108 protein-coding genes (2 of these 108 running past the window's edge) are annotated in these 115343 nt (G+C 62.2%); 27 read left to right on the top strand and 81 right to left on the bottom strand.

The window, feature by feature from the left end; all coding sequences use genetic code 11:
* The 13 genes from P2869_RS20560 to P2869_RS20500 form a co-directional block, all read right to left on the bottom strand.
* On the bottom strand, positions 1-451 hold the 5' portion of the coding sequence (locus P2869_RS20560) for an ABC transporter permease (protein WP_277599385.1). The gene continues 338 nt to the left of window position 1, outside the view; only the first 451 of its 789 coding nucleotides appear in the window; it begins with the start codon at positions 449-451; its stop codon lies beyond the left edge, outside the window.
* A 6-nt stretch (positions 452-457) separates the two neighbouring features.
* On the bottom strand, positions 458-1579 hold the full coding sequence (locus tag P2869_RS20555; RefSeq protein WP_277599384.1) for a hypothetical protein: 1122 nt from the start codon (positions 1577-1579) through the stop codon (positions 458-460).
* A gap of 82 nt (positions 1580-1661) precedes the next feature.
* Positions 1662-2828, bottom strand: coding sequence for a polysaccharide biosynthesis/export family protein (locus tag P2869_RS20550; RefSeq protein WP_277599906.1), 1167 nt, complete (start codon positions 2826-2828; stop codon positions 1662-1664).
* 135 nt (positions 2829-2963) lie between these two features.
* A complete protein-coding gene (locus P2869_RS20545; protein ID WP_277599383.1) occupies positions 2964-3599 on the bottom strand; it encodes a response regulator transcription factor in 636 nt (211 codons plus the stop codon).
* Positions 3600-4282: 683 nt separating this feature from the next.
* Positions 4283-4537, bottom strand: coding sequence for a hypothetical protein (locus P2869_RS20540; protein WP_277599382.1), 255 nt, complete (start codon positions 4535-4537; stop codon positions 4283-4285).
* A 701-nt stretch (positions 4538-5238) separates the two neighbouring features.
* Complete coding sequence (locus tag P2869_RS20535) at positions 5239-6366, bottom strand: DUF2827 domain-containing protein (protein WP_277599381.1); 1128 nt, start codon at positions 6364-6366, stop codon at positions 5239-5241.
* An 88-nt stretch (positions 6367-6454) separates the two neighbouring features.
* The gene (locus P2869_RS20530; RefSeq protein WP_277599380.1) at positions 6455-6757 is read right to left on the bottom strand and encodes a hypothetical protein; all 303 of its coding nucleotides are present in this window, start codon (positions 6755-6757) and stop codon (positions 6455-6457) included.
* A 27-nt stretch (positions 6758-6784) separates the two neighbouring features.
* Positions 6785-7939 carry a DUF2827 domain-containing protein gene (locus P2869_RS20525; RefSeq protein WP_277599379.1) on the bottom strand — a complete coding sequence of 385 codons (1155 nt, stop codon included), beginning with the start codon at positions 7937-7939 and terminating at the stop codon, positions 6785-6787.
* On the bottom strand, positions 7936-9090 hold the full coding sequence (locus P2869_RS20520; RefSeq protein ID WP_277599378.1) for a DUF2827 domain-containing protein: 1155 nt from the start codon (positions 9088-9090) through the stop codon (positions 7936-7938). The genes P2869_RS20525 and P2869_RS20520 overlap by 4 nt, the downstream gene beginning before the upstream one ends.
* 111 nt (positions 9091-9201) lie before the next feature.
* Positions 9202-9897 carry a YadA-like family protein gene (locus P2869_RS20515; protein WP_277599377.1) on the bottom strand — a complete coding sequence of 232 codons (696 nt, stop codon included), beginning with the start codon at positions 9895-9897 and terminating at the stop codon, positions 9202-9204.
* A 651-nt stretch (positions 9898-10548) separates the two neighbouring features.
* Entirely contained in the window at positions 10549-10845 is a 297-nt protein-coding gene (locus P2869_RS20510; protein ID WP_277599376.1) for a hypothetical protein, read from the bottom strand.
* A gap of 42 nt (positions 10846-10887) precedes the next feature.
* On the bottom strand, positions 10888-11598 hold the full coding sequence (locus P2869_RS20505; protein ID WP_017777282.1) for a response regulator transcription factor: 711 nt from the start codon (positions 11596-11598) through the stop codon (positions 10888-10890).
* Between the two features lie 767 nt (positions 11599-12365).
* Positions 12366-13106, bottom strand: a complete 741-nt coding sequence (locus tag P2869_RS20500) for a response regulator transcription factor (RefSeq protein WP_017777281.1) — start codon at positions 13104-13106, stop codon at positions 12366-12368.
* A gap of 409 nt (positions 13107-13515) precedes the next feature.
* Here P2869_RS20500 and P2869_RS20495 point away from each other — a divergent pair, with 409 nt between their 5' ends.
* From P2869_RS20495 to P2869_RS20475, 5 genes are all read left to right on the top strand, one after another.
* Positions 13516-14817, top strand: coding sequence for a divalent metal cation transporter (locus tag P2869_RS20495; RefSeq protein WP_277599375.1), 1302 nt, complete (start codon positions 13516-13518; stop codon positions 14815-14817).
* An 18-nt stretch (positions 14818-14835) separates the two neighbouring features.
* Positions 14836-15726: a LysR family transcriptional regulator gene (locus tag P2869_RS20490; protein WP_277599374.1), complete on the top strand. Its 891-nt coding sequence runs from the start codon at positions 14836-14838 to the stop codon at positions 15724-15726.
* Between the two features lie 125 nt (positions 15727-15851).
* Positions 15852-16862 carry a succinylglutamate desuccinylase/aspartoacylase family protein gene (locus tag P2869_RS20485; protein WP_277599373.1) on the top strand — a complete coding sequence of 337 codons (1011 nt, stop codon included), beginning with the start codon at positions 15852-15854 and terminating at the stop codon, positions 16860-16862.
* Between the two features lie 65 nt (positions 16863-16927).
* The gene (locus tag P2869_RS20480) at positions 16928-18304 is read left to right on the top strand and encodes an MFS transporter (protein ID WP_277599372.1); all 1377 of its coding nucleotides are present in this window, start codon (positions 16928-16930) and stop codon (positions 18302-18304) included.
* Between the two features lie 39 nt (positions 18305-18343).
* Positions 18344-19297 carry an MBL fold metallo-hydrolase gene (locus P2869_RS20475; RefSeq protein ID WP_017777276.1) on the top strand — a complete coding sequence of 318 codons (954 nt, stop codon included), beginning with the start codon at positions 18344-18346 and terminating at the stop codon, positions 19295-19297.
* On the opposite strand, the gene P2869_RS20470 is transcribed toward P2869_RS20475, so the two are convergent.
* The 9 genes from P2869_RS20470 to P2869_RS20430 are packed head-to-tail and all read right to left on the bottom strand — an operon-like array spanning position 19238 to position 29249.
* On the bottom strand, positions 19238-20140 hold the full coding sequence (locus P2869_RS20470; RefSeq protein WP_277599371.1) for an SMP-30/gluconolactonase/LRE family protein: 903 nt from the start codon (positions 20138-20140) through the stop codon (positions 19238-19240). The genes P2869_RS20475 and P2869_RS20470 overlap by 60 nt on opposite strands.
* Before the next feature lie 27 nt (positions 20141-20167).
* Entirely contained in the window at positions 20168-21109 is a 942-nt protein-coding gene (locus P2869_RS20465) for a 3-hydroxyacyl-CoA dehydrogenase (protein WP_277599370.1), read from the bottom strand.
* A gap of 30 nt (positions 21110-21139) precedes the next feature.
* A complete protein-coding gene (locus P2869_RS20460) occupies positions 21140-23239 on the bottom strand; it encodes an ABC transporter permease (protein ID WP_277599369.1) in 2100 nt (699 codons plus the stop codon).
* A 10-nt stretch (positions 23240-23249) separates the two neighbouring features.
* Positions 23250-24767 (bottom strand): sugar ABC transporter ATP-binding protein, encoded by a 1518-nt coding sequence (locus P2869_RS20455; RefSeq protein WP_277599368.1) that lies wholly within the window; start codon positions 24765-24767, stop codon positions 23250-23252.
* 26 nt (positions 24768-24793) lie between these two features.
* Positions 24794-25933 carry a sugar ABC transporter substrate-binding protein gene (locus P2869_RS20450; protein WP_277599367.1) on the bottom strand — a complete coding sequence of 380 codons (1140 nt, stop codon included), beginning with the start codon at positions 25931-25933 and terminating at the stop codon, positions 24794-24796.
* 41 nt (positions 25934-25974) lie between these two features.
* Positions 25975-26721 carry an N-acyl homoserine lactonase family protein gene (locus tag P2869_RS20445; RefSeq protein ID WP_346833766.1) on the bottom strand — a complete coding sequence of 249 codons (747 nt, stop codon included), beginning with the start codon at positions 26719-26721 and terminating at the stop codon, positions 25975-25977.
* A 53-nt stretch (positions 26722-26774) separates the two neighbouring features.
* A complete protein-coding gene (locus tag P2869_RS20440; RefSeq protein ID WP_126879676.1) occupies positions 26775-27707 on the bottom strand; it encodes a 3-keto-5-aminohexanoate cleavage protein in 933 nt (310 codons plus the stop codon).
* 20 nt (positions 27708-27727) lie between these two features.
* On the bottom strand, positions 27728-28534 hold the full coding sequence (locus P2869_RS20435) for an SDR family oxidoreductase (RefSeq protein WP_277599365.1): 807 nt from the start codon (positions 28532-28534) through the stop codon (positions 27728-27730).
* A gap of 46 nt (positions 28535-28580) precedes the next feature.
* Positions 28581-29249, bottom strand: coding sequence for a GntR family transcriptional regulator (locus tag P2869_RS20430; RefSeq protein WP_152495151.1), 669 nt, complete (start codon positions 29247-29249; stop codon positions 28581-28583).
* A gap of 307 nt (positions 29250-29556) precedes the next feature.
* Between P2869_RS20430 and P2869_RS20425 the strand changes: the two genes are divergently transcribed.
* The 3 genes from P2869_RS20425 to P2869_RS20415 all read left to right on the top strand — a co-directional run bounded on the left by P2869_RS20425 (position 29557) and on the right by P2869_RS20415 (position 32133).
* Positions 29557-30024 (top strand): MarR family transcriptional regulator, encoded by a 468-nt coding sequence (locus tag P2869_RS20425; RefSeq protein ID WP_277599364.1) that lies wholly within the window; start codon positions 29557-29559, stop codon positions 30022-30024.
* 85 nt (positions 30025-30109) lie between these two features.
* A complete protein-coding gene (locus P2869_RS20420) occupies positions 30110-30673 on the top strand; it encodes an isochorismatase family protein (RefSeq protein WP_277599363.1) in 564 nt (187 codons plus the stop codon).
* Positions 30674-30711: 38 nt separating this feature from the next.
* A complete protein-coding gene (locus P2869_RS20415) occupies positions 30712-32133 on the top strand; it encodes a DHA2 family efflux MFS transporter permease subunit (protein ID WP_277599905.1) in 1422 nt (473 codons plus the stop codon).
* A 21-nt stretch (positions 32134-32154) separates the two neighbouring features.
* Here the strand turns inward: P2869_RS20415 and P2869_RS20410 are convergent, their stop codons facing one another.
* From P2869_RS20410 to P2869_RS20335, 16 genes are all read right to left on the bottom strand, one after another.
* Complete coding sequence (locus tag P2869_RS20410; RefSeq protein WP_277599362.1) at positions 32155-33333, bottom strand: fumarylacetoacetate hydrolase family protein; 1179 nt, start codon at positions 33331-33333, stop codon at positions 32155-32157.
* Positions 33334-33351: 18 nt separating this feature from the next.
* Entirely contained in the window at positions 33352-35076 is a 1725-nt protein-coding gene (gene dld / locus P2869_RS20405) for a D-lactate dehydrogenase (RefSeq protein ID WP_277599361.1), read from the bottom strand.
* Positions 35077-35134: 58 nt separating this feature from the next.
* Positions 35135-35920, bottom strand: coding sequence for an IclR family transcriptional regulator (locus P2869_RS20400; RefSeq protein ID WP_277599360.1), 786 nt, complete (start codon positions 35918-35920; stop codon positions 35135-35137).
* A 138-nt stretch (positions 35921-36058) separates the two neighbouring features.
* Complete coding sequence (locus P2869_RS20395) at positions 36059-37411, bottom strand: MFS transporter (RefSeq protein WP_277599359.1); 1353 nt, start codon at positions 37409-37411, stop codon at positions 36059-36061.
* Between the two features lie 275 nt (positions 37412-37686).
* Entirely contained in the window at positions 37687-39060 is a 1374-nt protein-coding gene (locus P2869_RS20390) for a lipase family protein (protein WP_277599358.1), read from the bottom strand.
* 145 nt (positions 39061-39205) lie between these two features.
* Positions 39206-40675 (bottom strand): xylulokinase, encoded by a 1470-nt coding sequence (gene xylB / locus P2869_RS20385; RefSeq protein ID WP_277599357.1) that lies wholly within the window; start codon positions 40673-40675, stop codon positions 39206-39208.
* Positions 40676-40741: 66 nt separating this feature from the next.
* Entirely contained in the window at positions 40742-41635 is an 894-nt protein-coding gene (locus P2869_RS20380; RefSeq protein ID WP_277599356.1) for an AraC family transcriptional regulator, read from the bottom strand.
* Between the two features lie 47 nt (positions 41636-41682).
* The gene (gene ugpC, locus P2869_RS20375) at positions 41683-42867 is read right to left on the bottom strand and encodes a sn-glycerol-3-phosphate ABC transporter ATP-binding protein UgpC (RefSeq protein ID WP_277599355.1); all 1185 of its coding nucleotides are present in this window, start codon (positions 42865-42867) and stop codon (positions 41683-41685) included.
* 3 nt (positions 42868-42870) lie between these two features.
* The gene (locus P2869_RS20370; protein WP_277599354.1) at positions 42871-43905 is read right to left on the bottom strand and encodes an NAD(P)-dependent alcohol dehydrogenase; all 1035 of its coding nucleotides are present in this window, start codon (positions 43903-43905) and stop codon (positions 42871-42873) included.
* 13 nt (positions 43906-43918) lie between these two features.
* Complete coding sequence (locus P2869_RS20365; protein WP_277599353.1) at positions 43919-44731, bottom strand: carbohydrate ABC transporter permease; 813 nt, start codon at positions 44729-44731, stop codon at positions 43919-43921.
* Complete coding sequence (locus P2869_RS20360; protein ID WP_277599352.1) at positions 44719-45597, bottom strand: sugar ABC transporter permease; 879 nt, start codon at positions 45595-45597, stop codon at positions 44719-44721. The genes P2869_RS20365 and P2869_RS20360 overlap by 13 nt, the downstream gene beginning before the upstream one ends.
* 55 nt (positions 45598-45652) lie before the next feature.
* Positions 45653-46924 (bottom strand): sugar ABC transporter substrate-binding protein, encoded by a 1272-nt coding sequence (locus P2869_RS20355; RefSeq protein WP_277599351.1) that lies wholly within the window; start codon positions 46922-46924, stop codon positions 45653-45655.
* Between the two features lie 225 nt (positions 46925-47149).
* Positions 47150-48307 carry an acetylornithine deacetylase gene (gene argE, locus P2869_RS20350; RefSeq protein ID WP_277599350.1) on the bottom strand — a complete coding sequence of 386 codons (1158 nt, stop codon included), beginning with the start codon at positions 48305-48307 and terminating at the stop codon, positions 47150-47152.
* Positions 48300-48977, bottom strand: coding sequence for a DUF1028 domain-containing protein (locus P2869_RS20345; protein WP_277599349.1), 678 nt, complete (start codon positions 48975-48977; stop codon positions 48300-48302). The genes argE and P2869_RS20345 overlap by 8 nt, the downstream gene beginning before the upstream one ends.
* A 10-nt stretch (positions 48978-48987) precedes the next feature.
* Positions 48988-49425: a RidA family protein gene (locus tag P2869_RS20340; RefSeq protein WP_017777249.1), complete on the bottom strand. Its 438-nt coding sequence runs from the start codon at positions 49423-49425 to the stop codon at positions 48988-48990.
* A 45-nt stretch (positions 49426-49470) separates the two neighbouring features.
* Positions 49471-50778: an NAD(P)/FAD-dependent oxidoreductase gene (locus tag P2869_RS20335; RefSeq protein ID WP_277599348.1), complete on the bottom strand. Its 1308-nt coding sequence runs from the start codon at positions 50776-50778 to the stop codon at positions 49471-49473.
* A 166-nt stretch (positions 50779-50944) separates the two neighbouring features.
* Here P2869_RS20335 and P2869_RS20330 point away from each other — a divergent pair, with 166 nt between their 5' ends.
* From P2869_RS20330 to P2869_RS20305, 6 genes are all read left to right on the top strand, one after another.
* The gene (locus tag P2869_RS20330; protein WP_026121940.1) at positions 50945-51871 is read left to right on the top strand and encodes a LysR family transcriptional regulator; all 927 of its coding nucleotides are present in this window, start codon (positions 50945-50947) and stop codon (positions 51869-51871) included.
* A 136-nt stretch (positions 51872-52007) separates the two neighbouring features.
* A complete protein-coding gene (locus P2869_RS20325) occupies positions 52008-53144 on the top strand; it encodes a Rieske 2Fe-2S domain-containing protein (RefSeq protein WP_277599347.1) in 1137 nt (378 codons plus the stop codon).
* Positions 53145-53165: 21 nt separating this feature from the next.
* Positions 53166-54347 carry an ABC transporter ATP-binding protein gene (locus P2869_RS20320; RefSeq protein WP_277599346.1) on the top strand — a complete coding sequence of 394 codons (1182 nt, stop codon included), beginning with the start codon at positions 53166-53168 and terminating at the stop codon, positions 54345-54347.
* 1 nt (position 54348) lies between these two features.
* Positions 54349-55395, top strand: coding sequence for an ABC transporter substrate-binding protein (locus P2869_RS20315; RefSeq protein ID WP_017777244.1), 1047 nt, complete (start codon positions 54349-54351; stop codon positions 55393-55395).
* Positions 55396-55435: 40 nt separating this feature from the next.
* On the top strand, positions 55436-56689 hold the full coding sequence (locus P2869_RS20310; RefSeq protein ID WP_277599904.1) for an ABC transporter permease: 1254 nt from the start codon (positions 55436-55438) through the stop codon (positions 56687-56689).
* A 30-nt stretch (positions 56690-56719) separates the two neighbouring features.
* Positions 56720-57547: an ABC transporter permease gene (locus tag P2869_RS20305; RefSeq protein WP_017777242.1), complete on the top strand. Its 828-nt coding sequence runs from the start codon at positions 56720-56722 to the stop codon at positions 57545-57547.
* Between the two features lie 31 nt (positions 57548-57578).
* On the opposite strand, the gene P2869_RS20300 is transcribed toward P2869_RS20305, so the two are convergent.
* On the bottom strand, positions 57579-58412 hold the full coding sequence (locus P2869_RS20300) for an oxidoreductase (protein WP_277599345.1): 834 nt from the start codon (positions 58410-58412) through the stop codon (positions 57579-57581).
* Positions 58413-58506: 94 nt separating this feature from the next.
* Between P2869_RS20300 and P2869_RS20295 the strand changes: the two genes are divergently transcribed.
* The 3 genes from P2869_RS20295 (at position 58507) to P2869_RS20285 (ending at position 61211) form a co-directional block, all read left to right on the top strand.
* Entirely contained in the window at positions 58507-59478 is a 972-nt protein-coding gene (locus tag P2869_RS20295; protein ID WP_277599903.1) for an AraC family transcriptional regulator, read from the top strand.
* 192 nt (positions 59479-59670) lie between these two features.
* Positions 59671-59904: a DUF2249 domain-containing protein gene (locus P2869_RS20290; protein ID WP_277599344.1), complete on the top strand. Its 234-nt coding sequence runs from the start codon at positions 59671-59673 to the stop codon at positions 59902-59904.
* Positions 59904-61211, top strand: a complete 1308-nt coding sequence (locus P2869_RS20285; protein WP_277599343.1) for a hypothetical protein — start codon at positions 59904-59906, stop codon at positions 61209-61211. The genes P2869_RS20290 and P2869_RS20285 overlap by 1 nt, the downstream gene beginning before the upstream one ends.
* A 189-nt stretch (positions 61212-61400) precedes the next feature.
* Here the strand turns inward: P2869_RS20285 and P2869_RS20280 are convergent, their stop codons facing one another.
* The 13 genes from P2869_RS20280 to nosZ form a co-directional block, all read right to left on the bottom strand.
* Positions 61401-62180 carry a cytochrome c1 gene (locus P2869_RS20280; RefSeq protein ID WP_277599342.1) on the bottom strand — a complete coding sequence of 260 codons (780 nt, stop codon included), beginning with the start codon at positions 62178-62180 and terminating at the stop codon, positions 61401-61403.
* Positions 62181-62202: 22 nt separating this feature from the next.
* The gene (locus P2869_RS20275; RefSeq protein ID WP_277599341.1) at positions 62203-63588 is read right to left on the bottom strand and encodes a cytochrome bc complex cytochrome b subunit; all 1386 of its coding nucleotides are present in this window, start codon (positions 63586-63588) and stop codon (positions 62203-62205) included.
* Positions 63589-64209 carry a ubiquinol-cytochrome c reductase iron-sulfur subunit gene (gene petA, locus P2869_RS20270; protein WP_026121207.1) on the bottom strand — a complete coding sequence of 207 codons (621 nt, stop codon included), beginning with the start codon at positions 64207-64209 and terminating at the stop codon, positions 63589-63591.
* Between the two features lie 75 nt (positions 64210-64284).
* Positions 64285-64938: a c-type cytochrome gene (locus tag P2869_RS20265; protein WP_277599340.1), complete on the bottom strand. Its 654-nt coding sequence runs from the start codon at positions 64936-64938 to the stop codon at positions 64285-64287.
* A gap of 105 nt (positions 64939-65043) precedes the next feature.
* The gene (locus P2869_RS20260) at positions 65044-67176 is read right to left on the bottom strand and encodes a 4Fe-4S binding protein (protein ID WP_277599339.1); all 2133 of its coding nucleotides are present in this window, start codon (positions 67174-67176) and stop codon (positions 65044-65046) included.
* Between the two features lie 127 nt (positions 67177-67303).
* Positions 67304-67783 carry a c-type cytochrome gene (locus tag P2869_RS20255; protein WP_277599338.1) on the bottom strand — a complete coding sequence of 160 codons (480 nt, stop codon included), beginning with the start codon at positions 67781-67783 and terminating at the stop codon, positions 67304-67306.
* A gap of 22 nt (positions 67784-67805) precedes the next feature.
* The gene (locus P2869_RS20250; protein ID WP_277599337.1) at positions 67806-68204 is read right to left on the bottom strand and encodes a hypothetical protein; all 399 of its coding nucleotides are present in this window, start codon (positions 68202-68204) and stop codon (positions 67806-67808) included.
* A gap of 2 nt (positions 68205-68206) precedes the next feature.
* Complete coding sequence (locus P2869_RS20245) at positions 68207-68473, bottom strand: hypothetical protein (RefSeq protein ID WP_277599336.1); 267 nt, start codon at positions 68471-68473, stop codon at positions 68207-68209.
* A 10-nt stretch (positions 68474-68483) separates the two neighbouring features.
* Complete coding sequence (locus tag P2869_RS20240; protein ID WP_017773602.1) at positions 68484-69011, bottom strand: nitrous oxide reductase accessory protein NosL; 528 nt, start codon at positions 69009-69011, stop codon at positions 68484-68486.
* Positions 69008-69841, bottom strand: a complete 834-nt coding sequence (locus P2869_RS20235; protein WP_199542204.1) for an ABC transporter permease subunit — start codon at positions 69839-69841, stop codon at positions 69008-69010. Before P2869_RS20235 ends, P2869_RS20240 begins: the two co-directional genes overlap by 4 nt.
* A complete protein-coding gene (locus P2869_RS20230) occupies positions 69838-70749 on the bottom strand; it encodes an ABC transporter ATP-binding protein (RefSeq protein WP_277599335.1) in 912 nt (303 codons plus the stop codon). Before P2869_RS20230 ends, P2869_RS20235 begins: the two co-directional genes overlap by 4 nt.
* Positions 70742-71998: a nitrous oxide reductase family maturation protein NosD gene (locus tag P2869_RS20225; protein WP_277599334.1), complete on the bottom strand. Its 1257-nt coding sequence runs from the start codon at positions 71996-71998 to the stop codon at positions 70742-70744. Before P2869_RS20225 ends, P2869_RS20230 begins: the two co-directional genes overlap by 8 nt.
* A gap of 108 nt (positions 71999-72106) precedes the next feature.
* Positions 72107-74074 (bottom strand): TAT-dependent nitrous-oxide reductase, encoded by a 1968-nt coding sequence (gene nosZ / locus P2869_RS20220; RefSeq protein WP_017773598.1) that lies wholly within the window; start codon positions 74072-74074, stop codon positions 72107-72109.
* Positions 74075-74537: 463 nt separating this feature from the next.
* Between nosZ and P2869_RS20215 the strand changes: the two genes are divergently transcribed.
* The 4 genes from P2869_RS20215 to tatA all read left to right on the top strand — a co-directional run bounded on the left by P2869_RS20215 (position 74538) and on the right by tatA (position 77619).
* Positions 74538-75599, top strand: coding sequence for an FAD:protein FMN transferase (locus tag P2869_RS20215; RefSeq protein ID WP_346833765.1), 1062 nt, complete (start codon positions 74538-74540; stop codon positions 75597-75599).
* Positions 75600-75620: 21 nt separating this feature from the next.
* A complete protein-coding gene (locus P2869_RS20210; protein ID WP_277599332.1) occupies positions 75621-76568 on the top strand; it encodes an ABC transporter ATP-binding protein in 948 nt (315 codons plus the stop codon).
* On the top strand, positions 76565-77305 hold the full coding sequence (locus tag P2869_RS20205) for an ABC transporter permease (RefSeq protein WP_126875898.1): 741 nt from the start codon (positions 76565-76567) through the stop codon (positions 77303-77305). The genes P2869_RS20210 and P2869_RS20205 overlap by 4 nt, the downstream gene beginning before the upstream one ends.
* 77 nt (positions 77306-77382) lie before the next feature.
* Positions 77383-77619 carry a Sec-independent protein translocase subunit TatA gene (gene tatA, locus P2869_RS20200; RefSeq protein WP_277599331.1) on the top strand — a complete coding sequence of 79 codons (237 nt, stop codon included), beginning with the start codon at positions 77383-77385 and terminating at the stop codon, positions 77617-77619.
* 15 nt (positions 77620-77634) lie between these two features.
* On the opposite strand, the gene P2869_RS20195 is transcribed toward tatA, so the two are convergent.
* The 19 genes from P2869_RS20195 to P2869_RS20105 form a co-directional block, all read right to left on the bottom strand.
* The gene (locus tag P2869_RS20195; protein ID WP_277599330.1) at positions 77635-78321 is read right to left on the bottom strand and encodes a GntR family transcriptional regulator; all 687 of its coding nucleotides are present in this window, start codon (positions 78319-78321) and stop codon (positions 77635-77637) included.
* Between the two features lie 110 nt (positions 78322-78431).
* Positions 78432-78644, bottom strand: a complete 213-nt coding sequence (locus P2869_RS20190) for a hypothetical protein (RefSeq protein ID WP_277599329.1) — start codon at positions 78642-78644, stop codon at positions 78432-78434.
* Positions 78628-79398 carry a carboxymuconolactone decarboxylase family protein gene (locus P2869_RS20185; RefSeq protein ID WP_277599328.1) on the bottom strand — a complete coding sequence of 257 codons (771 nt, stop codon included), beginning with the start codon at positions 79396-79398 and terminating at the stop codon, positions 78628-78630. The genes P2869_RS20190 and P2869_RS20185 overlap by 17 nt, the downstream gene beginning before the upstream one ends.
* Positions 79395-79793, bottom strand: a complete 399-nt coding sequence (locus P2869_RS20180) for a cupin domain-containing protein (protein WP_277599327.1) — start codon at positions 79791-79793, stop codon at positions 79395-79397. The genes P2869_RS20185 and P2869_RS20180 overlap by 4 nt, the downstream gene beginning before the upstream one ends.
* Positions 79790-80734: an NAD(P)-dependent oxidoreductase gene (locus P2869_RS20175; protein WP_277599902.1), complete on the bottom strand. Its 945-nt coding sequence runs from the start codon at positions 80732-80734 to the stop codon at positions 79790-79792. The genes P2869_RS20180 and P2869_RS20175 overlap by 4 nt, the downstream gene beginning before the upstream one ends.
* Entirely contained in the window at positions 80734-82083 is a 1350-nt protein-coding gene (locus P2869_RS20170; protein WP_277599326.1) for an MFS transporter, read from the bottom strand. The genes P2869_RS20175 and P2869_RS20170 overlap by 1 nt, the downstream gene beginning before the upstream one ends.
* Before the next feature lie 109 nt (positions 82084-82192).
* Entirely contained in the window at positions 82193-82597 is a 405-nt protein-coding gene (locus P2869_RS20165; protein ID WP_017773587.1) for a carboxymuconolactone decarboxylase family protein, read from the bottom strand.
* Between the two features lie 115 nt (positions 82598-82712).
* On the bottom strand, positions 82713-84143 hold the full coding sequence (locus tag P2869_RS20160; protein WP_277599325.1) for an aldehyde dehydrogenase family protein: 1431 nt from the start codon (positions 84141-84143) through the stop codon (positions 82713-82715).
* Between the two features lie 25 nt (positions 84144-84168).
* Entirely contained in the window at positions 84169-85056 is an 888-nt protein-coding gene (locus P2869_RS20155; RefSeq protein ID WP_277599324.1) for an NAD(P)-dependent oxidoreductase, read from the bottom strand.
* 12 nt (positions 85057-85068) lie between these two features.
* On the bottom strand, positions 85069-85395 hold the full coding sequence (locus P2869_RS20150) for an NIPSNAP family protein (protein ID WP_017773584.1): 327 nt from the start codon (positions 85393-85395) through the stop codon (positions 85069-85071).
* A gap of 23 nt (positions 85396-85418) precedes the next feature.
* Positions 85419-86354, bottom strand: a complete 936-nt coding sequence (locus P2869_RS20145; RefSeq protein WP_277599323.1) for an NAD(P)-dependent oxidoreductase — start codon at positions 86352-86354, stop codon at positions 85419-85421.
* A gap of 37 nt (positions 86355-86391) precedes the next feature.
* Positions 86392-87759 (bottom strand): MmgE/PrpD family protein, encoded by a 1368-nt coding sequence (locus P2869_RS20140; RefSeq protein WP_277599322.1) that lies wholly within the window; start codon positions 87757-87759, stop codon positions 86392-86394.
* A gap of 1 nt (position 87760) precedes the next feature.
* On the bottom strand, positions 87761-88558 hold the full coding sequence (locus tag P2869_RS20135) for an SDR family oxidoreductase (protein ID WP_277599321.1): 798 nt from the start codon (positions 88556-88558) through the stop codon (positions 87761-87763).
* Positions 88559-89371, bottom strand: a complete 813-nt coding sequence (locus P2869_RS20130; RefSeq protein WP_126875910.1) for an N-acyl homoserine lactonase family protein — start codon at positions 89369-89371, stop codon at positions 88559-88561.
* Positions 89372-89439: 68 nt separating this feature from the next.
* Entirely contained in the window at positions 89440-90858 is a 1419-nt protein-coding gene (locus P2869_RS20125; RefSeq protein ID WP_277599320.1) for an MFS transporter, read from the bottom strand.
* Between the two features lie 385 nt (positions 90859-91243).
* Entirely contained in the window at positions 91244-91951 is a 708-nt protein-coding gene (locus P2869_RS20120) for a ribonuclease activity regulator RraA (protein ID WP_277599319.1), read from the bottom strand.
* A 50-nt stretch (positions 91952-92001) separates the two neighbouring features.
* A complete protein-coding gene (locus P2869_RS20115; protein ID WP_277599318.1) occupies positions 92002-92787 on the bottom strand; it encodes an SDR family oxidoreductase in 786 nt (261 codons plus the stop codon).
* A gap of 68 nt (positions 92788-92855) precedes the next feature.
* The gene (locus P2869_RS20110; protein ID WP_277599317.1) at positions 92856-94142 is read right to left on the bottom strand and encodes an MFS transporter; all 1287 of its coding nucleotides are present in this window, start codon (positions 94140-94142) and stop codon (positions 92856-92858) included.
* A gap of 98 nt (positions 94143-94240) precedes the next feature.
* Positions 94241-95242 carry a D-glycerate dehydrogenase gene (locus tag P2869_RS20105; protein WP_277599316.1) on the bottom strand — a complete coding sequence of 334 codons (1002 nt, stop codon included), beginning with the start codon at positions 95240-95242 and terminating at the stop codon, positions 94241-94243.
* 131 nt (positions 95243-95373) lie between these two features.
* On the opposite strand from P2869_RS20105, the gene P2869_RS20100 reads away from it, so the two are divergent.
* The 3 genes from P2869_RS20100 (at position 95374) to P2869_RS20090 (ending at position 98874) form a co-directional block, all read left to right on the top strand.
* The gene (locus P2869_RS20100) at positions 95374-97113 is read left to right on the top strand and encodes an IlvD/Edd family dehydratase (protein ID WP_199542189.1); all 1740 of its coding nucleotides are present in this window, start codon (positions 95374-95376) and stop codon (positions 97111-97113) included.
* Positions 97114-97255: 142 nt separating this feature from the next.
* The gene (locus P2869_RS20095; protein ID WP_017773573.1) at positions 97256-97993 is read left to right on the top strand and encodes an FCD domain-containing protein; all 738 of its coding nucleotides are present in this window, start codon (positions 97256-97258) and stop codon (positions 97991-97993) included.
* Between the two features lie 71 nt (positions 97994-98064).
* Entirely contained in the window at positions 98065-98874 is an 810-nt protein-coding gene (locus P2869_RS20090) for an NAD(P)-dependent oxidoreductase (protein WP_277599315.1), read from the top strand.
* Positions 98875-99037: 163 nt separating this feature from the next.
* On the opposite strand, the gene P2869_RS20085 is transcribed toward P2869_RS20090, so the two are convergent.
* The gene (locus tag P2869_RS20085) at positions 99038-100162 is read right to left on the bottom strand and encodes a mandelate racemase/muconate lactonizing enzyme family protein (protein ID WP_277599314.1); all 1125 of its coding nucleotides are present in this window, start codon (positions 100160-100162) and stop codon (positions 99038-99040) included.
* Positions 100163-100291: 129 nt separating this feature from the next.
* On the opposite strand from P2869_RS20085, the gene P2869_RS20080 reads away from it, so the two are divergent.
* From P2869_RS20080 to P2869_RS20070, 3 genes are all read left to right on the top strand, one after another.
* Positions 100292-101245: a LysR family transcriptional regulator gene (locus P2869_RS20080; RefSeq protein WP_277599901.1), complete on the top strand. Its 954-nt coding sequence runs from the start codon at positions 100292-100294 to the stop codon at positions 101243-101245.
* 110 nt (positions 101246-101355) lie between these two features.
* Positions 101356-102441 (top strand): beta-propeller fold lactonase family protein, encoded by a 1086-nt coding sequence (locus P2869_RS20075; protein ID WP_277599313.1) that lies wholly within the window; start codon positions 101356-101358, stop codon positions 102439-102441.
* Positions 102438-103376, top strand: coding sequence for a dihydrodipicolinate synthase family protein (locus P2869_RS20070; protein WP_277599312.1), 939 nt, complete (start codon positions 102438-102440; stop codon positions 103374-103376). Before P2869_RS20075 ends, P2869_RS20070 begins: the two co-directional genes overlap by 4 nt.
* Positions 103377-103438: 62 nt before the next feature.
* Here P2869_RS20070 and P2869_RS20065 read toward each other — a convergent pair whose 3' ends face one another.
* The 9 genes from P2869_RS20065 to P2869_RS20025 all read right to left on the bottom strand — a co-directional run.
* Positions 103439-104044 carry a hypothetical protein gene (locus tag P2869_RS20065; RefSeq protein WP_017773567.1) on the bottom strand — a complete coding sequence of 202 codons (606 nt, stop codon included), beginning with the start codon at positions 104042-104044 and terminating at the stop codon, positions 103439-103441.
* A 57-nt stretch (positions 104045-104101) separates the two neighbouring features.
* Positions 104102-105208: a type VI secretion system protein TssA gene (gene tssA, locus P2869_RS20060; RefSeq protein ID WP_277599311.1), complete on the bottom strand. Its 1107-nt coding sequence runs from the start codon at positions 105206-105208 to the stop codon at positions 104102-104104.
* Positions 105205-109407 carry a type VI secretion system protein gene (locus P2869_RS20055; protein ID WP_277599310.1) on the bottom strand — a complete coding sequence of 1401 codons (4203 nt, stop codon included), beginning with the start codon at positions 109405-109407 and terminating at the stop codon, positions 105205-105207. Before P2869_RS20055 ends, tssA begins: the two co-directional genes overlap by 4 nt.
* Positions 109408-109480: 73 nt before the next feature.
* A complete protein-coding gene (locus P2869_RS20050; RefSeq protein ID WP_277599309.1) occupies positions 109481-110233 on the bottom strand; it encodes a DotU family type IV/VI secretion system protein in 753 nt (250 codons plus the stop codon).
* An 82-nt stretch (positions 110234-110315) separates the two neighbouring features.
* On the bottom strand, positions 110316-111650 hold the full coding sequence (tssK, locus tag P2869_RS20045) for a type VI secretion system baseplate subunit TssK (RefSeq protein ID WP_277599308.1): 1335 nt from the start codon (positions 111648-111650) through the stop codon (positions 110316-110318).
* Positions 111647-112147: a hypothetical protein gene (locus P2869_RS20040; protein WP_277599307.1), complete on the bottom strand. Its 501-nt coding sequence runs from the start codon at positions 112145-112147 to the stop codon at positions 111647-111649. The genes tssK and P2869_RS20040 overlap by 4 nt, the downstream gene beginning before the upstream one ends.
* The gene (locus tag P2869_RS20035) at positions 112144-113598 is read right to left on the bottom strand and encodes a cation:dicarboxylase symporter family transporter (RefSeq protein ID WP_277599306.1); all 1455 of its coding nucleotides are present in this window, start codon (positions 113596-113598) and stop codon (positions 112144-112146) included. Before P2869_RS20035 ends, P2869_RS20040 begins: the two co-directional genes overlap by 4 nt.
* The gene (locus tag P2869_RS20030; protein ID WP_017773560.1) at positions 113595-114296 is read right to left on the bottom strand and encodes an amino acid racemase; all 702 of its coding nucleotides are present in this window, start codon (positions 114294-114296) and stop codon (positions 113595-113597) included. The genes P2869_RS20035 and P2869_RS20030 overlap by 4 nt, the downstream gene beginning before the upstream one ends.
* Positions 114297-114305: 9 nt before the next feature.
* On the bottom strand, positions 114306-115343 hold the 3' portion of the coding sequence (locus P2869_RS20025) for a cation:dicarboxylase symporter family transporter (RefSeq protein ID WP_017773559.1). The gene runs 237 nt beyond the window's last position; only the last 1038 of its 1275 coding nucleotides appear in the window; the start codon falls outside the window, past its right edge — the gene reads right to left on this strand; its stop codon occupies positions 114306-114308.

The following is a 115343-nucleotide window of genomic DNA, read 5'->3' as shown; positions in this document are numbered from 1 at the left end:
AGGCGGCCACTACCCTGAACGGATGGGCGGGAAGATCCGCGAGGCCGGTCACATAGAAACAGACTGTCAGGCAATAAAAGGAGATGGTGGCGCCCGCAATTTCCAGCACAATTCTCGCGAGGAACACATCGATCGGCTTGACGTTTCGGTGATACAACAGGCTCACGTTCGGCGTCAGCCCACCCACACACCGCGTTGCGCAGTTTCTCCAGAGCAGCACCGTCGAATAGCCCGTGAGCGCGAATTCGATAATCGGAACGTTGTGCCCGTGAGAAGCCTTCGTGAGATACCACAGGCCGGCGATGCCAAGCGTAAACATCATTGGCTCGACGAACAGCCAGAGAAACCCGATGTTGTGCCGGCCAAAGCGCGTGATGATCTCGCGCATCACCAGCGCCCCGACGACGCGCACCTGAATGTTGAGCGATTGCAAGAGCGGCATGTCGAACATGATTCGTCACTTGAGTGTATGCTCGCGCACGCCGGCCAGCAGCAGGGAAAGAATGCCCCACGTGACAAGCCCCATGGCCAGCGTGACGAGAACCGCTCGAAGTCGCCTTGGTTCGATGGGCGCGTCCGGTACTTCCGGCTGTACGACGCGAGCTACATACAACTGTTTGTTGGACACGTCGTTCCTTGCCTGCTGCTGAAGGGCTAGCGCGCTCGCCAATTCGCGCTCCGCAAAACCTTTCTCGATGTTCAGCCGTTCGAACTCGCGGCTCTTGGCGGCAAGACTGCTTGTGCCCTTCCCGGTGACAGTCGTTGCGGTGGTGTCTATTTCCTGACGGAGGACCGCAATTCGCGTGTTCAGCGTCTCGATCTGCGGATTCTGCGGCGATACCGAGACGACTTCGGCAAGGCGCGCGCGCGTGGCGATCAGTTCGTCCTGCAGTTTGCCGATCTGCTGAAGTTGCAGGGAAGACTGACGGTCGGGATCGAATACCGATTGATTGCTTCTGTATCGGGCAAGTGCCATCGCACTTTCCGTCACGCGCTTCTGTGCTGTTTGCACGGCCTCGTTGGCATAGCGCATGCCGTCCTGCAGGCCTCGCCGATTAAGCTCGTTGACCAGTGCTTCGCTCATCGACAGCAGCTTTTCGTTGATCTGGTGCGCCGACGCGGGTTCGAAGGCCGATGTGCGAAGGGTCGTGATCCCGGTCGTACTGTCGTGCACGACAGCCACGATGTGGTTCCGGTAGAACTGCAAAAAGTCTTCGTAACTGCTGTGCCGCCCGGTAAGCGGGAAACGGCTCAACACGTCCCCGTTGGGTGCGTCGAAACGCTTTCGCAACGCCTCGCCGGCGTCGAGTGCACGCAGGGCATCCATCGACTCGATGTAGTCCGTCACGATCCATGCGTCATCCTGCGAGCGCCCGAAGCTTGTGCCCTGCAGAAACGAACTCAACAGCGACGCGCTTTCCTGCTTCTGCTGACTGCGCACAACGAAGCGGCTTTCGCTGACATAGACGTCCGCCGCCACCAGGCCGTAGTAGAGGACGGCCACGAGTGTCGGAACGACCACCGTTACGAGGAAGAGCAACGAATTCTGGCTTCTGAGATGCCGTTTGATGAATGACATGCCTGGTACGTCTTGGTTTCTGGGTCGATTGCGAATGTGCTCGGGCGCGGGTCCGTTCCATGGATCTCCCACGCCACGACGGCTACTTGAATTGCGTGCCTACGCTGACCGCTGGAAACACGACTGTGTAGAAGAGATTTGCCAGCTTCTGGATGTCCGCGACGGGCGAGTTCGATACGTACAAGGTGTCCTTGTCATTCATCTCGAACTGCTGCGCGAGAAACATCCCGGCGGGGTCCTTCAGATCGAGGTGGTACACGACCGGCACTTTTTTTGCGGCCCCCTGCGCGGTCGAGGACGCCGACGAATCATCCAGTTCCCGGCTGTCCTCAATGCGGAAGACGAAGACTCCCCTCGCATCGGCGCGTGTGTCGACGAGACCGCCCGCTCGGGCCAAAGCTTGCGCCAGCGAAATTCCTTTCCCTTCGAAGCCGATTTCCTCGTTCTTTCCAGTGGCGCCGAACGCCATGAAACTGGAAGGCTGATAGAGTGCCGTGACAACGTCGCCGGCTCGCAGCGGGACATTCTGCCGAGGGTCGCGGATAACCGAGTCGAGCGGCATCGAATAGGCGCCTGCGCCCCGTGTGACCTGCAACGTGATCTTGTCCACCGGTTGGCGCACGCCGCCCGCCGCGGCAAGCGCGTCGAGCAGCCGTTCACACTTCGGCGTCAATGGCATTCGCGTGCTGCTGCTGACATCGCCGACCACCGTAACATCGGCGGCGGCGTTGCGTGTCAACCTCACCAGAACCTGAGGCTCATGAGCCTTCCCAGCGAGCCGCTTCACGATCGTCCCTTCGAGCGCTGTAATCGTGAGTCCGGCAGCACGTATGCTTCCGGCGAACGGCACGTTGATGTTGCCCGCGCTGTCGACCACCTGATCGGGCAATGTCGTGGTCCGGCTGGCAGCGGGCACGTCGGACATTCCCGCCTCGCCGCCACCGAACAGCGTCGCGGGCGGAGCCTCCCATACCGATACAGAGAGCGCGTCACCCACCCCCAACGTGTCGCCGCATCGGCTCGCCGTACCCAACGTCTCGGAAAACGTGTGCGCGGTGCGGAATGCTCGTTGGTGTTGTATAACCGCCGGGCTCAGGTTCACGATCTCGATGTTGTAATTGCCTTTTCCAGTTTCGGAGCCATGCCCGTTCGAAATGTCAGACGTAGCAGGACCCGCCGCGGGGATGATGCTGCAACCCGTCAGATACGTGCACAAAACAATAGCTGCAGACTGTAGATGAATACGCATGGTTAATTCAGCAAAAGTGCCCAACGCATCCCAGCGAACGCCACGTCGTTCCGACAAGCCGGACGAAGTCAGACGCGAGAAGGCCACTTGCATGTGAACGAATAGCCAAGGTTTTACAGGCGAAGGCGGGACACATCACTGGACTGAGAATCCATGGCTTAGCGCGTAACGCATCAACTCCGCGTTGTTATCTACGTTCAGCTTTCGCATGAGGCGTGTCTTGTGTGTGCTCACCGTCTTGACACTAAGCGAGAACGACCTGGCAATGTCGCTGATCGTGCGCCCGGCAGCGATCAGTTTCAACACCTGATATTCGCGACGTGACAGCAGCCCCTCCGGAAGCTCTTCGCTGATCGCGTCACCGAAAAGCAGTGCATTAACGATGGCCGGATCCACGAATCGCCGGCCCGCGGCAATTTCTCTTATTGCTTCGATGAGAACCGTTGTTGCACTTTCCCGTGCGACACACCCGCACGCGCCCATGCGCAGCATGTACGGAACAGCTGGAGCCTCGGCCACCCCCGTCAATACCAGCAAAGGTAAGGCAGGCCGTTCCGCATTCAGCCAATCGATCATGCCAATAGACTCTGTTGTTGGCGTCGTAACGTCGAGCAGCAGAAGATGTGCCGGCGAATACTTCGTTGCCTCGAGTGACACGCCGCGCTCAAGCAGGAATTCCGCAGTCACGGCCATATCCCGTTGAGCGGAAATAACCTGCGTCAACGCGCCCCGTATCATGGCCTGCGTACCAGCAATCAGAATGTGAATCATCTGCTTCCCACCGCATCAACACGTTCGGGCATAGCACGCCAACAAACCACGCCACATCCGCATTTCGCCCGACATCTTCGCCCGAACTCGAGATGCCGGATTGCCCGCGCTCGCTACCGATTCAACTTCCACTTTCCCCAAACCCTCGCCCTAGACTGCATTCGCCCACCACTTGATGGTCTTTGGCCTAAACAATTCTTTCTTTAATGCGTCACCGCCGCGAGGCGCGAATTCGGTAGGTGTCCGCGATGTTCGCCCCCGCCCTCACGCTGTTGCAGCCGACATCACAGAATGATGCGCAGAATGATATGGACAAAAGCCCACGCAAACAGCAACGCCAAGGGGACTACAGCGAGCGCCCCCATCAGCTCCCGGACCGAATACGGTTGCGGAGTTGGCCCACACAAATCGGCCCGTACGCCCTGCAGCTGCGACGCCTTGACATCCCGCAGCCCAGTGTTCGCCTCATAGCTCATTTTTTCTCCCGCTCGCTTGAGTAGCTCTCTTCAAGCAATCACGCATTACCACGGCACCTCCGATCGCTTCTTTCACGACGCGAGGCGAGACAGATAACGAACAGCGAAACCAATAGTCCGAAATGGGCCTTCAGCGACACCCGGAGAGCGAATAAAGATCGCTTATACCAGCGCGAAAAACTCGAAAACCGTAACGATCCAACTTTGCTATGCACGCAGCATATAGTCGACGATTACCTGCGCCTGCATAGCGGCAGACTCGACAGCGGCTGCCGCACTGTCCCGTGTGACCTCAACTGGCGATACAGGCTCACCCTGCGCGTCTAGCCCCTTGATGTTGACGGCAGCGGCAAAGGCACGGGGAGGCAACCATTTGAATTCGACATTGCCTGCGCGATAGCGAACGGCTTCGAGTTCCATCGTCAATTCAAAGCCGCGATAAACGTAGATGAGTATCTGCATTGAAATGACCACAGACGAAGCGAATCGTAAGATAGAACAATACTCTTAACCAAAAGAGTAAAAGTCACGCTTTCTGAACGAAACACGTCGTGATGCGGTCGCAACGTCGACTTGTTGATCGATATCGCCCGCCTGTTCACATCCCCATGCAATGGGCATTGAGTGTCGCCGATGAGGGGGGAAGTTGTTGCGAGAACGCCACGTGCTCTCGTGGTTTTGGATCTTTCCGATCGGCAAGCCGACGGCGGGAAAGCAACCGATGGGTTCCGGGAAGCCGAATCTTGTTCAGTCGAGAGCCTGAGGTGGTACAGCGGTACAGCTGCCCAGAGCGCACGCACCTTTAGCGTTCCTTTGCATACTGTCTAGCCGACGTGAGTGTCGGTCCGCGCTTCACGACAGAATTGGTCGGGGACTATCGTCCTTCGGAGGCAGATTGAGCCAGAGCAGCGAGATCGGCAGTCATTTGTTCGAGCGCGGGTTGTCAGCCGCGATACTGCTGCTGTCGGTAGACGCGCAGCGCTGACACTCTCGCAGCACGTTGCTGTGGGCCAGCAACGCGGGCGCATAGTTGCTTCCGAGTGCCGCAGCAGCCGCCGCTCGATACGCGCGAATGGTGTATCGACGGCAGTCGTGATGTGAGCGGGTTTCAACATTGAGTCGCAGCGAAGTGCCAGCCGCGAGAATGCCGCTGCTGGGACACGTTAGCGTATTGGCCGTCTCAAGAGGTCATCGAGCAGCGCGCCGTACGTGGCCACCAGTTGCCGATCATCCGGCAGATAACGGGCAATCAACGTGCGTTGCTGCTCGCGATACCAGGAAGCGTGCGCGTCGTGCGTCTCGATCACCTCGATCACGCGTCGCGCGCCGTCGTCGACATCGTTCGCATGGTAGTAGTAGCCCAGGTCCGGACACAGCGTTGCGTTGTGCACGAGCGGATAACCCTGCCAGCACACCTCGAGATAGAAATAATTGAGCGGGTTCTCGAGCTGATGTGATATGACGATATCCGTTTGCTCCGCCAGAAACACCGGCGTCTCATGGCGACCCATGAACACCGCCTTGTGGTTACGCACGATATCGAGCTGGTTCATCAGCGCGACAAATTCCATGCTTTCGCGCGCGATTTGCTCTGCATTCGTCACCTGCAGCAATGCGATGCTATCGGGACGCGCACGGTACGCCATTTCGGCAATCAGCGCCGGATAGAGACAAAACTTCACCACGTTGATGTTCGGCTCCATGATGGTCAAACGCTTCGCGCCAGCGTGAGGCTGATAGACGCCTCCATTCGGCAGCGTCTTCACGCGCTCATCGAGAAACATCGGGCTCCAGACGAAGGGCACCACGCGTCCGTGCAAACGCCGCAGCACCTCGAAATACGACCGGCTGATATTGTCGACCTGGGGAATGATCCAGATGTCGTCGTAGCGCTGATTGATGAACAGATTCACGCCCCACATCGGTTTGCGAAACAAAACCGATTCCATCGCGTGAATGTATTCAAAGCCGCAACAGTACGACACTAGTCGCGCGCCGCGCTGTTTCAGATAGTCGGTCCGGGTCGGATCGACCTGACCACCGAGTTCGATCATCACATCGACAGTGTCTTTCGCCGCCTCGAACGCCACGGTCGGAAAGCGCTCGAGGTCCCACGGTAGCGCCGAGGTGACCGGTATATCAGTCGTATTGACCAGAACGACGCTCGCCACTTGCGGACAATGCCGCAACGCCTCCGCGAGAAATGCAGCGTTTTGCTTGATACCGTTGTTCCAAAGAGTTTCCGCCGGATGATGCAGGCCGATGGTAATGCCTATACGCAGCCCGCTCATGACTGTGCACTCCCCGTTTGCGCCGGAACGGCCAATGAGCGGTCCAAAACCGCTTCGTCACAATGCGTGCTGTGCTTCACGAAGCCGATCATTGAATGTCTCCGCTCGACGCAACCGATGAAAATTTCATGTAACGCCGGATCGCGAGACAACCCGGCGGAGATTCGATCAACGACAAAGGCGTCGCGTGATATCCGCCCTGCTCACGTTGCGCAACGGTCTTGCACGCCACGGGAGCAACGGAAATGCGCTCCGCCGACACCGAGCACGAGCCGTCGGCCTCCGGCACAGCCGCGTTCGCATGCGGCGCCAGCACGCCGTGGGCAAAAGCACCCGATGCCAAGAACGCCGTTAACGCCAGCGATATCAGATACGAAATGCGGTTACGCATGGAAGAGAATTTCATTACGCCTGCACCTCACTGCCCGTCGTACAACGCGGCGAGCGCATCGCCGTACACCCTGACATTGGCCTCGCTCTCGGGATCGAGCGTGCTCAAAAACGCCTTCGCTTTTCGGCAATATTCGTCGAGATTGACATCGTGCTCAGCGAACGCACGCTGCAATGCACGCCCGCCCTCTTCGCAGTCGAAGTCGTGGTAGCGGTAGCCGCAGTCCCCAATCAGGTGGGAGTTGTGAATGAGCGGATAGCCGCCGTAAAGCGCCTCGTAATAGACGTAGTTCTGGCCGTTCTCCCAATGATGCGAGACGACCGCATCGACATCGGCCGCCACGACCTGGCAAAACGGATAACGTCCCTCGAACGATGCAAGCCCGTGTTCCACGATGTCGAGGCTGCGGGCAAAACCGTTGAAGGTCACGTGCTCCTTCAGCTGAAGTGTGTTGTACGCCCACACGTGCTCCAGCATGTCGGGATTGGCGCGGTGCGCAGTCTCGCAGCACAGCATGGGAATGAAGCTTGTCTTCACCATGCAGATGTTGGGCTCGAATATCCCCACGCGCCAACGCCGACGCCCCGGCTGATAGCCGAACGTACGCCCTTCCGGCAAGCGGGCGGCCTCGCGGTCGAGCGCGAGCGGGCTCCACAGATGCGGCATCATGCGGACCGGCGCACGGAACGTGCTGGCGAAATACGGTACGCAGGTTCGCTCGTACTCGGCCAGCGTCCAGACTTCGTGATAAGGCGCGCCCGAGATCAGCAGACCGTGCGGCTTGTCGAAGATCATGCGCTCGATGTCGATAACGTAGTCGTTGCCGACCCTCATCGACACGATCTTGCCGCCGCGCTCGCGAAACGCCACGGCCCAGTCGCGATCCAGTTGCGCGCTCATCTCGATCATCACGTCGAGCGTGTTTGCCGCCTCGTTCATGTCGATTAGCGGCCCAGGTGAATCGGCCAGGAACTCTTTGGCGTCTTCGGGCCTGCCGTCGCCGCCGCCTGCCACCAGATACGTAGCGGAAACAAGCGGCGACCGCGCAAGCAGCATCACGAGGTACAGGCAGTTCTGGTAAATGCCGTTTTCCCAGAGCGACTGAGCGCCCTTGCGGACGTAGATGGAAACGCCGACGCGCAGGCTGGCCGGTCGTGAGCCACGATTGTTTTGGGTACTCATGACCAGGCCGTCCGATTCATGAAACGTGCATCGCGGCACAGGTGAAGAAGGCGTTCGGCATAACCATCGATGTTATGCCGCTTAAACGGATCGACCGATTCGAATACGCGCTGCGACCGGGCGCGGTAATCGTCGAGCTGTCTGTCGCGCTCCGCTGCCGCACTCAGCAGTTGGGCCGAGCCGAGTCGAGTTTCGAAATCGGGATAGTAATAGCCGGCGTCTTTCAGCCAGGGCGAATTGTGGATGAGAGGATAGTCGCCGTACAACACGTCAAGATAGCTGTAGTTTTGATCGTTCTGCCATTGGTGCGAAACAACCGCATTCGCGTGCTGCACCATAAAACCCACTACGTCGTGCCGGCCGTGAAATGTCGCCTTGTGCTGGCGCACCAGATCGAGCGAGTTGGCTAAATACAGCATGGTGGGATGGTCTTTCATATGCAGCGTATTGAGCACGTGCATAGCGGTGACACTCGTCGGATCCGCGCGATATGCCTCATCGCACACGAGCATCGGAATACTCGAGCTCTTCACCACGGAAATGTTCGGTTCGAAGATGGCAACGCGTAGGCCGGTGTGCTCTCCGGTCGCAGCCGACTGTGTCGGCGTGTAGCCATACTGGAATCCCTGTTCGGCCACCTCGCGCATGCGGTGTTCGATAAACGTGGGATGCCAGATATACGGAACCTCGTAGGCTTCGCAACGCTGCAACGTGCGCAGCATCGGTGCGTAAGCAGCGTCTTTCGGTAGATACCAAACCTCGTCGCAGCGGTCAGGCCGCGGCGCATGGCTCGGCTTGTTGAAAATCGGTGATTCAACGAGGCCGACATAAGGCTGCCCGCAACAGTAATACACCACCTTCTTGCCACGTGCACGCATCAGATCGAGCCAGCCGATATCCAGCGCGCCGCCCATCTCGATGATGACGTCGACTTCGTCTGTCGCCTCGTGTGCCCTCATCAGCCGCAGATTATTCGCACCAAGGTCGACCTGTGGCGGCATGACACCTTGGTCGCCCACGTCAATCAATACGACAGACTGCACAAATGGCAAGCGTTGAAACAGCGAGGACAGAAACATGACGTTCTGCCCGAGGCCGTTTTGCCAGATGTTTTGGCCTTGGTGGGTAATGACCGAAATACCAATGCGCATTGATTTTTCCGAAATGCAATAAACCGGCCCCGCCAAAATCGGAGGGGCCGGTCGAGAATTGCCATTAAAGGCGGGCAACAGCCAGATTATGCAACCCTACATCCGTTCGCGCTACCAGGAATATCCGAAGCCAGCGTTGAACATCATACGGCTGCCATTCATTGTACTGAAGCCCATCTTCGCGATGACGTTCGGCGTGAACCGCATGCCGGCGCCGATAGCCAGCGCGGTGTAGCCACCGTAGGTGCCGATACCTGCGCCCATCGTGAACGACTTGCCCGGTTCGACCTGCGGCCGACCAGCCAATGCACCAGCCATGGCAACACCCGCGTAGGCCGTCCGCGCCACGTCGTTGACGCTTTGCTGGACGCTCCTCAACTGCGAAACGTTCACCGCATCGGTCGGATTCACACCCGCCGCGACGTTGGTGATTCGCCGCTCGCTGCCCCAGGAACCGACGGAAATGGTGTCTGCATCCGACGCTACAGAACCGCTGCCGAGGGCCACGGAGGTCGCCCCAGACGCGACAGCGCCTGTGCCGATCGCAGTGGCATCGCTGCCAATTGCCCGAGCATTCGCACCAACCGCCGTCGCGTTTGTCGCGATCTCTGTCGCCCTGTAGCCGATTGCCGTCGTGTTGCTGCTTTGGGCAACGGCCTCGCCAACCGACGCTGCCGCACCGCGTCCGGCCGCCGTCGTACTGACACCCAATGCAACGGCGTTCGCGCCCGCGGCACTCGCGTTCACAGCCGCACGCGCCAGCGCGAGATCGCGAGCCGTTTCAATTCCCTCAAGCACGGTCCGCATGCCCAACCGTTTCGCGAGGCCAACGCATAGCTTGATGATGTGACGCGCATCTTCAAATTCACGCGCCTACGCCACGGTAATTTCAATAATGAGGTTTTATAGCCAGTAACGTCCAAGCGCCTTCGCGAGACGGTCAGAAAACGCTTCGGACAATATCAACCCGGCGGAAACGTTAATGGACAGAGAGGTGCCCGCCGCGACCATTGCTTAAACGGCCGATGCCTGCGCCTTTCGGAGCATCGCCTCAATCAGGCGGCCCTCCAGATTCGGCGCGTGATGACTGGCATAAACACGTCTGGCCCAATGGTGCCGGGGGCGTTTGGCCATCATGCGAGTAATTCCAGACGGTGAACGTTGCCAGTTCGGTAGTCGACGATCGGCTGAAAATAAGGAACGATTTGCCCCTGCTCGACGGATTCGCGCACCGTTTGCTCGTCAAGCAGTGGTGCGCTATTGGCAGCTTTTTTTCAGACTGCCGCCCTATGTCGATGGCCGACGAATATCCGTCCGCGGCGCCTCGGTCTCCGGCATGATGCAAACTCACAGCAAAACCGCTAGACGTAGCCGCAATCGCGGCGCACTTCACCAAAGGCGACGCCGCATCACCAGCCAACCACACTGGTATCCCGGTCGAAGTTTCCGACAAGAACATCAGGCTTCGAAGCATCGGCCATCGGGCTGGTCGGGATAGAGCACGATCGCGTCAAACCTTACACCGCGCATCGCGTCGGCCATCTCAGCCATCTCGGCCATCTCGGCCATCTCGGCCATCTCGGCCATCTCGGCCACCGATGCTACCCGCTCAAAGCGCCATCCCGATCCACAGTCTTTCTGCATCGAGGCGGAAGATATCTGGTCGGGTGCTACCACGAGAACAAAGCTGCTCGACGCGATAGCAGGTCTGTCCGTATCAGGCCTCGGACGGCCTAATGTTGCCTTGACATCCACTTCTACCCTTCCATCTCTGATGCCTACACCGTCAGGCGGTCATCAGTCGCAATCGTCCGAATGGTCTTCGACCGCCTCCAGGCGATAGCCATGCGTGTACACCGAGCGCAACCGAACCCCGGTTACGTCGCCGAGTTTCAATTTGTTTCGCAACCGGTAGATGTGTGTGTCCAGACTTCGCGAGACGCCATCTATGCCGCGCCCCCATATCAGACGGAATAGCAATTCCCTGGACATGATTCGCCCGACGTTACGGAAGAGAACCGATGCGATATCGAATTCCTTCGGCGTTAGCTCGATTTCGCGATTATCGAAGCTCACCATTCTTTGCCGCAAATCGACGACGTATCGCCCCACCACAAGACGCGTGACATTCCGACCGTCTTCCGGATAGGCACGGCGCCAGAGGGCCTCCACCCTCGCAACCAGCTCACGCCGCCGAATGGGCTTGACGATGTAATCGTCGGCGCCGGCTTGTAGCGCCGTAACCATTTCCTCTTCGCGTACACGGGCCGACAAAAACAGCACCGGCAAGGCACGGCCCATGCGCTCGCGGACCCACCCGAGAACGTCCATTCCCGATATGCCAGGAACCATCCAGTCCAGAATCAACAGGTCGACCGACGATTGTTCGACGATGCGAATCGCCTCCACACCCTCGCGTGCATTAACAACCGTGTGGCCCGCATGCTCGAGCGTGGCCTGTATGAGTTCCGCCTGAGCGTCGTCGTCTTCGAGTAAGAGAATGCGCACAATACCCCCTCAAGGCTCAATCTGCTCGGCACTAAGGCCACCCCGTGAGCCCCTGAGGATTTGATGTTTCTGGAACACAGGCGCCCATGATCTTCAGAGCGCCTTCTTCGTCTTCACACGTGTATTGAGCGAGGCAGATGCCCCGGTTCATCAGCACGCCTGCTTTGCCTGCGAAGAAATGATCGCATTTCGCTGGGCGGCGTTTGTGAACAATTCTAAATTTTCTGACCACCCCTAATGAGGCACACGTCGACACGTTTATTCGCAAGATGGAAGAGGATTGGAAAAAATGCGAAAACTGGAAATGCACCTTTCCGCCGGAACTGAGACGAAATACGGTGATTCACCAACATACTGTTCAGCCGATATTTACTATAAGCGATTTCTAAAATCGCTAACGCCGGTTAAGCCGAAGCGGGATTCGACAAATATCGCCCTCGCGATGGGAAGCCCTCATTAAATTCATTCATCATAAATTAATACTATTAAATACTCTCTACAAACTTGCACATCACAAATTTATAATTTCAGACATTGCGCATCCGGGCACATACCCAAACGCTGGATGAAAGATATATTCCATCTGATGATGACGAAGCGGCCTACGCGGCCCACAGGCAGTAAGCGACTCGGTGAGTACTCTGTCTCCAATAGAAGCGCACGACCGACGCCGTGCAAATTTGCGCAGGACCGCAGCTCATCCCAGCGACGATGAGCAGCTGGAGACAAGCGACGGCAGAACGACAGACAGGGGCCCGAGCGAACCATTACAGATGAGGCTGCGGCTGATCAACGTCCGCGGCGGCCACACCTCCTTCAGGCACAACCTCCTCGAGGCAATAGCCGTGCTGATAAACCGAGCGTAGCCGCACACCGTGTTTCAGCGTCAGATCGAGCTTCCGGCGCAGACGATATATATGAGTATCCAGCGTGCGCGAGTCTGACCGCACGTCTTTTCCCCACACGGCCTTGCACAGTTCGTCACGAGGAAAAATTCGGCCCGGATGTCGAAACAGAAGGCTGGCGAGATCGAACTCGCGAGGCGTCAGCGTCTGCGGCTGCCCGGCCACGGTAACCGTCCGGTCGCGAATGTCTATCACATAGTCGCCAAATTCAATACGACTCGATTCTCGTCTTACGCCTGGATAGGCGCGGCGCAGAAGCGCCCCCACACGAGCGGTAAGTTCGCGGCGGCGCACAGGCTTGATCATGTAATCGTCCGCGCCGGCTTCAAGCGCCTTGGCGACGTCGTCTTCCCTCCCGCGCGAAGTCAACATCAGGATCGGAAGATGAACGCCAATACGTGAGCGTGTCCACGCGAGCACATCGAGCCCCGAAAGATCAGGCACAGACCAGTCGAGCACCAACAGGTCCACCGTGGCGCTCTCGAGATGGCGTACCGCAAGCCGTCCGTTATTGACGATTTCGACCTGATGGCCGGCACTCGTCAGTGCGGATTCAATCAGTTCGGCTTGGGCGTCATCGTCTTCCAGTGCAAGTATTCTCATAACCGTTCTTCACATCGAAACCAATCAAAAAATGCCGTCTTTGTATGGCGGCAAAATCGAATCGGCATTTTTTTGAAAACGTTAAGCACGCGCGCCGTACACAATTTGATGTATGTCAACGAGTGGTCGACGCGGTGTTGCCGGTCCCACATGGCTCGGCCGCGACCGTCAGGCGCGTGAACACCTCGGCAGGCTGACCACGGCAGCCCGCCATTCTGTCGACGTGCGCGCGATAGTCGCTAAGTCCGCACAGCAGCAGGACGCGACCCGGCTGTCGCGTAACCGCGCGCAGCCGAAATCCGTGTCCGTCGGCGCCGCGCAGTGTATCCTCCTCCCGTTCCCGTCCACCCATTCCGTCCGGTTTTCCGTACCGGCGTACCTACCGCTTTCCCCCTCGCGAGGTGAGTCGATGCGCGTTGGCAGTCCGTCGCAGCCCAGCTTCTTTCGAACGCTCCTCGACCGTTTGAAGGAACACCCGCTCGCGCGGGTCGGCCCCGGCCTCATTACGGGCGTGGCCGACGACGACCCCAGCGGCATCGCTACCTATTCGCAGGCCGGCGCGCAGTTCGGCCTCGGCATGCTGTGGACCATGCCGCTCGCCTTTCCGCTCATGGCCGCCGTGCAGTCGATGTGCGCCAATCTCGGCCGCGTCACCGGCAAAGGCCTGGCCGCCAACATCAAGTCGGCCTTTCCCCCTGTCGTGCTGTACGGCCTCGTTTCGCTGCTGCTGGTGGCCAACGCGCTCAACATCGCCGCCGACGTAGCCGCCATGGGCGAAGTCGCGGAGCTGGTCACCGGCATGAACCGTCACCTGATGACGGCGCTCTTCGTGTTCGTCACGCTGCTCCTGCAGATGTTCGTGCCGTATCACCGCTACGTGTTCTTTTTGAAATGGCTCACGCTTTCGCTGCTCGCGTACGCGGCCGTACTGTTCACGGTGCACGTGCCGTGGCGAGAGGTAGCGCTGCGCACGATATGGCCTAACGTCACGTTCGATGCATCAGCGGCTGCGGTGGTAGTCGGCGTGTTCGGCACCACGATCAGCCCCTATCTGTTCTTCTGGCAGGCCTCCGAAGAAGTTGAAGACATGCACGCGAATCACGACAGCGCACCGCTCGTGCGCGACCCGCGTGCCGCGCCGGCCGAATTGCGCCGCATTCGCTGGGACACCTGGAGCGGCATGCTCTATTCGGACCTCACCGCCTGGTTCATCATGCTGGCCACCGCGCTCACGCTTCACGCGGGCGGTATCACGAGCATCGACACGGCTGCACAGGCCGCCAGTGCGTTGAAGCCGCTGGCGGGCAACTTTGCCTCGCTGCTGTTCGCCGCGGGTATTCTTGGCGTCGGCCTGATCGGCGTGCCTGTGCTGGCGGGCTCGGGCGCCTACGCGCTTGCCGAGGCCATGGGCTGGAAAGAAGGACTCGAGCGCAACGTGACCGAGGCGCGCGGCTTCTACGGCATCATCGCGGTGAGCGTGCTGGTGGGCCTCGCGTTGCAGTATTCGCCCATCAGCCCCATGCGCGCGCTGTTCTGGAGCGCGGTCATCAACGGCGTGGTGGCCGTGCCGTTAATGGTGGTGATCCTCATCCTGGTTTCGAAGCGCTCCGTGATGGGACCGTTCACGGCGAGCCGTCCGATACTCGCACTCGGGGGCATCGCCACCGCGGTAATGGGCGCGGCAGCGGTTGCGATGTTCGTGTTGCTTTGACTCGCGTCACACATCGCCATGGAGCTTCGGCATCTCCGCTATTTCATCGCTGTCGCCGAATTGCGCAGCGTGCGCGCGGCCTCTGAACAGTTGCACGTCACGCAGCCCGCCATATCGCGACAAATTCAGGATCTGGAAGACGCCATTGGTGCGGTGCTGTTCGAACGCACGCCGCGCGGCCTCAAGCTCACGGCCGCAGGAGAAGCCTATCTGCACGAGGCGCGCGAGATTCTCGCCCGCGTGGACGCCGCCAATCGCCTCGCCCGCCAGATCGCCGCGGGCCTGCGCGGCCATCTTCGTATCGGGTTCGTGGAGAACGCAGCGTGGAGCGGCATTGTCTCCGCTGCCTTGCGCACCTTCGAACAGAAAGTGCCCCACGTATCGCTCGAACTCCAGCCCATGAATACCCCGGAGCAACTCGACGCCATTGCAGCAGGTCGGCTGGACGGAGGCTTCTGCTATCGCGTGGGCGTGCTGCCGGACGGCATTGCTGGCGTGCCGGTGCTGGAACAGAACGTCGTGCTGGCCGTGCCCGAAAGCTGGCTGCTCGGCAAAGCGGGGGCGGTGGCAGCCGCCGAACTCACGGGCATTCCGTTCATCGCGTTTCCCCGGCGCGTGTACCCGTCGTACTACGATCGTTTGCTCGCCGCGTGCGCGGAGCGCGGCCTCACGCTCGACATCCGGCAAGAGGCCACCACGGAAACCGCGATTCTTTCGCTCGTCTCCGCGGAAATGGGCGCGGCCATCGTGAACGCCGCGAATCGCGAACGCCCGCCGGCCCGCGTGCGTTTCGTCGAATTGCAGGATTTGTCCGTGCCGCTGCCGCTCGAATTCTGCTTCATGGCAAACGGCGCGAACGCGGCGCTGCAACAGTTCGTCGACTTGTTGCGGCAGGCTGCACCCAGGTAAGCGGGCGCGCACGGTGATGCCCGGAAAGCATCACCAGCCTCAGAAAACGGCATTGGCGACGGGTTTTATCGCCGGCGATAGTAAAGATACGCGGGGCGCCGTCTCGCACGCTTACTGATCGCACCATGTCCAACCTCCCCTCTCTTATCGCCACCGACGTGGACTTCGAACGCCCGGGTTTTCAGACAGGCACGCTGCGGCTGCCCTGGTCGCACGACACGTCGGCGTACGGCCACGTGCCCATTCCGCTTGCCGTGCTGAACGCGGGCGCAGGCCCAACCGTCCTGCTCACCGGCGGCAACCACGGTGACGAATACGAAGGTCCCGTGGCGCTGATGAAACTGCTTCAGCGGCTGCCTTCGATGACCATTCGCGGCCGCCTCATCGTCATTCCGGCGCTGAACTTCCCCGCGTTCATCAACGGCTCACGTACCTCGCCGATCGACCGCGGCAATCTGAACCGGCTCTTCCCCGGCGCGCGCAACGGCCAACCGACGGAGATGATTGCGCACTACGTCGAAACGGAACTGCTGCCACGCGCAGACATCGTGATCGATCTCCATGCGGGCGGCGCGTCGTTCGACCACCTGCCCACGCTGCTCGCCTCGCCGCCCCCACACGGCGAACAGCGCACCCGATATTTCGAACTTGTTCGCGCGTTCGGTGCACCGAACACGATGATCATGGATTTGTTGGGCGAAGACCGCACCTTTGCGGCGGCAGCGGAACGCCACGGCAAGCTGTTCCTTTGCGGCGAATTCGGCGGCCATGCGGGTTGCGATGCGGTGAATCTCGCTATCGTGGAGCAGGGGCTTGATCGCGTGCTGCACCAGCTCGGCGTAACCTTCGAAACCTCGTCCCCCCACGCAGCCGCCACGCGCTTTCTTCGCGTGGAAGGCGCGCGCCATTATGTGTATTCGCCGCTTGCCGGCGTATTCGAACCTGCCTTCGCATTGGGCGACGAGGTTCGCGAAGGACAACTGGCAGGCCGTCTCTTCGATCCGCACCGGCCATGGCAGGCGCCTCAAGACATCCACTTTCGCGGCGACGGCACCGTGATGTGCCAGCGCACCTTCGCGCGGGTGGAGCCCGGCGACTGCATCGCACTGCTGGCGTCCGAAACGCACGCAGATTGACCAGAGAAAAACCACAACAATTGCCGCAGCCCGTGTGCTGCGACTCATGACCCGGGAGACGTTACATGAGCGCCCATCCCCCTTTGCCGCCTTTTCCCGAAGCCACCGCCGGACCCGGCGAGCCGTCCGCGTGCGCCGACCGCAACGTGCGGCATCCGACCTACATCGTGTTGCTGTTCTTCGTCTGCTTTGCGTTCTCGTATCTCGACCGGCAGATCGTCAGCATTCTGGTTTTGCCTATCAAGCAGTCGCTCGCGCTTACCGATACGCAAATCGGCCTGCTACAAGGCTTTTCCTTCACGATGTGCTACGCAACGGCGGGCGTCTTCGTCGCACGACTCGTGGACCGCGCAAACCGCGTGAAGCTGATTGCCGTCTGCATCGCCATCTGGGCCATATCCACCACGTTGTGCGGCTTCGCCTCGAACTTCGGGGAACTGCTGGTGGCTCGCGCAGGCACCGCCATTGCGGAGGCCGCATTGAGCCCGGCTGCACTCTCCATCTTCGGCGACATGTTCGCGCCGCGCAGGGTGGCACGTGCCAGCAGCGTGTTCATGCTGGGGCCGTATGTGGGCGGTGGCGTGGCGCTGTTCGGCGGCGGCATGCTGCTTTCGGCGGCGCACGGCGACGGCGCGGCGTGGCTGACCACGCATGGCATGCAAGCCTGGCAGGCGGTATTCGTGGTGGTCGGCCTGCCCGGTCTCGTGCTCGCGGCGCTGATCGCGTCGACGGTTCGCGAACCGATGCGCGTCGAAACGCTCGCGCACGCCTCGCAGGCAAAGGACGTGGTGCCGTCACTGCGGGACGTCATGATCGAACTGTTCGTGCGCAACCGCTTTTGCCTGCCCTATTTCGCGGCCTACGTGGCGTTGATTACGCTCTTCTACTCGCACTCCGCGTGGTTTCCCACCTTGCTCATGCGACATTTTCATCTCTCGCCCAAGGCGGTCGGACAGATGGCCGCGCCCGCCTACATGATTGGCGGAGTACTCGGCGTGGCCTGCGCGGGCGTGCTCGCAACGCGTGTTACCAATGAGAGCGCGCTGCGTAAAGTTCTGGGCTTTTCCGCGAGCGCGGCGGCGTTACTGGTTCCCGCGGGCATCGCCATGCCGCTGGTGGGCAATAGCACGCTGGCCATCGTGCTATATGGCACGTGCGCGTTCACTGCCAGCATCGCGATGGGACTCGCGCCCGTGCCGCTGCAGATCGACGTGCCCAACCGCATGCGGGGCCGCTCGCTCGCGTTGCTCGTGTTCATGACCAACGCAATCAGTGGGGGCATTGGGCCGCTCTCTGTCGGTTATCTGAACGAACACATGGGGCAGGTGCCCAACAGCCTGGGCGTGGCGCTCGCCTGGGTGGGCGGTGTGTCCGCGCTTCTCAGCGCGGCCCTCTATGCCCTGGCCGCCCGACGCGTGTCCGTTGCGCGCATGCCGGCTTGATCGCAGAGAGCGACAAACGAACTGGACGCACGAACGGCTATGAAAGACATTTCACCCCGCTGGCGCTGGCGTGTAGGCGGCGCCACCATTACCCGCGTGGACGAGACCGAATTCGCACTCGCACCCGACATCCTGTTTCCCGACTGGAACGACGAGAGCGGCCACGCCCTCGAAGTCCATTTCGCAACGACGAGCCTGGACCTCACGAATCGACGCATTCCGCTCAGAACGCATCTATGGGTGGTCGAAACGGGTGATCTGACTATCGTGGTGGATACGGGAATCGGCAACGGAAAGTCGCGGCCGTTCAGCGCGCTGTTCGACCGTCTCGATCATCCCGTGCCGGCACGCCTGGAAGCGGCCGGGTTCCGTCCCGAGCAAATCGATTATGTATTGCTCACGCATCTGCACGTCGATCATGTGGGGTGGAACACCCATTGGCGTGACGGCCGCTGGGCCCCCTTCTTTCCGAACGCAACGTATGCATTCAGCGCGCGCGAGTGCGAATTCTTTTCGACGCCTCAGGGCGAGCCCCGGCGCATGGTATTCGAGGACAGCGTGCAGCCCCTTGTCGAAGCGAATCAGACGCACGTGGTGCCGGACAAAGGCGAAGAAATAGTCGACGGCATCCGCTTTCTGCCGACGCCCGGGCACAGCGTCGGGCACATGGCGATCGAGATCCGATCGCAAGGAGAAACCGCGCTGTTCTCCGGCGACGTCATGCACAGCCCACTGCAGGTTTATCGGCCGCAATGGAACTCCACGTTTTGCCTCGATCAGGAGCAGGCGCGCGCATCGCGGCAATGGCTGCTCGCGCATGCCGCGAAAACAGGCGCAACCGTGTTCGCTGCGCATTTCCCGGAAACATCGGCCGGCACGGTGCGCGAGGGACGCGAAGGCTTCGAATGGCGCTATCTCACTGAGGCATCCGAATCATCCGGCAAACCGCGGCTCGGGCAGTCCGCGCACGCCCAGTCCCGTCACTGCGAATAGCCCGCCTTTGTCGCGTTCCTTCTGTGGAATACCCCACATCGGGCGGCCCATCGTCGTGACGTAAAGCGTGTCGAGATTCGGGCCGCCGAACATCACGCTCGTCAGATTACGCACGGGGAACGGCACGATGCGATCGAGCGTACCGTCAGGCGCGAACCGCACAATGCGCCCGCCGAATACGAGTGCTGACCACACGTAGCCCTCTTCATCCACGGTTGCGCCATCGAAGGTGCCCGCCATGTTGTGCGCCGAGGCGAACAGCCGGCGGTTGGTTGCCGCGCCCGTTTCGATGTCGTAGTCGTACGCGTACATTTCCTTGCTGTACGTGTCCGTGAAATAGAGCGTGCGATTGTCGGGGCTCCAGCAGGGTCCATTCGAGCAGCTGATGCCGCTGTCGAGACGCGCGAGCTTGCCATCGGCATCGAGCCGGTACAATCCGCCGCTGCGGGTGGACCGCTGGCCGCGATCCGCATCGTAGCGGTCGAAATCGTAGGACATCGTGCCCGCGATAAAGCGGCCGCGGCGGTCCACCTTGCCGTCGTTGAAACGCGTCTCGGGGTCGTCGGCTTCGGGGTCTGCGATGAACTCCACCGTCTGCGCGTCGAAGTCGTAGAAATGCAGGCCGTTCGCGAGCGCCACCACCGCGCCGCCCTGCTCGCGCAGCGCCATCGAACCAATATGGCGCGGCGCGAAATAGCGCTTCACGTCAGCGCCGTCGGCGCGGCAGCTGTATATCTCCGCAGCGGTGCTGTCGATCCAGTAGAGCCGCTCTTCCTTCACGTCCCACAGCGGACCTTCGCCCAGGTGGTTGTTGGCATCCACGAGCAAGCGTACTTCGGGCATCGTCGTCTCCTTCCGGATTCGGGCGGGTCAGTCCTCGTCTTCCAGCGATCGTCGATGCGCGAGCAGCGCCATCAAACGCCGATCGCGCCAGCGGCTGCGTGCTTCGATGCGATCGCGTGGCAGCATGGCGCGCCGCGCTTCATCGAGCTTACCGAGCGTCTCGGCAGACCACGTGAACGGCACACGCGTTGCCGCAATGCTGCGATACGTGCCGCCATATCGTGCGGCGTAATCGGCCACGCCGCCCGGCGCATTCAGATCGATGGTTTCGAACGGGCCCATGAACGACCAGCGCATGGCGAGGCCGTCGCGCATCACGGTGTCCAGATCGGCCGCGCTCGCATAGCCCTGTTCATAGAGGCTCAACGCTTCGTCCAGCACGGCACCTTGCAACCGGTTCAGCAAAAAACCCGAGATCTCTCGATTGACTGTTACGGGCTTCTGCCCCGCTTCCTCGTAAAGGGCTCGCGCGCGTTCCAAAGTGGCCGGCGTGGTCCACGGCGCGCCGCACAGCTCCACGAGCGGCACGAGCGACGGCGGGTTCACAGGGTGTGCCACGAGGCATCGCGCACGGCCTTGCAGCCCTTCCGTAAAGGTGGACGCAGGCAGCCCCGACGTGGAACTTGCCAGCAAGGCATCGGGCTTCGTGAGCCGATCGAGTTCAATGAACATCGCGCGCTTCACTTCCACCACTTCCGCGATGTTCTCCTGCACGAGATCTGCTTGCGCGACTGTTTCGGTAAGCGTTGAGCGCGCACCGATGCGCGACACGACAGTCTCCACCGGCTCATCGATAAGACCGAACGAGGCCAGGTCCTGCACGCTCTCGCGGATTGCGGGAATCGCGCCCGCCAGCATGCCGGCGTCGGCATCGTAAATGCGCACCTCGAAGCCGCTGCGCGCGAACACGATGGCCCACGCGCGCCCGATGCGCCCTGCCCCGATCACCGCGATTATTCTTGCTTGCATGCGCTTTTTCCTCGCTATGGGTTGCAACGATCAGGCGCGCTTGTCGCGCAACGTGATAACGGCCGCCAGCACGACGAGCCCGTTGATGATGTCTCTCACCGCGGGCGGTACGGTGGTGCCCGCGAGCAGCGTGCCGAGCGCGGTCAGCAGCAGCGCGCCGCCGAATACGCCGAGATAGTGTCCGCGCCCGCCCGTGATGAGCGCGCCGCCCACCACCACCACGGCGATGGAAGGCAGCAGATACGGGTCACCCATGCCGAGGAACGCCTGCGAGCTGAAGCCCGCCAGCAGCAACCCGACGAGCGCCGAGCAGAGACCCGAAAGACAATAAACCGCGATCAGCGCCGTGCCCACACGCACGCCCGAAAGCTTCGCGGCAATCGGCGAATTGCCCACCGCGTACACGCGGCGCCCAAACGGCGTGCGATGCAGCAAGAGCAGCGCGATAACGAGAAACACCGGCACGCTCCACGCCGCAAGCGAAAGCGGACCCAGCCGGCCATTTGCGAATTCGCTGATCGCCGAGGGCGACCAGCCTTGCGGCGACCCGTTGCAGTAGATGAGCGTGAGGCCCTGCAACAGGCCATTGGCGGCGAGCGTCACCACGATGGGCGGCAAGCCGAGCATCACTACGCCCACGCCATTGAACACGCCAACGAGCAATCCCACGCAGAGCACGATCGGAACGGCCCACACCGCCGCTTCGTTGAGGCCATGCGTGAGCCCCGTCAACAACACGCCGGACAGCGTAATGAGCCACGGCATGGAGAGATCGAGTCCGCCTGTGAGAATGACCGCGCCCTGGCCCAGCCCGAGAATCGCAAGAAACAGCGTCAGCGTGAGCAGGCTGCTGTAAAAGTTCGCGCTGACAAGCACGCGCGGTCCATACACGAAGCCTGTGATGACCACCACGGCGAAGAAGAGCAGATATGCCGGCACGACGTACTTGACCCACTCGCGATTGCGCTCGATCCAGTCGCCGATCACCCGGCCTTTCAATTCGGTGTTTTCGACAGGCCGGAAATCGTTCACTTCGAACGACACACGCCGCGCGTTCCTGTCGTTTCGGGCGCGCGTGCCGGTTCGCACCGCCTTGAGCCACTGCGCCGCGTGACGCGCGCATTCGTGTGCGGCCGACTGCTTGCCAATGGACGAGCCCAGCACCGCGAGAATCAGGATCACCGCTTCGGCGATCGTCGTGAAGAATGCCGACACGTTCAGAACCAGCAGGATGTTCACGGTGATCATCAGCGTCATGGCGGCAAATACAGTGCCCACGCAACCGCCACGGCCACCGCCCAACAGCGTGCCTCCCAGCACGACAGCCGTGAACATGGAGAGCAGCAGAGGACGGCCAACGAGCGGATCGGCCGAACCCGTTTGCGCCGACACATAGAGGCCTGCCGCCGCATAGAACATGCCTGCGAGCGCGTAGGTCGCGATGCGATAACGCGTGACCGGCATGCCGTTCGCGTAGGCGCTGTCGGGGTCGCTGCCCAGCGCATAGATGCCCACGCCCAACCGTGTGCTCTTGATGAACGCCCAGACAAGCAGCGCGACGATCAACACGCCGGCGGACATCGGCACCTTCTCGGGAATCAGATCTGCCGTGAGCACGGCGCCGAACTGATCGCCCACGCTGCCGCCGGGCTTGTTCTGGATGAGCAGCGTGAGGCCTTGCACCATGAACATGGTGGCGAGCGTAACAACGATGGATTGCAGACGGAACCACGCAATCAGCGCACCGTTCATGAGCCCGATGCCGCCGCCAATCGCGAGGATCAGTGCCGCGCCGCCCCATTGCTCCACGGGAGAACCCTGCACGAAGCGCACGGCAAGCACGTTGGCGAGCGATACGACAGCGGACGCCGACAGATCGAAGCCGCCCGAGAGCACAACGATGGTCTGCCCGATAGCCGCAAGCGCCAGCGTGGCCGCACTCGAAATGACCGAGCCGACGTCATAGAACCCGACCGGCGTGGCGGACAACGCGACCCACGCCACAAGCATCAACACGAGCGCGCTGATGGCGATGATGAGCCCGCGATGATGATCGAGGCGCGCGCCCCATCCCACGCGCGCACCGGGGCGGACGATCTCGCTGTCGGGCGACGCAATGGCAATTTTCATGAGCAACCTCTCAGCTGGAAAGCATCTTGCGCATCACGTTCTCTTCGGTGAGCGCATCGCCCGATAGCTCGCCGACATTGCGGCCGCGGTACATCACCGAAACGCGATCGCACACGTTGACGAGTTCGGGCACATCGGTCGAATAGAACAGCACCGCGCCGCCCGCCGCCGCGAAGGCGCGCATCAGCACGAAGATCTGATGCTTGGTGCCCACGTCGATGCCGCGCGTCGGGTCGAACATCAACCAGACGCGGCTTTGCGTGAGCAGCCACTTGGCCATCGCGATCTTCTGCTGATTGCCGCCCGAGAACGACAGACACGGTTTGTAGAGGGCGCGCGGATTCACTTCCATCTGCGCGAGCGAACGGCGGATCGCGGCCTGCTCGCGCTTGCGGTCGATCAGCCCGAAGCGCGAGTAGCGTCCTATCACCGGCAGCGACACGTTCTCGCCGCCGGGCAGGCGCAGGAAGAGCCCTTCGGTCTTGCGGTCTTCAGGCAGGAAGCTCGTGGATACGCCGGCCTTCAGCGAATCCGCCGTGGAAGTCAGCGTGACCGGCCGGCCGTCGATGCGAATCTCGCCGTCGTCGATATAGGTCGCACCGAAGAGTGCCTCGAACAGCTCGCGCTGGCCCATGCCCTGCAGCGCGGCAATGCCGTGCACCTCGCCGGGCATGAGCGCAAGATCGAAATCTTCGACGACGCTATCCACGCGGACGTTTCGGGCCTCGATGGCCGGCGCCTGCGCTGCACCTTGCGCCTGCGCGGGCGGCGCAACCTTCGGCGGATACTTCGCTTCCATCGAGCGGCCAATCACGAGGCGAATCACTTCGTCGTCCGAGATGTCGGCCGTATCGAATGCGCCCACGTCGCGCCCGTTGCGATACACCGTGAGGCTGTCGCAGAACTCGCGCACTTCCTGCATGCGGTGCGAGATAAACACGAAGGTCACGCCGCGTGCCTTCAGTTCGTCGATGCGCCTCGCAAGCCACGCGACGTCGCGGCCGGAAAGCGCGGAGGTCGGCTCGTCGAGCAGCAGCACTTGCGGCGCGCGCACCATCGCCTTCGCGATTTCGATCTTCTGCCGCACGGGCAGCGAAAGGTCGCGAATGTAGGCGCCAGGCCGCACGTCCGCGAGTTCGAGACGATCGAGCCATTCAGCCGCTTTACGCTGCGCCTCGCGCTTTCTGATTCGCCCCAGAAAGCCCGTAGGCTCGTACGACATGAGCAGGTTCTGCGCAACCGTGAGATCGCGCACCAGCGTCATCTCCTGAAACGCCGTCTGCACACCGGCGCGATGCGCGTCTTTCGGCCCGCGCATCGCGACCTCGCTGCCCATCACGCGGATGCTCCCCGCATCGGGCCGCATGAGTCCCGAAAGCAGCTTGACCGTGGTGGACTTGCCCGCGCCGTTCTCGCCGAGCAGCGCATGCACGGCGCCGCGCTTCACTTGAAACGATGCGCCGTCCAGCGCAACCGTCGCGCCGAAGCGCTTGGTGACCTTCTCGATATCGATCGCAAGCGATGTCATCGAATCACCTCCTCGTTGTGCCGCAGTCAGTCCTGGTTGCCGGTCAGCGCCGCATTGAAGCCCACTTCCTTCGTGTCGTCGGAATAAATGTCCGCGAACCAGCCCGGGGGCACCTTGTCGGGCGGGAACGCCGTGCAGCCCGCCTTCAGTTCGTCGATGCTGCCGGTCTTGCAGAGCTTCGAGTCCGCGGTCTGCACGAGCGGCAGTTTCAACGTGACATGCGGCGGAAAGTCTTTGCCTTCCAGTTTTTGTACGGCGAGCTTGAGCGCCATCGCACCCGAATACGGCGGCGCACCGTACGAGATGGAGCGATAACCGATGGCACGATAGGCGCCCTCACCCTTCACGGTGCCCGGCGGCAGCATCTGCACGCGGTGCCCGTTCGACGATTCGCCCGCGCACGGTTTGATCTTGTCGTCGGCAATGCCCGCGTCCACTTGCATTGATGCCGCCGTGAAGCAGCCCACCTGCATCCACAGGCCGTCGATCTTGTCCCAGCTATGGGTTGCGAGAATCTTCGAGAGTTCGGTCTTCGCGGTGGCCTGGCTCCACATGCCAGTGCCTTCCGCAATCACCTTGATGCCGGGGTATTTCGCGAACACGGCCTTGGCGGCTTCGGTGCGGGCGCGGTCCACGGAGGTGCCCGGCACGCCCGTAATCATCACGACATTGCCTTTGCCATTGATAGTCTTCGCGAGCCATTCGGCGGTAACGGTGCCGGCCTGGTGCTGGTCGATGGTGACGTTGTGCGCGCACGGTTCGGTGACCTCACCGTCGTAGGCGGCCACCACCACGCCCTTCGAGCACGCGTTCTTGATGGCGCGATTGAGCGCCGTGGGCGAGATCGGGTAGATGATGATGGCCTTCGCGCCCGCCTGCACCATCGAGTTGATCTGCTGGATCTGTTTCTGTGCGTCCGTGCCCGCCACCTGTACTTCGAGATCCACCTTGTCCTTGAGCGCGGGCGTATTGGCCATTGCCTTGACCATGTTCGCGGCCTCGGTCTGCCAGTCGTTGCCCACATAGCTCATCGACAGGAATACCTTGTATTTGCCGGCCGCCACGGCAGGATCCGAAACGGCGAGCGCGGCGGTGAATGCGAGGCCGAGTGCGAGGCTGAATGCAACCCGGCCCGCACGACGGATGCTGTGCGTCAATGCTTTCATGTCTTCCTCCGATGCTTCTTTATTGATGTGTGACTGCGCTTTTACTTCGCGACGTGCGGCAGGCGAGCGTTCGCCGGCAATACGATTCCTGAGCTGCCCGGCACGACGTTGGGATCGTGCCCGGGTATGACGAAGTCCGCGATCTGCCGGATACGCGCAAGCGTGTTCATCTCCGCCAGCGTTTCGTGCACGATGCCTACCGGCACGAGGTCGACGATGTTTTCCATGCAGTTCGCGCAATCGCCCGCAATCAGCACGACACCGTCTTCCGTATCGACCGCAACAGACTGATGGCCTGGCGTGTGTCCTGGCGTGGGTACTACACGCACGCCGGGCACGATGTCGGTCACGCCGTTCACGAAGTGCCAACGGAAATACGCGAGCGGCTCGCGGCCAATCAGGAATTCCTGGTAATACGTTGCCTGTGTGGGCAGCGGGTGACAGGCGTAGTCCCACTCCTTTTCCTGCACCACGAAACGCGCATTGCGAAAGAGCGTGTTGCCGCCCGAGTGGTCGTAATGCAGATGCGTGTTGATGACGATATCGACCTCGTCCGCGCGCCAGCCAACGTATTCCTTCAGCGCGCGCTCCAGCTTCTCCTCCGGTGCCTGATCGCAGGGACATACGAAGTTCGAGACCCAGCCCGGGTCGTGAATGCCGGTATCCACCACGATCTTTTTCTGCGCCCCGACGATCGCCGTAGACCACACGGGCACCTTCATCTGTTGCCCGAAGTAACGGCCATAGACCTGCGACGAGCGGTCCACGGTAAGCCAGCCCGTCGGCATCGCGACCACTTTCAGTTTGCTGCGCGCACTGCCGTTCACGATGCCTCCGCGTGTCAGAAGTTGGTTTGTGCTGCGCCCTTGAGTTGCAACATCTCGCGTGCTTCTGCGGGCGTCGCGACATCGAGCGAAAGCCCTTCGATCACCTGGCGGATCTTGCGGACCTGCGCGGCACTCGATTCGGCAAGCTTGCCCGGTCCGAGCCACAGCGAGTCTTCCAGCCCGACGCGCACGTTCGATCCCTGCGCAACGCCGATCGAACCCAGCGGAATCTGATTGCGGCCTGCGCCCAGAATGGACCACACGTAGTCGTTCCCAAACAGACGGTCGGCGGTGCGCCTCATGTGCGCGAGGTCCTCAGGATGCGGCCCGATGCCTCCCAGTAGACCGAACACGCTTTGCACGAAGAACGGCGGTTTCGCGAGCCCGCGATCCACGAAATGCGCGAGGTTGTAGAGATGCGAGATGTCGTAGCACTCGTACTCGAAGCGCGTGCCGTTCGCACTGCACGACGTGAGGATGTATTCGATGTCCGCGAAAGTGTTCTTGAATACGAGATCGCGGCTGTTTTCCAGATGTTTGCGCTCCCAGTCGTACTTGAGGTCCTTGAAACGCTCCAGCATCGGATAAAGGCCGAAGTTCATCGACCCCATGTTGAGCGACGCCACTTCGGGCTTGAAGTGATGCGCGGGCTTGAGACGCTCGGCTACCGTCATATGCGGGCTGCCGCCCGTCGTGATGTTGATGACGGCGTCCGTTTCCGCCTTGATGCGCGGCAGGAAGGCCTGAAATACAGCGGGGTCTTGCGTGGGATGGCCGTCATCCGGATCGCGCGCATGCAGATGCAGAATCGCTGCGCCTTCCTTCGCGGCGGCCAGCGCCGCGTCGCCGATCTGCTGCGGGGTGACGGGAAGATAAGGCGACATCGACGGCGTGTGGATCGCGCCCGTCGGTGCGCACGTGATGATGACCTTGCGTTTCGTTGCCATGTGTTCGGTCCTCGCTGTTCTCAGAGCACTTCGACATTGCCGCAGACGGAGATAGCCTGCCCCGAGATGCCGCTGCCCGCCGGCGAACAGAGGAAGAGCGCGGTGGCGGCCACTTCCTCCGGTGTCGTCATACGGCGCAGCGAAATCTTCTCGAGGTATTGCTTCTCCATCTCTTCGTAAGAGAGATTCAATTGCGCCGCACGTGCGGCGATTACGCGTTCGATGCGCGGGCCTTTCACGATGCCCGGTTGAATTGCATTGACGCGGATGTTCGATGGGCCCAGTTCGATTGCAAGGCTCTTCGTGAGTCCGACCACGGCCCACTTGGTCGCAGAATACGGCGTGCGAAACGCGTAGCCGAGCCGGCCCGCCACCGACGAGAGTGCGATGATCGTTCCGCCGTTTTGCGCGTTGCGCAGCAGCGGCACCGCGCGGCGCGCGAAATAGAACTGCGCGTTGAGATTGACGTCGATCGTGGTTTCCCACTCTTTCACGTCGAGTTCTTCGATGCCGCCTGTTGGACCTGCAATGCCCGCGTTGTTGACGAGCACGTCGAGTCCGCCCAGTTCTTTCTGCACGTCGGCGAACACGCGCTCGACGGCATCGCGATCGGATACGTCCGCGAGCGTTGCGCTAATGCGGCTAGATTCAGCATTGGCTTGCGACTGGGCAAGCGCATCGATCGCATCGGCGCTCGCATCGCAGACATGCACGCGCGCACCCGTTTCAACGAAGGCCTGCGCGATTACGAGCCCAATGCCCGATGCGCCGCCTGTAATGAGCACGCGCAAGCCCGCGTGCGGTTTCAGCATCTGCAGAACCGTCATTGCCTTTCTCCGTTTTCTTGTGCGTCAGCTTTCCTGTGCGTCAGCTTCAGGCGGTGGCCCGGTCGCCGCTGTCTGCCTTGCTCTGCTCCGCGGCCTGCAAACGCTCCTGCAGGTCCGCGGCGGCGTCGCCGATGTCTTCCTCGATCCCCGCGCGTGCGCCGTCACCGTCGCCGCGCCAGAGCGCTTCTACGATGTGGCGATGCGCCACCATGGAGCGGCGCATGTGGGGAATGTCCGGCGCCACGAGATTGAGGAAAGGGCCGATACGCATCCAGAGGTTCTGGATCGTGGCGAGCGTGAGGTCGCTCGCACCGTGCGTGTAAATCGCGATATGGAACTGGAAATTACTGCGCAGATAGGCCGGCACGTCGCCAGCTTCGACGTGTGCGTCCATCGTGTCGAACACGGCCTGTAATGCTTCGAGATGCTCGCGCGACATGCGCGCCGCGGCTCGTTTAGCGACGGTGCCTTCAAGCGCGATACGCACGTCGCGCAACTCGTCGAGCAATTCGAGCGTCATGGGCGGCACCATCAGCGCGCGGCCCGGACCGTCGATCAACGCGCCTTCGGCTTGCAGCCGCGTGAGCGCGGCACGTACGGGCATCGTGGACGAGCCCACGGCTTCGGCCACGCTGCGCAGGCTCAGCAACTGGCCCGGCGCGAAGCGGCCCGTCATGATCGCTTCCCTCAACTGGGCGTAGACGCGGCCCGCCATGGTTTCGCGCGCGACCAGTTCGAGTTCGGGTAAATCCGTTGACGTGCGGGTTGCCACCTTCAACCTCCGTTCTTTCATCCAGCTACGGCCACGCTTTCAGGTTTCTGGCGCCTCCGTGACCTGTGATCACAGATCTCTTGAGCGAAGTTTGATTCGCCCTGCATGAGGAGTCAACCGGGAATCGCTAGGGGAAAACGCGAGGTACGAGCGCCTCGGGCGTCATGGGCCACACAAGGGTTTCACGAGGCCTCAAACAAACTGGACAGTTTAACTTGCAAGTTAAACTGTCTTAACCTATGCTGCGGCCATGACCAGTTCACGCATCTCCTCGGGGCCTTTGTCAGGTGCCCCTAACGCATCGCTCGAAGCCGTTATCGCCGAACTGACGCCTGCAATCGGCCAAATCGTGCGAAGGCTTCGCTCCGTGGGTAACCCGGGTGAACTGAGCCTGTCTCAATCGAGCGCGCTCGCACGGCTGGAACACGGTGGCCCCATGACGACAGCCGATCTTGCGCGCGCCGAATCGATGAAACCGCAGTCGATGAAATCGATTCTGGCGAGCCTCGAAGAAGAAGCCTGCGTGGAGCGCCAGCCACATCCCACGGACGGCCGCCAGATCCTGTTCGCGCTGACGCCGAAGGGCCTTGAAGAGCGACGGCAGCGCACCGCAGCCAAGCGCGAATGGCTGGTCGACGCGCTGTCGAAATTCGATCAGACGGAGCTTCAGACTCTGGCCGCTGCTATTCCGCTTCTCAAGCGGCTCGGCTCGTCCTGACGCAACGCGCCGCGGGCAGTACGTCCTGCGGTGAATCGTTGATGAAACATGCGCCTTATCTCTGCAACCATTTAGGATCACTAACATGAGCGCAACCACCCTCGACCCACGCACGGCCCTGATCATCGTGGACCTTCAGAAAGGCATAGCAGCACTCCCTGCCGCCGCCCCGATTGAAGTCGTGACGCAGAAAGCCGGCTTGCTTGCCGCGGCCTTTCGCGAGCGGGCTCTGCCCGTCGTGCTGGTCAACGTTGCCGGCGGCGCTGCGGGGCGCACGGAACAATCACGCGGCGCCCTGCCTCTTGCTCCGGACTGGACAGAGCTGCTGCCTGCTCTCGGGCAGCAGCCGCAGGATCATCTCGTCACCAAGCACACGTGGGGCGCGTTCATGGGCACGAGCCTCGAGTCCTGGCTGAAGTCGGAGAGTGTGACGCAAGTCGTTCTGGCCGGCGTGGCGACCAGCATCGGCGTGGAGTCGACCGCGCGCGAGGCCTATGCGCTCGGCTTCAACGTCACGCTTGCCATCGACGCGATGACGGACATGAGCGCCGACGCTCACGCCAATAGCGTGTCGCGCATCTTTCCGCGATTGGGCGAAACGGGTACGACGCAGGAAATCATTGCGCTGCTGGAAACGCAGCACGCCTGAGAGGCAAAACGGAGCGCGGAAACAGTTCGATGAAACGCATGGCCGACGACAACGGGCAAATTCTCCAGCGCGAGGAACGCGCGGCACAAGCGCCCGCCCCTTCGATATGGAAAATCACGGCAGTCGCAGTGCTCGGATCATTGCTCACGCAGCTGGACGCCACCATCGTGAACGTCTCGCTTTCCAGCCTGGCAAAGGATCTCGGCTCCACGCTGCCGGCCATTCAGTGGGTCACGAGCGCGTATCTGCTCGCACTCACACTGGTCTTGCCGTTGAATGGCTGGTTTGTGGGGCGCATCGGTGGAAAAGCCCTGTATCTCTGGTGCTTCTCGCTGTTCACGGCAAGTTCGGCGCTCTGTGGCTTCGCATGGTCGGCGAACTCGCTGATTGGTTTTCGCATTCTGCAGGGCGTGAGCGGCGGCCTGCTCGCGCCCATGGCGCAGATGATGATGAAACGGGCCGCGGGAAACCAGTTCACACGCATCGCGGGCTACGCCGCGTTGCCCATTTTGCTCGGGCCGCTGCTGGGCCCTGTGATCGCGGGTGCGATACTGCACTACGCTTCGTGGCGCTGGCTGTTTCTCGTGAACCTGCCGGTGGGCTTGCTCGCGCTATTGCTCGCGAAACTCTTTCTGCCCGACGACATTCCACAGCACACGCCGCGCGGACTCGACTGGGTCGGACTGCTTCTGCTGTCGCCCGCCCTCGCGCTCGTGCTGCTCGGGTTCGAGCGTATCGCTCAGCGCCCGGGCCTCGTCGCGCTGATAGCGGGCGGCCTTCTGCTTGCCGTATTCCTGCGCGTCGAAAGTCGCAAGGCCGCACGCGCGTTAATCGATCTGAGCCAGTTCCGCAGCAAGGTGTTTCGTGTCGCATCAGCCGCGCAGTTTCTCTCGAACGGCGTGTTGTTCGCAGGGCAAATGCTCATTCCGCTATTCCTGATTCAGGCGTGCGGCCGTTCTCCCGCCGCGATGGGATGGATGCTCGCCCCGCTCGGGCTTGGCATGATGGTCACGTTTCCCTCGCTAGGATTCCTGACAACCCGTTTTGGTGAACGCGCGGTGGCTGTGGGAGGCGCCAGCGTCGCCGTCTGCGCAACGCTGGTGCTTGCCTGGCTGGCGAACCATCCACTCGATGTTCTTGTCCTGGTTGCGGCGCTCTTCCTTCGGGGGATGGGACAAGGCGCGGTGGGACTTCCCGTCCTTTCGTCGGCCTATGCGTCAGTCGAGCCCCGCAATCTGCCAATGGCCGCCACCACGCTGAACATCGTTCAGCGCCTGGGAGGTCCGGCGCTCACCACCCTATGCGCGGCCTTTCTTGATCGCATGCTGGAAGTGCGCGTTGGGCATGCGGGTCCGAATGCGTGGACGCTTGCATTCCTGCTGCTCGCGGCCCTGCATGGGCTCGCCGCCGTCGCGGCGACGGGCCTCCCACGAAGAGCGACGATGAGCGGGAGCGACTAAAGTGCGAACCCGCCCCGCCCTTTAAAGCAGCCCTCGCGATGCGAGGTTGCGATAGAGCGCACGCACGCCGAAAGTCCACGGAGTGATTTCCGTGCTGAGTTGCACAGTGTTGATCAGCGAGCCCAGTCGCGCTGCCGAGATGGTCACCCTGTCGCCCAGGTGATGCGTGAAGCCGCCGCCTTCGTTATCGCGATCGGCGGTGGGCGCGAACATGGTGCCGAGAAACAGCACGAAGCCGTCCGGATATTGATGATGGCGACCGCAGGTCTGGGCAACGAGGTCCGCCGGGTCGCGGCTGATCTCGCTCATATGGCTCACGCCTTCGAGCACGAATCCGTCATCCTCGCCTTCCACGCGCAATGACACGTGAGCTTTGCGAACGGAGTCGAGATCGAATGATTCGTCGAACAGACGAATGAATGGCCCAATGGCGCACGACGCGTTGTTGTCCTTGCATTTGCCGAGCAGCAACGCAGACCGGCCTTCGATGTCGCGCAGGTTGACGTCATTGCCGAGCGTTGCGCCAACAATCTCGCCACGGCCGTTCACGGCGAGGACGATCTCCGGCTCCGGGTTATTCCAGTTCGACACCGGTAGCAGTCCGATCTCCGCGCCGAACCCGACGGCGGACATCGGCTGAGACTTTGAAAACACTTCGGCATCGTGCCCGATCCCCACTTCCATGTACTGGGACCACGCACCGCGTCGCTCGAGTTCGGCCTTGAGCCGCATGGCCGCATCCGATCCCGGTTTGATTTTCGAAAGATCCGTCCCGATGGTTGCCGTAATGGCCTCCCGAACCTCTTTAGCCTTGCCTGGGTCACCGCCCGCCTGCTCCTCGATAACGCGTTCGATCAGGCTGACGGCAAACGTGACGCCGCATGCCTTGATGGCCTGCACGTCGTTCGGCGCCAGCAATCGCAAGGCCGCGCCTTCTCCATCGCGTAGCATGGCTTCCATCAGTTTCACGACAGAGCCAAGCGCTTCGCCCTTTACCGTGCGCGCAAACTGAACGAGGTCGTCACGGTCGAAGAGGTCAGCCGTGGTGGGCACGCTCGCCGTGACGTCCACCACCTCGCCATTTCGGACAATCACGACAGAAGGCCCTTCGTACTGGCCGGTTCTTCGCCACACGCGGCCCACCAGCAGAGCCTGCTGAAAGTCCTCCGGCAAATACGCGGTTGCGGGTTGCGGGGTCATTTCGGAATTACCTCCAGTTTATTTAGCGTATTCATTCGAATCGCTGACGACCTCTTCCGCCTCGCCCCATTTGACGCGTCTCGACGTCTTTCCAATGCCCGGGTTGAATGAGTTGGTAGGGTCCAGCGTCCTGTAGAACGAACGCAGCGATTCGTCAGCGGCATAAAGGTGGCCAACGTTGTGCTCGGCCGGATACTTTGCGCCCCGCTCATCGAGCAGCGCGAGAATATCGTCCTTGATCGTGTCGCAGTTTTCGCCTTTCTTCACCAGGTATTCCTGATGGAGTACGTGACAGAAGAAATGGCCGCAGTACATCTTGAATTCGATCTTGTCGTCTATATCCGCCGGCAGTCGCTCGAACCAGTCATGCGCATTTCGCGGCAACGCAATATCGAGCGCGACGATGTCCTCGACCGTCTTCGCATGGATCGACCGATAACGCACGATCGCGCCGCCGATCACGAATCGGTTCAGAAATGCGGAAGAGCCTTCCTCCGCAGTGCATTCGAGATAGTCGCCGTGTACCGAAGGGAACCGCGTGGCCAGATACCGGCGCGCTTCGTCTATCCCCGCATCCCCCATCTTCAGCAGCAGGTGATGCTCGTACCGGTTCCGATAGTCGTTCAGCCGCCTGGGAAGATGTTCGGGCCACACGGTCGCAAAGGCTTGCAGGAAGCGATCGCTGATTGCCGACCCGATGCCCAGCTTCTCGGTCAAGCCATCCACCAGACTTTTGATCTTGAATGCCGTGGGAACGCGATGCGTGCCGAAGGCGCGAATGAACAGGAAAAGGTCCTTGCCATAGCGCTTCGCCGCATCATAGGCGCCGCGATGCATGTACTCGCCCGCAACGGGCAGACTGTCGAATTCGCGCAAAATATGGCGCCGCACCTGCTCGAGTTCGTCCGGATCGTTGGTTCCGATATAGAAGACCTGTGTCTTTTCATCGACGGGAAATGTATCGAGCCGCACCGCAAAGACCGCGATGCGCCCGGCCGACCCCGAGGCTTCGAACAAGCGGCGAGGGTCGGCGTTGAATCGGGCAGGGCTTGACGCAGCAATGTCGCGCACGTGATTGCAGTACTGATGGTCCGACGCCTGCATGGATGGCGGGCTCGCCACGTCCGCCTCCGAAAACTGGCCTCCATCCAGGCGATCCAGAATTTGCTCGGGCGTGCTGCCCAACTGCACGCCAAGATGATTGACGAGTTCCAGCTCTCCAGCTGCGGTGATCTGCGCGTACAGCGACAGTTGAGTGAACGCCGGCCCGCGCCGAATCAGCGATCCGCCGGAGTTGTTACATATCCCGCCGATAACCGACGCACCAATACAACTGGAACCAATCACAGAATGCGGTTCCCGCCGGATCGGTTTCAGCCTCTTCTCCAACTGGTCCAGCGTCACGCCCGGCTGTGCGATGACCTGGCTGCCTTCCTTGACCAGATCGAGTCTGCGAAGGCGCAAGGTGCTGACGATGACGACCGGGCGATCATATCCATCGGCATGCGGCGTTGAACCGCCTGTGAGCCCGGTATTGGCCGCCTGGAAGATCATGACACAGCCCGCCCGATGACACGCTTTCAGCACCCGCCACATCTCGACCAGTGTGCCGGGCTGCACGACGACCAGCGCCTCGCCCAAGCCGTAGCGATAACCTCTGGTGAAGCGCCGCATTTCAAGCTCGCCGGTCAATACAAACCGTCTTCCGACAATCGTCTCGAACTCGTTTACGAGATTCTGCATGGTCCAGATTCGTGGTTGCTCGCCCTGCGATTGCACGCCGCCACCGGCAATCCCCCTATTACAGCGCCTTGCCGATCCGGTCCGCCATATCGACAATCCGGACTGCGATGCGTTTTTCAAGGCGCTCGTCCAACCGCCCAAGCGGCACACTCGTGCTCAGTGCGACGCGTTTGCCCAATGCGGTTACGCCGACGAACGCCGCGAAACACGCAAGACCCTCGGTCACTTCTTCGCGTTCGCGGGCAATGCCTGTGGCGCGTACTTCGGCCAGCGCTTCCAGCAGGTCGGAACGACGGGTGATCGTGCGGGCCGTGAGCGCATCCAGGCGCTGCGGCAGTATGTTGCGCAGTTCGTCGTCCGGCAGGCTCGCCAGCAGCGCCTTGCCGAGCGCACAGCAATGCGCCGGCAACCTGGCGCCCAGATCGGAGACCAATCGCACGGGGCGGGCTGCGTCCTCGCGTGCGATATACACCACCTCGATGCCGTCCAATACGGCAAGCTGCACGACCTCGTTATGCGCGGCAACGAATTTGGCCGCCTCGTGCCGGAACAGCTCCTGCAAGCGGTCATGCCTCACATAAGCACTGCCAAGCTCGAACAGCGCGACGCCGATGATGTATCCCCCGTCCCGCTTCTCGATCCACTGCCGCCGCTCCATCGAGTCGAGCAGCAAATAGAGCGTGCTACGCGAGAGCCCGGTAATCTCCGCAAGCTTCGATGTGCGTATCGGCAAGGGCGCGCCGGCAAGCGCCTTGAGGATGTCGTCGATGCGCTTGAGCGCCGGCACGTCGTACGGCGCGCTCGAGGGCCCATCCCCGATGGTGGTGGCAGTGGCTTTCGGCATGACGGGTGTAAGAGGGCTATCCAACACAATGGGAATCCTCGCAATTATGTCGGACACCGCTCACACCTTGTGCTCCCCATCCCGCGACCGGGGCCTCACGGCAGACCTCGACGCCAGGCAAACAACGACTGCGGAACGTCATGACCTTGCGACCTTGGCGCCTTCCTGTGGCTCGCCCCGTTCGGGTTCGGCCAGCGTTTCGAGCGCACGGTTGTGATGCAGCAGCAGCGCCGCCGCCGCGCCGACAAGACCCGCGCCTGCAAGGCAAAGCAGCCCGGCGCCGAAACCGCCCGTCGCGTCTTTGATCCAGCCCATCGCGTACGGGCCGAAGAAACCGGCGAGATTGCCGAGCGAGTTCACTGCCGCGATGCCACCTGCCGCGGCTGCACCGGACAGGAACGCCGCAGGCAGCGTCCAGATGATCGGCAGGCACCCGAAGATGCCGAAGCCCGCAATGGACAGCGCGATCATTTTCAGCACCGGATTATCCAGCCCCGCCGCCGCAGCGATGCCCGCTGCCGCGATCACCAGCGCAATCGCGACATGCCGCTTGCGTTCGAGGCTGCGGTCCGAATGGCGGCCCCAGTAAAGCATGGCCACAAGGCCCACGATATACGGCAGCGACGTCACGAAACCGGTCTGCAGATTCGTGAGGCCGAACGCCTTGATGATCTGCGGCAGGAAGAAGCTAAGGCCATAGTTGGTTGCGTTCGCGCCGAAATAGATCAGCGCGATGGCGAGAATGCGCGGATTAAAGAGCGCCTCCACCACGCTGAACGAACGCACGGCTTCGCGATGCCTGCGCTCCTGCGCCTGGCGTGCGACGAGCCACGCGCGTTCGTCGTCGGTAAGCCAATGAGCGTCGGCAGGCCTGTCGGTCAGATAAAGCAGCACGCCAATGGAGAGAATCAGCGCGGGCGCTGCTTCGATCAGATACAACCACTGCCATCCGGCAAGCCCGCTCTTGCCATCCAGCGAGAGCAGCGCACCGGAGATCGGGCCGCCAATGACGGTGGACAGCGGAATCGCGGCCATGAAGTAGCCGACCACGCGCGCCCTGTACTTCGCGGGAAACCACAGCGTCAGCAGAAAGATGATGCCCGGGAAGAAACCGGCCTCCGCCACGCCGAGCAGGATGCGCAGCGTGTAGAACACGTGCGCGTTCGACATGCCCGTCATGCGCGAGAGATGCGGAATGAACGCCATCGCGCCGGCCAGAATGCCCCACGTGAACATGATTCGCGCAATCCAGCGGCGCGCACCAAAGCGTTCGAGCAGCAGATTCGACGGAACCTCGAAGAAGAAATAGGCGATGAAGAAGATGCCCGCCCCAAAACCAAAAGCGCTCGACGACAGGTCGAGCGCCTTGTTCATCTGCAGTGCCGCAAAACCGACGTTGACGCGATCAAGGTAAGCGATGAAATAGCAAACGATCAGGAACGGGACGAGCCGTGCCGTTACGCGCGCCATGGTGCGTGCTTCGAGCTCCATCGATGTCTCCTTTTCAGGCCGGCGTCTCGCTGCCTCGCGGCTGCGGGCAACGGGCCGGACCCATTTTGATGTCGGTCTCGCGGTCAGGCGCGGGAGCCGCGCACGGCGGAAACCTGGACCGCCGTATCGTAAGAGCGCCCGCAAACGAGGTCCAACAGACTGACGGATTTTCCAGGCGGTTGTACAAGCCGTGCTCGTCTTAGAGCCGCCGCCTCGCGCCGGCCACGGCTCTTTAGCAGTATCCGTTCCTCCAGATGAAGCGCGTACCCGATGTATCAGCGCACGCTGTCGAACCACGCTACGACGTTGTTCGAACCGCCGAGCGTCGCGCCGTCGCCGTAAAGACCGGCGAGAAAGGTCGCCCGATGGCTGCCGCCCTGAACCGGAACGCCGGTCACGAACCGTCCTCCCGCTGCCAGGGCCGGGTAAACCATGCCTGGGTGAATCGCTTCGTCGGCCAGACCGTACTCGAAGCGGATGGGGCAATCGTAATTCCAGTACGTGGCGCGATTGGCCGCGAGATGCTGGAGGAACGCACTGTTTTGCGTTGCCGTGAAGCGCTCGAAAAAATCGGGGACGAGCAGGTTCGAACCCGTCGGCGTGGGCTTCGACTGATCGAAATCCAGCTTGTAGTCCGCCCAGAACTTCGTGGCGAACTCGTGAAACTCAGGCCGGACCGCGCTTTTCATCAAACCCTTCAAACCGTACTGCAGTTCGTAGCTCCCCAGCGTCACGATCATGCAAAGAGAAATCCAGTCCGGAAGCGCCGGATAGGTCGTCACGCCTTGGGGCAAAGCGAAGGTCTGCGCCCCCGCCCAGAAGCGCCATGCTTCATTCAGGTCATTGAAAGGACTCGCAACAGCCGTTGCCGCAATCGGGCGAGACTGTTTGCGCAATGCCTGATGTAGCCACTGCGTATTGACCGCGCCTTGCGACCAGCCATGGAGAAACAGCTTCGATGGCATGACACCGAGCTTGCGCATGGCCGCCTGACCGGCCGCGAGAATATCGAGACACGTGCGAACGGTAACGTCTTTCACCGCATAGGCTTCGCCATGTCCCTCGCGAAAAGGGCCCTTGCCGACATAATCGGCCGCGATGACGGCATAGCCCTGCCCCGCGAAACGGTGCACGTTGAAGAGCGTTTCCAGGGAGTCCGCAGCATCGGTCAGTTGGCGGTCGGCATCGGCGAGAAGCGTGAGATTGGACGGCACCTGGTCGAACGAAAGAATCGTGCCGTGCTGCCACGACACCAATGGAGTCTCGCCCTTTGCTCCAACGGGAAGCGCAAGAAGCCCGCTCACCTTGAGCTTCTCTCCGCTTTCGGGATTCGCCGTGAAGGTGATCACGCGGTGCAGATCGACATCGAAACGCGCGCCATGCGTTTTTGCATCAAATGCGGGGAGGATGGCCGGCTTGTTGAAAAGCGGATAAGCCGCCGCCACGAGTTTGTCGAGCCGCCCGGCGCTGACGCGGCATGAGCGGTCGATACCCGATGCGCCAGCATGACCACCGCCCGCCGCAACCGCAGGTGCGTCGGTTAGCGCGATTGCCGCTACTGCGGCCGCACCCCGTAACAGAGTACGTCGTGGCTCATTGACCTCCCGGTCTCTGGACGTAGCGGCCAGAACGCCTGCAATAAACGACATGTGGAAGACTCCGTGATAGCTGAAAGGCGCTTCAGAGCAGACCGCGGCGGTACTCACCCTTAGTCTGCAACCGGAAAATCCTGGTCGTTAATTGCGGCGGCGATATTGAGCTATCTCAAAACGTTGGGACGTCGGCGTTTATCGATTACCTCGTTGAAGCGCGAAATTCGTCTTTTAACGCGTAGTACAGGCGCCGATAACGCGCGAGCCGATCGTCCAGCATCGCCCGTGTCGACAGGGACGGTTCGTATCGCTCGACCACTGGCGGCGCGACGCATACTGCGTCAAGGGCCTCCCCTGTGCAGGCAAGACGCGCGAGTCGTCCCGCTCCCAGCGCTGCACCCACCTCGCTGCCTTCGTGAAGATCGAGAGGAAAGCCGAGTGCCGTTGCGCAGAGCCGTCCCCACACTGCGCTGCGCGAGCCGCCGCCGATGAACGATGCACGCTCCAGCACCGTGCCGGCACCTTGCAGTGCCGCGTAACCGTCGGTCATCGCAAACGCCACGCCCTCCATCACGCTATAGGCGAAATCCGCCGCGCCGTGCGACGCCGTCATGCCGAAGAACACGCCCTTCGCGTCGGCCGCGTTATGCGGCGTGCGCTCGCCATTGAGATACGGCAGGAAGATCGGTGCGGTCGCCGCATCCGCCGTGGGTGCCATTTCGACCAGTTCGGGCACGCTCGTTTTCAGCACGCGCGACAACCAGTGCAGGCTTGCCGCGGCGGAAAGAATCACGCTCATCTGATGCCATTGCCCCGGCACGCAATGACAGAACGCGTGCACGGCCTGCGCAGGGTTCGGCGCGTAACGGCCGGTAGCCGCAAACAGCACGCCCGAGGTGCCGAGCGAAAGAAACGCATCGCCCGTCTTTGCCACGCCAATGCCAATCGCACTCGCTGCGTTGTCGCCCGCTCCGCCGCACACCGTCACGCGCTCGCTGAGCCCCCATTCACGCCGCAAATCGTCGCGCAACGGCGCACCCGGCTCGCTGCCTTCAACGAGCCGCGGCATGTTCTCCCGTGTCAGGCCCGTGGCCTCCAGCATGCGTTCGGACCAGTCCCGTTTGCCGACGTCGAGCCACAGGGTGCCCGACGCATCGGACATCTCGGAGACGAACTCGCCCGTCAAGCGCCACGCAACGTAGTCCTTCGGCAGCAGGACTTTCTGCACGGAGGCGAATACGGCCGGCTCGTACTTCGAGAGCCACAGCAGCTTGGGTGCGGTGAAGCCGGGCATCGCCAGATTGCCCGTAATTGCACGCGAGTCGGGCACGAGTGTCTCCAGTTCGACGCACTCTGCATAGGCACGCGTGTCGTTCCAGAGAATCGCGGGGCGCAGCACGTTTCCACCGCGGTCGAGCAGTGTCGCACCGTGCATCTGCCCAGAAAGGCCGATACCGCGTAACCGGGCAAATGCGTGAGGCTGTGCCGCGCGAATCGCATCGATGGCATCGAGGGTGGCCTGCCACCAGTCCTGCGGGCTTTGCTCCGACCAGTGAGGATGAGGACGATCGACGCGCAGTGCAATGCCGGCGCTCGCCACGACGTTGGAGGAATCGTCTGTCAGAACTGCTTTGACTTCCGAAGTACCGAGATCAATGCCGATATAACTCAAAGTTCGATCCTGTTGAAAGGCGGGCAGGGTTAGCGGAGATTGCCCGCTACGCGTTGCGAGACGTTTTCAGGCTGCCGCTTTCTGTGCGTGCGCCGACGGTTCGTTGAGCCGGTGCAGTGCGCGAAACTTCGATGGCGGTATGCCCTTCTGCGCCAGAAATTGCCGATTGAAATTCGACACGTTGTTGAAGCCCACGCGGTAGCAGATGTCCGTCACGCCAAGGCTCGTGCACATGAGCAGCTCGCACGCCTCGTTCAGGCGCAGCCGGTTCTGGTACTGCACAAAGGTGCAGCCGGTATGTCGCTTGAAAAACCGCGTGAACGTGCTGATGCTCATGCCGGACAGTTCTGCGACGTCGATCTCGCGCAGATTGCCCGCGAGGTTCTGGCGTATGTAGGAGAGCACCTGATTGATCGTCGACGACATGTAACGCTGCGCGTTGACGTCGTACGCCGGCCCCGCCAGCGCTTTCCTATCCGCGCAATGTGTGAGTTCGTCGAGAATCGTCATGAGCAGTGCCACGCGGCGCGCGCCGTGCGCATCGCAAAGCGCTTCGATCAGCGGCGCGATGGAAAGACCGAGACGATCGGGAAACTGGATGCCACGCGAGGCGTCGTCGATGAGCGCAAGCACCGGGCCCAGTTCCGCGAACGCCGACACCATGCGTTGCACCGCGTCGCGCGAGAACTGCAGCACCAGGTCACGCGACGGCACAGTTATCTCGTTGCCGCCGTCGCTCACCCAGTTGTGCGGCAGGTTCGGACCCGTCAACACGAGATTGCCCGGCGCGAAGTCGCCGATATAGTCGCCGACGAAACACTTGCCCGACGATTCGCGAATGACGTGAATCTCGTACTCCGGATGGAAATGCCATTTCGCGACCCTGTGCGGATAGTCGTGCACCCACGCACGGAACGATTCGTCCTGCCGGGTATGAACGAGTTCGAGATCCGGATTCATGCGTCGTCTCCTTCACATGTCGCTACGCGGCGCTCCTCCTGGCGTTGCTACTGCACACCCAGCGTGGGCGCCGCGTGATGGGTGGCGTTAGGGGTGGCGTGGCCGTATTGTCGGCCTGCGGAATCGTACTGCAGATCGAGCGAGAGGTTTTCGCCGCTCTTCGCGTCGAACACGTGCAGGTCTTGTACCTCGAACTCGAGCATTACGTTTGCATCAGGCGCTGGCACGCTGGTGGATGGAATCAGCGCGGCTACCCGCTCGCCCGAGCAATCGACCGTGACAAGCGCTTCTGCGCCCAGCATCTCGACCAGTTCTACCGTGCCATGCAACGCCAGCGTTTCGTTCGCGCGTGGCGCCGTTCTGACGCGCACGTAGTTTGGCCGGATCGCGAGCTTCACCGCCTGCCCATCGGATAGGCTGTTGAAGCGTTGACCGTGCAATTCCCAGCGTTCGCTCTTCGCTCGCACCGCAACGACGTCCCCGCTGTGCTCCACCACGCCATCCAGAAAGTTCATGGCGGGCGTACCAATAAAGCCTGCCGCAAACGACGTGCGAGGGTACCGGTACAGTTCCGTCGGCGTACCTTGCTGTTCGATGCGGCCCCCGCGCATCAGGATCACGCGATCGGCAAGCGTCATTGCTTCGAGTTGGTCGTGCGTCACGTAGACGGTCGTCGTCTTCAGACGTTGATGCAGGCGCTTGATGTCGGTGCGCAACTGCGCCCGCAGTTGCGCGTCCAGATTCGAAAGCGGTTCGTCGAAGAGGAACACGGCAGGTGTCTTGATCATCGCCCGCGCAATGGCCGCGCGCTGCTGCTGGCCGCCGGACATCGCCCGCGGCTTGCGCTCGAGCAGTGCGTCGAGGTTGAGCATGGCGGCCACCTCGCGCACACGCCGGTCGATTTCGTCTTTCGGCGTCTTGAGCCGCCGCAGACCGAACGCGATGTTGTCGTACACGTTCATGTGCGGATAGAGCGCGTAGTTCTGAAACACCATTGCGACGTTGCGCTCGCGCGCGGGCACCTGGTTCACCACCGCGCCACCTATCAGCAGGTCGCCGCCGGTGATCTCTTCAAGCCCCGCGATCATCCTCAGCATGGTGGACTTCCCGCAACCCGACGGACCCAACAGTACGACGAACTCGCCCTCGTCGATATGCAGGTCGAGCGGATGCAGCACGGGCGCACCGCTGTCGTACTGCTTGGTCAGCCCCTTGCAGACGATATTGGCCATGGCTCAATCCATCTCGATCTGGATCTTGACGTCTTCGGGGCGTCCGGCCGCAGCTTCCTCGAACGCCTTCACGCCCTGCGAGAACGCGAACTTGCGCGAGATGAACGGCTTCACGTCAATCGCCCCCGAGCTGATCAGTGCAAGCGCCCGCGGGAAGATATTGGCATAACGAAATACTGACTCGAGCCGCACTTCCCTGGCCTGCATTGCGACGACGTCGAGCGCAACGGGCTTGGCCGGCATGCCTACGAGTACCGCACAACCACCGGGGCACACAAGATCGAGCAGCGCTTCGAACACGGCGGCGTTGCCCGACGCTTCGAACACGACGTCGGCGCCCCAGCCCTGCGTGACCTGCCGTACCACGTCGAGCAGCGACTGTTCGGCCGCGTGCACGGTGACCACTGCAGGATGATTTGCGAAATGCGCGAGTTTCTCCTTCACCACGTCGGCGAGAATCACGCGTGATGCGCCGCCTGCAAGCGCGGCGAGTGTGGTCATCGCGCCGATGGTGCCGGCGCCGATCACGACTGCCACGTCGCCGGGCTTCATGGCCGCCTTCTTGGCGGCCTGCAGGCCGATGGAAAGCGGCTCGACGATCGCGCCTTCTGCGAACGTCACGTTATCGGGCAGGCGATACGTGAAAGCCGCCGGGTGCACCACATACGGCGTGAGGCAACCGTGAATGGGTGGCGTGGCCCAGAAGCGCACAGCGGGGTCCAGATTGTAGAGGCCGCGCATCGTGGCCGGCGAATCGAACTGCGGAATACCGGGCTCCATACAGACGCGGTCGCCCACGTTCAGGTGACTCACCTCCGCGCCCACTTCCACCACGGTGCCCGAAGCCTCATGCCCGAGCACCATCGGCTGCTCCACCTTGAACGGCCCGATACGGCCGTGCGTGAAGTAGTGAACGTCGCTTCCGCAGACACCAACGGTGTGGATACGAATCTTGACGTCGCGCGGCCCGACCGCCAGCGGCAGGTCGATGTCGCGCAGGCTCAGGCGGCGTGCTTCTTCGAGTACAAGGGCCTTCATCAGAGCATTCTCCTTACTTTCCTTTCAGCATTGAGTTCAGCAGGCGGCTCAGCACGCCCACGAAAATGATGGGCGGGATGGCCAGCAACACCGTTGAGGCATTAATGACGCCCCAAGGCACCTCTTGCCCCAGCGACGTGAAAGCGGACGCCACGACAGGCAGCGTCGCGCTGCGCGAAGACGTGAGCGCAAGCGCAATCATCAGTTCGTTCCAGACCAGTACGAAACTAAACACGATGCCGCCCATTAGCGTGCTGCCGCAGGTAGGCAGCGCGATGCGCCAGAACACGGCGTAGGGACCGTAGCCGTCCAGCGTCGCGGCCTCCTCGATCTCGCGCGGCATACGCTGGAACACGGGAATCGAAAGCCATGTGATGGTCGAAAGCGTGGTCAGCAGATACGTCACGATCATAGAGAGCCGCGTGTCGTAGAGCCCCAGGTCGATCCAGATCGCGATGAGCGGAATCGCCACCGCGACAGGCGGCAAAAAGCGCAGCGACAGCAGAAAAAACTGGATGTCGCGCTTGCCCGGCACATGAAAGCGCGCAATCACGTAGGCCGCCGGCACGCCGAGCGCGGTCCCCAGCACGACGGCCGTCCCCACGATCAACGCGCTGTTTTGCAGCGCAATGAGCACTTCAGGGCTCGAGATGACCTGACGGTAGTTGCTGAGCGTCGGCGTGAAGATGAAACGCGGCGTGGGTGTGACGATGTCGAGCAAATGCTTGAGCGAGTTGAGCACTGCCCAGAAGAGCGGAAATGCCGCTACAAGCACGAGCGCGGCGCCAAACAGCAAGACCGTGCTGCGGGATATCAGTCTTCCCATTTGTTCACCCGCTTCCAGATCAGGGTAAAGATGAGGGTGGTCGCGATCATCATCAGGACTGCCATGCTCGACGCGTACGAGACTTTTCCGGAAAGGCCGATTCCTTGCGAATAGGCATACATGTCCAGCGTTTCGGTGGAAACGCCGGGGCCGCCTTTGGTCATCACGTAGATCAGGTCGAACGAACGCAACGACTCGACCATCTTGATGAAGACGAGGCTCATGATGGGCGCTCTGAGCATGGGTAGCGCAATCCACGCGTAGACCTGCCAGGTCTTCGCATAGTCGAGCCGCGCGGCTTCGAGCGGCTCAGGCGGCAGCGTCTCCAGCAGCTTCAGCACCACCACGGCAAAGAACAGGCCCCATTGCCAGATGTCTACCAGCGCAACAGCGTAGAGCGCCACGGCCGGGTCGGACAGGAACGCCGTATTGGGTACGCCGAACACACCGAGCAGCCAGCTCAAAATGCCGCTCAACGGCGAGTACATGAACTTCCAGATGAACGCAGCCGAAACGCGTGGCAGCAGAACCGGCACAATCAGCAGGACCCCGATCAGGTTGTGCATGCGCCCATGCACGTTCTCGAACAGGTAGACGGCGATCACGACACCCACCGCGACGGCGCCTAGCACCGTGACGATCTCCCAGATCGCGGAGACCTCGATGGAATTGATGAAGCGCCGATCCGCTGCGAGACGCAGGAAATTGCGGAACCAGACGTACTCGCTATCCGAGTACCGCAGCACACGGTTCTTGAGCGCGAGATTGATGGCCGCCACCGTGGGTACGAGACCCAGCACCGCCATCACGACGAGCGGCGGCACGAGAAACACGAACGGAAGACTGGTCTTGCCGCGATTGAACATTGCCTGCTCCAGCGTGCATCGGGACAGGGCACGTTGCCGTGCCCCGGGGGACAGGTCACTTGCGCCCGTGTTCCATCGCATCCTGGGCGTACTGCACGGCGTCGTTCAACGCGCCCTGGATGTCTTTCTGCGTACCAGTGAAGACCTCTTCGAGCGCGACGCCCAGGTTGTCGCCGATATCAGGCCACTGCGGCGTGCGCCAGAACGTGACCTGAGAGACAGGACCGGTATCTTTCAGGCCGGCCAGAATCTGCGGCTTCACATGCTTCTGAAAGTAGTCGCTCTGAATCGTGCTCGTGCGGTTGTAGTCGCTGAACACGTTCGCGCGCAGGCGCGCCTGCTCCTGTTCCTTGCTCGTTGCCCACGCGATAAATTTGCCCGCCGCCTGGCGCGTGCATTCGTCCTTCGCACCCACTGCGGAGATGGCGAGACCGTGCCCATAGGCCGCCGAGGGCAGCGGTGCGGGCGGTCGCGCGTAACCCACCTTGTCCACGACGCTCGACTTGGTCGGGTCTTCCATCCAGTCCGCAAATGGCGTGGATTCGATCATGAACGCCACCTTGCCGGAACGGAACGCTTCGAGTGCGTTGCTCCAGTCATACGTGGTCGAACCGGGCGGCGCGTAGCGGAACAGATCGGTATAGAGCTGTGTCGCCTTCACGACAGCCGGCGAGTTGAAGTCGGCCTGGCCCGACTTGTCTGTCCACGTACCGCCTTCACCCAACATGAACGGCGCCCAGCGCCAGACGTTCATGCCTGAACCGCGCTGGCCGCGTGCCACCCACCCGTATAGATTCGGCGGTGCGTTGAGCTTTTTGATGTCCGCAACGAGTTCGTCGAGCGTGCGCGGCACGGGCATGTGGGCCTTCTCGAGCAGGTCGCGGCGATAGAACAGGAAATCCGAACCACCGATCAGGGGTGCGAAATACACCACATTCTTGTAGCTTGCCACCGCGCGACGCGCCGGAAGAAAGTCGTCGTAGTCGGCTTCCTTCGGGTAGTACTTGAGCAGCGGAACGATCCAGCCCGCCTGCGCGAACTCCGAGACGTTGGCTTCGTCCACGTAATAGATCTGGTACGAACCCGCGCCTGTCGAAGCGTCGAGCCGCGATTTTGCGCGCCGGTCGCTTTCGCCGAAATAGCTGATCTCGATCTTCGTGCCGCTCTTCTTTTCATAGTCCGGCAGCGACTTCTCCATCACCGCCAGACCTAGCGTTTTCTGTCCCAAGACCTTCAGTACAGGCACATTGCACGATTGCGCGAACGATATGACCGGCACGGTCGCGCCGATGAGCGCACACAGTGCGCTATGGTGGAATCTGTTCACAGCTGTCTCCTGGAATCTTGATTGGAATTCTCGTTATCAGCCGGACCTCCATGCATCCCAGCGGATAGCGTGTGCACAGTACCACCCGCGTTATCGCGTCAGCCACGCCAAAGCGGCGCCGCCATCGATACTTTTTTCTCAATGTTTGTGTGCGGTGCGGAAATTTGTATTACCGGGAGGGACCGGCGCGGCGGCCGGTCCGTACGCCCGATGGGGCACGTGAGGTCACACCGAAAGGTAGTCGGCCAGCCGAACAAGCATTGCGTCGCAAGCGTGCAGTTGCTCGACGCTCACGAATTCATCGGGCTTATGCCCCTGATCCATACTGCCCGGCCCACATACGACCGTTGGAATTCCAGCTTGCTCGAACAAGCCGCCTTCGGTGCCGAACGCGACCGTGCCGAATTCTGTCGAGCCCGAAAGCAGTGCGACCAGGCGCGCTGCCTCGCTCTGCGGCGACGTCGCCAATCCTGGATAGGCTGAAAGCGATTGAAGGGTAATTTCGGTATCCGGCTTCACTGCGCGCATCTTCGGCAGTAGTTCGGATTCGGCGTACTGCTGCAATCGATGCGAAACCGTGTCGGCATCGAAGCCCGGCAGCGCGCGCACTTCGAAGTCGAACTCGCATTCGGCGGGCACGATGTTGAGCGCCCGTCCACCCCGGATAACACCCGTTTGCACGGTCGAGTACGGCGGATCGAATCGTTCGTCGTGATGCTCGGGTTGCGCGAGTGCCTGCCCGATTTCTTCGAGATGATTGATCAGGCGTGCCGCATACTGAATCGCGTTCACGCCGTACGGTGCGTAGGCGGAATGGCACGCCGCACCCTTCACACAACAACGCATGGCGAGCTTGCCTTTGTGTCCCAGCACGGGTTTCAACTCAGTAGGCTCGCCGATCAGACACAGCACCGGCTTATATTCACGCCGTGCAAGTTCGTCCAGCATCGGCCGAACGCCCAGGCATCCCACCTCTTCGTCGTACGAGAACGCGAGATGCACGGGCATCCGCAGATCCCGTTCAATGAACATAGGCACCGCCGCGAGCACCGATGCCAGAAAGCCCTTCATATCCGCGGTGCCGCGTCCATACAGGCGGCCCTCCTTTTCGACGAGACGGAAGGGATCGACGGCCCACGCCTGCCCCTCCACGGGCACCACGTCCGTATGACCCGACAGCGCGATGCCGCCGCGATCCGGCGGCCCGATCGTCGCGAAGAGATTCGCCTTGGTGCGCTCGTCGTTGTAGAAAAGTTCGCATTCGACGCCATGTTGTGCGAGGAAGTCGCTAACGAATCCGATCAGCGCGAGATTGGAGTCACGGCTAACTGTCGCATAGCTCACCAGCTTTTCGAGCAGCGCGCGACTCGACATCTCATTCATCGCCTGGCACTCCGTAGCTGGGTGCGGTGGTCGGATTCAGGGCGCGTGTGACGTAGTCTTGCATCTGTGGCTTGTATGCGGCCCACAGGCTGCCGAGCTGGCCAATGGGATCGTTGTCGACCCAATCGACCCGCAGATCCACGAGCGGCCAGCTCAAGTTGCTCACGATCTTCAACGCCGCCGAATGGACAGGGCCGGCTTCACCGCCTGCGGCCATAGCCGCCTGCATCGCTGCGAGCAGACGGTCAGCGAGCATGCCCTGCGCGTTGGAAAACGCAACCGGCATCGCCTCGATAACGTGAACGCCAGCAAGCATGTTGCCCGCCGCGACGCATTGTTCGCCTGCGAGCGCGTGATACGTTCCAAGTGCTTCCTTGCCGCTGAAGAATGCGGTTTGACCCTGTGCATCGATAACCGTCACCTGACGATACTCGCGCCATTCATCTGTATCGAGTGCCTGTTTCAAGGCCTGCGATGGGTCAATCTTCTTGCTGTCAAGAAGGTCGAGAACGCGCGGCCCAAGCGCGGGCAACGTAACGTTCTGCGTCGCGACCGCACCCACGCCCGCACGCAGCCACGGACAACGTGCGCCCACTGCAATGCTCGACGAACTGATCGCAATACCCAGTTGTCCCGTCTTCTCGCAACGTCCGACGATAGAAAAAGTCATGCGCCCTCCTTTATGCCTTCGGCGGCGTCCAACCATCCGGAATGACGGCGATGACGTCGATTTCCATCAGCCATTGCGGCTGGCCCAGTGCGACGACGGTGAGACCGGTCGAAATCGGGAACACGCCTTTCAACCATTTGCCGACCTCCCGATAGACCGGCTCGCGATAGCGCACGTCGGTCAGATACGTCGTCGTCTTGACGATGTGCGACAGGTCGCTGCCCGCCTCTTCCAGCAATTGCTTCACGTTCTTCATGGCCTGCTCAGCCTGCGCGCGCGCATCGCCCAGGCCCACGAGATTGCCGTCGAAATCGGTGCCCACCTGGCCGCGGACATAAACGGTATTGCCCGCACGCACTGCCTGGCAAAGATCGTTGTCGAGCGTTTGGTTCGGGTACGTATCCTTCGTGTTGAACATGCGGATGCGGGTATGCGTCGGTTGGCTCATCGATTCACCTTCGTTGTCTGCCTGGGGGCCTGCCTGATTCTCGTATCACGCGGTTGCTTGAACCTTCTCAAGCTGTTCGTTCTTCACCTGCGATTCCGGCCCGTCGTAATACGTCTGATACTTGCGTTGCATGACGATGTGGTCCGCAATATGCCTCGCGTCATGCCACACGCCCCAGATGAACGCTGAACCGCGTCGCGACAGCCACGGCAAGCCGAGAAAGTACACGCCCGGCTCTTTCGATACGCCACGCTGGTGCCTGGGCTTGCCCTTCTCATCGAAGGTATCGACTTGCAGCCATCCGAAGTCGGTTGCAAAGCCTGTCGCCCAGATGATCGACGTCACACCCGCTTGCGCAAGATCGAGTTTCAGCAGCGGATGGGTCATGCATTCGGGGTCCGGCGGGATGATGCGCGCGTCGGGTTCCTCGGGAAGATGAAGACCGTTGCGCACGACGTAGGCGTCCGCGGCATCGAGCAGCGACAAATAGTTTTCGTCGCCGCGTGCAATGTTTTCGGCGAGATCGGCGTTGAAATGCGCGACGTTGCCCTCGAATGATGTCGTCAGACCGACCAGCGTGATGCCCTGATGTGCCAGCCGGCGAAAATCCACGGTTTGCCCGCCACGCGCACCGCTCACGGCGATGGTCACGTGCTCGCGCCCCGGCTTCATGACCTCGGCATCCCATTCGCCAAGCACGCCAAGCCACCAGCAGAAGTCGCGTCCGCGATACGCGCGCGGCGGCCGGTCGTGCGCACCCACCGACAGAAACACGCGCTTGCCGGCGCGCTGCAATTCATCGGCGATCTGAACGCCCGACGATCCCGCGCCCACGACGAGAACACCGCCTTCGGGCAATTGCTGCGGGTTGCGATAGTCGGCGGAATGAATTTGCAGAATCGCTGCTTCTTGCGGCGCGATGGGCGGAATCACCGGCTTCTGAAACGGCCCCGTGGCGACCACGACGCGCCTCGCTTCAATCACGCCGTCCGACGTGTCGATGGTAAAACCCGGCCGCCCGTTGTTGCGCACGACCTTCTTCACTTCCACGCCGGTGCGAATCGGCGCATCGAATTTTTTGGCATAAGCAACGAAATAGTCCGCCACTTCTTCCTTGGGCGCAAAGCCATCGGGCGCTGTCTCGGCGAACTCCATATTGGGGAAGCGGTCGTGCCACGCCGGACCGTTGGCAACGAGCGAATCCCATCGCGCCGTACGCCAGCGCTCCGCAATGCGCGCGCGTTCCAGCACGAGATGCGGCACGCCGTGCCGGCTCAAATGTTCGCTCATGGCGACGCCGGCCTGGCCTGCGCCGACTACCAGCGTATCGATCGATGTTGTTTCCACTGTCATGGCTATGTCCTTCCGGGAGGCCGAATGTCGTCGTCGGAATCTACGCGCCGGGGAAGGATCGATAAAATATTTTCAAAAAATGCATGGCATCGGAATTTCCTATGCAATCTTTTTTGTCGACGCCACAATGCGCCGCATTCGAGCCTTGAACCGTGGAGCGCCGTCGATGGAAAACCTTCCGTTACGCTACTCGCTGCGCCAGTTGCGGTACTTCGTGGTGACCGCGGAAACCTTGTCCTTCACCGCCGCGGCCAAGGAACTGCATATTTCGCAGCCTTCCGTTTCGACCGCTTTGGCAGATCTCGAAGTGTCTTTCGGCGTGCAGCTCTTTATCCGGCACCACGCAAGCGGTCTGTCGCTTACGCAAGCGGGGCGTGATCTGCTGGGCCAGGCGCGCAACCTGCTCAAGATCGCCGAAGAACTGCAGATGGCCGCCAAGGAGATGGATGGCGGCATGACGGGCGCCATTGCGCTAGGTTGCCTCGTGTCGCTTGCGCCGCCTTTGATGCCGGGACTCATCAGCCGCTTTACGGAAGCTCATGCAGGCATTTCATTTCGCACCGTGGAGGAGCACCAGGATGCCCTGCTGCGTGGCCTGCACGACGGCTCGCTCGATATAGCGTTGACCTATAGTCTCGATCTGACCGAAGACATCGCCTTCACGCCGCTGCTTTCCCTGCCGCCCTACGCGATCCTGCCGCGCACCCATCGCCTCGCGCGTGCACGCAAGATTTCGCTGGCCGATCTCTTGCACGAGCCCTACGTAATGCTCGATCTGCCGCATAGTCGCGAATATTTCGCCGCGCTTTTCGATGCTGTGGGCAGCCGCCCCGTGCCCGCGTTCCGCTCGTCGCAACCGGAAGTGGTGCGCGGCATGGTAGCCAACGGGCTCGGCTACAGCCTGTTGAACTTCCCGCTCAAGTCCACTCGCACCGTGGACGGCGAGGAGTTCGTCATCAAGCGCTTCAAAGACAACGTCAACGCGACGACGCTCGGCATCGCGCAATCGCGCACCATGAAGCCACGGCAAGTGGTACATCGCTTTGCATCGTTCTGCGAAAACTACATTCGGCGGCTGCACCTCGACCCTTGAAGGCCGTTGCATAGCCAAAAGCTTTGCCTTGTATCCAAAAACAATATTTTGACTGGCATATTGGCTTGATAGATTCCGTCCATGTCGAGCGCGTTGCGTCAAGCGCTTGTTTCGAAAGGCATGCAAGGAACACGTCATGGACAACGCGGCACTGAACAAGCTGATCAATGCCCTGCGCGACGGATGCGATCGCCCGTTCAGCGATGCTCGCTCCATGCCGCCCGGAGTCTATACGTCGGCCGATTTTCTGGCGCTAGAAGAGCAGCACATCTTCGGGCGCGAATGGCAATGTCTGGGGCGCGCAAGCGCGCTCAAGGCGCCTGGTGATTACCTGACGGCGCGAATCGGCGCACAACCGGTCGTCGTCCTGCGCGACGAGCACATGCAGCTCAAAGCGATGTCCAATGTGTGCCTGCATCGCATGTCGGTACTGCTCGAAGGGCGCGGCAACGTGCGTCGCGTCATCTGTCCTTATCACGGGTGGAACTACGCGTTCGACGGCGCGTTGAAGGGCGCGCCCATGATGGACCGCCAGGAAGGCTTCTGCAAAGAGCACTACAGACTGCCCGCCGTGCGCTGCGAGGAATGGCAGGGCTGGATCTACGTGACGCTCGATGCCGCGGCGCCTTCGGTGCGCGAGCACCTCGCCGGGCTGACTACGCTGATCGAGCCGTACGGCATGAGCGATTACATCGAGACGTTCTATGAAGAACACGTGTGGGACACGAACTGGAAGATCCTCGCGGAAAACTTCATGGAAAGCTATCACCTGCCGATGCTGCATCGCGCCACGGTCGGTCCGCATTCGAAGCTCGAAGAGATGGAATGCCCGCCCGGTCAGGCAGCCTTCAACTATCACTGGATCACGAAAGAGGCATCGCTGCCCATTGGCAATGCACACCCCGACAACACGCGCCTGACGGGCCACTGGCGCAAGACCACGGCTTTACTCGCGATTTATCCGACGCATCTCGTCACGCTGACGCCTGGCTATTTCTGGTATCTCGCGCTCCAGCCACAAGGTGTCGGACAGGTTCACATCCGCTTCGGTGGCGGCCTCGCGCCAGAATTTATCTCGGATACCGAAGCAAATACGCACATGATCACGCTCAAGAAGCTGCTCGACGACGTCAATGCCGAAGACAGACGCGGTGTAGAAGCCGTGTTTCGCGGCGTGCACGCGCCGCTCGCGAAGCCGGGGCACCTCAGCCATCTCGAACGCCCTAACTATGACTTCGCACGCTATCTCGCGGGCAAGCTGCAATCGCATTAAGAAAGACAGGACGCCATCACGATGTCAAACCCTTCCTTCATTTCGTTCTCGGGCGTGAGCAAATCGTACGATGGCGCGAACTATGTCGTCGATGATCTGAACCTCGACGTGCGCGAGGGAGAATTCCTGTCGCTGCTGGGGCCATCGGGCTCGGGCAAGACGACCACGCTGATGATGCTTGCCGGCTTCGAATCGCCTACGCAAGGCGAGATCCGACTGGATGGCAAGCGGCTGGACGACAAGCCGCCGCATCAGCGCGACATCGGCATGGTGTTTCAGAACTACGCGCTGTTTCCGCATCTGACCATCGCCGAGAACGTGGCGTTTCCGCTTTCCGTTCGGCGCGTGAGCCGCGCGGAACAAAAAACACGTGTCAAGCGCGCGCTCGACATGATCGAGTTGCCGCATCTCGCCAATCGCCGGCCTGCGCAGCTTTCAGGTGGACAGCAACAGCGCGTCGCACTCGCCCGGGCGCTCGTGTTCGAACCGAGCGTGGTACTGATGGACGAGCCGCTCGGCGCGCTCGACAAGCGTCTGCGCGAAACGATGCAATACGAAATCATGCGCCTGCATCGCGAGTTGTCGCTGACGATCGTCTATGTCACACACGATCAGGCCGAAGCATTGACGATGTCCGATCGTGTCGCCGTTTTCTCCGATGGTCGCATTCAACAAGCGGCAACGCCCAGCGAACTCTACGAGAACGCGCAGAATGCGTTCGTCGCGAACTTCGTGGGCGAGAACAACGGTTTGGCGGGACGCGTCGTGAGTTGCGACGACAACTGGGCCACGCTTGCGCTCTCCGACGGCAGCATCATTCGCGGACGATGCGAGCGCGGCCTGCGCGTTGGCGACGAAGCCATGCTTGCGCTGCGCCCCGAACGCGCGCACATCCCGGCCGTGGAAGGCTCGCATGCGGATGAACATAACAACATCGTGCGCGCTCGCGTCGAAGAACTCGTGTATTGCGGCGATCATCACCGCGTGCATCTAACGCTTGGCGCGAGCGATTCCATCGTCGTGAAGGTACCTAATACGCAGCGCCATACTTTGCCGGCTTCCGGCGACACCATCGAAGTCGCATGGCGCCACGACGACTGCAAGATTCTCGCAACGAGCGCGCCCGCGCGTGCGCCCGCCATCCGTTCTCCCGCCACTCCCTCACCTTCCCTCATCACGACCGCACCCGCAGGAGCCAACTGACATGCGCACCCGACTCAAAGCACAATGCGCCGCACTTGCCGTACTCGCATTTTCCACCGTGACCACGCAGGCTGCAGAAACGCTGAACGTTGTCACATTCGGCGGCGCATTCGAAGCCGCAGCCAAAAAGGCGTGGATGGATCCGTTCACCCAATCCACCGGCACGCAGTTCTCGCTCGAATCGTATGACGGCGGCCTCGCGAAGCTGTCCGCAATGGAGCAGGCGAAGAACACGACGTGGGACCTGATCGATCTGGAAACCAACGACGCGATCACCGCCTGCGACGAGGGGCTGCTCAAGAAGTTCGACAAGAAATCGCTCGGCAAGACCAGCGACTTCATTCCGGGCTCCATCAGCGATTGCGCGGTTGCCAGCATGGTGTGGTCCACGGTCTATGCCTACGACACAAGCAAGCTGAAAACCGCACCGACCACCGTCAACGACTTCTTCGACGTGCAGAAATTCCCCGGCAAGCGCGGTTTGCGCAAGTCGCCGAAGGTGGCGATGGAATGGGCGCTGATTGCCGATGGCGTGGCGCCCAAGGATGTCTATAAGGTGCTCGGCACGCCCGCTGGCGTTGATCGCGCCTTCAAGAAGCTCGACACCATCAAGAAAGACATCGTGTGGTGGGAGTCGGGCGCGCAGGCGCCGCAGCTACTCGCCGACGGCGCGGTCGTCATGGTGCAAGCCTATAACGGTCGCATCGACGGCGCAGTGAAGAACGACCACAAGCCGTTCAAGACGGTCTGGGATGCGCAGGTCTACGACTTCGAATGGTGGGGCATTCCGAATGGCGCGAAGCACGCGGATACGGCGGCGAAATTCATCGTGTCGCAGGCTCAGCCCAAGGCGTCCGCAGATCTGGCGAAGTACATCGCGTATGCGCCGCCTCGCAAAGACGCGGTAGCGCTGGTCGACAAGCAGCGACTCGCCGACATGCCGACCGCGCCGGAAAACTTCAAGCGCGCGGTACAGATCAACGCAAACTTCTGGGCCGATAACGCCGACGCGATCAACAAGCGTTTCCAGGTCTGGCTGACTCAATAAGACCCAAGCAATAAGACTCAAGCAAGGCGAGATGACGAACATGCCCGCATCGATACACGCTTCGATCACCGATTCTCGAACGAGAGCCGATGGACGTGCGTCCTATAACAAGGCGCAACGGCGCGCATCGATGCGGGCGCTTCTCCTCGCATTGCCGCTGATCGTATTTCTCCTCTCGACATTCATCGCCCCGATTCTGCTGCTGCTTTCACGCAGCGTGCAGAACCACGAACTCGCCGACAGCATGCCTGCGCTCACGCGTGCATTGAATGCGTGGGACGGCCACGGCGTGCCCGACGAGCACATCTTCGCGCTGCTTGCAGCCGGTTTGAAAGAAGCGCAGGAAAACGAACAGCTCGGCACGGTCGCGCGGCGGCTGAACTTCGCGCTGCCCGAGTTTCGCAGCTTGTTGATGCGCACTGCCCGCAACGTTCACGACGATACGCCGCCTGCGTGGAAACCCGCGCTGATCGAGATCGACGAACGCTGGAATTCGCCTGAAATATGGCGCTTGCTGAAGCGGGCCGCCGAATCCCCGACGCCCGACTATCTGCTTGCCGCCGTCGATGCACAGGTCACGCCGCAGGGCTCGATCGCATCGATGCCCGCCAATGCGTCCGTCTATCGGGAAGCCTTCGGACGCACGATAGGGATCAGCGCAACCGTTACGCTGTTCTGCCTCGTGCTCGGCTATCCGGTGGCATGGCTGCTCGCAAATCTTCCCGCAAAAAGCAGCAACCGTTTGATGCTTCTCGTCATCGTCCCGTTCTGGACGTCACTGCTCGTGCGCACGACAGCATGGTACGTGTTGCTGCAACCCGGCGGTGTGGTCAACGGCGTGCTGTCCGGACTCGGCATTGCATCGCATCCCATCCCGCTCGTCTTCAATCGCACGGGCGTGTTGATCGGCATGACCCATGTGCTATTGCCTTACATGATTCTCGCCATTTATTCCGTGATGAAGAGCGTGCCGCCTGTTTATGTACGCGCCGCGAAGTCACTCGGTGCACATCCGTTCACGGCGTTCGTGAGAGTTTATATGCCGCAGACGCTACCTGGCGTCGGTGCGGGATGCTTCCTCGTCTTCGTGCTCGCGCTCGGCTACTACATCACGCCCGCACTGCTCGGTGGTGCCGGGGACGAGATGATCAGCCAGCTCATCGCCACTCAAACCAACACGCAGCTCAATTGGGGACTCGCGGGTGCGCTGTCGGCCTATCTCGTGATCTTTACGGCGATTTTCTATTTTCTTTTCAACCGTATTGTCGGCATCGACCGCTTGCGGTTCGGTTGATCGAGGTCGCTCCGCCTGGAAGGAAAACTCATGCAAGACAAACGCAATACGGTGCTGACGGAGCGCATTGCCGCACGCTGGGTACGCGTGCACTCCGCGATCGTGCTGTTCTTTCTGGTCGCGCCGATTCTCGCCATCATCCCGCTCTCGTTCAACTCGGGCTCGTACTTCTCCTATCCATTGCAGGGTTTTTCGTTCCGCTGGTACGAACAGGCCCTGACGAGCGCGGACTGGCAACGCGCGTTGCTAAACAGCATTGGCATTGGCGCAGCTTCCACGTTGATCGCGACATGCCTCGGCACGCTCGCCGCGTTGGGCCTGTCGCGCTCGCAATTCCCGTTGCGCGCGGTCATCATGCCCATCGTCATATCGCCAATGATCGTGCCGATTGTCGTCGTTGCTTCGGGGTTCTACCTGATCTTCGCGCCGCTAGGGCTCGTCAATTCCTATCCAGGGGTCGTGCTCGCGCATGCGGCGCTCGGCACGCCGTTTGTCGTCATCACGGTGACGGCCTCGTTGCTTTCGTTCGATCAAAGCCTGCTGCGTGCCGCGTCCGGTCTTGGCGCAGCACCGTGGACCGCGTTTCGTCGCGTCACCTTGCCGCTCATTACGCCCGCTGTGGCAACGGGCAGTGTGTTCGCTTTCGCCACCTCGTTCGATGAAGTCATCGTGATTCTTTTCATTGGCGGCCCGGAACAAAAGACCGTTCCTCGCCAGATGTGGAGCGGCATTCGCGATTCGATCGATCCGTCGATTCTGGCCGTGGCAACCATGCTCATTGTTTTTGCCGTGCTGCTGTTCGCGAGCATCAACTGGCTGCGCGGGCGCGCGGCCGCGGCCAGTCAGGCGTTGGTCTGACCGCCCGCGGTATCGGAAACGTCTGCGGTTTTCAACAGTCCGTCGAGACAGTAACGGCCTCCCACGCCTGAATCTCTTCGGCCAATGCCGACAGCTTGTTTCGCACCAACCCGATCGCATCGGTGCCAAGCAACAGATGCGCAGGCGGATGATCCGAAGCAATCGCGGTGAGCATTGCGCGCGCCGCTTTCTTCGGGTCTCCCGGCTGCTTGCCGCTTCGCTCCGCGCGCGCTTTGCGCACAGGATCGAAAACTTCGTCGTAGTCCGGAATCGACCGCGGTGTTCGTGTCATCGAGCGGCCCGCCCAGTCGGTGCGAAACCCGCCGGGCGCCACGGCCGTCACCGCAATGCCGAGCGGTTTGACCTCTTTGCCGAGCGCCTCGGAGATGCCCTCCAGGGCGAATTTGCTCCCGCAATAGTAAGCAATTCCCGGCATCGTAATGAAGCCGCCCATCGACGTGATGTTCAGGATGTGACCGCGTCGGCGTTCACGCATGAATGGCAGCACGGCCTTGATCATGGCGACTGCGCCGAACACGTTCACGTCGAATTGCCTGCGCAGTTCCGACAACGGCGATTCCTCCACGATACCTTCGTGCCCATAACCCGCATTGTTCACGAGTACGTCCACAGGGCCGACAGACGTCTCGATGTCCCGCACAATGCCGTCGATCGCATCGAAGTCGGTCACGTCAAGTACGCGCGCAAATGCGGCGTTCGCAGACAAAGACTCGAAATCACGCTTTGCCTCGTTACTGCGTACAGTCCCGACAACTGTGTGCCCCTCCGACAGGGCCTCTTCGGCGAGCGCGCGGCCAAAACCGCTGCTGACGCCTGTGATGAGCAAAATTTTGCTGGATGCCACGGAAGCTTCTCCCGGATGTCAATTGGAGAATGCATGCTACTCTTTCAACCACGACGGTATAAGCCAAATTCCCCTGTTTTTCTTGCACAAAACTATGAGCACGAAGCGTGCCTCGACATCTGGTCCAGAGCGCTCCCGGAGCGACCGCAAGCGCCTGGTTGCCTTGCTGCACGCGTTGGCGCCCGAGGAAGGCTACAACCTGACACCGCTACGGGGCGTGCGCATTCTGCGTTCGAATCGCCCGCTTTCACGCACGCCGGTCCTTTACGACCCGGGCATCGTGATCGTCTGCCAGGGTCGCAAGCGAGGTTACTTCGGCGACCAACTCTATCTCTATGACGAGCATCACTATCTGGCCGTTTCGGTGCCCGTTCCGTTCAGCATGGAAACGGACGCAACGGCGCAGCGTCCGCTGCTTGCGCTGTATTTGCATCTCGACTTCGTCATGGCTGCCGAACTCGCGGCGCAGATCGACAGCGAAGGTGGAACAGCGAATGCACAACCACCATTGAGCATGATGTCGACGCCGATGGACAACACGATGTCAGCGTCCGTACTGCGCCTCCTCGACGCGATGCGCAAGCCGCTTGAAGCCGCCGTATTGGGCCCTGGGTTGCTGCGCGAGCTGTATTTCCGCGTACTCACCGGGCCTCAGGGAGGCTCGATGCGTGAGGCCTTGTCGATGCGAGGACAGTTCGGAAAGATCGGCCAGGCACTGCGCCTCATTCACGCGCGCTACGCGCAGTCGCTCGACGTGAAGCTGCTTGCCGACGAAGCGGGCATGAGCCCTCCAAGCTTCCACCATCATTTCAAGACCATCACGCAGGTATCGCCGATGCAGTACGTGAAATCGACGCGTCTGCATCAAGCCCGGCTCTTGATGGTTCGCGAAGACCTGACCGCGGAAGCCGCGAGCCTCGCGGTGGGCTACACGAGCCCGTCCCAGTTCAGCAGAGAGTTCAAGCGCCTGTTCGGCTTGACCCCTGCGGCGGAGACGAAGCGCATGCGCGAGAACTTCGCGATTGCGCCTGCGTTCCCGCACGCAACCTACGTCTCGTCGCACTAAGCACCGGTAAGCCGTGAGGTCTCTCGCCAAGGCCAGGGCTTAGGAGTTCACGCCGCAACAGACACCATGAACGTTTTACATGCGACGCGGATAAGGTTATCTGGCGAAACTTTTGCACACTCGGGTACTGTTACGTGGCTGAGTCCCGCCGCGCATACTGCGCGAAACAGCGCTACACATGAAGTATTTCCGATGAAACCATCCATTTGCGAGACGACTCTCGACCTTCGCGGCCTCGACCCGCCAGAGCCGCTGGAACGTGTTCTGGATGCGCTAGGGTCGTTGCAGCGAGATCGCTACTTGCACATGGTGATCGATCGCGAACCGGTGCCGCTCTACGGCATACTCAGGAGGAACGGCTTCGAGTACAGCGTCGATGTGATGATCGACGGCTGCCGGGAAATCTGTATCTGGCAGGGGCAGTGATGCGGCGTCAGCTTTCTCTCGACGGTTCGCCGACGCTTTCCGTGCCGCTGCGGTTCTTTCTCAACGCGCCGCTATTTGCATTGCTGGCGGCAGGCCTTTTGCTGTGGGACGGGCCCGATGCATTCACGTCGCGCTGGTCGCCCGCTTCTCTCGCGCTCACGCACCTCTTCACGCTGGGCATCCTCACCAGCGTGATGACAGGTGCGTTGATCCAGATACTTCCTGTAGCCACCGGCGTACGAATTGCATGGACGCACGTGACCGCCATGGCCGTCCATGCGCTACTTACGCTGGGCACGCTGACGCTCTCGGCGGCTTTCCTCTTTTCCTTACAACGGCTCTTCCTGCCGGCGTTGCTGCTGCTTTCAGCCGCGCTTCTCTGGTTGCTTGCCGCATGCTTCACGGGCTTTTGGCAACATCGCGACGAAGCATTCAAGGGTTCCGGCGACGTGCTCAATGCCACCCGGCTGGCACTCATCGCCTTGCTCGCAACCACGGTCCTGGGCGCCATTCTGGCTGGCTCGCAAGTCTGGTCTGTGCCGCTTCCATTGATCATGCTCACGGACCTTCATGCCATGTGGGGTCTATCAGGCTGGGTGGGATTGCTGACGATGGGCATTGCTTACCAGCTGATTCCCATGTTTCAGGTGACGGATGTCTATCCCCGAACGCTTGCACGCGGACTTGCGCCCTTTATCTTCGTGTTGCTTGTGGCGATCTCTTTCAATGCCGCGATATTCCCCCGGGTTGAAAAATCGTTAGGGTTTCTATTGTTTTTCGCCTACGCGATATTTGCGGCCGTTACCCTGTACCTGTTGTGGACACGAAAACGTTCGGGATATGACGCCACTACGCTGTTCTGGCGCACGGCCATGGTGAGTCTCGTGTGCTGTGCGCCGCTGTGGATGGTGCAGACCGCAACCGGCAATCCACCGGGGGCCATCACGCTGGGTGTATTGTTCATCTTCGGCGTGGCGTGGTCATCAATCAACGGCATGCTGTACAAGATCATTCCATTTTTGCTCTGGTATCACGCTCAAAACTCGCTCAGGACCGCTCCCATAGCCATCGTGCCCAAGGTCAAAGACATGATTCCGGATCGCATGGCACAAAGGCAATTCTGGGCGCATCTGCTCGCCCTGTTTCTCCTGCTGGCTGCCAGTGTTCGGCCTATCGCATTTGCACGCATGGGTGCGCTGGCGGCAGGGGGCTCAGCGGTATGGCTGGGCATCAACGTGATCGGCGCTATCCGGCTGTATTTGCTCGCCAAGCGTCAGATCGCATCGATCGAATCGAACGCTCGCTGAACAGGCGGCATCTGTTATCCAGGTATCGCTGGCACGTGCTGGTGATAGTTCGCGATGCAAACAATCGAACAGCTGCCCCCACGCCTTCATGTGCAACTCATGCGAGTCGCTTCATGAAAATTCCGGCACGTTGCGGGGGCAGTCGTGAAGACGGAGGTCAGGCCAGTCGCCGCGGAAACGACTGGGCCATTATTTGATCTCTTTCCAGTAAGCGGTGTTCAGTCGCCAGGCAAAAAAGCTCAGCAGGCCCAGGAACAGCAGCACCCACACCCCGATCTGCCGGCGCGCCTTCTGCTGCGGCTCGGACATCCACGACAGGTACGCCACCAGGTCCGCCACCGCAGAATCATAATCCACCCGCGACAGCGCCCCTGGCGTGAGCTGGTCGTAGCCCGCAAAGCGATGCTCCTTCTCGCCCGTGCGCTCGTCCACCACGTCCTCGAACTTCGCCGCGCGCTGCCCCTGCAGCTGCCACAGCACGTGCGGCATGCCCACGTTGGGGAACACCAGGTTGTTCCAGCCCGTGGGCCGCGTCGGGTCGCGGTAGAAGCTGCGCAGGTACGTGTACAGCCAGTCGCGCCCGCGCGCCCGCGCCTCCACCGACAGGTCCGGCGGCGCCGCCCCGAACCACGCCTTCGCGTCATCGGGCCGCATGGCCACCGTCATCGTGTTGCCCACCTTGTCGGTGGTGAACAGCAGGTTCGCCTGGATCTCCTTCTGCGCAATGCCGATGTCCTGCAGCCGGCTGTAGCGCATCAGGTTCGCACTGTGGCAGTTCAGGCAGTAGTTGACGAACAGCTGCGCCCCATGCTGCAGCGAGGCAAGATTTTCGCCGTTATCGGGCGCGCGGTCGAGCGGAATATTCTCCTGGGCCATCACCCGCCCCGGCACCGCTGCCACCAGCAGCGCCAGCACCAGTGCAACCCCGGCCGCGCCCGCACGCGCGAACCCTGCAAGCAATGTCTTCATGTCCGGTTGTCCTCGTTCGCGGTTAATGGGGCTTGTACCGCACCCGCTCCGGCGGCTCCCTGAACGTGCCAAGCCGCGTCCAGAACGGCATGCCGAGGAAGAACGCGAAGTACACCAGCGCACACACCTGCGCCACCAGCGTGGCCGCCGGCGACGGCGGCTTCGTGCCGAGGAACGCCAGCGTCAGGAACGCCAGCACGAAGATCCCGTAGAACACCTTGTGGAACAGCGGCCGGTAGCGGATCGACTTCACCGGCGAGCGGTCCAGCCAGGGCAGGAAGAACAGCGACACCACCGCGCCGCCCATCACCACCACGCCCCAGAACTTCGATTCCGTGAAGTACATCGCGACGATCACCAGCACCGCGAGCACCGGCAGCCCCAGCCGCCATTTCCCGCGCGCCCTCGCCAGCGCCAGCAGCCCCAGCAGCCCGATCACGACCATCAGCACAATCTTGAACGGGTCCGTGGTCGCGCGCAGCATCGCGTAGAACGCGGTGAAGTACCACACCGGCGCAATCTCCGGCGGCGTCTGCAGCGGGTTGGCCGGGATGAAGTTGTTCGCCTCCAGGAAGTACCCGCCCATCTCCGGCGCGAAGAACACGATCGCGGCGAACACCATCAGGAAGATGCACACGCCCATGAAGTCGTGCACCGAGTAGTACGGATGGAACGGGATGCCGTCGAGCGGGCGCCCCTGCGCGTCCTTCTTCGCCTTGATCTCGATGCCGTCCGGGTTGTTCGAGCCCACCTGGTGCAGCGCGATCAGGTGCACGAATACCAGCCCCAGCAGCACCAGCGGGATCGCGATCACGTGGAACGCAAAGAACCGGTTGAGCGTGACGTCCGAGACCACGTAGTCGCCGCGGATCCACAGCGACAGGTCCGGGCCGATGAACGGGATCGCCGAGAACAGGTTCACGATCACCTGCGCGCCCCAGTACGACATCTGGCCCCACGGCAGCAGGTAGCCGAAGAACGCCTCGGCCATCAGGCACAGGAAGATCGCGCAGCCGAAGATCCACACCAGCTCGCGCGGCTTGCGGTACGACCCGTACAGCAGCCCGCGGAACATGTGCAGGTACACCACCACGAAGAACATCGACGCGCCCGTGGAATGCAGGTAGCGGATCAGCCACCCCCACGGCACCTCGCGCATGATGTACTCCACCGAGCCGAACGCCAGCGTCGCGTCGGGCTTGTAGTTCATCGTCAGGAAGATGCCCGTGACGATCTGGTTGACCAGCACCAGCAGCGCCAGCGAGCCGAAGAAGTACCAGAAGTTGAAGTTCTTCGGCGCGTAGTACTCCGAGAGATGCGCCTTCCATGTCTCGGTCAGCGGGAAGCGCCGGTCGACCCAGCCGGTGAGCCCCGTGGTCTCTACCTCGTGTTCAGTGCCGCTCGCCATTTACGCTTCTCCTTTTTCGTCCCTGCCGATCACCAGCTGCGTGGCCGAGGTGAACATGTAGGGCGGGATGTCGAGGTTCTGCGGCGCGGGCTTGTTTTTGAACACGCGGCCCGCGAGGTCGTAGGTCGAACCGTGGCAGGGGCACAGGAAACCGCCCGGCCAGTCGTCGGGCAGGTTCGGCTGCGCGCCCTCCTGGAAGCGCGGCGTCGGCGTGCAGCCCAGATGCGTGCACACGGCCACCGCCACGAGGATGTTTTTGTGCTCGGCACGCGAGCGGAACTCGTTTTTGCAGTACGCCGGCTCGGGCATCGAAAAGGGATTTTTGCTCTGCGGATCGGCCACCTCGCTGTCGGCCTTCTGGATGTCCGCGAGCATGCGGTCCGTGCGGTTCAGGATCCAGACCGGCTTGCCGCGCCAGGCCACCGTCATCATCTCGCCGGGCTTCAGGTTGCTGATGTCCACCTCGACCGGCGCACCCGCCGCTTTGGCCTTCTCCGATGGTGCAAACGAACTAACGAAGGGTACGACAGTGGCCACGCCTCCTATGCCACCTGCTACGGACGTCGCTATCAGCCACGTACGGCGGCTGCTGTCGACGCGGTCATCTTCGTGAACTGGCATCACACTCCTCATTTCCAGATTGAATTTTTGCTTGAATCGCTTCCAGGGCGACGAGTCCCGGCTAATGCAGGCGCCTTAGTGCAGCCCCGATATGTAGTCGGAAACCGCTTTTATTTCGTTATCCGACAGACGCGATGCGATGGCATGCATCGTAGGGCTGTTGTCGCGCGCGCCCGGCCCCTGACTGAACGCGTTCAACTGACTGGCCGTGTAGGTCGCCCATTGCCCTGAGAGGCGTGGGAATTGGGAGGGAATGCCCTGGCCACTGGGCCCGTGGCAGGCAGCACAAGCAGGCACGCTCTTTTCGACAATCCCGCCGCGATAGATCTTCTGCCCCAGTGCAATGGCGTCCCTGTCATGCGCGTAGCCGGGCTTCGGCGTCTGCGATGCGAAATACACCGTTACGTCCGCGATCTGCTGATCGGACAGCGCACCCGCCATGCCTGCCATGATCGCGTTGTTGCGGGCCGGTTGCGTTGCATCGGCGCGCGCCTTGAAATCCCTGAGTTGTTTGGCGAGGTATTCGGCGTGCTGTCCCGCGAGTTTCGGATAAGTGTCCACCGCGCTGTTACCGTCTGCGCCGTGGCATGCCGCGCATACCTGGGTAACGATGACCTTGCCTCGATTGGCATCCGGCTTCTCGAGTTCGGCCGCGTGCCCTAAGACAGTCCAACCCGACAATACAACCGCCAACTGAAACACTGCCCAAGTCCCGCACATTCGATTCATTCGCGCCCCGCTTCATGGGAGTTATAGATTGAGCAAGTCACGACGAGGCCCTTACTGCCTCGCCGCGCAAAATGGATCCACAAAGAAATCGCTAAGGATGGCAGATCAGATCGGCTTGATTGGAATGTAATGGCCGTCTTTTCCGACCGGCGTCAACGGTAGCCCCTGCTTCTCGCGCCGTTTTCTTTCTTTCGATAGCGGCGGGCATGTGTGCTCGTCGTAGTACAGCACCATGCAGTCCAGACACAGCATGCATTCCATCTGGTCGATCCGCCCTGCATCGTCGATAGCCTGCGATCCGCAGCCTGCCGCGCACGCATGGCACGTCGTGCATTCTGGCTTGCGACGCAACTTGAGGAAGCGCAAACGACCAGGCAGTGCGAGGCTCGCGCCGAGCGGACACAGATATTTGCAGAACGGCCGCTCGATGAAGATCGACGCACCCACGACGATGGCCCAGAACAGCACGAACGGCCACGACCGGTTCATCACGCCGACAAGGAAAGTCGTCTTGAACGGCTCGATCTCCGCGAGCTTTTCGGCCCACGGCATCGAGAAAAACGATACGGCGAGCAGCACGGCGAACACAACGTACTTGAGCTTGCGTAGCGTGTTGTGCAGTCGCATGGGAAGCTTGCGTTGCAGCTTCTTCAGCCCGGTCGCGCGGGCGATCTTGTAGAGCAACTCCGACATCGAGCCGAACGGGCACATCCAGCCGCAAAAGAGCCCGCGCCCCCAGACGAACACCGTGACCGCAATCACGATCCAGAACACGAAGATGAACGGGTCGGAAAGAAAGAGCCCCAGATTCCAGCCACCGAACAGCGAGTGGACGAATGTGAGCACCTGGGTAATCGACGGTTGCGCCAGCTCGTACCATCCAGCGAAACCAATGGCAATGAGCCAGCTTGCTGTCTTGGGCCACGAAACCCAGCGTTTGTCCGCACGCTTCGCCTTGCGTACCCAGCGGTCGCGCGTGGCAAAGAAGAGCATGACGGCTGCGGCCCAACCGATGAACAGGCCGATTTGCAGACGCTTGGCGCGCCAGGCGTTCTGCCAGGCGGGCGTTTCCTCGTCTACATGCGGGTGGCCGCCTTGAAGAAAGCGCGCCGGCAGCCAGTACGGCGAATTGAATGCCGAGAAGTTCTTTGCGCCGGTTTCCTTGTCGATCTTATGACCGAGGAATACGAACTTCCACGGGTAGGCCGCGCTGAACTTCATGCTACGCACAATGAAGATGCCCGTTTCATTGAACGACGGAGCACCCGAGGCCTGCAACGAGTACAGGTTCAGATAATCGGAGTCCTTGAAGGTGAACGCGTTGATTCCCTGGCGCACCTGGATACGGTCGTAAATGCCACCGCGTACGAACCCCGATCCCTTGAACGACTCCGTACCGTTTGCAACGACGAAGAGCGCCTGTTCGCCGGATTTGAGCCGGCTCATCAACTGCGCGTAGTCGTAGTCACCCAGAATACTCCTGCCGATGGCAGGTGCATTCAGGTAACCGTAGTACAGGTCGAGGTAGGGCGAACCGGTATCCGCGGCGCCAACGTCGCTCGCATGAACGGCCAGATGCTGCACAGCCCCCATGTCGACGAGCGCCTGCCACCCGTAACGCGCGACCGCCGGCAGCAACCTCGCCTGCGGGAGAATGGTTTCCTTCACGATGCCGACCTGGCTTGCGACGGCAACGGCGCAACGCGAAATCAACTGGTTCTCCGCGATGGCCGTCACGGTGGCCCCGGAAATGGCGTCAAGGCTCGTGCTACCCGCATCGCTACGCCCGATCTCGAATCGCGCGCCAGCAAACCGGCTCACATATTGATGCAGAAATGTGAGGAGCTTGCTCTCGGGAATACCGACCAGCAAGATGGGCTCGCTATGCTTGAGTACCCTGACGCCCGTGATCACGCCTTTCGTATCCATGCCGATCAGCGTGACGATGGGCTTACCCGAGTAGCCTTGAATATCGACGATGTCGGTGGACAGAAACACGTAGCCTTTCAGCACCCGCGTGTGGCCATCGTTAGCGTAGGCCTCGACGTACGGCGGATTTCCCTTGCGTGCAGAGAACTCGGTAGCGCCAGGCAGTACGCCCGCGCAGTCGGTCCACTTGCACATCTCGGGTTGACTGAACAATTGATCCGGCAGCTCCTGTTCGTAGATAGAAGCGAAGGCCGGCGGCATGCCCGCGAAGAGCAGCACCAATGCCACGATCCAAAACGATACTTTCATTTTTGTCGCTTTGAAAAGGCCGCGCGGCACCGCTTTTCCGGAACTGAAAGTCCCGCAGGTCGCCCGGTCGGATTTCTGACGCCGCGCCTGCCGGCGAACCGCGGCCGGCACAGCATCGTCACTCATGTCACTGCGCCTTGGAGACCATGAAGTCCACTGCGGCCTTTACTTCGTCATCCTTCAGACTCGGGTTGCCGCCGCGTGAAGGCATCGTGCCGTTATTGCCCGTGAACCCTTCAAGCGCGTGCTTGTACAGCGTGGGTTTGCCTTTCGCAATGCGCGGCGCCCAGTCACCCTTGTTGCCGAAAACAGGCGCACCCGCTGCGCCCGTCTGGTGGCACATGAAACAGACGCTTTTGAACACCTTCTCCCCTGCGGGATTCGGTGCATCGGCGCTCGCCGTCGCCGTACCAGGATTCACCGCTGCCGTCGCAGGCGCCGCCGTCGCAGGGGCTGCCGCGGCCACCACGGTGACGGAGGCCACCGGTGCAATCGATGTTTGTGCCGCGCCGGCGGCCTGTGAAGCAGCGCCGCTCTTGTCGCAAGCCGACAGGCCGAGCGTCAGTGCAAATCCAATTCCAGCAATCAACGGGTTGCGAGCTTTCATCTCTTATCTCCTCAATCAGGTTTCAAGCTGCGTCAGCTGACGCAGCCGGCAATACATCGGCAAGCGATGGTTCGTAACCGAGCAGCGGTTGCGCGAGCAGCCGCTCGATCAGCACACGGACGTTGAGCCACGGGTCCGCATCGATCTGGCTGACCGGATCGTCGACGGCGTCGCCGTCCGGCGTATGCAGATGATTCGGGAACGTGCGGAGCGTGCGGTGCAGTGGGGCGGTGTCGATGCGCATCGCAGCTTCGCCCCAGCGCCAGTTCATCGCGTACTCGCGCGGCGCAGCAAAGCGCAGCGTCAGATCGACGCCGTTGATCAGTTGCAACTCCAGCGCGTCGCGGCATAGCGTGATCGACGCGAGTTGTGTCGCATCGAACGTCGCCTCGATTTGTTCCTTCAATTCAAGGTGCAGCATCGTCAGACTCCCGTCGCGAGCAGTTCGCGCAACTGTTCGCGAATGATTTCGCGCGTATGTGCAAGCGTTTTTGCGCCAAGGTAATGTTCATAGGCCGGGTGCTCTCCCACATCGCCAGACTCGATGAGTGCGAGCAGATTTTCTTCGTCGCCTGCACCGTACTGCGCGAGGATCAGCTTGCGGTCTTCGCGCAGGTCGTACAGCACACGACTGAGCGCGTCGATCTGCATCGCCGCTTCCGAAGGCACGTTCTGAAAAAATTGCGTCATCTCTACTCCCTCACATGTTGTGGTCTTTGACCACGCCGCCATCGGTTGTCGCCATGTCGATCGTGACCTGATCGAAGCGATACAGCTTCCCGCCCTCGGATTTCATGAATTGCTCAGCGTCACGCCTGTTTGCGAACGACGCGAAGGTCTGGCCCATTGCACCAGGTTTTTTCGAACCGATTACGTAGGTCGCCTGCTTCGCGTCGATCCAATGACCGGTGGGGTGCTCCCAATCCGCTGTTCCCATGTCCTGCACGTACATCGCGCGAACCTTACGGTCATGCTCCGGGCGCAGATACACCGAGAACAGCCCCAACGTGTCGCAGAAGAAGTCCGCTTGTCCGTCTGCGTAGAGAATCTGCGCTTTCGGGCCGGGATAATCTTTCAGGCTCATGCCGTCGAGCACGCTCACGGTCGAGTCGGTAATCTCGTGCGGCGGAGGCAACGATGCCGATTCGTTCTGGCATCCGGATGTCACCACGATGGCGAGCACTGCAATAGCCGTCGCGATAGTGGTCTTGAAGAAGCGATAGTTCATCGATTGAATCTCCATGCGGCAAGGCCGAGCGGCGCCGCGATCCACGCGAGCATCACTGGACCGAGAAGAAGCGGCTCGGCGAGCGACGCGGGAAACACGCTGACGAGGCCGTACATCGTGTGCAGGTCAGCCGGCCCGAATATGTTCAGGATGCGGAAGATGTCCGCGGGATTGAGCATCAGCAGCAGCGGAAACAGCGGGCCGAGTACGGCACCGCCCGTTGCGACCAATGCGCCGAGCAGCAGCAAGTCGTAGACAAGCACGAAGAAGAACCACAAGCCAATGGCGACACCGCTCGCCGAAGTACGGCTTGCGCAAAATACCGACGCGGACACCGCGAGGCTCAGGAACACCCAGCCGAGCAGCACGGCGCTAATGACGAAGCCGGCGTACTGATACCAGTCGGCCGCAGGCGCGCGTACGGCGATCACGATGCCGGCCAGCCCGAAGCCTGCAAGCGTGGCGCAGGTCAGCGCCGCCGCGAGACCCGCATACTTGCCGAGCAGCAACTGAACACGATTGATGGGATACGAGAGCAACAGGTTCAGCGTGCCGCGCTCACGCTCGCCTACGAGTGCATCGAAACCGAGAATCAGCGCGATCAACGGCAACAGGTAGATGGTGAGGCTGACCAGGCTCGCGATCAGCGGCTCGATGCCATGAAAGCCGACTGAGCCTTGTGCGGCTGCGCCGAAATACGAGGTGGCAAGCGTGAACGCCGCAAAAACAAGCGACACGGCAAGCACCCAGCGGCTACGAATGCGGTCGTGGAACTCCTTGCCGGCGATCACGCCAATTTGTGCCCAGTGGGAACGGCTGAACACGCTCATGCGCTTGCTCCCGTATAGCCGAGGAACACGTCTTCGAGAGACGGCTCCTGGATTTGCAGGTCGGCGATCCGATCGGACAACGGCGACAGCGCCGCAATCGCAGCCATCTTCGCGTCGCGTGGACATTGAAATGCGATGAGACGCTCGCGGATAGTCAGTTTTCCGAACGGCGCCCGGTTCAACGCGGCCTGTAGCGGGCCAACGTCCTCCGAATGCGTGAGCACCTCGATGGACAGCGGCAGATTTGTCTTGCCGCGCAGCGTCTGCACGCTGCCCACCGCCTGAATGCTGCCGCTGTGCAGAATCGCTAGACGGTCTACGCGTTGCTGGATTTCGGCGAGGATGTGCGACGTGATGACGATGGTGGTTCCATCCTGCTGCCGGGTCTTCAGGATTCGATAGAACTCGCGAATGCCTTCGGGGTCCAGACCATTCGTCGGTTCGTCAAGAAACAGAAGTGACGGGTTGCCGAGCAATGCCTGTGCAAAGCCTAGCCGCTGCCTCATTCCTTTCGAGTACTCGCGTACCTTGCGAGCGCCTGCAGCGTGGCTCAATCCCACCTGATCGAGAAGCGCCTTGCATGCCGCTGTTTTGACGCCCTTCAGTCGTGCGAAGAAGTGCAGCGTCTCGAGCCCGGTGAGGTTGTCGTAAAGCACGACGTTCTCCGGCAAGTAGCCGAGTTTTCGCCGTACGGCTTGAAACCGCGGGCCGTCCACAAGTTCACCGTCAACCTGAACGCGGCCGGCATCGGGCGAGACAAGCCCCAGCATGAGCTGGAACAACGTGCTCTTGCCCGCGCCGTTGCGGCCGATGAGGCCAAACAACTCGCCCTTCTGAATCTTCAGATCGACACCGTCGACCGCGCGCAACGCGCCGAAAGATTTGGCGACGCCAGTGAGTTCAATCATGCTGCTTCCCCATCCACTTCACCCAGGCGGCGTGCAACGGCTGCATCCGCGGTGTGTCATCGACAACGCTCGGCACCGCCATCAGCGGGAACTGCTGGGCAATCAAGCGCAGCGATTGCACGGCCGGGCTGTTCATCAACACCTTCACCGCCGGGACGCGCCAGGTCAGCCGGTCGACAAGATCGCTCGCCGTATAGGGGATATCGCCCACGCCGCGCCCGCGCCGGTCCCAGCCGAAGTAGTCGCTCCAGTAGTTGCCAGGCCACGACACGTCGTTCGCGGCCACGTAGCGAATCTGCTCCCGGTTCTGGATGAAGTCGTTGCCGGTCACGTTGTTGTGAACCGAGCCGCCCCACAGATGCACGCCGATCGCGTTGTCCACGACGAGATTGCGGCGAATCGTGTTGTATTCGGCGTCGTAGATGAAAAAGCCGCGCTGGTTGCCAGCCACAACGTTGTTCTCCACCACCGAATCCTGCACGGTGCGAAGCATGATTCCGTGATCGGTGTTGCCCCACACCTTGTTGTTCTTCACGACCTGGTTACGCGCTTCCATGATCGCGAGACCGCCGCGATTGTGGTACACGTCGTTACCGTCCCACACGTTGTAGTACGAATTCATGTAGTGCGTACCGTATCGAACGTCGTGAATCGTGTTGCCCTTGAAAAGCGCGTGATGCGAGACATCGACGTAGATGCCATCGCGCGAATAGCTGATGGTGTTGCCCACGATCTGCGCGCCGGTTGTGTTGTAAAGCTGGATGCCGTTGCCGCGGTCCGGCGAGCGCAAGTCGCGCTTGCCCACAACCAGGTTGTCCTCCACATGCACGTCTGCCGATTTCTCGATCCAGAGCCCGAACAGGTTGTAGACGAGTTCGCAGTGGTCGATTTCGGTTCTGTCCGAACCGGGTTGCACGTAAACGCCGGCGTTCTGCGCGGTGAGATTGGCTCCGCTGTTCACGATGGCAAGGCCGGTAATTCTCACGTCCGGCGCGGCAACGCGAATGACATCGCCCGCATTGTGTCCATCGATCATGGGCCGACCTACTCCTTGCAGCGTGATGCGCTTCGTGATCCTCAGGTTCTCCCCGTAGTGCCCCCCGTACACAACGATCGTGTCCCCCGCCTGTGCTGCTTCGATGGCTGCGCCGATTCGCTCGCCGGGATGAACGGCCAGCGTGGCGGCCGCGGCGGTCTGCGCGAGCAGCGTCGCAAACACAAACATCGCAGCGAGTGAGAACTTCGGCATTCTGGCCAACCAACCACAGGGGTTATTCAATTTGCACGCGCGCCCGTCATCGCGAGGCAGGGGAGATTCCCCCTGCCTCGCTTTCCACTACCGGCACATGTATTGACGCTATGCCTGCACGAGCATTCGAGAGCGCATTTCGAGGTGCAACGCGTGACAGAAGTTGGTGCAGTAGCACCAGAACACCCCAGGCTTGTCGGCAATGAACGTGACGGACTGGGTCTGCTGCGGATGGACGACGAAGCTGATGTTGTAGAACGGGATAGCAAAGCCGTGCGTCAAGTCCTCGACCTTGTCCAGATTCGTCAGGATGATCGTGACCTCATCGCCCTTCTTCACCGTCCATTCACGCAGACCGAACGTCGGTGCCTGAGAAGTCAGATACACCGTGACCTTGCGGCCCTGACGTTCGACACGGTTTTCCTTCGGACTCTTGACCGCATGCGGGAACTCGTTCAGATCATAGATCTGCCGCGTCTTGATAATGTCGCGTCGAACCATGATGGAGTCATGCGGCTCCGGGTAGAGCGGGTGATCCCCAACCAGTTGCATTTTCTCGCCGCTGATGTCGATCAGCTGCGAGCTGTCCGGGTGAAGCGGGCCGACCGGAAGATACCGATCCTTGGAAAACTTGTTGTCCGAAATGAAGTATTGACCATCGGGTTCCCGCGTCTCGCCCATCGAAGTGAAGCCGTGCCCCGGCTGGTAATGCACGTCGATGCGGTCGACCACGACCTTCGCATTCTTGTCGCCTTTGTACGACCTCATCGCTGCGTCCAGGTCCCACTTCACGATCTGGCTGTCGAGGAAGAGCGTCGTGTAGCAGAAGCCCTTGCCGTCGAAACCCGAATGCAACGGTCCTAGCCCAATCTCGGGCTCGGCAACAACCGTGTCCCGCGGTTCCTTCAAACCGCCGTCGAACCACTTGAGCACCAGCTCGTGCGAGATCAGCGTTGCGGTTGGCGACAGCTTGCCGGAGCACGCGTAATACTTGCCGTCCGGCGAGACATTCACGCCGTGCGGGTTCTTCGGTACAGGCACATAGCAGGTGAGCGCAGTCTTCGGATCTGCGTTGGCCACGTGCGTGCCGTCTACAACGGGAACCTGCGAATTGCCGATGTGGAAGAACTTGCCGTTCTTCACCGCTTCCTCGATACGCGCAATGTTGAAGAACACGCAGGCATCGCGCTCGGCCGCCATCATCTCTTCGTAGTGGACGCCGTTTTCCGTGTTGTACTGATTCGAGCAGGCCAGCTTGCCGTCGTACGAAGTGGCCACGAGATCGAGGTTGCCGTCGATCTTCACCTGCCAGCGCGGCTGCATTGTCTTCGCATCGACGCAGGTGAACAGGCAGAAATACTTCTTCGGGTCGTTCAGGTCGCGACCGTCGTTGGGCTGCGGAATGTGGAACTCGCTGCCGCAGAACACCCGCGTCGTGTAGTTGATCTTCTCGTCGAGCGGGTCGCGCTTGTCCGGGAAAATGCCGTGAAAACCCTGCACGTTAGGCAACGACGTGATCGCGTCGCACTCCATCGTGTCGAGACGCACGCGTGCAACGCGCGCGTTGATCTTGTCGTTCACGAAGATGTACTTGCCGTCATACACGCCATCCGTGTACGACATATGGACGTGGTGCGTGTCGCCGTTGAAGTAGTTGAGTTGCCCGTTCGGCCTTGTGCCGATGATCTTGCGCGACTCGTTCGTGATGCCCCAACCCGACATGCAGTCGATGTTGTACACCGGGATACGCCGGATCTCGCGCCCGGACGGCAGCCCGTGGACCCGAAGATCGCCCGAGTGGCCACCGCTCGAAAACGCGTAGTACGTGTCGAGCTTGCCGGGATGCACCTCGTACTTGTCCCAGTTGATGGCAGTGGCGGAACCCGCGCCTTCGGCGCCGCTTGCACCACCTGTTGCGGCGGCAGCGGTGCCGCCGCCGCTCTTGTTGCAACCGGCAAGACCGAGCGAGAGACTCGCGCCCGCGAGGCCCGCAACCGCCGAAGAAGCGAGGAACCTGCGACGCCCCGAATCTTGCGGAACTACAGCTTCTTCAGATTTTCCTTTTGAAAAAGTCATCACATTCTCACTCATTAATTCGTTCAACGCCGGTTGCCCGGCGGCTTTGTTTTCATACCCGAAAAGGCAGGCCTCCCGACTACGGCACGACAAGACACATCCACAAACAGAACAGGGTTATTCCCGTGCCTCGACTCTCCAAAAGACAACGCGGTTAAAAATCAAGAGAAATTAAATTGAAAGGAATTTGAGATTTCCTGTGATTTAGCGGAACTTTTATACGGGGCTAGTTTGGTGGTCTACCGAACGACCGGGTTTGATCTATCTCAAAATACGTATTAGGGATGCATCTTTTTTGTGGCACATGTGACAATCGGGCGCGGAGCCCACTGGGCGGGCGACTGTCTGGCGTCCTTGATGTAGATCAAGTGTAGGGATATTCGAAAAAACAATAATCCACTCGATGTCAGGCCATCCCGGCGACCGCGCCACAAGCCGTGAATCCCTTCAGAGTGTTTGTAAATTGTTCAATTCACGAAGAGTCATCTGGATCTTTCTATCCGTCGCAATTGCTGTTGCCGGTGGGATTTGGCTTACGCTCAGAACGCCTGAAGTGTATATCCAGGGGACTTACGTCTTCGGCACTCGCGTTCAATTAGTGCTCTATGGCGTGCCACTCGATCAGGCTCAGCGGGATGCCGATGCGGTTTTCGCACACTTTCAAGCAATGCATAGGGAAATGCACGCATGGCAGCCGTCGGAAGTCATGCAACTCAATCACAGCATCGCAGCAGGTGAGCCGTTCCAGGCATCGGCGGAACTTGCGGAGATTCTGCGTTCGGCACGACAACTATCGCTCGACACAGAGGGGTTGTTCGACCCGGGCATCGGCCGGCTCATTCGGCTATGGGGCTTCCAGGCGGACCAGTTCGATGTTGTGCCACCGTCGCGCGACGCGGTGGAGCGAGAGGCAGCGCGGCATGCCCATATAACGGACCTTGCGATCTCGCCCACGGGTGTGGTTAGCAGCGCTAACCGCGCGGTGTCGATTGATCTTGGCGGCTATGCGAAAGGCTGGTCGCTGGACGAAGCCGCCGTGATCCTGAAGCAACGCGGCGTCGAAAACGCGTTGATCGACGTTGGCGGCAACCTGCTCGCGCTCGGCAGCAAGGGCGGCGTGCCGTGGCAGGTTGGCATCCAGGACCCGCGCAAACCAGGAACGCTTGCGACGCTCGAACTGCGTAACGGTGAGGCAATAGGCACCAGCGGCGACTACGTGCGCTTCTACAAGGCGGACGGCGTGCGTTATTGCCACATCATCGACCCACGCAGCGGCTTTCCAGCCACACAGAGCGAGTCGGTGACCGTCCTCGTGAAGCCCGGCCCGCATGCGGGCGCGTTGTCCGATGGCGCAAGCAAGGCGCCGTTTGTAGCGGGAGCCACGACGGCGATGTCGCTTGCGCGCAAGACAGGAGTGGACTCCGTCCTGCTGGTCGACACACAGGGACACGTTTTCGCATCCCCGGCCATGGCGGAACGCGTGCATTTCACTGATCCGTCGCTGCGCCCGGCACGTCTGGATTGAAACACTGGAAGGCTGCCCGATATGCCGGAGAAACCCTCTATCGACGTGCGCAAGGTGAGCGTTCAGCGCGGCGGCCGCGCCATCCTGCACGACGTCAGCCTGGCGATCGGGCAAGGTGAGCTGGTAGCGCTCGCAGGGCTCAACGGTGCAGGCAAGACGACACTGCTCCTGCTTCTTGCAACGCTGACCATGCCAGGCAGCGGACATATCTTCATCGACGGCATCAACGCGCTCACCCAGCCCGATAAAGTGCGTTCGAGAATCGGCGTCGTGTTTCAGGAGTCCGCATTGGAACCGCGTCTGAGCGCGCGCGACAACCTCTGGTTCATTTCGAAATGCCAGGGATTGAGCGGAAGCGCGGCGCGACTGCGCGTTGACGACGTACTCGCAGCATCGGGGCTCGATGCATTCGCCGCAACACCCGTTCAATGCCTTTCGGGCGGGCAGCGCAGGCGGCTCGAACTCGCGCGGGCACTTATTGCGCGGCCTCGCATCCTCTTGCTTGATGAGGCCACGCTAGGTCTCGATATCGCGGCACGCCACGCGTTCTGGTCGGAAATCAGAACGCTCGTGGCAGACGGTCATACCGTACTGTGCTCCACCCACCATACCGACGAGGCGCGCGACGCCAGTCGCGTGGTCGTGCTGCACCAGGGGCGCATGCTCGCAGACGATACATGGCAGGCCATGTGCACCTCTGTTCCCGCCACGATCCGATTGCGGGTACCAGCCGTCGAAGAAGCGGCAGGATGGCTTGCAGGACAGGGCCATACGGTATCGGTGGATGGCCACACCGTGGTCGTGCCGGGAACGGACCCCCACGCCATGCTGCCAGCGCTGCTGCAACGCATGCCCTTTCGTGTGCTGGGCGCCGAGACCGCATTGCCAGATCTCAGGAATATCGTCGAGCACTGCATCGCCATGCGTGCCGGCCATCGTTCTCACGCGACAAAAGCGGTGCCCGCATGAGCAACGTCGCCGCCATCATCTGGTTCGATCTGAAGCGGTTCTGGGCATCGCCTCTGCGAATCCTGTTCGGCCTTACGCAGCCCTTGCTCTATCTTTTCGTTCTCGGTGCGGCGCTCAGGAGCGGCACCTATGCGGAGGTGAGCGGCTATCAGGCGTACATCTTTCCGGGTGTCGTCGGGCTTTCGCTGATGTTCACGGCAACCTCAGCCGCCATCGGCATCGTGCATGACCGGCAGACAGGATTGCTGAACGCCTTACTCGTCTCGCCACTCGGTCGTATCGAGATCGCCGCCGGAAAAATCGGCGCGGGCGCAGTGGTCGCGTGGGCGCAGAGCCTGTTGCTGCTGCCCTTCTCGCCGGCCATTGGCATCGGGTTGACGGCGCCTCGCCTGATGCTTCTGCTCTGCGCGATGGCGTTCGCTGCGCTGACTTTTTCCGCGCTCGGGCTTGCACTTGCGTTGCCGTTCCGCTCGGTGATCGTGTTCCCGGTCGTATCGAACACGCTGCTCCTGCCGATGTTTTTTCTCTCGGGAGGGTTGTATCCGCTCGATCTTGCACCGCAGTGGATCCGCTTTGCCGCCGCGTACGATCCCGCCGCATACGGTGTCGATTTGATGCGAGGTGTGCTGACGACACAATTTTCGATCGCGCCGGTGCAATCGGTTGCCGCGCTTGCAGTGTGCCTCATCGCGGCAGGATGGATTGTCGCCCGACGACTCAGTCGGCGCGACGTGTGATGTTTTCTGTTTCTGTGGCAGTGGAGCGCTGCTCGCGCTCAATCATTTTTGCTTCAGCAACGTAGAGGAGATGGGTTATGGGCGAGTTGAGTATCTGGCATTGGTTGATTGTCTTGCTGGTCGTTGCGCTGGTGTTCGGTACGAAGAAGCTGCGCACCCTGGGAAGCGATCTGGGAGGCGCAGTGAAAGGCTTCAAGGAAGGAATGCGCGAAGGCGAGGCGCGAGACGTCGTAGCGCTGGAACAACTGCCGAGCCACGACAACCCGGAGCCTCCGCGAGCAACCGGCGTTGAACGAAGCACGCTGGCAGAGTGAGCGCAGTAACAACTGCTATGACGCAGTCTGCGCGTCGCCCTGTTCTTCCAGCATGCGCATCGCGGCCTTTTCAGCATTCAGCACGTGCTGGCGTGCGAGCGCCTGCGCCTCTTCGCCGTCGCGCGCCTTCAGCGCCTTGTAGAGCCGGTCGATTTCCTTCAGGCTGCTCGGCAGCCGGTCGGGATGCATCAACGAGGTCGCGCGCAGCAGATTCACACGTGAATAAAGGCTCGTCAGAATTTCCTTGACGAGCCGATTACCACAGTTGTCCAGCAGCACGTCGTACAGTGCGGTCTTGGCTTCCAGCACGCCGGACTGGTTTTGCGCGGTCGCCTGTGCGCGCAGCGCCTTCGCGGCTTCGCCGAACTGCGCAATCGCCGTGTCGCTTGCAAGCCGGGCGAATTCGTGTGCCGCAAAGCCCTCCAGCAGCGCACGCAATGCGTAAAGTTCGGCTGCTTCTTCGCGCGACATCACCGCCACCACCGGACCCTTGTGCGGCACGTTGCGCACGAGCTTTTCCGCCTCCAGTTTGCGCAGCGCCTCGCGTACGGAGGTGCGACTCACGCCCAGCGTCTCGCACAATTCCCGTTCGATCAACCGCGCGCCCGGCGCGAAGCGGCCGCTCATGATCGCCTGGCGAAGCACATTCTCGACCTGGTGCCGCAACGTCTCAGGCCGGACCAACTCGATATCAGTCGACATTATTGTCTTCCCGTCCGACAAAAATCCAGTCGCTATGATACTTCACTCCAACCTGATCCTGTGGCGCGATGACGATCGGGCGGGGCAATCAGACGTATGCGGTCGACCGTCTAGTTGTAGCCGAGAATGGCCACCGTGCGGACCGGTGCATGTTCATCGCCGTTGGATGCCAGCCGCGCAAGTGGCAACCCCTGAAGCGCACGGAACGCCGAATGCGTTCTGCGCTCGGGTTCAGCGGCAACGGTCCGTGCAAACGCCCGGTCTTCGCCGCGTGCTGGATGAAAACGTTCGGGGCGCATCGGCACCTCAGGGCGCGGCAGCATGGCACTGTCTCTCGAGCGCCGCCGCAAGCAAAGGCGCACCCAGTTCGGCGCCGTGGATGCCGGTGGTACTCACAATCTCGAGCAACTCCATCAGCTCCCCGGCGGTCGCCCCGTAGCGCAGCGCATTGCGCATGTGGAGCTTCAGCCCGGGCACATAGAGGTGAGTCGCGGAGGCATCGAACGCGCAGTACATGAACTCCTTGATCTTCGGACTCAGCACACCGGTGCGCCACGGCACCGACGAAAACGCGACGTAAGCCTCGAAAAGATCGGGATCGAGTTCAAGCAGTCCTTCCCATGTCGCATGCCAATAGCCGCGATGGGTCTCGAAGGCCGTTTTCAATGCGCGCCGACGCTCGTCCAGCGGTGCCGGCGCTGCACGCAAACCTTCTTCCTCGAGCACCTCGAGGAGAATCGGCACGCCGACGTTACTCGTATGAATGCCGATCGTACTCACCAGTTCGAGCACTTCCATCAACTCCTCTCGCGTCGCACCGAACGCAAGCGCACGCTCGATGTGATGCGCGACACCCGGCGCATAAAGCTGCGTCGCACAGGCGTCCGCCGCGAGCGCGATGAACTCGCGAACCTTGTCGTCGAGATGACGGTGCCGCTGCGGAACCGCCGAAAACTGCACGTATGCCTCGACGAAGCCCGGATCGAGACGCAGCATGCTTTCCCACGCTGCATTCCAGATGCCGTGCACCCGCACGAAGTCGTCCTTGATCTGCTGGGGATCGGTGGGTCGCGTCATGGGTTCGTACCCAGCCCCTTCGGGTAATCGGACTCGGCGACCTCCTCCTGCCACGTCGCCTTACCGAGCGAGGTCGCGATATGAACCATGTAGCTCGCGTCGCTCGCGCCATGCCAGTGGCGTTCGTTCGGCCCGATGAACACGATGTCGCCTTGCCGGATTTCCTGCGGCACCTCGCCCTCCACGCAGATCCAGCCTTTGCCTGCCGTCACCTGAAGCACCTGGCCCTGCTCGTGCGTGTGCCAGTAAGTGCGGCCCTTCGGTGCGAAGAACACCGTATTGATCGTCACGCCGTTCGTCGCGGGCATGACCGGGTCTGCGAACACCGTCCCGGTGAACGTTTCGCCGCGTTGCTCCGAACGACCGCCTTCGGCCCTGCCGTGAAATACCTTCATTGCTGCTTCTCCTCGTTACGTTTGCCATCGAACAGCCGGACGCCGCCCGATACATCGCCAATTGCATCCACCACCCGGTTGCTGATCACGTCGCCGTAGCCGAGCGCGGTGCCCAGCCCGAAGCTCGCCAGCGGCCCGGCCGCGTTCAGCGACACCACGCCCAACTCCCGCGCGCGATCCACGTAGAGCACGACATCCTTCGTCATCAGCTTGCCCGTGAGGCCGCCTTCCAGATAATCCCCTTCGACGATCTTCGGAAAGCGGTTCAGCGTTGCGAAATTCACGCCGCTGCTGCTGTTCAGCACGTCCAGCAGCAACCGCAGATCGAGGCCTGCCTTCTTGCCCGCAACCATGACCTCGGCGCTCGCTGCAAGGCTCACCGCGTTCAGGAAGTTGTTCAGCAGCTTGGTCGTATGTCCCGCGCCGCTCGCGCCCATGTACGCGACCTTCGCGCTGATGGGCGCAAAAGCCCATTCGATCGATGCCACCGCGTGCTCGTCGCCACCCACCATCAGCGTCAACGTGCCCTTCTCCGCCGCCGCCGCGCCGCCGGAGATGCCGGCGTCCACGTACTGAACGCCTTCCTGCGCGAAGCGCTCTGCGAGCCGTGTCGTCGAACTGGCCGCCGCCGTGCTCAGGTCCACGACGATCTGCCCGGCACGGCAGTGCGCAAGCACGCCGCCCTCGCCTTCGACCACCGTCTCGACAACCTTGCTGTCGGGTAGCGACATCATCACAACGTCCCCAAACTTCACGACCTCGTCGATCGAGCCTGCGACTTTCGCGCCCGCTGCGGCAACCCGCTGCGGCGCTGCGTCGTAGCCCAGCACGGCAATGCCGGCATCGACGAGCCGCCGCGTCATCCGGCCGCCCATGTTGCCGAGGCCGATGAATCCGATCCGCTCCTTGTTCATCTCTGCGGTTTCCTGTGGTTGGTGAATCAAAAATCGACGTCCTTCGTTTCCGGTCCCATCAACGCTCCAATCGCGCCGATCAGGCCGCCCACCGTCAGCAGAACGACGGATGTCAGATGCAACGGCATGAAGGCGCTCAACCAGTTCATATAGAACGCGTAGAACGACGGAATGATCACGGAGAGGCTGAAGCCGACACCGAAACCCGTTGCGCGCACGTCGGTGACGAAGCGCTCGTTGATGTAGGTGACGATGACGCCCCACGGAGACGTGACGAGCACGGCGAGCAGGCACGTCAACACGATGATCGTCGCGAGCGACAACCCCTGTATGGTGGCAAGCGCGTACATCAGCGCTGCGCCCACGGTTGCGATGGCGGGACCGACGATCACGAAAAAGCGCCGCCGTCCGATGCGCTGCGCGATCAGGCCCGAGGCGATGTAGCTGAAAAACAGCACGCAATACGTGATCATCAGCGTGAGCGTCATCTGGAAACCCGTCAGATGCAGCGTCTTGACGAGCATCCCCGTGGGCAGAAAGATCGTGATGATGTTCTGCGTGAGCCAGAAGCCGGTCATCATCAAAAGCACCTGAAGCAGGTTACGTCCGCTGCGGCCGCGCATCAGGTCGGTCAACGGCAGTTTTTCCGCCTGTTTCGGCTTGTCGCCGGCCTCGCTCTTCCAGATTTCCGATTCCGCCACCTTGTGCACGTAGTACAGCGCGAGAATGCCCGCAAGCGCGGCACCCATCACGAACGGCACGCGCCAGCCCCACTGCGCGTACGGCGAGTTCACGCCGTTCAGCGGAAACAACACGAACATCACCATCGCGACCAGATTGATCGTCACGTAAGCGGCCGGAAAGCCCGCAATGATGAAACCGCCGACGAACCCCCGCTGCGACTTCTTCGAGTACTCGATTGCGAGCGGCATCGCGCCGGTATAGCCCCCGCCGAGGAAGATGCCGTCGACGAATCGCAGCAGCACCAGCAACCAGTACGACACGATCCCGATGCTCTGGTAGCCCGGCAGCAGCGCAATCAGCAACGTGACGATGCCGAAGCCCGACACCGACCAGATGGATGCGCTGCGGCGCCCCACCCGGTCCGCGATCATGCCGAACAGCAACGCACCCACCGGCCGGCCCAGCAACGTCGTGATGAAGACCAGCGACGCAAGAATCGTCTCCATGCCGCTCGACAGATGCGGCGGCTGAAAATAGGCCAGCACCGGCGAGAGCACGACCACCGGCAAATAGATATCGAACATGTCGATGAACTCGGAAAAAAACGCGCCTTTGATCGCATGGCGGCGCTTCGTTTCGATCGACTGATCGCTGTCCCGCTGTACCACTTCGTCTGCTGTCAGGGTCTTCATCGTTGTCTCCGTTCATTGTCGGCGCCTCGTGGCGCGCGTGTTTTCCCCGCATAGCCATCGGTGGCGCAAGTGCCGGGCGCCGCCGCGTGCCGCGGTGTCTCATGGTCGGTCAGACCGCCGAGGTCTCCGCCTCATAGGCCTTGATCGCGTCGCTCGCAACGCGAAACGCGGCGAGGGCAAGCGGCACGCCGCAATAAATCGCGGCCTGCATCAGCACTGCGCGAATCTCTTCCTTCGTTACGCCATTGCGCAGCGCCCCTCTCACATGCACCGAGAGTTCGTGATGCTGGCTCATCGCGGTAAGCATCGCGAGGTTCAGCATGCTGCGCGTCTTGAACGGTAGAGTCTTGTCGCCCCAGATATCGCCCCAGCAACTCTCGGTGACGAACTTCTGCATTGGGCGGTTGAAGTCGTCTGCGTTGGCCCACGACTTCTCCACGTGCGCGGCCCCCAGCACTTCCTTGCGGTTTTCGAAGCCCCTTTCAAAGCGTTCGTCGAAGCGTTCATTGCCCATCTTGCGATCTCCCGGTTTCGTTCCATTCAGCATCGTCATTGCATGACGGAATGATTGAATGTTTGTCATACAATCAAAACGAACAAAATTTTTTGGCGCACGTCCGGTGCACGGCTTACGTGCCGCCGTAGCCCACCAGCGCCTTCGTTTCCAGATACTCGCGCAGTCCCGCTTCGCCCCACTCGCGGCCATTGCCCGATCGCTTATAGCCGCCGAAAGGCGCATGGAAGTCCGCTGGCGGATAGTTCAGATGCACGCCGCCCGCGCGCAGCGCGCGCCCCACCTTGCGGGCCCGCTCGACACTGCCGGACTGCACGTATGCGGCAAGCCCGTAATCGGTGCCGTTGGCCATGGCGATGGCGTCCGCTTCAGTCTCGTAGGCCATCATCGAAAGTACCGGGCCGAAGATCTCTTCCCGCGCAATCGTCATATCGGGCGTGACGTCGGCGAACACGGTCGGCTTCACGTAGTAACCCTTATCAATTCCCGCCGGTCGCCCTGTGCCGCCGGTTACGAGCCGCGCGCCTTCGTCGATACCTTTCTGGATCAGCATCTGCACACGTTCGAACTGGTTGCGGTTCACGAGCGGGCCGAGTTGCGTTGCGGGGTCTTCGGTCGCGCCGACACGGTACGCTTGCGCCGCGCGCTTCGCGATCTGTGCTGCGTCGGTCATCAGATGACGAGGCACGAGCATTCGCGTCGGGATCGAGCACGACTGGCCCGAGTTCGTGAAGCATGCGGCGACGCCGCGTGTCACCGCCGCTTCCAGATCGACGTCGTCCAACAGAACGTTCGCCGACTTGCCGCCCAATTCCTGCGCGACGCGCTTCACTGTGGGCGCCGCCGCCTGGGCGACCAGCACGCCCGCGCGCGTGGAACCGGTGAACGACACCATGTCGATGCCCGGGTGCGCCGCAATCGCCTCGCCTACGCCAGGGCCGTCGCCGTTCACGAGATTGAACACGCCGGCCGGAACCTGAGACTCGTCGAGCACTTCGGCAAACAACAGCGCGCTGAGCGGCGAATACTCGCTCGGCTTCAGCACCATCGTGCAGCCGGCTGCCAGCGCGGGCGCGATCTTCACGACGATCTGGTTCACCGGCCAGTTCCAAGGCGTGATGAGGCCGCACACGCCGATCGGCTCCAGCACGACGCGCGTGTTGCCGCGTTGCTCCTCGAATTCGAAGCGCTCCAGCACTTCGATCAGCGTGTTCAGATGCGCGGGGCCGCGGGCGGCCTGGCCGTTGCGCGCAAACGTGATGGGCGCGCCCATTTCGCGTCGCATCAGCTCGGCGAATTCGTCATAGCGCCGTTCGTAAATCTCGAGTACCCGCTTCAACAATGCGACGCGTGCTGTGACGCTCGATGCCGACCACGTCGCGAACGCGCCGCGTGCGGCCGCAACCGCGCGGTCCACGTCTTGCGCGTTGCCGAGCGCGAGCCGCTCGAACGCCGTTTCGGTGGCTGGATCGACCACGTCCATCCAGCGCGGCGAGGCCGGTTCCGTCCAGCGCCCGTCAATGTAGAACTGTGCAGTGTGTGACATGAAAACTCCGAGTGGCCGCGCCGGCTCAGGAACTGCTCACGGGCAGCAGCCGATACATTTCCGTGTGGTCGGTTGCAGGCGCCGAGCGTTGCGCAGCTTCGTCCCACAGGGCGACGCAGGTATCGCCGAGCGTCATGGGATACCCCACGGATTGCGCGAGTGCGCGCGCAATCTTCAGGTCCTTCGTCATCAGCTGCAGCGCAAAGCCTGATGCGAAGGTGCCGCTCAACATGAACTGCTTCACCTTGTTTTCCGACGTATTGCTGCGGCCCGACGAGGCGTTCAGCACGTCCGTCATGACAGCGGGCTCGATACCGAAACGCTGCGCGATGTGCAGGGCTTCCACGGTTGCGGCAAGTCCGGCTGCCGACACGTAGTTGTTCAGCGCCTTCGCCGCGTGGCCCGCGCCCGCGCCGCCAATGTGCAGCAGGCTCTTGCCCATCGCCTCCAGCACGGGCCGGCAGTTCGCGAACACGTCTTCTCCGCCGCCCACGAGGATTGCGAGGGTGCCCTCCTTCGCCTTCTTCACACCGCCCGAAACCGGTGCATCCAGATACGCGAGGCCGCGCTCCTCGATCACCGCGCCGAGCTTGCGCGAGCGTTCCGGTTCCGACGAACTCATATCGATCACGACCGCGCCGGCACGCAGACGGCTGATCCAGCCGTCCGCGCCGTCCCCGAGCAGCACGCGTTCGACAATCGCCGAGTTCGGCAGCATCGTGATGAGCACATCGAGCGATCCTGCGTTCGCGGCGCTCAGGCGTTGCGCGCCGGTTTGGCTGACGATGGCTTCGGCGCGCGCTGCATCGGCGTCGTCGACGAACAGCTCGAAACCCGCATGGGCGAGGCACTGCACCATTGGCGCGCCCATCATGCCGAGGCCGATGAAGCCGATGCGTCTGGTTTGACTCATGATGTCCAACTCCTATGCCAGCGCCGAAAAAGCCGTCGGCACGAGAAAGTGGTTTTCGATACGCTCGACGATGGGCCGCACCGCCTCCGTCTCCGCGCGCTTTGCGATCCACTCCGGGTCGGTCTGGAACGCGTTCCACTTCTGCTCGCGCTCCGCGAGACTTTCCCACTCCAGCATGTAGGTGAGCGCGTGGTTGTCCGGTCCGATCAGCGTGGTCCAGAAGCCGATCTGCCGGATGCCGTACTTCTCGAAAAAGCCGAGCGTCGTGGTCGAGAAGCGCTCGAGCAGTGCGGGAAGGCGCGTCGGCGCGCAATGGTAGATACGCATTTCAACAATCATCTGTTTCTCCTGTGATGTGCTGTTCAATCGTCGAGGCCGCTGGCAGACGACCAGCGCTCGACATATCTGACGAGTTCCGTCATGTCGCGTGCGGCGCCGTCCTGCATCGCCGCGTCATTCCAGACCTGGCGTGCGGCGCTACCCACCCGCATCGGCACGCCAAGCGCCTGGCATTCCTCTACAGCGAGCCCGATGTCCTTGCACACGCTGCCAACCGGAAAGCCGAAATCGAATGTGGCAGGCAGCACGTGCTTCGGAAACTTGTCGAGCGTCGCGCCGTTCTTGCCGCTGCCTGCATTGATGACCGCCATCATCACTTCGGGATCGAGCCCGCCGCGAATACCGGCAACGTAGGCTTCCGACGTGATCGCAAACGCGGTGGTGGACAGCATGTTGTTCAACAGCTTCAACAACTGTCCCTGGCCGGGCACGCTGCCCACCACGAAGACCTTGCCGAGCACGTCGAACAACGGACGCACAGCGTCGAGCGGCGCCGGCGCGCCGGCCGCCATGATCGCGAGCGAGCCCTTGCTGGCGCCTGCTGCACCGCCGCTGACCGGCGCATCCACTGTCTCGATCCCGCGCGCGAGCAGCACCTGCGCCACTTCCTTTTCGACGCGCGAGCCGACGGTCGAGAGGTCGACAAGAATCTTCAGCGCGTCGCCGCCCGCAAGCCCGTCGTCGCCAATGGCCACTTGCCGGAAGACCGCGGGTGTGGGCAAGCTCGTGAAGACGATGCGCGCCTTGTCCGCCACCTCGCGCACCGACTGCGCCGTGCGCGCACCCATGCCGGCCAGCGCTTCAACAGCCGCTTCGTCGCGGTCGTAGACGATCAGGTCGTGTCCCGCTTCGATCAGGCGCCGCGCCATGGGGCGCCCCATCGTGCCCACCCCGACGAAACCCAGCACGCCAGGTTTTCGCTCGCCGTTTGCTTGGCCATCCTTAGGACCATTCGTCATGTCCATCCTTATACGTGAATAGTGAAAAGCGGTTGCATCACGGCACCGTCCGCGCGGTGCGCATCGGCGCTGCGGCGTCGGGCGCGGTGTCGAGTTTCCAGAGCAGATCGAGGAGCGGTTGTGCTGCGACGCCGGAGCCACCGTACGCTGCCAACTCATAAAGCTTGTCGGACAGTTCCACGTCCGCGAGCGGCGCAGCCAGGCTGCCGCGTGCGTTCAGCACGCGATGCGTCACGCGCTTCCCAGACCGAAACACAAGCGTCACCTGCGCGGCCTCGACGGGCCACGCGGGATCGTCGATAAAGCGCAGCCGGTTACCCAACGCGCGCAATACGGGATCGCTGACCGCGTTGTCGCTGAATTCCGCGAGTCCCGCCCTGCCACGCGCTAGCGCGACCGCGACGGCATGTTGCGCGCTGACCTGTGATTCGCGGCCCGTGCGCACATGGGGCCGATCGGTACGCTCGCGCAGCAGCGGATGGCCCACGATCTCCACCCGTTCAATCTCATCCAGCGTCCAACGGGCATCGCGGCACAAGTCAAGACACGCGTCGATCACCGGATTCAGCACGACACCACACGGGTACGGCTTGTAGGTGTTCGACAGCAGCGCCCATTCACGCCCGAGCCCTTCGGTAATACGGCGTGTCTCGGCGCGCGTGCATGCCACGGCGAGAAATCCGCGTTGGCCTTCCAACGGCGCGTCGGGGCCGGCAAGCCGCTCCTTTGCGAGCAGTGCAGAGAGCATGCCGTTACGCGCCGCATTCCCCACGCTGACACTCTTCGACATCGTGCCGAGCGTTTCCACGAGTCCGCCCGCCTGGCCTGACGCATGACCCAACGCCCAACCGGTCTGCATTGCGTCGAGTTCGAGCGCCCGCGCAACGGCGGCAGCCGCGCCGAACACGCAGCATGTCGATGTGATGTGCCAGCCACGCTGGTAATGCTCCGGCGACACAGCATTGCCAATACGGCACGCCACCTCGACACCCATCACGAACGCAAGCAGCAAGGCCTCCCCAGACATAGGGCGGCACTCTGCCAGCGCGAACAGCGCAGCGGCAATTGGCGCCGTGGGATGGATGATCGTGGGGATATGCGTGTCGTCGAAGTCGAATACGTTCGCGCTCATCGCATTCAGCGCCGCGGCATTCAGCATGTCCATGCACTCATCGCGGCCGATGATCGTCGCGTAACTGCCGGCACTAAAGCGCCCATAGACGCCAACCGCCTTATCGATCATCGGATCGCGCGCGCCCGCGAGTGCCACGGCGAAGTAGTTGACGAGCGCGCGCTTCGCTTCGTGACGCACCTCGCGCGGAATGTCGCCCCACTGCGCCGTACTGACGACACGGGACAGCGCCTGCGTCACGGCAACCTCGTGTGAAGGCCGGGTTGCATTCATATCAGCCTGCAAGCCAGCCTCCTTCGATAGGCATCAACGCGCCGGTGATCTGGCTTCCTGCGGGCCCGCACAGGAATACGGCCAGTTCGCCGACGTGCGCCGCATCGATCAGTTCGCCGCCCGGCTGCTTGCCCTTCAGAAACTCGCGCACCGCGTCGCCGCGATCCAGCTCATGCGCCTCCATCAGTTCACGAATGCGTTCATCGATATTCGGCGTGAGTACGGAGCCCGGACAAAGCGCATTGCAGGTGATGCCCTGGCCCACGGTCTCGATCGCCACCGAGCGCGTGAGCCCGAGCAACGCTGTCTTCGTCGTCACGTAGTCGACGCGGTTCGCGACGGCGCGCGTGCCGTACACGGAGGTCATGTTGAGAATGCGCCCCCAGCCGCGCTCGCGCATGCGCGGCAGCACCAGCTGGATTGCCCGGAAAGCCGCGGTCAGATTCACCGCGAGCGCGGCGTTCCATCGCTCTATCGGAAAAGCGTCGAGCGGCGCGAAATGGCGGACCACGGCATTGTTCACGAGCACGTCGAGCGAGCGCAATTGCCGCGTCGCTGTGTCGATCAACGCATCCACGCCCGACGTATTCGCGAGGTCGGCCTGTACGTAACGGCATTCCACGCCGAATTCGGACGCGATACGGGACACCGTGAGCGCCACGTCCCCCGGTGCTTCCAGACCGTGCAGCACGACATCGCAGCCGGCGCCCGCAAGCGCCTTCGCTATTGCGAGCCCGAGACCGTTCGACGATCCGGTGACAAGCGCGCCCTTGCCGCGCAACATGCCTGGTTGTGCCATCTATTGCCCCTCAACACGAGGTGCGAGATCGAGCCGCACGATCCAGCCTTCCGTTTCGGCATCATGTGCCGGATAGCGCGCGAGCACTGCGGGATCGTGGCCCGGAATCACATGATCCGGCGAACTGGCAAGGCGATGCGCGGTCTCGTAGCCTTCGATCATGTCGCCTACGTTGTAGACGACGGGAAACGGCCGCTCCTCCTGCATGTTCGCGTAGAAATGCGAAGCGTCGGATGCGAGCACCACCCAGCCGCGAGCCGTTTGCACGCGCACGATCTGCAGGCCGTTCGTATGCCCGCCAACCCAGTGCACGGTGAGGCCTGGCGCGAGTTCCGCGCTACCGTCGTGGAACTTCACGCGCCCAGCGAAAAGGCGCCCCACCATCGACTTCACGTCCTCCGGTTCGAACGGATGGCTCAGCGCATGGTGGCACATGCAGCGGCCCGTGCAGTAGGCCATTTCGCGGTCCTGCACGTGATAGCGCGCACGCGGAAACAGCCCATGATTGCCGGCATGGTCGTAATGCATGTGCGTGATCACGACATCTTCCACCTCGTCTGCACGAATGCCGATCTTCGCGAGGCCGTGCTCCACGGGGTTCGTGATGGTGCGCCCGCGCTTGTCGGCCATCGCCTGATCGAACCCGGTATCCACGATGAACGTGCGTTGCGCGCCCACCACTGCCCACACGAAATAGTCGAGCGGCATGGGCACGTCATGAGAATCGCCGCCAATGAAGTTATCGCGTGAACGGCGTTCGAAATGCGCGTACTTGACTGCGTAGATGCGGTAGTTCTCGCCCGGTGATTCCATGTCTCGTCCGTCCTTCTGTTGTTGATGGGTGCCACTGCTCAGGTCGTTGCTCGCGTTGTCGCGAGGCGTCATTCGATGGCCGCCGGCGCGCCGCCCGGCCTATCCGTCATTTCCGTCTCGCTCGTGGGACCGGCAACATCCGCTGCAATCGACTCCAGCGAGCGCCGTCGCGTTTCAGTGCCGAGCAGACCGACGATCAGTGCCTGCGTCAGCAGCGTTCCGACAATGAGCGCCAGCACGCCGCCAATGCCGAAGTGCGTGAATGCACCCGCCACCGCGAACGGCACGAAGATGCTGACCGCGCGGCCCGCCGTGTTGGCAAGGCCCGAACCACGCAGTCGCAATGCGGTTGGAAACAGCTCTGGCACGTAGGTGGCAACGCTAAACGACGACAGCACGTAGATGCACGCCGTGATGGCAAAGCCGAGTGCCGCAATCGCCGTTGCCGACTGCGCGTACGGATACGCTACGCCGAAGCCCGCGCACACGAGTGAAAACAGCACAATGCCCCATTTGCGGCCAAGCCGTTCGGCAAGACAGAAGGCGATCAGCGAACCGATGGGACCGCCCGCGAACATCACGGCGGTGAGCCCGAGCGAACTCGAAACACTATGCCCCTGCTTGACGAGGAACGTTGGAATCCAGCTCACGAACGCATAGTTCACGACGAACAGCGCGACGAGAACCACAACGGCGGTGACGGTTCGCGCGAGCAACCGGCGCGAGAACAAGTCACCCATGCGGCTCTCGTGAGAGACCGTGACGATTGCCGTGGCCGTTGCTGCCGCGTGCGTTGCTGCGTGCCCAGACGACGCACCGCACTCGGCCTCGATGCGTTCCACGATCCGCTGCGCCTCTTCGGCACGCCCGTGCGTTGTCAGCCAGCGCGGCGATTCGGGCATCGACTTGCGAAGAAACCAGACCACGAGCGCGCCACAGCCCGCGATGGCGAACATCCATCGCCAACCATAATGCGGCACGATCAGCCAGCCGAGCAACGTCGAGAGAAACAGCGACGTGTTGATGATGAGATTGAGGATCGTGCCGAAGCGCCCACGCCATGACGCCGGAATGAACTCGCTGAGCGTGCCGTAGCCAACCACGATCTCCGCGCCCATCCCGATTCCCATCACGAGACGGAATGCGATCAGCCAGTAGATGGAAGGCGCAAGCGCGGCGGCAATGGATGCAAATCCGTAGATGCCCAGGTTGAACTGGTAGCAGAAGCGTCGGCCGAAGCGGTCACCCAGCCAGCCGGAGAGCCACGCGCCCGTCATCATGCCGATGAACGTGACCGAAACGAAGGTGGCGTTCAGGCGGAGTGTCGATTCGCCGCTGTGAATCATCGCGGCGAGCACGGTGCCCGCAATGTAGATGTCGAACGAATCGAAATACATGCCGGCGGCGATCAGCCCGAGCAGACGCCAATGGAAACGCGAGAGCGGCAGCCCATCCAGGCGTGCTCCGACACTTGCATCACCGTACATTTGCTGTCTCCGGTTCGTTATGGTCATGGCGCCGTACGCAGGCAATGACAGACCGCCGAGCGCAAGCATGGGAGCGATTATATTCTTGTCATACAATCCGTCAAGAATATAAGAGGTGGCCGAGCAGCGAACGATCGCACAAGTCAATGGTTGCGGCGCAACGCGGCAAGGCCTGCCGTGCAACGGGTGCGATTGGAGAAAGTTCGGTGAAAGACCGGCGCGGCCGCGCGCGCCGGCAAGGGAAGGCGGCGATGAACGCCGTGCTGCTGCGCAGCGTGTCGGCAATGCCGGCGTACAAGACGCCGCCGGCAATCTCTGGTGAAAGCCCTGTGTGGGCCAGTGCAGCCTCGAATGACGAGCCGCTTCGTCGTGAATCAGCCCTCTTTCAGTGGCCTCCGCGCTTCCAGGCCTCATACCGCGCCTTGTTCTCCTCGTTCGGCGGATAAAGGCCGGGCAGCGCAGCCCCTGCGTCCACCTGCTGCATGATCCAGCCTTCCAGCCGCTCCTGTTCGGGCGCTGCGGCAACCATATCGTCGACGAACGCTGCGGGGACCACGACTGCGCCGTCCGTATCGATCACAATCAGGTCGTCCGGGAACACCGCTACGCCGCCGCAGGCAACAGGCTCCTGCCAGCCCACGAAAGTCAGCCCCGCGACGGAAGGCGGCGCAGCAACGCCGCGGCTCCACACCGGCAAACCCGTGCCGAGTACGCCTGCCACGTCGCGCACCACACCATCGGTCACCAGCCCCGCCACACCGCGCTTTTGCATGCGCGCACAGAGAATGTCGCCGAATATGCCGGCGTCGGTTACGCCCATCGCATCGACCACTGCCACGCAGCCCGACGGCATGGCCTCGATGGCCGCGCGAGTCGAACGCGGCGACGACCACGATTCGGGCGTGGCGAGGTCCTCGCGCGCCGGCACGAAACGCAACGTGAATGCTCGACCGACAACACGCGGCTGCCCGGCCCGAATCGGCATGGCGCCGCGAATCCATACGTTGCGCAGCCCCTTTTTCAGGAGCAACGTGGTCAGCGTCGCGGTGGTCACGCCCGACAACGCATCAAGAATTTTCTGATCCACTGACATGAAACGCTCTCCTTCTCCACAACACTTTGGATATCGAACGAATCGGCATTTCAGATGCCGGCAATGAGCCCACCGTCCACGCGAATGACGCCGCCCGTCATGTACGAGGCCCGCTCGCTTGCGAGGAACGTGACGACGTCCGCATACTCTTTCGGCTCGCCGTAGCGGCCAACGGGAATAGACGACGTGCTCTCGGCGGCCACGGCCTCGACGGTTCGCCCTTCGCGCCCGGCTTTCGCTTCGTCGAGAAGGCGGATGCGGTCCGTCGCCACACGCCCGGGCACCACGATGTTGGCCGTTATGCCGTCGCGCGCGACCTCGCGCGCCAGCGTTTTCGACCAGCCGACGAGCGAGAGGCGCAGCGCGTTCGACATCGCAAGATTCGGAATGGGCGCGACCACGCCGGAAGAGGCGCTCGTAATCACGCGCCCCCATTTGCGGGCACGCATGCCGGGCAGCACGCGGTCGGTAATCGCGATGACGGACAGCACCATCGAGCCGAAATACTTTTGCCACGCCTCGGCGGGCTGCCCCGAAGCCGGCGTTGGCGGAGGCCCGCCCGTGTTGTTGACGAGCACGTCCACTCCGCCGAATTCCGCTTCGATCGTCGCAACGTGCCGCTCGATCGCGGCCAGGTCGCCAAGGTCCCACTGCAGCGAGAGCGTGCGAGCCCCGGCGGCCTCGACTTCTTGCGCCGAGCGCTTCAGCGCGGCTTCGTCGACATCCGCGAGCACGACGTTCGCTCCCTCGTGCGCGAGCGACAGCGCAATTGCCCGACCCAATCCACCGCCGCCGCCCAGCACCAGCGCGGTCTTGTTACGCAAACCCAGATCCATTTCATTCTCCCGGCCGCCTGGCCGCCAGACCTTCACTCATGCGCACGGCGTGTCTTTCCGCGCGCCCTTTACATCGCAGCGCCTGACGTCACGGGACGCATGCCGCCGCGGCTGCGCACCACGAACGTCATCGCCAGTACGCCGATCAGGTCGATCGTCGCGCCCAACGCGAATCCACTGCTGTAGCCGCCGAAATGTTCCACCGCGATCCCGGTGAGCGTGGGCCCGACAATGCCCGAGATGTTGGCGATCAGATGGACGAAGCCACTGACCGCGCCAAGATGCGTGCCGGGCACGAGTTCGTGAACCACCGCCCATACGGCTTGCGATGAAGCAGTCAGGAACAGCACGGCGAGTGCGACCAGCGATACGGCCGGCGCGGTCGAGGTGACGAAACTGACCGCCAGCATCGCGAGTCCCGACAAGGCCAGCGGCACGACGGCTGCGAGCTTGCGCGCGAGCAGCTTGTTCGCCATGCGCTTGAACAACAGGTCGGCAGCAAGACCGCCGCCAAAGTAGCCGATGGCGCCGCACGCCCAGGGAATGGCGGTCATCAGGCTCATCTGCGTGAGGTTCAGATGAAGCGCGCTCGTGAAGTAGCTGGGCAGCCACGAAATGAAAATGAACAACGTGTAGTTGACGGCAAAAAGACCCACGCCCAGCGCAAGCGTGCTCGGACGCAGCAGATACGCGCGCAGCGCCATCCCTTCTTCGCTTGCTTCGTGTGCCTGCACGGTCTTGCGGCTGCGTTCGATCAGTTCGCGTTCCTGATCACCCACATGGCGATTCTGTGCTGGCGTGTCGGTCACCCAAAGCCGCCAGACAGCAATCCACACGAAGCCAAGCACGGCGACCACCACAAACGAAACACGCCAGCCGAACGCGACGGCCGCGAGCCCAACCAGTGGCCCGGCCAGCGCATTGCCGAAGGTCTGCCCCGAAAACGTGAAGCCGATCATCGTTGCAGTCTCGTCGCGCGGGAACCAGTTCGTGATGGCGCGATTCGTGGTGGAGTTCATGGGGCCTTCGCCGAAGCCGAACAGCGACCGCAGGACGAACATCGAGGCGAAACCGGTGGCAGCGGCCGTGAGGCCGCAGAGCAGCGACCACACGCCCATCGCCCACGAAAAGACGCGCGTCGGCCCGAACCGGTCAGCCAGATGCCCGCCGACGAATGAAAAGATCGAATAGCCTACGAAGAAGCTGCTGAATATCACGCCGAGTTGCGACGGGGAAAGACTCAGTTCCTTGCTGATGACGGGCGCGACAACACCAAGCGCCGCGCGATCCATGTAATTGATCATGCCGGCGGCGAACAGCAAGCCCGCCACGGTGAATCGATACCTGCCGCGCATCTGCGTCTCCATTTAATTTGGTTTACTGAATAATTAAAGCAATCTGACAGACTCGAAAAACGCGCCACGCTTCATACCCGCACTAAACGCCGAACGGCTCAAGCGGCCGGAGTACGCGCACGCCGAACCTCGAGCGCCTCCGGGTTGACGGTCGTTGCCACGGGCTGTCCCGCGAGCGCCGCAATCAGATTGCGCGCCGCCTGCCGCGCCATGGCCGCGCGTGTTGCATGAGTCGCCGAGCCAATGTGCGGAAGTGCGACGACGTTGGGAAGCGTGTAGAGCGGTGAGCCGGCAGGCAGCGGTTCGCGCTCGAATACGTCGAGCCCCGCGCCGCGGATCGTGCCGTTCTGCAGCGCAGCGACAAGCGCCGGCTCGTCCACTACGAGTCCACGCGAACCATTGATCAGGATTGCATCCCGTTTCATCAAGCCAAGCTCGCGCTCACCGATGAGGTGATGCGTCTCGGGCGAAAGCGGCACCATGAGGCAAACAAAGTCGGATTCGGCAAGAAGCGCGTCCAGCGTCCGGCGTTGCGCGCCATAAGCCGACTCGGCGACCGGATGCGGCGTTCGCTTCGTATAGAGAACACGCATGCCGAAACCCAGCGCGGCCCGGCGCGCCACAGCCTCGCCGATACGTCCCAGACCGACGATGCCAAGCGTGCGGCCATGAACGTCCACGCCGAAATAGCGTTCTTCCACCTGAGCGCGCCACGCCCCGCTCGACGCCCAGTTCGCCAGTTCCACTACCCGTCGCGCGCTTGCCAGCAGCAGCGCAAACACGAGGTCTGCGGTGGTTTCGGTGACTTCGTCCGGCGTGTTGATGAGCACGATGCCGCGCTGCGTGAGTGCGGCCACGTCGAAAGCGTCGTAGCCGGCGGAGATGGTCGAGGCCACTTCCAGCCGCGGGGCCGCCTCCACCAGCGCCGCCCCGATCTTGAGCGTGTTGCCCATGATGCCGTGCGCGCTGCCCAGCGCCTCGACGAATCGCGTGCGGTTGGCGTCGTCGACGTCGTCGAAGGCCGTCACGTCGAACTCTCGACGCAGGCTTTGCAGGACGTCTTCGGGCACCTTCCTGTACAGCACCACATGCTTCTTCACATGACTCTCCAGGCTCGCTGCGCACGGTGGCGCCACACGCCAGCACGTTGGCCAGCACGTTGACTTGCGGCCCACTATAAAAGTGGATAAGATTGTCGTCAAGAATTATTGATAATCCTATCGATGACATTATGGACAAGAAATCAGAGAAGCAGGGACTGAGGAAAGGGCTGACGAACTACGGCGACGAAGGCTTCTCGCTGTTTCTGCGCAAGGCCTTCATCAAGGGCGCGGGCTATACCGACGACGCGCTTTCGCGCCCCATCGTCGGCATCGCGAACACGGGCAGCGGTTACAACCCGTGCCACGGCAACGCGCCGCAATTGATCGAGGCCGTGAAACGAGGCGTGATGCTGGCGGGCGGGCTACCTGTCGATTTCCCGACCATCTCGATAGGCGAGAGCTTTTCGCACCCCACGAGCATGTATCTGCGCAATCTGATGTCGATGGACACGGAAGAGATGATCCGCGCGCAGCCCATGGATGCGATCGTGCTGATCGGCGGTTGCGACAAGACCGTGCCCGCCCAGTTGATGGGTGCGGCCGTGGCCGGCGTGCCGGCCATCCAGCTCGTCACGGGTGCGATGCTGACCGGCTCGCATCGCGGCCAACGCGTAGGCGCATGCACCGACTGCCGGCGCTTCTGGGCCAGTTTTCGCGGGCAGGAAATCGACGCACATGAAATCGACGAGGTGAACAGCCAGCTTGTCGCAACCGTGGGCACCTGCTCGGTCATGGGTACGGCAAGCACGATGGCCTGCATCGCCGAAGCGCTAGGCATCATGCTGCCGGGCGGCGCGAGCGCGCCGGCGGTAACGGCCGATCGCATCCGCATTGCCGAACGCACGGGCGCAACGGCGGTCGCGATGATCGAACAGAAGCTCACGCCCGAACGCATCCTGACGCCCGAAGCGTTTGAAAACGCGCTGCGCGTACTGCTCGCGATTGGCGGCTCGACTAACGGCATCATTCATCTCACCGCCATCGCCGGGCGGCTTGGCGTGGAGATCGACCTGAACGAAATGGACCGCATGGCGCGCGAGACGCCCGTGCTCGTTGATCTGAAGCCTTCCGGCAAACACTACATGGAAGATCTGCACAAGGCCGGCGGTCTCACTACTGTGCTGCGTGAACTGCGACCATTGCTGCACCTCGACACGTTGACGGTGACGGGCCGCACGCTCGGCGAAGAACTCGACGCCGCGCCAGCAAGCTTCCCGCAGGACGTGGTGCGCCCGCTCGATCAACCGATCTTTCCGCAGGGCGGCGTGGCGGTGCTGCGCGGCAACCTCGCTCCGGGAGGCGCAATCATCAAGCAGTCCGCAGCGAATCGCGAGTTGATGGAGCACGAAGCACGCGCCGTCGTGTTCGAAAACGCAGAAGACCTGGCGCGCCGCATCGACGATCCCGAACTCGACGTCGAGGCAGACGACGTGCTCGTTCTCAAGAACATCGGGCCTATCGGCGCGCCGGGTATGCCCGAAGCCGGCTATATCCCGATTCCGAAGAAGCTCGCCACGCTGGGTGTGAAAGACATGGTGCGCATCTCGGACGGCCGCATGAGCGGCACCGCGGCGGGCACCATCGTGCTGCACGTGACGCCCGAGTCCGCAATCGGCGGGCCGCTCGCACTCGTGCGCAGCGGGGACCGCATTCGCCTGAGCGTTGCGAATCGCTCGATCGACGTGCTCGTCAGCGACGAAGAGCTTCGGCGGCGTGCCGCGGAGCAGCCGCCGTATGCGGCGGCGTCGCAGGAGCGCGGTTATCGCAAGCTGTTCCTCTCGTCGATCACGCAGGCCGACAAGGGGTGCGACTTCGACTTTCTCGCGGCGACGGAAATGACCGTCAAGGTTCCGCGCCCGCGTGGTTGACCGCGAGATGAGACAGGTGCTTTCCCGCATCGCCCGCAACTGGCCGCGAGGTGCGTCGCGCACGAGGATTTGCAGGCAGAATTGTCTATATACTGCTGGCCTCCTTCGAGGTAACCCGGGTTACGTTCCTTTCCCCGTCGATATGAAAAACGCCTCTCCCGACCTGCCCAGCCCCGCGTTGCAGCGCCCCGCGGCGCGCGACCGCGACATCGACCTCACCGTGGCACGCGTTGCCGATACGCTCGAAGAGGAAATCGTGCTGGGCGCGCTGCATCCGCGCGAACGCCTTGTGGAAGACGATCTGTGCGAACGCTTCGTGATCAAGCGTCACGTCACGCGGCTCGTGCTCGCGGAACTCGAGCAGCGCGGCCTCGTCGAGCGGCGCAAGAACGTAGGTGCGCTCGTGAAGTCGTACACGCCGCGCGAGGTGATGGAGTTGTACTCGGTGCGGGAAATTCTGGAAACCAGCGCGGCTTCACGTATCAAGCTGCCGGTGCCGCCGGAACAACTCGCGGAACTGGTCGAAATCCAGCAGACGCACGACGCCGCCGCGCAGACCGGCGACCTGCGCGGCGTGTTCCGCTCGAACATGGCTTTTCACCGCGCGCTGTTCGCACTGTCCGACAACCAGGCACTGACCGAAGCCATTCGCGAATACGAGCGCCGTACGCATGCCATCCGCTCGGCGTCGCTGCTCTTTCCGCACTATCTCGAAAAGGCCCGCAGCGAACACCACGAAATGCTGAAGGCGCTGGCCGGCAACGATCAGGGCAGACTCGTCGAACTCTGCCGCGACCACCTGGTTCCGGCCCGCGATGCTTATCTCGATGCGTATCACCGCCGCGCAGGCACCACGGCGGGCGCGAACATCGACCAGTAGACCCGTAGCAGGCTCCAACGCCGGGCGGCTTTCTTGCTCCCGGCAATGGCGCTTTACTCAGGAGAACTGAAATGAACCGAATCTTGATAACCGGCGCGGCCGGCCACATCGGCCGGGCTTTGCGACGCGGACTGAAGGGCTCATACCCGCTAATCAGGCTGGCCGACATCGCGCCGCAAGCCCCCGCGGAACCGGGCGAAGAAATCGTGACGGCCGATATCACGGACCCCGCGCAACTCAGGCAGGCAATGGAAGGAATCGACTGTGTGGTCCACCTTGCCGGCATTCCCGACGAAGACACGTGGGACAACATTCGCCGCATGAACATCGAAGGCTGCTACAACGTGTTCGAAGCAGCGCGTATGGCGGGCGTCAAGCGCGTGATCTTTGCAAGTTCCAATCACGCTGTGGGCTTTCACCGCCGCGACCGGATGATCGACGATGAAGTCATGCCGCGTCCCGATAGCCGATATGGCGTGTCGAAAGTATTCGGCGAAGCGGTTGGGCGGCTGTACGCGGACAAGTACGGGCTCTCGGTGGCCTGCCTGCGCATCGGGTCGTTCCGTCCGGACGACCGACCCACGGCGCCCCGCCATCTCTACACCTGGATCAGTCATCGCGACATGGTCCAACTCGTGCGTCGCGCGATCGACTATCCGGCGTATCACTTCATCGTCGCTTACGGCGTGTCCAACAATGCTCGCAACCGCTGGGACAACGCGAACGTGCGCTTTCTCGGCTACGAGCCGCAGGACGATGCCGAACGCTATGCCGCTGCGATCCTCGCCTCGGGCACGCACGAAGACGAACGCGAGGCCTTGTTTCACGGCGGTTTCGGCTGTCTCGCCGAATTCGCCGGAAAACTCGAGGCTATCGACTGACCATCCGTAGGCATCGCAGCACAGGGCGCATACTGCGCCGCCGCGCCGCGATGCCCACGGGTGGAACGAACCGGAACGATGGGCGCATATGCCCCGTGCGCCATCCAGCAAGGAGCACGTAACAATGACGTTTTTCGCTGCCGGCCCGCGATGCGCGACGTCCTTACCTCGACTCGGTCCAGCGCCCGTACTTCGCCACCTGAGTCTCGTCGAAATTGAATCCGAGCCCCGGTTCCTGATGCAGGACGATGCGACCATTCTTGTGCGTCAATTGACGGTCAATGAGACGCCGGAAGTTGAGCACCTGGTCGTCGCGGAAAAACTCGACGTAGCGCGCGTTCGGTGTGGCCGCTACCAGCGGCGCGTGAACGTCATGGAACCAGTGCGGGCACACCACGACACCGTAGCTCGCCGCCGTGGCGGCAATACGGCGCCACTCCGAAATACCGCCGCAAACCAGCGCATCGGTCTGCAGGATCGACACCGCCTGCTTGTCGAGCAGCTCCTTGTGATACCAGCGGCCGTAACCGATCTCGCCCGTCGCAATGGGCACGCGCGTCGCGCTTGCGAGGCGTGCGTGGTTGTCCACGTCGTCGGGCGAAAACGGCTCTTCGATGAAGTAAGGGTCGTACGCCTCGAAGCGGCGAACGAACTGGAGCGCTTCGGTCATGTCGTGCCAGCCGTTGTTAATGTCGATCATCAGTTCGACGTCCGGGCCAATCGCCTCGCGCGCGGCGCGCACGCGTGCCTCTTCTTCAACCGGCGAAAGACGACCGGCTTTCATCTTCACGGCCCTGAACCCCGCTTCGACATAGCTCGCCATTTCTTCGCCGAGCTTCTCGGGCGTCTTGCCGTCGAGGTAATAGCCGCCGCTCGCGTAGGCCGGCACCGTTTCCAGTTCAACCGCCCCCAGATACTTGTGAAGCGGCACGCCATGTGTGCGCGCATTGAGGTCCCACAGCGCCGTATCCAGCACGCTGATAGCGCGCATCACGGTGCCGGCCCGCCCCTGCAGCAGGCTCTCCTGATACATGGCTTGCCACAGCCCTTCCACGCCGTACGAATCGCGTCCCTTCAGAACCGGCGCCAGCAATTGCTCCACCGCTACGCGCATCAGTTCGCCGCCCGCGTTGCCCACATAGCAGAAGCCAATGCCTTCCACGCCGTCGCTCGATCGTATCTTGACGAGACCGTACTCGCGGCGCGACACGACGCGCGTTGAAAACGACGTCACGCGGTCCAGCGGGACTACGGCAGTACAAACGGAAATGGACTCGATTCGTGGCATATCGACCTGTCTCCTGGTGTCTCCGGGTAAAGGAATGCGCCGAAGTGCGGCGCCCACCATGAAGTGTGAGGGCTGCTGCGCCGCGATGGCAGCATGCTTCGCCTTCTTCAGGCATTAAAACTTTTATCGATGGACTCGCGCTATCTTCAGAGCTTCGTCTACGTCGTCGAGCTAGGCTCGATTGCGGAAGCCGCACGGCGTCTCGACCTCACGCCCGCGGCCGTCGCCCAACGCGTCAAGATGCTGGAGGCGGAACTGGGGACGAAACTCGTGCGCCGCTCGGGCCGTACGGTCGGCACGACCGAAGCGGGCGAACGCATTCTTGAGCGGGCGCGCACGGTGCTGCACGAAATTCGCGACCTCAAGTCCGATCTGAACGACGCCGCCACGCTTGCGGGCCAGTTGCGCCTGGGCGGTACGCCGACCATGATGACGGGCCTCATTCCCGACGTGCTGGCCACCCTGCTCACACGTCACCTCCAGATGGACATCTATCTGGAGCCCGGCCCTTCGACAGAGCTTTATCGCAAAGTCGTGAACGGCCATCTCGATGCAGCCGTGCTGGTCCAGCCGCTCTTCGCGCTGCCGAAAGGCTGCGACTGGCACACGTTTCGCGAGGAACCGCTCGTGCTCCTCACACCCGCCTCGATGAACGTGATGGACGTTCACGAAACATTGCGCACAGAACCCTTTCTGCGCTACGACCGCAACGTTGTAGGCGGCCAGCTTGCGGACGCCTATCTGCGGCAGCACAACATCAATCCGCGCCAACGCTGCGAACTGGACGGACTCGACGCGCTGGCCGTTCTGACCGACCGCGGCCTCGGCGTAACGCTCGTGCCGGACTGGCGCATGACGCGCTTCGCTGGCCTCGCGCTCGCGAAATGGGCGCTTCCTCATCCCTTTACCAGGCGAGTGGTCGGGCTGCTCTGGAACCGCTCGTCGGCACGCGTGCGGCTTGTCCACGCGTTTCGCGAGATCGCTATCGAACTGCTGGGCGAAAATGGTGCGCAACAGCAAGGCGCCGGGCAAAACCCCACCACGCCGTCGCGCATGCCGGACACAAAAAACTCTGATGCCTGAAGCAAGCGGACATCGCTTTTCCTGGTCCCGGCCGCCGCGTAATACTGGGCTTGCCGCCAAGCTTGCTCCTGGCCGAAGCACCAGGAAAGCACCGTGAAAGGAACAACGATATGCCGGAAAACTGCTTCGCCATCCTCTCTAATTCCAACGACGCCAGCCTCTGGACCTACTGTTTCGACGCTTCAGCCACCGCGCCCTCGCTGCGCGCAAGCGAACGCATCGCAGCGGGCCCCGGCGTGATGCCGCTCGCACTGAGCGCCGACCGCCGCCAACTCTTCGCGGCCACACGCGGCGGCACGCCTTCGCTCGTGAAGTACTCGGTGGACTCTCGCGCTGCCCGACTGACAACCGAATACCGCCTCCCTATCGGCGCGAGTCTCGTCTCACTGGCCGCCGACCGCACGGGGCAGCTTCTATTCGGCGTCTCGTACGGTAGCCACGAACTGCTCGCCTTTAGCGTCAAGCAACTCGACCTCGGCGACCCTACGCCACGCCAGGTGGAAAGCGGCATCCGTAACGCGCACGGTGTGCTGGTATCGGACGACAATCGTTTCGTCTACGCGACCTCGCTCGGCAGCGACGCCGTGCTGTCCTGGACCCTCGACGAAAACGCCTCGCAACCGCTCTCGGCGCTCGAAACACTATCGGTTGGGCGTGGTTTCGGCCCGCGGCATTTGTGCCTTGCGCCGGGCGGCGCATGGCTCTATGTACTCAGCGAATTTCGCGCGACCGTAGCGGTGTTTCGTCGCGATACGCGCACCGGCAGGCTCGCGCCGCACAGCGTCTGCGCGCGCCCCGACGTGCTCGCCGATTTGCAGGACGGCTTTGCGCGCCCGCCCGCCACGGAGCCGCAACCCGATCCGGCCATGCTCGCTTCGCTCGTCTGGGCCGCCGATATCCATGTGCATCCCGATGGGCGCTTCGTCTATTTCTCCGAGCGCACGACGAACCGCCTCTTCACGCTGCGCGTGCGCGCCGACGGCACACTCGAACACGCCGGACACGTCGAGACCGAACCGCAGCCGCGCGGCTTTCGCATCGACCCGTCCGGTCGGACGCTGCTCGCGTGCGGCGAACACTCCACGCACGTGTCGTTGTTCCGCATCGACGCACAAACGGGCGCTCTCACGTTGTGTTCGCGAAGCGAAGGCGGGAGCGGAGCAAACTGGGTAGAAATCGTGGCGGTCGACTCATGAGCAACGTATTGGATGTATCGGCGAAAGGCGTTTTTCCGATTGCCGTCACGCCGTTCACCGAAGATGGCCAACTCGACCTAGCCAGCACTGACCGGATGGTGGACTTCTATCTGGAGTGCGGCGCAAACGGCCTCACCATACTCGGCATTCTTGGCGAAGCCACCAAACTGACCGCCGACGAATCGCGCACGTTCGTCGCGCGCGTGCTGGCACGCGTGGCCGGCCGCGTGCCGGTGATCGTCGGCGCATCGGCCCCGGGTTTCGCGCCAATGCGCGAACTCGCGACAAGTGTGATGGGCATGGGCGCCTCCGGCGTGATGGTTGCGCCGGCCCCCACCTTGCGCACGGACGAGCAGATCGTCGCCTACTTCGACATGGTGGCCGCGACGCTGGGCGACCGCTGCCCCTGGGTGCTGCAGGACCACCCGGTTTCCACCGGCGTGCAAATGGCCCCTTCGGTGATTCTGCGCATACTGGGCAACGCGCCGACATGCGTGATGCTCAAGCACGAGGACATTCCGGGCCTCTCGAAACTCTCTGCCATTCGCGCGGCCAGCGAGCAAGGTACGGTGCGGCGCGTGTCCATCCTGACCGGCAACGGCGGCGGCCTGTTCCTGCCCGAGGAACTCACGCGCGGCGCGGACGGCGCGATGACAGGCTTCGCCTATCCCGAGATGATGGTCGAGGTCTGCAAGGCGCACACAGCGGGCAACGTCGAACGCGCGCACGATGTTTTCGACGCCTACCTGCCGCTCGCCCGCTATGAGCAGCAGCCGAATATCGGACTCGCGGTGCGCAAATATCTCATGGCAAAGCGCGGCGTCATTGCATCGGCAGCGCTACGCAAGCCTCGCGCCCAACTCACCGCCGCCGATGTCGCCGACATCGAGCGGCTCGTGAAGCGGCAGGCGGCACGGCTCGAAGCCTTGAAGTAGCGGGCTCGTCGCATGGGAGCTCAAGGCCGTGAGCAGGCCGCGGTCCGTCAAGGTCCTATTGCTTACGAGTCCAGCCTCATGAGTTTCGGCGAAATACTGAAACCCGCGTGAAGCATCTGAAGCATGAACTCCTTCACCTCGCTCGCCAGGCGGTTTCCGGTCACGTCGACATGCCTGACATACGTGAACCCTTTGTCTTCCCGAGTGAATGCCGCCAGGAATCTTCCGTACGCCTCCCCAATGTCGGTAAGCAAATGAACGTACAGCCCGTTGATGTCGAAGAACCCGGCCGGCAACGGAATATTCACGCGATGCGGCGCAATCACGATGCGCCCTCTGGAACTGCGATAAGAGGCGGGGTCCGGCGCCACCAGATTTTGCCGTGCATCGTTCAACCTGCGGCGAAGGTCCGAACCGATATTGAGTTCGTATCGGCATCCCTGAGCAATGAAATTCCTGAAGATGAAATTGAATTTCTCCATACTCGGAAGCTTTGCGTAATCGAGAATTGCGATCATCGCCAGAATATTTTCCGGAGACTGGGAGATCGTCGCGTAATACGCCAGCATTTCCCGCAAGGCATACACGTTTCTGGGATTAAAGAAGTTCGCTATTTCGTCTGCTTCAAGCCCGTCCTGCAAGCGAACCTCAAACGTATCGAGCATCATTTCAACTCCCTTTCGTGAAATTTCGGAAAAGTTCAGGTGGTCGCAGCGGCAACTGCGTCATTCGAGGCCAAGCATCGCGAGGTACCGCGACATGTCGCCCTCCGTGCGCACCACCTCGCGCATCAATTCAGGCAACGGCAAGCGTCCCCACGACACGGCGCGTTGCAACAGGTAAGGCGTCGGGCTGTGCGGCTCGTGCACGAGCAGATAATTGGCCGCGAGTTCGATCAGCTGGTAAGCCTGTGCCCGGCTATCCACTTTCGCGGGCAATGGCTGATTGGCGTCGGGCATTGAAAACATCTGTCCTGCCGGCGATTCCTGCAAGGCACGGCTCATTGCGGTCTCCCTCGTAGCGGAGTGTGTCGTCGCGCCCGGCGCATCGGCATTTTCTGACGGCACGGCGCGAGAAGCGTGGTCGCCAGGCAGGCTGGTCACGGCTCGCAACAAGCGCGCAAGCACGTCGTCCACGCTACCCAGATGGGGTGAATCGTTTTGCAGCAGTTCGTCGAGCAGGCTTCTGAACGTGCTCCACGCGCCGCGTGCCGCTTCCAGCTGCTGACGCAACGACGTGAGCGCAATCAGGTTGCCGCTCTGCTTCGCATTCCTTTCGAGCAAATCGCGCGAGAGGTCTGCCGCCCGCGCATCGTCTTCCACGATCACGCGCTGCCACTCGTCGAGATTCACGTGCGCCGGTTCGCGTCCTTCAATTGCAAGAAGCGGCACATGCAGCGTCAGCGTGAGCGCAAGCGTGTCGTTCAACCAGACGAAGGGCGCAACGCGCGCGTCCGCATCGCCTTCCTCTAGCGCGGGCCACGCGTCTTGCCAGTAGCGTTGCGCGAGCCCTGTCAGCAACCGCGTGCCGGCCACCATGCCTTCGATCTGGTACACGTGCGTCCATGCTTCACAGAGCCATGCCGCAAGCTGGAAGTCCTTGCTGCGATTCGCGAGCGCGTCGCTGCTCAGCGCCGCAACGCGCTTCCAGTCGGCCTTGACGAGCGGACGTTCCCAATCGCCCATGGGCAGGCTCGCATCGTCTTGCGTCCTCGCGTCGCGGATCTGCTGGTACACCGGTTCGTAACGCAGCGAAACGCCTGCCCCATTACCCTCGGCGACGGGTGCGAGTAGCGTCTCGATATCGAAGTCCATAGCGTTCGCCTGTGTCATAGCGCGCTCCATTCGGGTGCGCGCACCGGGAAGCTGCCGGGCCACGGCAGCGGCGTCTTCTTGCCCGCGGGCATGAGCGAGAGGCGCACGTAGACGCGTCCATGCGCCTGCTTCGGCAGCGCCGGGAGGTCGGCGGGATTCACCGTGCCCAGCGGGAACTCGAACCTCAACAGCTGCGAGGCACGCTCGCTGCGGCCGTTGCCGTCCGCCGCACGCTGACGGTTGATGAACGTGAGCAGCGCCCACGGGTCGGTGAACTGCCATGTCAGCGTGCGCCCGTCGGTGGAGTAGGCGCGCTGCTGTGAATCAGCCGCGCCCGTCAATGGCGAGTCCTTCGCAAAGCGCAGCACGAGCGTGACCGGCGTGCCGAAGTCCCAATGCAGCGCATGCGGCGGTTCGTTCATCGAAAGACTTTGCGAGCCGACGCTGAGCGTCCAGTCGATGATCTGGTTCGCCGCCACTTCGGCGTTCCGGTTAACGCGGAACTCCACGTTCACGTCGTAGCCGGCAGCCGCGCCGTCGTCGGACGGATAGAGCGGTGCGAGCAGCGTCTTCACCTGGTCGAAGTTCTCGATGAACTGGCGCAGCTTGACGTTGGTCATCGCCGGCGAGGTTCCCGCACCCGCGTGCGACGCGTGGAAGGTCTCCGAAACCGCGCTGTAGCGCTTGAGCACCTGCCCCACCTCGCCGAAGTCCGCGGCAACCGGCGCTCCATTGTTGCGCGCCACCACACGCGGCATCTCGCTGTTGTCGAACGGCACGCGCCCCGCCACGCTTTCGTTGAACTCCGTGGAAAAGCTCGCCCACTGCTGGCGCATGTCGGACACGTATCCCTGGCTGCATCGCGCAAGCAGTCTGTCGTACAAGCGCGCATGCAGTGTCGCGAAGTAGTCGTCGCCGCCTGTGGTGGAGGGACGGCCCGTGAACTTCGACATGCAGCCCGCGGGCCCCGGATCGGCTGCCAGCGAAAGCGCGAACTGCTCCAGGCGCAGCAGACTACTGTTCGGGTTCTTCAGGCGATAGCGCTCCAGGTCGCGATTGATCGCCTGCCAGCGCAGCGCGAGCGGCGAGCCGGCATCGCTCGCATCGAGCGCGGCGAGATACACGGAAGCCTGTTTGCCGAGTGCAAGCACACGCGACGACTGCTGGTCGAGATACGGCGGCAGCGCCGCGGCATCGGGAACGCCGAATGCGGCGAGCACGGGCGAACGCCCGCCATGCCCGGCATCGCCGCTATCCTGACGCGTCGCATACAGTTCGGACTGCGTAAGCGCCTCGTCCACGCGTTGCAGACGTGCCATCGCATCGCTCGACACGACGCTCGCCAGGTCTTCCAACTGCGCGCTCGCGCCCAGTTCGGTCAACAGCGCCTCGATGCGCGAAAGCCGCGCGAGTGCCGCCTCGAATGCCGCACTATCGGCCTCGGCCGGCGCGGTCGTCACGTTCGCTGCCGCAGCGGTTTGATCGACGATCAGTCGTGCAAACTGCAGATCGAGCGTGGCTTCGATACCGGGGCGTGCCGCCGCGGGCAGGTTCGCGAGACCTTCGGCGAGGAAGCGCTTGTGCACGTCGCCGAGCGCGAGCGCCTGGTCGAGTTGCGCGCGATCCCAAACGATCGTCGAGCCGTCGGTGAGCGTAGGCAGTTCGCGATTACGCGGCGCAACCATGAACGGCTGGTTCAGCAGCCCCGACAAGCCGTCGCGCAACGCGGTGCGGCCAGCAGACACGCTATAGCGGGCGTCCTTGTCGACCCAGACAACGCCGCTGTCCGCTCCACCGAAGTGCAGCGCGAGCTCGTTGCGGAAAGCCTGGAACGCGGTGTCGTCGCGCTGGCGGATCTGCGCGGAGAGATCGGCACCAAGCAGCCGGTTTTGCGCGACACGCGCGAGTGTGCGGTCGTACGTCGGTCCCGGCACGAACTGCGTTTGATGAAGCCATCCGCCCTTGCCGGCCGCGAGCAGGTCGCGTTGCGTGTCGATGCCGGCCACCACGGCCCGATAACCGTCTGTGATTTTCGTGAAGTCGCCCGCGCCCGCGTCCGCCACCGTGAGGCTGTTCAGATGATCCGTAACGGCGCGCTCCGCGACGAGCAGCGGGTTGTTCACGAACATGGCGAGGTCGAGTTGCTGCGCGCCCTTGTCGAGCGTGCAGCGCAGCGCCTGCTGGATAGCCGGCAGATTGACGCCTGGCGAACCACTGCCGAATGCGTTGCGGCCGTCCTGATCGCGATAGAAGTAAGGCACGCTGTCCGCCACGCCGCCCTGAAGGTCCGCGCCCAGCGCATAACGCACCACGAGGCGCAGCGAGTCGGCGTTGTCGGGCGCGGGATGCTGGAGACGCTGCAAGGCCTGAAGCGCCGCGTCGAGATGATCGACGTTGTTGACATAAACCGCGAGCGCGCGCATCTGCGGCAGATCGTCGACTGCAAGGCTCAACGGCGCGGCTGCGCCGAGATGCCCCATGCCGGGCGCCGCACAGTCGTCGCCGATAATCAGCTGGCCCGTGCTCGGGTCACGCGCCACGCCGGTCAGATCGCTCACGTGCGCATACATCTCGCGCTCCAGCGCCGCCACGGCAATGCTGCCGAACTCGCGTTCGAAGCGCTCCTTCACGCGCGCATTCAGATCGTCGACGAGACTCCACGAGCCCGGCATGAAGACCGCCCAGCCGCTCGTCGTCTTCAGGTTCTGGTTCATCGCGATCAGCGCGAGCGCCTTGCGGCGATACCAGTCCGCGGGCAAGTCCTGCCCTTGCTGCGCGGCGCTCGCGCGTTCGGCCGAGTCGCGGCGCAGCGTGCCGAGCGCGGCGATCAGTTCGCCATTGCGATGGCTCAGTTGCACCGTGGCGACAACAAGGCCGAGCCCCCAGCCGCCCAGCAGCGCAATGCCGCCCCAGCGCAGCGCGCGATTGAGCACCGGGCGCGTGAGGTGCTGCGAACGCGAAGGCCGCGTGAGCCCGTATTCGAGGAGGATCTTCTTCTCGAACAGATCGCGCAGAAACGCGGGCTGAAGCATGAGGTCGTTGATCTGGCCGCCGGGCTCGCGACGGCCATCGCTCATTTCGGCATCGACACCGTTTTGCGCCGTCTCGTGAAGATCGCTCGCATCGTAAGGCGCAAGCGCGCCGTGTGCATCGGAAGACGGCGCTTCGAGCGCGGGCACGCCCTCGTGCGACACAGTCGGGTCCGCAGCCTGCGTTACGCTCCACTGCGCGAATTCGCTCGCATCGCCGGTCAGGTAGATGCCCCGAAAGAAGAACGGCTCGTGATATGCGCTCGCGCGCAGCAGTTCGTCCACGTAAAGCTGAAGCTGTGCGCGCATGGCGTCGATGCGCGAGGGCAGCTGCAGAAACTGGCGCGCGTCGAGATGCGCGGCATCGAGTGCGAACAGTTCGGCGCTCGCGTCCGAGACCGAACGCATGATCGAGTTCATCGCCATGTCCACCCACCCCGGCTGATACGTGGTGGAAAGATCGTAAGGCGAAGACCAGCCCAGCATGCTCGCGCGCAGCGGCTCCGGCAGCGCACACGCGAACGTCGCGAAACCGGGCAGCGCCTCGCAGCCCGTCACCACCACGTACACGGCGAAGCGCATGGCGAAGCGGTTTTGCGCGAGCCACAGGCGGCGGTGTGCAAGCTTCGCGTGGCGTACAAGTTCGAGCCGCGCGTCGGTGTCGTCGGCAAGCAGCGTGGCGGCGGGCACGGTAATGACCACCGAATCGAACGGACGCTGCTGGCGGTAGTTGCGGCACAGGCTCAGGAACTCGTCCCATGGCTTGCCGTCGCCGTCGTCATCGGGCGAGCCGAGCCAGGCCGCCTTGATGTCGACGACGATGCCGCGATCGAAGAAGTGCCACGAAATGCCCTGCGTTGCGGCGGGGCTTGCGGCATCGGCCGCCAGCACGCTTGCGACGCCCGACTGGGCGATGGGCAGCGGGCGTGGATCGTCGCCCTCGTTGAGGATCATGATCCACGGAATGTTGTAGCGCTCCGCGCGAGAGGCAATGTTGCCTTCAATCAGTTCGACCGCCTGACGAAACGCGCTGCGCAGCGAGTCCGAACGCAGGCGCACGACTTTGCGCTCCGCGGCCGGTTTCGCCTGCGAGCCGTGCAGCGCGAAGTAGATCACCGCGCCGAGCACGGCGCACACGACAAGCGTGAGCACCGCGATGGAAAGCAGGAACAGGTTGCTCGTCAGCATGCAAACGCCCCCATGAAAAACGGGCTCGAAGACGCTGTCGCACGTACTTGCATCTGGATCACACGGCTCCAATTCATCGGCTCACCCCCGTCACGGGGTCGGCATGCAGGGCTTCGCGCACGGGCCACGATTGCCGCAGCCAGAGCACCTCGGAAATGGCCAGCAGCGACACTGCCGCCAGCATGAACACGACGGCCCAGCGGCTCACGGTGGGCAGCTTGCGGGGCGCGACATGCGAAAGCGTGTTCGCGTAGGCCGCCGGGACCAGCACGCGGTCGCGGCCGCCCAGATCGGCGCGGCGTTGATAGACGAATTCGTAGAGTTCTTCGCGATAGCTGCGCAGGCGTGTAGCGGCATCGGTGCCGCGAAAGCGGCCCTGAAAACCCATGGCGAGCGCAAACAGATAGAGGCGCGCGATGTTGCGCCGCGAGGGTTCGCGCTCGGAGAGCAGTTGCTCGACGCGGCGAAACACGAGGTCGCCCGCCACGTTGGTGCGAAACAGCGTCGATTCGAGCAGATACGCGGTCCAGCGTTCGCGTCCGGCCCATTCGGTGTTGAGCAGAATCTCGTCGGCCAGCACGGCCTTCAAATAGCGCGCGTCGGCCACCGTCTCCATTTCGAAGCGCGTGCTCTCGCGCCGCGATTGCAGCGTCTGGATCTCCAGCAGGTTCAGCAGGTGACGGCTCAACCCTTGCGCGGCGAGATCCGGGTCGGCATCGGGCAGTTCGGAGAAGCGCGCCTGAGCCTTCACGAGTTCGTCGAGAAAGGTGCGGAACTGCTCCGTCACGAGATCGTCTTCTTCGGGGTCCGGTCGGTTGCGTGCCATGCTCAGCGTGCCTTCTCGATTGACGTCTTCGTTGTTAGCGTCTTCGTTGTTAACGTCTTCATTGCTTTCACGGTTCTCTTCATCAGCCCTTCACGAACAGCAGCATTTCCTGCGGCCGCTGTGCACTCGCGCCTTCGTTAGGGTTACCAATCACCAGCATCTCGTTGGCGAGCACGAGTGCGGGCTCCGCCGCCACCTCGAACAGCAGGTAGCCCGACCCCGAGCGCAGGCCCAGGTCTTCGGCGTAGTCGATGCCGCGGCGCGCGGCACCCAGCACGCGGCGGCTGCGCAGCGACGCGTAGATGGACTGCGAGCCGATCACCGCGCCGTCCATCCACGCGAGCAGGTCGCGGTCCGACTGGCCGCGCAGGCCCACCACGAGCCGCTCGCCGATCCAGTCGGGAGGCAGCGTGATTTCGAACGCGCCGTGGCGGAACTCGAACTTGTGCTCGCGATACTCCTCGTTCACCTCGGAAGCCGACTCGCGCAGCGAGCGCAGCAGCGGCGTGAACACCGAAAGCGGATCGCCGTGGTCGTAATCGGGCGGCATGGGCGGCAGCCCGCCGGGCTTGAGCATGGCGAGCGCCCCGCTGAGCGCCGCGAGCGCGTGATACAGCGCGAGCGGATGCAGATGCGGCGTGCGCAACACGGCCTCGGCAAGCGGCAACGCGCTCAAGAGGCTACGCAGGCGGTCCTTCAACTCCAGTTGGGTGAGGCGGTCGTCCACTCGCGACGAAGGGTTCGCGGTCTGTCGCGCCACGAATGCCGCCTTGCCGCGCAACTGACCCAGCAGCGAGGCGACGCTCGTCCATAGCGGATTGTCGCGAGCGATTTCGAGCAGCGGCGGCTGGTGGTCGGTGAGGCGCACCACCTCGTTGTCCTTATAGAGCGAGCCGAGCCGCAGCCAGACGTGCATCGCCGAAGGCACCTCGCCCGCCGCAAGTGCCAGGTTCGGAACGAGACGCGGAATGTCGGCGGGTGGCGCATCGGAGACCAGGTCTTCCACCGGCTCGCCGGGCGTCGAGCGAAAGCGCTTGACCTGCGCCGCGCGCCGCATCGTCGAGGCACCGGGCAGCACGAGATAGAAGTCGAGCGCGCCATTCGAAAGCTGTTCGGCAAACGGCTCCAGCGACAGTTCGAGCCGCTGCCCGCCATCTGCCTGGGCGTGCCAGGTGACGGCCGTGCCGTCGGGCAGGATGGCATCGAGTTCCAGCACGCGCAGCAGACCCGCGGGCAGCAGACCGTTATCGAACACGAGGCGTCGCACGCCCCAACTGAACGGCGCGGCGGCGAGCGTTTGCCAGGCCACGAGCGCATCGGCGCGCGAAGCCATCTGCTGGAAATGCTGCGGCGCGAGCAACATGCCCTCGAACCATTCGATCCGCTCCGGCACCGTCATGTTGTGGTCACGCATCATTTCGAATCCAGGACGGTAAGGTTATTGCTGTCCAGCTTCACCACCATGTGGCCGCTGAAGTGCTCGACGCGCACGCGATGCGCCCCCGGTTCCTGGTAGCTGGCGAACACGAATGCGCCGGCCACCGAGGCACCCCTGAACTGCTCGCCGCTCACGCGCACGTGCTGGCCCGGCACGAGCTCCCAGCCGCGGTAGCGCACGCCTTTCGGAAACGTGCTCGCCAGATCGTCTCGGGCTGCGAACCATTTCGACGCGGGCATCTCGGCTACGCGCGCCAGCAGCGTCGCGTCGCTCACCAGTACGACGTCCACGGCCACCGGGCTGTTGTTATTGACGTCGTCACTCGCGGCGAAGGTCACGTCGGTCCACTTCGCTTTCTCGCCACCGAGCCCGAGCATGCTGCAGCCGCCCAGCGCGAACACGGTGCCCGACGCCATCAGCAGCATGGCCGCACGGCGCGCAAGCCGCTCGCACAAACGCAATCCCCGCTTCTTCATCTCGCTCCCACTCCAATTCCCATCAGCACGATCAGCAAGGCCGCCATCGTGACGCAGCCCGCTGCCAGCACGAGTTGCGCACGCGTGAACGTGAAGCGCAGCACAGGGCTCAACCCCGCTGCGCCGCCTTGCAACCCGGCGGCCGTCTTGCGCTCCGAGGGCAAGCCGGCGGATACCAGTGCGATCACCGTGCATACCGCAAGCAGACTCAGCGCATTGCGCGGCCCTTCGCAGATCAGATCGACGGATACGAACAGCACGCCCGCCGCCTCGGCTGGCAGATGCAGCATCGAGAGCACCACACCCGTGTAGCCCACCGCGGCCACGCCGCTCTGCCCCGCCGATACGAAGGCGGCCAGAACGGCCGCCGCGCACACGAGCGCGATTTCCCCCGCACCGAGCGGGCGTTCGTAGAGATTGGCCACAAACACAGCGGCCAGTGCGTAATACAGCGCCGAGCCCGCACGCACGAATACCGAACCGAACGGCACCACGAGCTCCACCACGCCGCGGCTGAAGCCGAGGCGTTCGCTCATGGCCTCGATGGTGTGCGGAATGGGTGCGGTGGCGCTGCCCGACGTCAGCCCCACCAGCAGCGGCGCCTTCAGGCCGCTCAACACCTGTGGCAGCGATTGCCCGGCGCGCGCCGCGATGGTTGCGAGCGCGAGGCCCGCGAACACGAGAGCCGCGAGCGCAAAGCACACGAGGAAGCTGCTCATGGCGGCAAGCGTCGCGCCCTGGGTCTGCGACGTGAGATGCGCGGCCACGCCGAACACCAGCACCGGAATCAGCAGGTTCGCCTGCGCGATGATGGTTTCGAGCGCGCGATACACGCCCTCGAACACGTTGCTGAGCATGCGCGTCTGGTCGCGCGAGAGCGCCGCGAACGCGAGGCCGAACAGGATCGTGCCCGTCAAAATGCCGAGCGGATGCCCCTGCGCGAGCACGCGATAGAAGTTGTCGGGGAAGAGGTCGCTCACGTCGATCAGGCTTGTGCTTGTGCCCGTGCCCGTGCCAGCGCCCGTGCCCGTTCCCGTGCCGCCCGTGCCCTGAGCGAACAGCGCAACGCGTACGTCCTCCGCGCCCGCGTTCTTGAGCACGAGTTCACCGAGATGCGCGTGCGCCTCGGCGGAAAGGTGCTGACCCGACATGGCAAGCACGCCGGCCAGCGTGCCGCCTGTCGCGCTCAGCACGACGAAGGCGAGCGCGAGCAGCATGATGGTGCCCACGCGCGTGCGCGGACGCGGCAGCGCGATCACCTGGCGCAGTCCGAAGAACGTTGCGACAACGAGCAGCGGAATTGCCGCCATATTCACAACGCACAGATACAGCTCGCCCACGAAGTACGCGAACGCACCGGCCGGCTCGGCGAATACGCCGCACAGGCCGCCCACCGCGAGGCAGGCAATGAGCCCGAGCGTGCTGCGCGAAAGCGTGTGCAGCGCTTTCATCGCGGACGGTTCCAGCCGCGCTCGCACGCGTACGTCACCACGGCGCGCGCAAGTTCGAGCGAACTGTCGATGAGCGTGAGCGGCGGCGACGCAATGCGCTGCGCCGCGAGCGGAATTTCGGTGCAGGCCATGAGCGCCGTGCTCACGCCGTCGTGCGCGAACATCGCCAGCACCTCTTCCAGATGCGCCGCGGCCAGGTCCAGATAGCCCGCCTTCACCTCGCGGATGCATGCGGCCACGCGCGGCTGCATCGCTTCGTTGGGCGTCACGGCTTCAATGTCGCGTTCGGCGAGTGCCTGCTGATAGAAGCCGGAAACGAGCGCGCCGCCGGTGGCGAGCAGCGCTACGCGGCGCGCCGTGTGCGGCACTGCGGCCACGCACGTCTGCGCGATGTGCAGGACCGGTGCCTTGCTGTGCGCGCGTATCGGTGCGTACCAGTGATGCGCCGAATTGCACGGAATTGCGATGAGCCCCACCCGGTTCCGGTTCAACAGATCGATGCCGTCGAGCAGCGCCGGCAGCGGGTCCGCGCCGCCGTCGATGATCGCGCTCGACCGGTCTTCGATATGCGGCAGGTTCGCCACCAGCAGCGGCAGATGCTCCTGATCGCGGCTTGCCCCGGTGAGGCGCACGATCTTGTCCATGAAGTCCACCGTAGCGAGCGGCCCCATGCCGCCCAGAATGCCGATCATTGACATGGGTGGCTCCTAGATCTTGAGCGGACGCGGACAGAGCACGGAAACCGCCGCGGCATTGCCGATCACGAGCACGAGCGTGCGCAGCATGTCGCAGATCGGGTCCACGGCGAGGAACAGAATGAACGCGGCCTCGAACGGCAGGCGCAGATACGCGCAGGTCATGCCCACGAGCGAAACGGTCACAAGCCCCGTCATGCCGGCCGAAGCAAAGCCCGCGAGTACGGAAGCGAGCAGCACCGTCACCACTTCCACCACGCCGAGCGCATGCCCGTAAAGCTGCGCGATGAAGAGCGTGGCGCAGACGTAGTAGACCATCGGGCCCACGCGCAGCAGCGAAATGGTGAGCGGCACCAGCAGTTCGACGCGCGAGCGCGCGAAGCCGAGGCCGTCCACGAGGCTTTCGACCATGCTCGGCATGCACGCGGCGCTGTTGCGCGTGGCGAGCGCAAGTGCGAACGGCGCGCGCAGCGCGTCGAGCGTCTTGCCGAGGCTGTGGCTCGAACGTTTCCAGATAATGATGGCGGCCAGCACCAGCAGCAGCGACGAAGCGACGAAGAACGCCAGCACGAATTGCAGCATGGCGTGCAGCGGGCCTACGCCCGACTTGCCGAGTTGCGCCGCGCTCATGCAAAAGAGGATGAGCGGCAGCGGGTAGCTGAGCCAGTGCATGAGCTTCTGGCACGCGTGGTAGACGGTTTCCAGCGACTGGCTCAGGCCTACCGAGATGCGCTCGGGCACGCGACCCACCGCAAGGCCGAACAGCAGCGCGAACACCAGCGCCTTCAAGGCGTCGCCGTTCGCGAGCGCGGCGAAGATGTTGGTGGGCACGAGGCTCGCGAGCACGTCGGAGAAGCTGGGCGACTTCGCCGGCAGATCGGCGCCGTAGAGGTTCATGACCGTATCGCTCGACGAACTGTCGCTGCCCACCATCAGGCCGAAGGTCTGCATCGTCGCCGTGGAGATGTTGGCGCCCGGATGCATGACGAGCAGCACGATCGCACCAACCACGGCGACCGTCACGGATGCGCCCAGAAACACCGAGATCAC

It is taken from the genome of Paraburkholderia sp. SUR17, from assembly GCF_029536165.1.
In the GTDB taxonomy this organism is placed as follows: domain Bacteria; phylum Pseudomonadota; class Gammaproteobacteria; order Burkholderiales; family Burkholderiaceae; genus Paraburkholderia; species Paraburkholderia kururiensis.
The sequence above is the reverse complement of the archived record's forward strand: the minus strand, read 5'-3'. Positions and strand labels throughout refer to the sequence as shown.

Excerpts from the sequence above, each read along its gene's own strand:
- nosZ (WP_017773598.1), bottom strand. The coding sequence starts at position 74,074 with ATGACTTTTTCAAAAGGAAAATCTGAAGAAGCTGTAGTTCCGCAAGAT.
- P2869_RS20495 (WP_277599375.1), top strand. The coding sequence starts at position 13,516 with ATGCGCGTTGGCAGTCCGTCGCAGCCCAGCTTCTTTCGAACGCTCCTC.
- P2869_RS20055 (WP_277599310.1), bottom strand. The coding sequence starts at position 109,407 with ATGCTGACGAGCAACCTGTTCCTGCTTTCCATCGCGGTGCTCACGCTT.
- P2869_RS20230 (WP_277599335.1), bottom strand. The coding sequence starts at position 70,749 with ATGATTGAACTCACTGGCGTCGCCAAATCTTTCGGCGCGTTGCGCGCG.
- P2869_RS20280 (WP_277599342.1), bottom strand. The coding sequence starts at position 62,180 with ATGAAGACATTGCTTGCAGGGTTCGCGCGTGCGGGCGCGGCCGGGGTT.
- P2869_RS20345 (WP_277599349.1), bottom strand. The coding sequence starts at position 48,977 with ATGACTTTTTCTATCGTCGGACGTTGCGAGAAGACGGGACAACTGGGT.
- P2869_RS20305 (WP_017777242.1), top strand. The coding sequence starts at position 56,720 with ATGCAAGACAAACGCAATACGGTGCTGACGGAGCGCATTGCCGCACGC.
- P2869_RS20415 (WP_277599905.1), top strand. The coding sequence starts at position 30,712 with ATGGCCGACGACAACGGGCAAATTCTCCAGCGCGAGGAACGCGCGGCA.
- P2869_RS20180 (WP_277599327.1), bottom strand. The coding sequence starts at position 79,793 with ATGAAGGTATTTCACGGCAGGGCCGAAGGCGGTCGTTCGGAGCAACGC.
- P2869_RS20075 (WP_277599313.1), top strand. The coding sequence starts at position 101,356 with ATGCCGGAAAACTGCTTCGCCATCCTCTCTAATTCCAACGACGCCAGC.
- P2869_RS20050 (WP_277599309.1), bottom strand. The coding sequence starts at position 110,233 with ATGGCACGCAACCGACCGGACCCCGAAGAAGACGATCTCGTGACGGAG.
- P2869_RS20250 (WP_277599337.1), bottom strand. The coding sequence starts at position 68,204 with ATGCTGCACCTTGAATTGAAGGAACAAATCGAGGCGACGTTCGATGCG.
- P2869_RS20190 (WP_277599329.1), bottom strand. The coding sequence starts at position 78,644 with ATGCTGCCGCGCCCTGAGGTGCCGATGCGCCCCGAACGTTTTCATCCA.
- petA (WP_026121207.1), bottom strand. The coding sequence starts at position 64,209 with ATGCCAGTTCACGAAGATGACCGCGTCGACAGCAGCCGCCGTACGTGG.
- P2869_RS20040 (WP_277599307.1), bottom strand. The coding sequence starts at position 112,147 with ATGAAGAAGCGGGGATTGCGTTTGTGCGAGCGGCTTGCGCGCCGTGCG.
- P2869_RS20430 (WP_152495151.1), bottom strand. The coding sequence starts at position 29,249 with ATGGCGGGCCGCGTCTACGCCCAGTTGAGGGAAGCGATCATGACGGGC.
- P2869_RS20525 (WP_277599379.1), bottom strand. The coding sequence starts at position 7,939 with ATGAGTACCCAAAACAATCGTGGCTCACGACCGGCCAGCCTGCGCGTC.
- tatA (WP_277599331.1), top strand. The coding sequence starts at position 77,383 with ATGGGCGAGTTGAGTATCTGGCATTGGTTGATTGTCTTGCTGGTCGTT.
- P2869_RS20330 (WP_026121940.1), top strand. The coding sequence starts at position 50,945 with ATGGAAAACCTTCCGTTACGCTACTCGCTGCGCCAGTTGCGGTACTTC.
- P2869_RS20335 (WP_277599348.1), bottom strand. The coding sequence starts at position 50,778 with ATGACAGTGGAAACAACATCGATCGATACGCTGGTAGTCGGCGCAGGC.
- tssA (WP_277599311.1), bottom strand. The coding sequence starts at position 105,208 with ATGACACAGGCGAACGCTATGGACTTCGATATCGAGACGCTACTCGCA.
- P2869_RS20095 (WP_017773573.1), top strand. The coding sequence starts at position 97,256 with ATGAAAAACGCCTCTCCCGACCTGCCCAGCCCCGCGTTGCAGCGCCCC.
- P2869_RS20160 (WP_277599325.1), bottom strand. The coding sequence starts at position 84,143 with ATGTCACACACTGCACAGTTCTACATTGACGGGCGCTGGACGGAACCG.
- tssK (WP_277599308.1), bottom strand. The coding sequence starts at position 111,650 with ATGATGCGTGACCACAACATGACGGTGCCGGAGCGGATCGAATGGTTC.
- P2869_RS20245 (WP_277599336.1), bottom strand. The coding sequence starts at position 68,473 with ATGACGCAATTTTTTCAGAACGTGCCTTCGGAAGCGGCGATGCAGATC.
- P2869_RS20085 (WP_277599314.1), bottom strand. The coding sequence starts at position 100,162 with ATGCCACGAATCGAGTCCATTTCCGTTTGTACTGCCGTAGTCCCGCTG.
- P2869_RS20555 (WP_277599384.1), bottom strand. The coding sequence starts at position 1,579 with ATGTCATTCATCAAACGGCATCTCAGAAGCCAGAATTCGTTGCTCTTC.
- P2869_RS20255 (WP_277599338.1), bottom strand. The coding sequence starts at position 67,783 with ATGAAAGCTCGCAACCCGTTGATTGCTGGAATTGGATTTGCACTGACG.
- P2869_RS20210 (WP_277599332.1), top strand. The coding sequence starts at position 75,621 with ATGCCGGAGAAACCCTCTATCGACGTGCGCAAGGTGAGCGTTCAGCGC.
- P2869_RS20115 (WP_277599318.1), bottom strand. The coding sequence starts at position 92,787 with ATGGATCTGGGTTTGCGTAACAAGACCGCGCTGGTGCTGGGCGGCGGC.
- P2869_RS20420 (WP_277599363.1), top strand. The coding sequence starts at position 30,110 with ATGAGCGCAACCACCCTCGACCCACGCACGGCCCTGATCATCGTGGAC.
- P2869_RS20535 (WP_277599381.1), bottom strand. The coding sequence starts at position 6,366 with ATGAGCGGGCTGCGTATAGGCATTACCATCGGCCTGCATCATCCGGCG.
- dld (WP_277599361.1), bottom strand. The coding sequence starts at position 35,076 with ATGCAGAATCTCGTAAACGAGTTCGAGACGATTGTCGGAAGACGGTTT.
- P2869_RS20360 (WP_277599352.1), bottom strand. The coding sequence starts at position 45,597 with ATGTTCAATCGCGGCAAGACCAGTCTTCCGTTCGTGTTTCTCGTGCCG.
- P2869_RS20410 (WP_277599362.1), bottom strand. The coding sequence starts at position 33,333 with ATGACCCCGCAACCCGCAACCGCGTATTTGCCGGAGGACTTTCAGCAG.
- P2869_RS20520 (WP_277599378.1), bottom strand. The coding sequence starts at position 9,090 with ATGCGCATTGGTATTTCGGTCATTACCCACCAAGGCCAAAACATCTGG.
- P2869_RS20290 (WP_277599344.1), top strand. The coding sequence starts at position 59,671 with ATGAAACCATCCATTTGCGAGACGACTCTCGACCTTCGCGGCCTCGAC.
- P2869_RS20285 (WP_277599343.1), top strand. The coding sequence starts at position 59,904 with ATGCGGCGTCAGCTTTCTCTCGACGGTTCGCCGACGCTTTCCGTGCCG.
- P2869_RS20425 (WP_277599364.1), top strand. The coding sequence starts at position 29,557 with ATGACCAGTTCACGCATCTCCTCGGGGCCTTTGTCAGGTGCCCCTAAC.
- P2869_RS20260 (WP_277599339.1), bottom strand. The coding sequence starts at position 67,176 with ATGAAAGTATCGTTTTGGATCGTGGCATTGGTGCTGCTCTTCGCGGGC.
- P2869_RS20440 (WP_126879676.1), bottom strand. The coding sequence starts at position 27,707 with ATGGCAACGAAACGCAAGGTCATCATCACGTGCGCACCGACGGGCGCG.
- P2869_RS20445 (WP_346833766.1), bottom strand. The coding sequence starts at position 26,721 with ATGCCGACGGGCTGGCTTACCGTGGACCGCTCGTCGCAGGTCTATGGC.
- P2869_RS20165 (WP_017773587.1), bottom strand. The coding sequence starts at position 82,597 with ATGGGCAATGAACGCTTCGACGAACGCTTTGAAAGGGGCTTCGAAAAC.
- P2869_RS20030 (WP_017773560.1), bottom strand. The coding sequence starts at position 114,296 with ATGTCAATGATCGGCATTCTGGGCGGCATGGGGCCGCTCGCTACGGTG.
- P2869_RS20110 (WP_277599317.1), bottom strand. The coding sequence starts at position 94,142 with ATGCGCGGCAGGTATCGATTCACCGTGGCGGGCTTGCTGTTCGCCGCC.
- P2869_RS20240 (WP_017773602.1), bottom strand. The coding sequence starts at position 69,011 with ATGAACTATCGCTTCTTCAAGACCACTATCGCGACGGCTATTGCAGTG.
- P2869_RS20145 (WP_277599323.1), bottom strand. The coding sequence starts at position 86,354 with ATGACGAATGGTCCTAAGGATGGCCAAGCAAACGGCGAGCGAAAACCT.
- P2869_RS20540 (WP_277599382.1), bottom strand. The coding sequence starts at position 4,537 with ATGCAGATACTCATCTACGTTTATCGCGGCTTTGAATTGACGATGGAA.
- P2869_RS20470 (WP_277599371.1), bottom strand. The coding sequence starts at position 20,140 with ATGCCCGAAGTACGCTTGCTCGTGGATGCCAACAACCACCTGGGCGAA.
- P2869_RS20265 (WP_277599340.1), bottom strand. The coding sequence starts at position 64,938 with ATGAATCGAATGTGCGGGACTTGGGCAGTGTTTCAGTTGGCGGTTGTA.
- P2869_RS20235 (WP_199542204.1), bottom strand. The coding sequence starts at position 69,841 with ATGAGCGTGTTCAGCCGTTCCCACTGGGCACAAATTGGCGTGATCGCC.
- P2869_RS20545 (WP_277599383.1), bottom strand. The coding sequence starts at position 3,599 with ATGATTCACATTCTGATTGCTGGTACGCAGGCCATGATACGGGGCGCG.
- argE (WP_277599350.1), bottom strand. The coding sequence starts at position 48,307 with ATGAATGAGATGTCGAGTCGCGCGCTGCTCGAAAAGCTGGTGAGCTAT.
- P2869_RS20490 (WP_277599374.1), top strand. The coding sequence starts at position 14,836 with ATGGAGCTTCGGCATCTCCGCTATTTCATCGCTGTCGCCGAATTGCGC.
- P2869_RS20140 (WP_277599322.1), bottom strand. The coding sequence starts at position 87,759 with ATGAATGCAACCCGGCCTTCACACGAGGTTGCCGTGACGCAGGCGCTG.
- P2869_RS20500 (WP_017777281.1), bottom strand. The coding sequence starts at position 13,106 with ATGAGAATACTTGCACTGGAAGACGATGACGCCCAAGCCGAACTGATT.
- P2869_RS20195 (WP_277599330.1), bottom strand. The coding sequence starts at position 78,321 with ATGTCGACTGATATCGAGTTGGTCCGGCCTGAGACGTTGCGGCACCAG.
- P2869_RS20065 (WP_017773567.1), bottom strand. The coding sequence starts at position 104,044 with ATGATGCTCGATACGTTTGAGGTTCGCTTGCAGGACGGGCTTGAAGCA.
- P2869_RS20365 (WP_277599353.1), bottom strand. The coding sequence starts at position 44,731 with ATGGGAAGACTGATATCCCGCAGCACGGTCTTGCTGTTTGGCGCCGCG.
- P2869_RS20275 (WP_277599341.1), bottom strand. The coding sequence starts at position 63,588 with ATGGCGAGCGGCACTGAACACGAGGTAGAGACCACGGGGCTCACCGGC.
- P2869_RS20460 (WP_277599369.1), bottom strand. The coding sequence starts at position 23,239 with ATGAAAATTGCCATTGCGTCGCCCGACAGCGAGATCGTCCGCCCCGGT.
- P2869_RS20205 (WP_126875898.1), top strand. The coding sequence starts at position 76,565 with ATGAGCAACGTCGCCGCCATCATCTGGTTCGATCTGAAGCGGTTCTGG.
- P2869_RS20125 (WP_277599320.1), bottom strand. The coding sequence starts at position 90,858 with ATGTACGGTGATGCAAGTGTCGGAGCACGCCTGGATGGGCTGCCGCTC.
- P2869_RS20310 (WP_277599904.1), top strand. The coding sequence starts at position 55,436 with ATGCCCGCATCGATACACGCTTCGATCACCGATTCTCGAACGAGAGCC.
- P2869_RS20120 (WP_277599319.1), bottom strand. The coding sequence starts at position 91,951 with ATGTCAGTGGATCAGAAAATTCTTGATGCGTTGTCGGGCGTGACCACC.
- P2869_RS20400 (WP_277599360.1), bottom strand. The coding sequence starts at position 35,920 with ATGCCGAAAGCCACTGCCACCACCATCGGGGATGGGCCCTCGAGCGCG.
- P2869_RS20295 (WP_277599903.1), top strand. The coding sequence starts at position 58,507 with ATGAGCACGAAGCGTGCCTCGACATCTGGTCCAGAGCGCTCCCGGAGC.
- P2869_RS20090 (WP_277599315.1), top strand. The coding sequence starts at position 98,065 with ATGAACCGAATCTTGATAACCGGCGCGGCCGGCCACATCGGCCGGGCT.
- P2869_RS20070 (WP_277599312.1), top strand. The coding sequence starts at position 102,438 with ATGAGCAACGTATTGGATGTATCGGCGAAAGGCGTTTTTCCGATTGCC.
- P2869_RS20390 (WP_277599358.1), bottom strand. The coding sequence starts at position 39,060 with ATGTCGTTTATTGCAGGCGTTCTGGCCGCTACGTCCAGAGACCGGGAG.
- P2869_RS20550 (WP_277599906.1), bottom strand. The coding sequence starts at position 2,828 with ATGCGTATTCATCTACAGTCTGCAGCTATTGTTTTGTGCACGTATCTG.
- P2869_RS20150 (WP_017773584.1), bottom strand. The coding sequence starts at position 85,395 with ATGATTGTTGAAATGCGTATCTACCATTGCGCGCCGACGCGCCTTCCC.
- P2869_RS20395 (WP_277599359.1), bottom strand. The coding sequence starts at position 37,411 with ATGGAGCTCGAAGCACGCACCATGGCGCGCGTAACGGCACGGCTCGTC.
- P2869_RS20485 (WP_277599373.1), top strand. The coding sequence starts at position 15,852 with ATGTCCAACCTCCCCTCTCTTATCGCCACCGACGTGGACTTCGAACGC.
- P2869_RS20035 (WP_277599306.1), bottom strand. The coding sequence starts at position 113,598 with ATGAAAGCGCTGCACACGCTTTCGCGCAGCACGCTCGGGCTCATTGCC.
- P2869_RS20130 (WP_126875910.1), bottom strand. The coding sequence starts at position 89,371 with ATGGAATCACCGGGCGAGAACTACCGCATCTACGCAGTCAAGTACGCG.
- P2869_RS20135 (WP_277599321.1), bottom strand. The coding sequence starts at position 88,558 with ATGGCACAACCAGGCATGTTGCGCGGCAAGGGCGCGCTTGTCACCGGA.
- P2869_RS20370 (WP_277599354.1), bottom strand. The coding sequence starts at position 43,905 with ATGAAGGCCCTTGTACTCGAAGAAGCACGCCGCCTGAGCCTGCGCGAC.
- P2869_RS20170 (WP_277599326.1), bottom strand. The coding sequence starts at position 82,083 with ATGAAGACCCTGACAGCAGACGAAGTGGTACAGCGGGACAGCGATCAG.
- P2869_RS20225 (WP_277599334.1), bottom strand. The coding sequence starts at position 71,998 with ATGCCGAAGTTCTCACTCGCTGCGATGTTTGTGTTTGCGACGCTGCTC.
- P2869_RS20155 (WP_277599324.1), bottom strand. The coding sequence starts at position 85,056 with ATGAGTCAAACCAGACGCATCGGCTTCATCGGCCTCGGCATGATGGGC.
- P2869_RS20320 (WP_277599346.1), top strand. The coding sequence starts at position 53,166 with ATGTCAAACCCTTCCTTCATTTCGTTCTCGGGCGTGAGCAAATCGTAC.
- P2869_RS20315 (WP_017777244.1), top strand. The coding sequence starts at position 54,349 with ATGCGCACCCGACTCAAAGCACAATGCGCCGCACTTGCCGTACTCGCA.
- P2869_RS20455 (WP_277599368.1), bottom strand. The coding sequence starts at position 24,767 with ATGACATCGCTTGCGATCGATATCGAGAAGGTCACCAAGCGCTTCGGC.
- P2869_RS20325 (WP_277599347.1), top strand. The coding sequence starts at position 52,008 with ATGGACAACGCGGCACTGAACAAGCTGATCAATGCCCTGCGCGACGGA.
- P2869_RS20100 (WP_199542189.1), top strand. The coding sequence starts at position 95,374 with ATGGACAAGAAATCAGAGAAGCAGGGACTGAGGAAAGGGCTGACGAAC.
- P2869_RS20480 (WP_277599372.1), top strand. The coding sequence starts at position 16,928 with ATGAGCGCCCATCCCCCTTTGCCGCCTTTTCCCGAAGCCACCGCCGGA.
- P2869_RS20515 (WP_277599377.1), bottom strand. The coding sequence starts at position 9,897 with ATGCGGACCGTGCTTGAGGGAATTGAAACGGCTCGCGATCTCGCGCTG.
- P2869_RS20185 (WP_277599328.1), bottom strand. The coding sequence starts at position 79,398 with ATGACGCGACCCACCGATCCCCAGCAGATCAAGGACGACTTCGTGCGG.
- P2869_RS20530 (WP_277599380.1), bottom strand. The coding sequence starts at position 6,757 with ATGCGTAACCGCATTTCGTATCTGATATCGCTGGCGTTAACGGCGTTC.
- P2869_RS20340 (WP_017777249.1), bottom strand. The coding sequence starts at position 49,425 with ATGAGCCAACCGACGCATACCCGCATCCGCATGTTCAACACGAAGGAT.
- P2869_RS20465 (WP_277599370.1), bottom strand. The coding sequence starts at position 21,109 with ATGCAAGCAAGAATAATCGCGGTGATCGGGGCAGGGCGCATCGGGCGC.
- P2869_RS20080 (WP_277599901.1), top strand. The coding sequence starts at position 100,292 with ATGGACTCGCGCTATCTTCAGAGCTTCGTCTACGTCGTCGAGCTAGGC.
- P2869_RS20475 (WP_017777276.1), top strand. The coding sequence starts at position 18,344 with ATGAAAGACATTTCACCCCGCTGGCGCTGGCGTGTAGGCGGCGCCACC.
- ugpC (WP_277599355.1), bottom strand. The coding sequence starts at position 42,867 with ATGGCCAATATCGTCTGCAAGGGGCTGACCAAGCAGTACGACAGCGGT.
- P2869_RS20435 (WP_277599365.1), bottom strand. The coding sequence starts at position 28,534 with ATGACGGTTCTGCAGATGCTGAAACCGCACGCGGGCTTGCGCGTGCTC.
- P2869_RS20380 (WP_277599356.1), bottom strand. The coding sequence starts at position 41,635 with ATGAATCCGGATCTCGAACTCGTTCATACCCGGCAGGACGAATCGTTC.
- P2869_RS20450 (WP_277599367.1), bottom strand. The coding sequence starts at position 25,933 with ATGAAAGCATTGACGCACAGCATCCGTCGTGCGGGCCGGGTTGCATTC.